Source organism: Rhodoferax sp. EU05-FHT12H12, from assembly GCF_058791215.1.
Genome location: NZ_JBYTDI010000001.1, coordinates 57,672 through 173,014, shown reverse-complemented (window position 1 = coordinate 173,014; position 115,343 = coordinate 57,672). Strand labels below are relative to the sequence as shown.

The 115,343-nt window shown below is 61.5% G+C and carries 102 protein-coding genes, 2 tRNA genes and 1 riboswitch (2 of these 105 cut by a window edge); of the genes, 44 read left to right on the top strand and 60 right to left on the bottom strand.

Going from position 1 to position 115,343, the window contains the following annotated elements; all coding sequences use genetic code 11:
- The 10 genes in view from AC3WS7_RS00760 to AC3WS7_RS00715 are tightly spaced (at most 42 nt apart) and all read left to right on the top strand, a layout consistent with a single transcriptional unit that may run on beyond the window.
- Positions 1-401, top strand: the 3' end of a protein-coding gene (locus AC3WS7_RS00760; RefSeq protein ID WP_492655035.1) for an L-idonate 5-dehydrogenase. The gene continues 613 nt to the left of window position 1, outside the view; the window shows 401 of its 1,014 coding nt (coding positions 614-1,014); the start codon falls outside the window, past its left edge; its stop codon occupies positions 399-401.
- 42 nt (positions 402-443) lie between these two features.
- Entirely contained in the window at positions 444-1,412 is a 969-nt protein-coding gene (locus tag AC3WS7_RS00755; RefSeq protein WP_296470923.1) for a sialic acid TRAP transporter substrate-binding protein SiaP, read from the top strand.
- 11 nt (positions 1,413-1,423) lie between these two features.
- A complete protein-coding gene (locus AC3WS7_RS00750) occupies positions 1,424-2,035 on the top strand; it encodes a TRAP transporter small permease (protein ID WP_492655034.1) in 612 nt (203 codons plus the stop codon).
- A gap of 14 nt (positions 2,036-2,049) precedes the next feature.
- Positions 2,050-3,456 (top strand): TRAP transporter large permease, encoded by a 1,407-nt coding sequence (locus AC3WS7_RS00745; RefSeq protein WP_296470926.1) that lies wholly within the window; start codon positions 2,050-2,052, stop codon positions 3,454-3,456.
- Positions 3,453-4,976, top strand: a complete 1,524-nt coding sequence (locus AC3WS7_RS00740) for a UxaA family hydrolase (RefSeq protein ID WP_492655033.1) — start codon at positions 3,453-3,455, stop codon at positions 4,974-4,976. The genes AC3WS7_RS00745 and AC3WS7_RS00740 overlap by 4 nt, the downstream gene beginning before the upstream one ends.
- 20 nt (positions 4,977-4,996) lie before the next feature.
- Complete coding sequence (manD, locus tag AC3WS7_RS00735; protein WP_492655032.1) at positions 4,997-6,208, top strand: D-mannonate dehydratase ManD; 1,212 nt, start codon at positions 4,997-4,999, stop codon at positions 6,206-6,208.
- Positions 6,208-7,725, top strand: coding sequence for a mannitol dehydrogenase family protein (locus AC3WS7_RS00730; protein ID WP_492655031.1), 1,518 nt, complete (start codon positions 6,208-6,210; stop codon positions 7,723-7,725). The genes manD and AC3WS7_RS00730 overlap by 1 nt, the downstream gene beginning before the upstream one ends.
- A complete protein-coding gene (locus AC3WS7_RS00725; protein ID WP_492655030.1) occupies positions 7,722-8,681 on the top strand; it encodes a sugar kinase in 960 nt (319 codons plus the stop codon). The genes AC3WS7_RS00730 and AC3WS7_RS00725 overlap by 4 nt, the downstream gene beginning before the upstream one ends.
- A 16-nt stretch (positions 8,682-8,697) precedes the next feature.
- Complete coding sequence (locus tag AC3WS7_RS00720) at positions 8,698-9,705, top strand: zinc-binding alcohol dehydrogenase family protein (protein ID WP_492655029.1); 1,008 nt, start codon at positions 8,698-8,700, stop codon at positions 9,703-9,705.
- Between the two features lie 5 nt (positions 9,706-9,710).
- Complete coding sequence (locus AC3WS7_RS00715; RefSeq protein WP_492655028.1) at positions 9,711-10,424, top strand: YceI family protein; 714 nt, start codon at positions 9,711-9,713, stop codon at positions 10,422-10,424.
- Between the two features lie 39 nt (positions 10,425-10,463).
- Here AC3WS7_RS00715 and AC3WS7_RS00710 read toward each other — a convergent pair whose 3' ends face one another.
- The 7 genes from AC3WS7_RS00710 to aceE all read right to left on the bottom strand — a co-directional run bounded on the left by AC3WS7_RS00710 (position 10,464) and on the right by aceE (position 22,865).
- Positions 10,464-11,078, bottom strand: a complete 615-nt coding sequence (locus AC3WS7_RS00710) for a hypothetical protein (protein ID WP_492655027.1) — start codon at positions 11,076-11,078, stop codon at positions 10,464-10,466.
- 181 nt (positions 11,079-11,259) lie between these two features.
- Positions 11,260-12,681, bottom strand: coding sequence for an aspartate kinase (locus AC3WS7_RS00705; protein WP_492655026.1), 1,422 nt, complete (start codon positions 12,679-12,681; stop codon positions 11,260-11,262).
- A gap of 125 nt (positions 12,682-12,806) precedes the next feature.
- Positions 12,807-13,865, bottom strand: coding sequence for a 16S rRNA (cytosine(1402)-N(4))-methyltransferase RsmH (gene rsmH / locus AC3WS7_RS00700; RefSeq protein WP_492655025.1), 1,059 nt, complete (start codon positions 13,863-13,865; stop codon positions 12,807-12,809).
- A gap of 128 nt (positions 13,866-13,993) precedes the next feature.
- Positions 13,994-16,375, bottom strand: coding sequence for an EAL domain-containing protein (locus AC3WS7_RS00695; RefSeq protein ID WP_492655024.1), 2,382 nt, complete (start codon positions 16,373-16,375; stop codon positions 13,994-13,996).
- Positions 16,376-16,598: 223 nt separating this feature from the next.
- Positions 16,599-18,458 (bottom strand): dihydrolipoyl dehydrogenase, encoded by a 1,860-nt coding sequence (gene lpdA, locus AC3WS7_RS00690; protein ID WP_492655023.1) that lies wholly within the window; start codon positions 18,456-18,458, stop codon positions 16,599-16,601.
- Positions 18,459-18,469: 11 nt separating this feature from the next.
- Positions 18,470-20,137, bottom strand: coding sequence for a dihydrolipoyllysine-residue acetyltransferase (gene aceF / locus AC3WS7_RS00685; protein ID WP_492655022.1), 1,668 nt, complete (start codon positions 20,135-20,137; stop codon positions 18,470-18,472).
- Between the two features lie 19 nt (positions 20,138-20,156).
- Positions 20,157-22,865: a pyruvate dehydrogenase (acetyl-transferring), homodimeric type gene (gene aceE, locus AC3WS7_RS00680; protein ID WP_296470964.1), complete on the bottom strand. Its 2,709-nt coding sequence runs from the start codon at positions 22,863-22,865 to the stop codon at positions 20,157-20,159.
- 168 nt (positions 22,866-23,033) lie between these two features.
- Between aceE and AC3WS7_RS00675 the strand changes: the two genes are divergently transcribed.
- From AC3WS7_RS00675 to AC3WS7_RS00655, 5 genes are all read left to right on the top strand, one after another.
- On the top strand, positions 23,034-25,580 hold the full coding sequence (locus AC3WS7_RS00675; RefSeq protein ID WP_492655021.1) for a PAS domain-containing sensor histidine kinase: 2,547 nt from the start codon (positions 23,034-23,036) through the stop codon (positions 25,578-25,580).
- Positions 25,581-25,584: 4 nt separating this feature from the next.
- Entirely contained in the window at positions 25,585-26,211 is a 627-nt protein-coding gene (locus AC3WS7_RS00670; protein WP_094478892.1) for a response regulator transcription factor, read from the top strand.
- A 71-nt stretch (positions 26,212-26,282) separates the two neighbouring features.
- Complete coding sequence (gene folD / locus AC3WS7_RS00665; RefSeq protein ID WP_492655020.1) at positions 26,283-27,158, top strand: bifunctional methylenetetrahydrofolate dehydrogenase/methenyltetrahydrofolate cyclohydrolase FolD; 876 nt, start codon at positions 26,283-26,285, stop codon at positions 27,156-27,158.
- A 53-nt stretch (positions 27,159-27,211) separates the two neighbouring features.
- Positions 27,212-29,257 (top strand): M3 family metallopeptidase, encoded by a 2,046-nt coding sequence (locus AC3WS7_RS00660; RefSeq protein WP_492655019.1) that lies wholly within the window; start codon positions 27,212-27,214, stop codon positions 29,255-29,257.
- A gap of 34 nt (positions 29,258-29,291) precedes the next feature.
- On the top strand, positions 29,292-29,930 hold the full coding sequence (locus AC3WS7_RS00655) for a glutaredoxin family protein (RefSeq protein ID WP_492655018.1): 639 nt from the start codon (positions 29,292-29,294) through the stop codon (positions 29,928-29,930).
- 69 nt (positions 29,931-29,999) lie between these two features.
- Here AC3WS7_RS00655 and AC3WS7_RS00650 read toward each other — a convergent pair whose 3' ends face one another.
- From AC3WS7_RS00650 to cysS, 6 genes are all read right to left on the bottom strand, one after another.
- Complete coding sequence (locus AC3WS7_RS00650; protein ID WP_492655017.1) at positions 30,000-30,809, bottom strand: mechanosensitive ion channel family protein; 810 nt, start codon at positions 30,807-30,809, stop codon at positions 30,000-30,002.
- Between the two features lie 168 nt (positions 30,810-30,977).
- Positions 30,978-31,070, bottom strand: a tRNA-Ser gene (locus tag AC3WS7_RS00645).
- Positions 31,071-31,114: 44 nt separating this feature from the next.
- Positions 31,115-32,101, bottom strand: a complete 987-nt coding sequence (gene tilS / locus AC3WS7_RS00640) for a tRNA lysidine(34) synthetase TilS (RefSeq protein WP_296470978.1) — start codon at positions 32,099-32,101, stop codon at positions 31,115-31,117.
- Between the two features lie 30 nt (positions 32,102-32,131).
- Positions 32,132-33,109 carry an acetyl-CoA carboxylase carboxyltransferase subunit alpha gene (locus AC3WS7_RS00635; RefSeq protein WP_296470982.1) on the bottom strand — a complete coding sequence of 326 codons (978 nt, stop codon included), beginning with the start codon at positions 33,107-33,109 and terminating at the stop codon, positions 32,132-32,134.
- Positions 33,110-33,123: 14 nt separating this feature from the next.
- The gene (locus AC3WS7_RS00630) at positions 33,124-33,786 is read right to left on the bottom strand and encodes a DNA-3-methyladenine glycosylase family protein (RefSeq protein ID WP_296470983.1); all 663 of its coding nucleotides are present in this window, start codon (positions 33,784-33,786) and stop codon (positions 33,124-33,126) included.
- Complete coding sequence (gene cysS, locus AC3WS7_RS00625) at positions 33,786-35,162, bottom strand: cysteine--tRNA ligase (RefSeq protein ID WP_492655016.1); 1,377 nt, start codon at positions 35,160-35,162, stop codon at positions 33,786-33,788. The genes AC3WS7_RS00630 and cysS overlap by 1 nt, the downstream gene beginning before the upstream one ends.
- Before the next feature lie 185 nt (positions 35,163-35,347).
- Here cysS and AC3WS7_RS00620 point away from each other — a divergent pair, with 185 nt between their 5' ends.
- From AC3WS7_RS00620 to AC3WS7_RS00600, 5 genes are all read left to right on the top strand, one after another.
- Positions 35,348-36,463, top strand: a complete 1,116-nt coding sequence (locus AC3WS7_RS00620) for a L,D-transpeptidase Cds6 family protein (RefSeq protein WP_492655015.1) — start codon at positions 35,348-35,350, stop codon at positions 36,461-36,463.
- A 28-nt stretch (positions 36,464-36,491) separates the two neighbouring features.
- The gene (locus tag AC3WS7_RS00615; protein WP_492655014.1) at positions 36,492-37,772 is read left to right on the top strand and encodes a L,D-transpeptidase family protein; all 1,281 of its coding nucleotides are present in this window, start codon (positions 36,492-36,494) and stop codon (positions 37,770-37,772) included.
- Positions 37,773-37,840: 68 nt separating this feature from the next.
- Complete coding sequence (locus AC3WS7_RS00610; protein ID WP_492655548.1) at positions 37,841-38,452, top strand: peptidylprolyl isomerase; 612 nt, start codon at positions 37,841-37,843, stop codon at positions 38,450-38,452.
- Between the two features lie 3 nt (positions 38,453-38,455).
- Complete coding sequence (locus tag AC3WS7_RS00605; RefSeq protein WP_296470999.1) at positions 38,456-38,962, top strand: peptidylprolyl isomerase; 507 nt, start codon at positions 38,456-38,458, stop codon at positions 38,960-38,962.
- A 17-nt stretch (positions 38,963-38,979) separates the two neighbouring features.
- A complete protein-coding gene (locus AC3WS7_RS00600; RefSeq protein WP_492655013.1) occupies positions 38,980-39,783 on the top strand; it encodes a UDP-2,3-diacylglucosamine diphosphatase in 804 nt (267 codons plus the stop codon).
- On the opposite strand, the gene AC3WS7_RS00595 is transcribed toward AC3WS7_RS00600, so the two are convergent.
- Together AC3WS7_RS00595 and AC3WS7_RS00590 are read right to left on the bottom strand one after the other, a co-directional pair.
- Complete coding sequence (locus tag AC3WS7_RS00595) at positions 39,758-41,425, bottom strand: HD domain-containing phosphohydrolase (RefSeq protein ID WP_492655012.1); 1,668 nt, start codon at positions 41,423-41,425, stop codon at positions 39,758-39,760. The genes AC3WS7_RS00600 and AC3WS7_RS00595 overlap by 26 nt on opposite strands.
- Positions 41,426-41,468: 43 nt before the next feature.
- On the bottom strand, positions 41,469-44,183 hold the full coding sequence (locus AC3WS7_RS00590; RefSeq protein ID WP_492655011.1) for a DUF349 domain-containing protein: 2,715 nt from the start codon (positions 44,181-44,183) through the stop codon (positions 41,469-41,471).
- Between the two features lie 903 nt (positions 44,184-45,086).
- On the opposite strand from AC3WS7_RS00590, the gene AC3WS7_RS00585 reads away from it, so the two are divergent.
- The 12 genes from AC3WS7_RS00585 to AC3WS7_RS00530 all read left to right on the top strand — a co-directional run bounded on the left by AC3WS7_RS00585 (position 45,087) and on the right by AC3WS7_RS00530 (position 58,969).
- Positions 45,087-45,911: a lytic transglycosylase domain-containing protein gene (locus AC3WS7_RS00585; RefSeq protein WP_492655010.1), complete on the top strand. Its 825-nt coding sequence runs from the start codon at positions 45,087-45,089 to the stop codon at positions 45,909-45,911.
- A gap of 18 nt (positions 45,912-45,929) precedes the next feature.
- A riboswitch (ZMP/ZTP riboswitch) is annotated at positions 45,930-46,057 on the top strand.
- Positions 46,058-46,098: 41 nt separating this feature from the next.
- The gene (gene glyA / locus AC3WS7_RS00580) at positions 46,099-47,343 is read left to right on the top strand and encodes a serine hydroxymethyltransferase (protein WP_296471014.1); all 1,245 of its coding nucleotides are present in this window, start codon (positions 46,099-46,101) and stop codon (positions 47,341-47,343) included.
- Between the two features lie 100 nt (positions 47,344-47,443).
- The gene (gene nrdR / locus AC3WS7_RS00575) at positions 47,444-47,893 is read left to right on the top strand and encodes a transcriptional regulator NrdR (protein WP_296471017.1); all 450 of its coding nucleotides are present in this window, start codon (positions 47,444-47,446) and stop codon (positions 47,891-47,893) included.
- Between the two features lie 93 nt (positions 47,894-47,986).
- The gene (locus tag AC3WS7_RS00570; protein ID WP_492655009.1) at positions 47,987-48,616 is read left to right on the top strand and encodes a GspH/FimT family pseudopilin; all 630 of its coding nucleotides are present in this window, start codon (positions 47,987-47,989) and stop codon (positions 48,614-48,616) included.
- On the top strand, positions 48,613-49,206 hold the full coding sequence (pilV, locus tag AC3WS7_RS00565; protein ID WP_492655008.1) for a type IV pilus modification protein PilV: 594 nt from the start codon (positions 48,613-48,615) through the stop codon (positions 49,204-49,206). The genes AC3WS7_RS00570 and pilV overlap by 4 nt, the downstream gene beginning before the upstream one ends.
- Complete coding sequence (locus AC3WS7_RS00560; protein ID WP_492655007.1) at positions 49,203-50,204, top strand: PilW family protein; 1,002 nt, start codon at positions 49,203-49,205, stop codon at positions 50,202-50,204. Before pilV ends, AC3WS7_RS00560 begins: the two co-directional genes overlap by 4 nt.
- Entirely contained in the window at positions 50,204-50,899 is a 696-nt protein-coding gene (locus AC3WS7_RS00555) for a pilus assembly PilX family protein (protein WP_492655006.1), read from the top strand. The genes AC3WS7_RS00560 and AC3WS7_RS00555 overlap by 1 nt, the downstream gene beginning before the upstream one ends.
- Positions 50,900-50,910: 11 nt before the next feature.
- Positions 50,911-56,043 (top strand): pilus assembly protein, encoded by a 5,133-nt coding sequence (locus AC3WS7_RS00550; RefSeq protein ID WP_492655005.1) that lies wholly within the window; start codon positions 50,911-50,913, stop codon positions 56,041-56,043.
- Positions 56,040-56,516, top strand: coding sequence for a type IV pilin protein (locus AC3WS7_RS00545; protein ID WP_492655004.1), 477 nt, complete (start codon positions 56,040-56,042; stop codon positions 56,514-56,516). The genes AC3WS7_RS00550 and AC3WS7_RS00545 overlap by 4 nt, the downstream gene beginning before the upstream one ends.
- 10 nt (positions 56,517-56,526) lie before the next feature.
- Complete coding sequence (locus AC3WS7_RS00540) at positions 56,527-57,144, top strand: hypothetical protein (RefSeq protein ID WP_492655003.1); 618 nt, start codon at positions 56,527-56,529, stop codon at positions 57,142-57,144.
- Complete coding sequence (ribD, locus tag AC3WS7_RS00535; RefSeq protein WP_492655547.1) at positions 57,140-58,285, top strand: bifunctional diaminohydroxyphosphoribosylaminopyrimidine deaminase/5-amino-6-(5-phosphoribosylamino)uracil reductase RibD; 1,146 nt, start codon at positions 57,140-57,142, stop codon at positions 58,283-58,285. The genes AC3WS7_RS00540 and ribD overlap by 5 nt, the downstream gene beginning before the upstream one ends.
- A 54-nt stretch (positions 58,286-58,339) precedes the next feature.
- Entirely contained in the window at positions 58,340-58,969 is a 630-nt protein-coding gene (locus tag AC3WS7_RS00530) for a riboflavin synthase (RefSeq protein WP_296471040.1), read from the top strand.
- Here AC3WS7_RS00530 and rpiA read toward each other — a convergent pair.
- Positions 58,966-59,652 carry a ribose-5-phosphate isomerase RpiA gene (rpiA, locus tag AC3WS7_RS00525; protein WP_492655002.1) on the bottom strand — a complete coding sequence of 229 codons (687 nt, stop codon included), beginning with the start codon at positions 59,650-59,652 and terminating at the stop codon, positions 58,966-58,968. The genes AC3WS7_RS00530 and rpiA overlap by 4 nt on opposite strands.
- Positions 59,653-59,697: 45 nt before the next feature.
- On the opposite strand from rpiA, the gene AC3WS7_RS00520 reads away from it, so the two are divergent.
- Complete coding sequence (locus AC3WS7_RS00520) at positions 59,698-60,777, top strand: quinone-dependent dihydroorotate dehydrogenase (protein WP_492655001.1); 1,080 nt, start codon at positions 59,698-59,700, stop codon at positions 60,775-60,777.
- A gap of 50 nt (positions 60,778-60,827) precedes the next feature.
- Here the strand turns inward: AC3WS7_RS00520 and AC3WS7_RS00515 are convergent, their stop codons facing one another.
- The 3 genes from AC3WS7_RS00515 to AC3WS7_RS00505 are packed head-to-tail and all read right to left on the bottom strand — an operon-like array spanning position 60,828 to position 63,276.
- Positions 60,828-61,691, bottom strand: a complete 864-nt coding sequence (locus AC3WS7_RS00515) for a DUF4394 domain-containing protein (RefSeq protein ID WP_492655000.1) — start codon at positions 61,689-61,691, stop codon at positions 60,828-60,830.
- 26 nt (positions 61,692-61,717) lie between these two features.
- Positions 61,718-62,821, bottom strand: a complete 1,104-nt coding sequence (locus tag AC3WS7_RS00510; RefSeq protein WP_492655546.1) for an NAD(P)/FAD-dependent oxidoreductase — start codon at positions 62,819-62,821, stop codon at positions 61,718-61,720.
- A gap of 8 nt (positions 62,822-62,829) precedes the next feature.
- The gene (locus AC3WS7_RS00505) at positions 62,830-63,276 is read right to left on the bottom strand and encodes a hypothetical protein (protein WP_492654999.1); all 447 of its coding nucleotides are present in this window, start codon (positions 63,274-63,276) and stop codon (positions 62,830-62,832) included.
- 146 nt (positions 63,277-63,422) lie between these two features.
- Between AC3WS7_RS00505 and AC3WS7_RS00500 the strand changes: the two genes are divergently transcribed.
- On the top strand, positions 63,423-64,451 hold the full coding sequence (locus AC3WS7_RS00500) for an alpha/beta hydrolase (RefSeq protein ID WP_492654998.1): 1,029 nt from the start codon (positions 63,423-63,425) through the stop codon (positions 64,449-64,451).
- Between the two features lie 15 nt (positions 64,452-64,466).
- Positions 64,467-65,141 carry a PilZ domain-containing protein gene (locus AC3WS7_RS00495; RefSeq protein ID WP_492654997.1) on the top strand — a complete coding sequence of 225 codons (675 nt, stop codon included), beginning with the start codon at positions 64,467-64,469 and terminating at the stop codon, positions 65,139-65,141.
- Positions 65,142-65,193: 52 nt separating this feature from the next.
- On the opposite strand, the gene AC3WS7_RS00490 is transcribed toward AC3WS7_RS00495, so the two are convergent.
- The 10 genes from AC3WS7_RS00490 to uvrB form a co-directional block, all read right to left on the bottom strand.
- Positions 65,194-65,268, bottom strand: a tRNA-Val gene (locus AC3WS7_RS00490).
- 41 nt (positions 65,269-65,309) lie between these two features.
- Positions 65,310-66,023 carry a DNA polymerase III subunit epsilon gene (gene dnaQ, locus AC3WS7_RS00485; RefSeq protein ID WP_296471057.1) on the bottom strand — a complete coding sequence of 238 codons (714 nt, stop codon included), beginning with the start codon at positions 66,021-66,023 and terminating at the stop codon, positions 65,310-65,312.
- 4 nt (positions 66,024-66,027) lie between these two features.
- Positions 66,028-66,366 (bottom strand): ISC system 2Fe-2S type ferredoxin, encoded by a 339-nt coding sequence (gene fdx, locus AC3WS7_RS00480; RefSeq protein WP_296471060.1) that lies wholly within the window; start codon positions 66,364-66,366, stop codon positions 66,028-66,030.
- 21 nt (positions 66,367-66,387) lie between these two features.
- The gene (gene hscA, locus AC3WS7_RS00475; protein WP_492654996.1) at positions 66,388-68,244 is read right to left on the bottom strand and encodes a Fe-S protein assembly chaperone HscA; all 1,857 of its coding nucleotides are present in this window, start codon (positions 68,242-68,244) and stop codon (positions 66,388-66,390) included.
- An 8-nt stretch (positions 68,245-68,252) separates the two neighbouring features.
- Complete coding sequence (hscB, locus tag AC3WS7_RS00470) at positions 68,253-68,768, bottom strand: Fe-S protein assembly co-chaperone HscB (RefSeq protein ID WP_296471068.1); 516 nt, start codon at positions 68,766-68,768, stop codon at positions 68,253-68,255.
- Positions 68,765-69,088, bottom strand: a complete 324-nt coding sequence (gene iscA, locus AC3WS7_RS00465) for an iron-sulfur cluster assembly protein IscA (protein ID WP_296471071.1) — start codon at positions 69,086-69,088, stop codon at positions 68,765-68,767. Before iscA ends, hscB begins: the two co-directional genes overlap by 4 nt.
- 17 nt (positions 69,089-69,105) lie before the next feature.
- Positions 69,106-69,492: a Fe-S cluster assembly scaffold IscU gene (gene iscU / locus AC3WS7_RS00460; protein WP_094478757.1), complete on the bottom strand. Its 387-nt coding sequence runs from the start codon at positions 69,490-69,492 to the stop codon at positions 69,106-69,108.
- Between the two features lie 29 nt (positions 69,493-69,521).
- Positions 69,522-70,742, bottom strand: coding sequence for an IscS subfamily cysteine desulfurase (locus tag AC3WS7_RS00455; RefSeq protein ID WP_296471074.1), 1,221 nt, complete (start codon positions 70,740-70,742; stop codon positions 69,522-69,524).
- A gap of 36 nt (positions 70,743-70,778) precedes the next feature.
- A complete protein-coding gene (gene iscR / locus AC3WS7_RS00450) occupies positions 70,779-71,315 on the bottom strand; it encodes a Fe-S cluster assembly transcriptional regulator IscR (protein ID WP_296471076.1) in 537 nt (178 codons plus the stop codon).
- Positions 71,316-71,432: 117 nt separating this feature from the next.
- The gene (gene uvrB / locus AC3WS7_RS00445) at positions 71,433-73,544 is read right to left on the bottom strand and encodes an excinuclease ABC subunit UvrB (RefSeq protein ID WP_492654995.1); all 2,112 of its coding nucleotides are present in this window, start codon (positions 73,542-73,544) and stop codon (positions 71,433-71,435) included.
- Between the two features lie 66 nt (positions 73,545-73,610).
- On the opposite strand from uvrB, the gene AC3WS7_RS00440 reads away from it, so the two are divergent.
- From AC3WS7_RS00440 to rsxB, 5 genes are all read left to right on the top strand, one after another.
- Entirely contained in the window at positions 73,611-74,654 is a 1,044-nt protein-coding gene (locus AC3WS7_RS00440; RefSeq protein ID WP_492654994.1) for an NAD(P)H-dependent flavin oxidoreductase, read from the top strand.
- Between the two features lie 105 nt (positions 74,655-74,759).
- Positions 74,760-75,968, top strand: a complete 1,209-nt coding sequence (locus AC3WS7_RS00435; protein ID WP_492654993.1) for an amino acid aminotransferase — start codon at positions 74,760-74,762, stop codon at positions 75,966-75,968.
- Between the two features lie 53 nt (positions 75,969-76,021).
- Positions 76,022-77,380 carry a hypothetical protein gene (locus tag AC3WS7_RS00430; protein ID WP_492654992.1) on the top strand — a complete coding sequence of 453 codons (1,359 nt, stop codon included), beginning with the start codon at positions 76,022-76,024 and terminating at the stop codon, positions 77,378-77,380.
- A 47-nt stretch (positions 77,381-77,427) separates the two neighbouring features.
- Positions 77,428-78,867 carry a polyhydroxyalkanoate depolymerase gene (locus AC3WS7_RS00425; protein WP_492654991.1) on the top strand — a complete coding sequence of 480 codons (1,440 nt, stop codon included), beginning with the start codon at positions 77,428-77,430 and terminating at the stop codon, positions 78,865-78,867.
- Complete coding sequence (rsxB, locus tag AC3WS7_RS00420; RefSeq protein ID WP_492654990.1) at positions 78,864-79,550, top strand: electron transport complex subunit RsxB; 687 nt, start codon at positions 78,864-78,866, stop codon at positions 79,548-79,550. Before AC3WS7_RS00425 ends, rsxB begins: the two co-directional genes overlap by 4 nt.
- 34 nt (positions 79,551-79,584) lie before the next feature.
- On the opposite strand, the gene AC3WS7_RS00415 is transcribed toward rsxB, so the two are convergent.
- The 6 genes from AC3WS7_RS00415 to scpA form a co-directional block, all read right to left on the bottom strand.
- Complete coding sequence (locus AC3WS7_RS00415; protein ID WP_492654989.1) at positions 79,585-81,912, bottom strand: methyl-accepting chemotaxis protein; 2,328 nt, start codon at positions 81,910-81,912, stop codon at positions 79,585-79,587.
- Between the two features lie 170 nt (positions 81,913-82,082).
- The gene (locus tag AC3WS7_RS00410) at positions 82,083-82,565 is read right to left on the bottom strand and encodes a VOC family protein (RefSeq protein WP_492654988.1); all 483 of its coding nucleotides are present in this window, start codon (positions 82,563-82,565) and stop codon (positions 82,083-82,085) included.
- A complete protein-coding gene (locus tag AC3WS7_RS00405) occupies positions 82,562-84,610 on the bottom strand; it encodes an acetyl-CoA carboxylase biotin carboxylase subunit (RefSeq protein ID WP_296471099.1) in 2,049 nt (682 codons plus the stop codon). Before AC3WS7_RS00405 ends, AC3WS7_RS00410 begins: the two co-directional genes overlap by 4 nt.
- A gap of 30 nt (positions 84,611-84,640) precedes the next feature.
- Positions 84,641-86,173 (bottom strand): acyl-CoA carboxylase subunit beta, encoded by a 1,533-nt coding sequence (locus AC3WS7_RS00400; RefSeq protein ID WP_296471102.1) that lies wholly within the window; start codon positions 86,171-86,173, stop codon positions 84,641-84,643.
- Positions 86,174-86,209: 36 nt separating this feature from the next.
- A complete protein-coding gene (gene meaB / locus AC3WS7_RS00395; protein ID WP_492654987.1) occupies positions 86,210-87,235 on the bottom strand; it encodes a methylmalonyl Co-A mutase-associated GTPase MeaB in 1,026 nt (341 codons plus the stop codon).
- Entirely contained in the window at positions 87,232-89,403 is a 2,172-nt protein-coding gene (gene scpA, locus AC3WS7_RS00390; RefSeq protein ID WP_492654986.1) for a methylmalonyl-CoA mutase, read from the bottom strand. The genes meaB and scpA overlap by 4 nt, the downstream gene beginning before the upstream one ends.
- 165 nt (positions 89,404-89,568) lie before the next feature.
- Here scpA and AC3WS7_RS00385 point away from each other — a divergent pair, with 165 nt between their 5' ends.
- Together AC3WS7_RS00385 and AC3WS7_RS00380 are read left to right on the top strand one after the other, a co-directional pair.
- Entirely contained in the window at positions 89,569-90,240 is a 672-nt protein-coding gene (locus AC3WS7_RS00385) for a GntR family transcriptional regulator (RefSeq protein ID WP_492654985.1), read from the top strand.
- 270 nt (positions 90,241-90,510) lie between these two features.
- On the top strand, positions 90,511-91,131 hold the full coding sequence (locus tag AC3WS7_RS00380; RefSeq protein WP_296471111.1) for an outer membrane beta-barrel protein: 621 nt from the start codon (positions 90,511-90,513) through the stop codon (positions 91,129-91,131).
- A 27-nt stretch (positions 91,132-91,158) separates the two neighbouring features.
- Here AC3WS7_RS00380 and AC3WS7_RS00375 read toward each other — a convergent pair whose 3' ends face one another.
- The 8 genes from AC3WS7_RS00375 to hemN all read right to left on the bottom strand — a co-directional run bounded on the left by AC3WS7_RS00375 (position 91,159) and on the right by hemN (position 98,005).
- Positions 91,159-91,986, bottom strand: coding sequence for a thioesterase family protein (locus tag AC3WS7_RS00375; RefSeq protein WP_492654984.1), 828 nt, complete (start codon positions 91,984-91,986; stop codon positions 91,159-91,161).
- Between the two features lie 78 nt (positions 91,987-92,064).
- Complete coding sequence (locus tag AC3WS7_RS00370; RefSeq protein WP_296471116.1) at positions 92,065-92,391, bottom strand: hypothetical protein; 327 nt, start codon at positions 92,389-92,391, stop codon at positions 92,065-92,067.
- A gap of 25 nt (positions 92,392-92,416) precedes the next feature.
- The gene (locus AC3WS7_RS00365) at positions 92,417-92,803 is read right to left on the bottom strand and encodes a DUF488 domain-containing protein (RefSeq protein ID WP_296471118.1); all 387 of its coding nucleotides are present in this window, start codon (positions 92,801-92,803) and stop codon (positions 92,417-92,419) included.
- A gap of 57 nt (positions 92,804-92,860) precedes the next feature.
- Complete coding sequence (locus AC3WS7_RS00360) at positions 92,861-93,751, bottom strand: DMT family transporter (RefSeq protein ID WP_492654983.1); 891 nt, start codon at positions 93,749-93,751, stop codon at positions 92,861-92,863.
- Positions 93,738-94,754, bottom strand: a complete 1,017-nt coding sequence (gene dusA / locus AC3WS7_RS00355; protein ID WP_492654982.1) for a tRNA dihydrouridine(20/20a) synthase DusA — start codon at positions 94,752-94,754, stop codon at positions 93,738-93,740. The genes AC3WS7_RS00360 and dusA overlap by 14 nt, the downstream gene beginning before the upstream one ends.
- 47 nt (positions 94,755-94,801) lie before the next feature.
- On the bottom strand, positions 94,802-95,872 hold the full coding sequence (locus AC3WS7_RS00350; protein ID WP_492654981.1) for a GGDEF domain-containing protein: 1,071 nt from the start codon (positions 95,870-95,872) through the stop codon (positions 94,802-94,804).
- 39 nt (positions 95,873-95,911) lie between these two features.
- Positions 95,912-96,595, bottom strand: coding sequence for a sulfite exporter TauE/SafE family protein (locus tag AC3WS7_RS00345; protein ID WP_296471130.1), 684 nt, complete (start codon positions 96,593-96,595; stop codon positions 95,912-95,914).
- 9 nt (positions 96,596-96,604) lie between these two features.
- The gene (gene hemN / locus AC3WS7_RS00340; RefSeq protein WP_296471133.1) at positions 96,605-98,005 is read right to left on the bottom strand and encodes an oxygen-independent coproporphyrinogen III oxidase; all 1,401 of its coding nucleotides are present in this window, start codon (positions 98,003-98,005) and stop codon (positions 96,605-96,607) included.
- A 196-nt stretch (positions 98,006-98,201) separates the two neighbouring features.
- On the opposite strand from hemN, the gene fnr reads away from it, so the two are divergent.
- On the top strand, positions 98,202-98,921 hold the full coding sequence (gene fnr, locus AC3WS7_RS00335; protein ID WP_296471319.1) for a fumarate/nitrate reduction transcriptional regulator Fnr: 720 nt from the start codon (positions 98,202-98,204) through the stop codon (positions 98,919-98,921).
- On the opposite strand, the gene AC3WS7_RS00330 is transcribed toward fnr, so the two are convergent.
- The 9 genes from AC3WS7_RS00330 to AC3WS7_RS00290 all read right to left on the bottom strand — a co-directional run bounded on the left by AC3WS7_RS00330 (position 98,922) and on the right by AC3WS7_RS00290 (position 106,669).
- Complete coding sequence (locus AC3WS7_RS00330) at positions 98,922-99,158, bottom strand: hypothetical protein (protein ID WP_492654980.1); 237 nt, start codon at positions 99,156-99,158, stop codon at positions 98,922-98,924.
- A 17-nt stretch (positions 99,159-99,175) separates the two neighbouring features.
- A complete protein-coding gene (locus AC3WS7_RS00325; RefSeq protein ID WP_296471139.1) occupies positions 99,176-99,451 on the bottom strand; it encodes a FixH family protein in 276 nt (91 codons plus the stop codon).
- A gap of 9 nt (positions 99,452-99,460) precedes the next feature.
- A complete protein-coding gene (gene ccoG / locus AC3WS7_RS00320) occupies positions 99,461-100,930 on the bottom strand; it encodes a cytochrome c oxidase accessory protein CcoG (protein ID WP_492654979.1) in 1,470 nt (489 codons plus the stop codon).
- A gap of 24 nt (positions 100,931-100,954) precedes the next feature.
- Positions 100,955-101,869 (bottom strand): cytochrome-c oxidase, cbb3-type subunit III, encoded by a 915-nt coding sequence (ccoP, locus tag AC3WS7_RS00315; RefSeq protein ID WP_296471141.1) that lies wholly within the window; start codon positions 101,867-101,869, stop codon positions 100,955-100,957.
- Positions 101,870-101,888: 19 nt separating this feature from the next.
- Complete coding sequence (locus tag AC3WS7_RS00310; RefSeq protein WP_094478699.1) at positions 101,889-102,026, bottom strand: cbb3-type cytochrome oxidase subunit 3; 138 nt, start codon at positions 102,024-102,026, stop codon at positions 101,889-101,891.
- Positions 102,027-102,044: 18 nt separating this feature from the next.
- Positions 102,045-102,671, bottom strand: a complete 627-nt coding sequence (gene ccoO, locus AC3WS7_RS00305; protein WP_296471145.1) for a cytochrome-c oxidase, cbb3-type subunit II — start codon at positions 102,669-102,671, stop codon at positions 102,045-102,047.
- Between the two features lie 13 nt (positions 102,672-102,684).
- Positions 102,685-104,121 (bottom strand): cytochrome-c oxidase, cbb3-type subunit I, encoded by a 1,437-nt coding sequence (gene ccoN, locus AC3WS7_RS00300; protein ID WP_296471148.1) that lies wholly within the window; start codon positions 104,119-104,121, stop codon positions 102,685-102,687.
- Between the two features lie 98 nt (positions 104,122-104,219).
- Complete coding sequence (ccoS, locus tag AC3WS7_RS00295) at positions 104,220-104,357, bottom strand: cbb3-type cytochrome oxidase assembly protein CcoS (protein WP_094478692.1); 138 nt, start codon at positions 104,355-104,357, stop codon at positions 104,220-104,222.
- Complete coding sequence (locus tag AC3WS7_RS00290; RefSeq protein ID WP_492654978.1) at positions 104,357-106,669, bottom strand: heavy metal translocating P-type ATPase; 2,313 nt, start codon at positions 106,667-106,669, stop codon at positions 104,357-104,359. Before AC3WS7_RS00290 ends, ccoS begins: the two co-directional genes overlap by 1 nt.
- A 103-nt stretch (positions 106,670-106,772) precedes the next feature.
- Between AC3WS7_RS00290 and AC3WS7_RS00285 the strand changes: the two genes are divergently transcribed.
- Positions 106,773-107,216, top strand: a complete 444-nt coding sequence (locus tag AC3WS7_RS00285; protein ID WP_492654977.1) for a universal stress protein — start codon at positions 106,773-106,775, stop codon at positions 107,214-107,216.
- A 36-nt stretch (positions 107,217-107,252) separates the two neighbouring features.
- Here the strand turns inward: AC3WS7_RS00285 and AC3WS7_RS00280 are convergent, their stop codons facing one another.
- The 8 genes from AC3WS7_RS00280 to ilvD all read right to left on the bottom strand — a co-directional run.
- Positions 107,253-108,317, bottom strand: coding sequence for an HD domain-containing phosphohydrolase (locus AC3WS7_RS00280; RefSeq protein ID WP_492654976.1), 1,065 nt, complete (start codon positions 108,315-108,317; stop codon positions 107,253-107,255).
- Positions 108,318-108,372: 55 nt separating this feature from the next.
- Positions 108,373-109,905: a malonate--CoA ligase gene (locus tag AC3WS7_RS00275; protein ID WP_492654975.1), complete on the bottom strand. Its 1,533-nt coding sequence runs from the start codon at positions 109,903-109,905 to the stop codon at positions 108,373-108,375.
- Positions 109,906-109,926: 21 nt separating this feature from the next.
- Positions 109,927-110,748, bottom strand: a complete 822-nt coding sequence (locus tag AC3WS7_RS00270; RefSeq protein WP_492654974.1) for an enoyl-CoA hydratase/isomerase family protein — start codon at positions 110,746-110,748, stop codon at positions 109,927-109,929.
- 16 nt (positions 110,749-110,764) lie between these two features.
- Positions 110,765-111,769 (bottom strand): Bug family tripartite tricarboxylate transporter substrate binding protein, encoded by a 1,005-nt coding sequence (locus AC3WS7_RS00265; RefSeq protein WP_492654973.1) that lies wholly within the window; start codon positions 111,767-111,769, stop codon positions 110,765-110,767.
- Between the two features lie 51 nt (positions 111,770-111,820).
- Positions 111,821-113,320 (bottom strand): malonyl-CoA decarboxylase domain-containing protein, encoded by a 1,500-nt coding sequence (locus tag AC3WS7_RS00260; RefSeq protein ID WP_492654972.1) that lies wholly within the window; start codon positions 113,318-113,320, stop codon positions 111,821-111,823.
- Positions 113,317-113,985, bottom strand: coding sequence for a GntR family transcriptional regulator (locus tag AC3WS7_RS00255; RefSeq protein ID WP_296471173.1), 669 nt, complete (start codon positions 113,983-113,985; stop codon positions 113,317-113,319). Before AC3WS7_RS00255 ends, AC3WS7_RS00260 begins: the two co-directional genes overlap by 4 nt.
- Positions 113,986-114,075: 90 nt before the next feature.
- Complete coding sequence (gene lgt / locus AC3WS7_RS00250; protein ID WP_296471176.1) at positions 114,076-114,894, bottom strand: prolipoprotein diacylglyceryl transferase; 819 nt, start codon at positions 114,892-114,894, stop codon at positions 114,076-114,078.
- Positions 114,895-114,945: 51 nt separating this feature from the next.
- Positions 114,946-115,343: the final stretch of a dihydroxy-acid dehydratase gene (gene ilvD, locus AC3WS7_RS00245; protein WP_492654971.1), read on the bottom strand. Its footprint extends 1,462 nt past the window's final position; the window shows 398 of its 1,860 coding nt (coding positions 1,463-1,860); its start codon lies off the right edge, out of view; it ends in the stop codon at positions 114,946-114,948.

Below are 115,343 nucleotides of genomic sequence, written 5' to 3'. Positions count from 1 at the left end.
GGGCCCGCGAAATGGCCTTGACCGTGGGCGCGGACGAGGCCTTGCCCGATGCCGCCGCCTGGAAGGGCCGCGTGGATGTGGCGCTGGAAGCTGCGGGCCACCCCGCTGCGCTGGCCGGCTGCCTGGCGGCGGTGCGCCGTGGCGGGCGGGTGGTGCAAGTGGGCACGCTGCCCGCAGAGATTCCTTTTCCGGCCAACGACATCATGTCGCGCGAGCTGGACTACGTGGGCGCCTTCCGCGCCGACATCGAATTTGACTGGGCCGTGCAGGCCATTCGCAGCCGACGGGCCGATGTGCGCCCGCTCATCAGCGCCCAGTTGCCGATCAGCCAATCGAAAGCGGCCTTCGATCTGGCTTTGGACAGAGGCCGCAGTACCAAGGTGCAGCTCATTCCCGGCTAAGACCCGGCTGCGCAACATTCACAACAAGAGGAGACAGACACCATGACATTCCAACGCATTACCCTGGCCCTGGCTGCAAGCCTGGTGGTCGCCGCCCCGGCCTTCGCGCAGACCAAGCTCAAATGGGCCCACGTGTACGAGCCGGGCGAGCCCTTCCACACGGCGTCCGTCTGGGCGGCTGAAGAAATCAAGAAGCGCACCGGTGGCCGCTACCAGATTGACGTGTACCCCGCGTCGCAGCTGGGCAAAGAGAACGACATCAACCAGGGCCTGAGCCTGGGCACCGTGGACATCATCATCTCGGGCTCCAGCTTTGCAGCCAAGGCCTTCCCCCGCATCGGTGTCACCTACTACCCCTACACCTTCCGCAATGTGGACCACCTGCTGGCCTATACCCGCAGCGACATCTACAAAGAGCTGACTGCCGGCTACGAACAAAAAAGCGGCAATGAAATCATTGCCACCACCTACTACGGCACCCGCCACACCACCAGCAACAAGCCGATTGCCAAGTGCGCCGACCTCAAGGGCCTGAAGATGCGCGTGCCCGATGTGCCCGCCTACCTGGCCATGCCCCGCGCCTGCGGTGCCAACACCTCTCCCATTGCGTTTGCCGAGGTCTACCTGGCGCTGCAAAACGGCACCGTGGAAGCGCAAGAGAACCCGCTGCCCACCATCGAAGCCAAGAAGTTCTACGAAGTGCAAAAACACATCGTGCTGACCGGCCATATCGTGGACCACCTGAATACCGTGGTGGCTGGCGGGCTGTGGAAGAAGCTGTCGGACGCTGACAAGAAAATCTTCTCGGACGTGGCACTGGAAGCCGCTGCCAAGGCGTCCAAGGAAGTGGCTGCGCGTGAAGGTGAACTGGCCGCCGTCTTCCGCAGCAAGGGCGTGAGCGTGACGGATGTGAACACCGGCGAGTTCCGCGACACCGTGCTGAAAAACGTGCCCTTTGAGCAGTACGGCTACCAGAAGTCGGACTGGGATCGCATCCAGGCCATCAAGTAAGGCGAGCCGACATGACGCTTCATAGCTCCCTGCCCCTGTCAGGCGGCGCATCAGAGTCACATCCGGTTGAGACCAGCGCGGAAGCGCTGGTCGCCAGCTTCGCAGAGGCCGACCAGCACACGGTGGACCTCTCCGTCTATGGCGTGGAAGACTGGGTGTGCCTGGGCTTCTTCTGGGCCATGGCCGGCTTGGTGTTTCTGCAGTTTTTCAGCCGCTATGTGCTGAACGACTCGTACGCCTGGACCGAGGAACTGGCCGTGTACTGCCTGATGCCGGTGGTGTTCATTGGGGCGTCCATGTGCGTGCGGCGGGTGCGGCACATCCAGGTCAATCTGGTGTACCGCTACCTGCCGGTGTCCGCTGGTCGGGTGCTGTCCACGGCCGTTGATCTGGCCGCCATCACCTTCTACAGCTATGGCGCCTGGCTGGTGGCACGCTACGCGCTGGCGGTGGACAACGAACCCATGACCACCATCAACTGGAACAAGAGCCATGTGTACTGGTTGGCGTTTGCCGGCTTTGCCCTGATGGCCCTGCGTGCCGTGCAGGTGGCGGTAGAGAACTGGCGGCGCGGCTTCTCGGCGCTGCAAAACCCTGGCTTCTTTGACGGCTCCACCGACTGAACGGAACCCCCTCCATGTTGATCCTGATTGTTTCCTTCTTGGGGCTGATGCTCTGTGGCCTGCCGGTGGCGGTGGCCATGGCCGGTGGCTCGCTGGTCTACATCCTGGTGTCGGGCAGCGTGCCCGACATCGTGCTGGCCCAGCGCATGATTGCGGGCATCGAGTCCTTCCCGCTCTTGGCCGTGCCCTTCTTCATTCTGGCCGGCAACCTGATGAACATCGCCGGCATCACCAGCCGCATTTACAACTTTGCCGTGGCCCTGGTGGGCTGGATGAAGGGCGGCCTGGGCCAGGTCAACATCATCGGCTCGGTCATCTTCTCGGGCATGTCCGGCACGGCCATTGCCGATGCCGCGGGCTTGGGCTCGATCGAGATCAAGGCCATGAAAGAGCATGGCTACAGCACCGAATTTGCCGTGGGTGTGACGGCCGCTTCGGCCACGCTGGGCCCCATCATTCCGCCTTCGCTGCCCTTTGTGATTTACGGCATGATGGCCAACGTCTCCATTGGTGCGCTGTTTGTGGCGGGCATCCTGCCCGGCCTGTTCATGACAGCGCTGATGATGGCGACCGTGGCCTTTTTTGCCCACCGCAATGGCTGGGGCGGCGACGTGGCTTTCCACTGGGGCCGCCTGGGCGGCGCCACGCTGGAGATTCTGGTGGTGCTGGCCTTCCCCATGGCGGTGTGGCTGGCGGTCAAGGCCGGTGCCTCGGTCAACCTGGCCGCGGGGGCTGCCTTTGTGGCCCTGCTGGTGCTGGACTGGCGCTACAACTTCTCGGCCGTGCTGGCCCTCATGGCCCCGGTGATCCTGATCGGTGGCATGACCATGGGCTGGTTCACGCCCACCGAAGCGGCCGTGGCCGCCGTCATCTGGGCGCTGTTTCTGGGCCTGGTGCGTTACCGCTCCATGACCTTGCGCACGCTGGCCCAGGCCACGTTCGAGACGATTGAAACCACCGCCTCGGTGCTGTTCATCGTCACGGCCGCGTCCATCTTTGCCTGGCTGCTCACCACCACACAGGCCGCGCAGGCCCTGGCCGACTGGATTTTGTCCATCACCAGCAACAAGTGGGTGTTCCTGCTGCTGGCCAACCTGCTGATTTTGTTTGTGGGCTGCTTCATCGACACCATTGCGGCCATCACCATCCTTGTGCCCATCCTCTTGCCCATCGTGCTCAAGCTGGGCATTGACCCCATCCAGTTCGGCCTCATCATGACGCTGAACCTGATGATTGGTCTGCTGCATCCGCCACTGGGCATGGTGCTGTTTGTGCTGGCACGCATCTCCAAACTCTCGGTGGAGCGCACCACCATGGCCATCCTGCCCTGGCTGATTCCGCTGATGCTGGCACTGGTGGCCATCACCTACATCCCCGCACTGACGCTGTGGCTGCCACATCAGATGGGGCTGATCAAATGAACCCCATCATTCGCATCCACCCGGCCGACGACGTGGTGATCGCCCGGCAACAACTGCTGGGTGGCACCCGCATCGAGTCCGAAGGCATCACGGTCTCCGGCCTCATCCCGCCGGGCCACAAGGTGGCGGTGCGCGCCATCGCGGTGGGCGAACCGGTACGGCGCTACAACCAGATCATTGGCACCGCAACACAGCCCATCGCAGCGGGCCAGCATGTGCACACCCACAACCTGGCCTTCAGCCGCTTTGACCGCGGCCACACCGTGGGCGGCGATGTGCGGCCCGTGGCCTATGTGGACACGCCGGCCACGTTTGATGGCATCAAACGCCCCGACGGCCGGGTGGCCACGCGCAACTACATCGGCGTGCTGACCAGTGTGAACTGCTCGGCCACGGTGGCACGTGCCATTGCCGACCACTTCCGCCGCGACATCCACCCCGAAGCACTGGCCGCCTTTCCCCAGGTGGATGGCATCGTGGCGCTGACCCATGGCGCCGGCTGCGCCACCGACAGCGAGGGGGAAGGCCTGCAGGTGCTGCGCCGCACGCTGGCTGGCTATGCACGCCACGCCAACTTTGCGGCCGTCATCGTGGTGGGCCTGGGCTGCGAGACCAACCAGATCCAGGGACTGCTGGCACAAGAAGGCCTGCGCGAAGGCGCCAAGCTGGTGACCTTCAGCATCCAGGACACCGGTGGCACCGCCAAAAGCGTGGCGCGCGGCATTGAGGTAGTGAAGCAATTGCTGCCCGAGGCCAATGCCGTCAAACGCGAACCTGTGCCCGCCAGCCACCTGATCGTGGGGCTGCAATGCGGCGGCTCGGACGGCTACTCCGGCATCAGCGCCAACCCCGGCCTGGGCGCGGCCGTGGACCTGGTGGTGCGCCATGGTGGCACGGCTGTACTGTCAGAAACGCCCGAGATTTACGGCGGCGAACACCTGCTGCTGCAACGCGCGGTGTCGCAAGCCGTGGCCGACAAGCTGGAGGCTCGCCTGCAGTGGTGGACCGACTACTGCACCCGCCACCACGCCGAGATGGACAACAACCCCTCGGCCGGCAACAAGGCCGGTGGCCTGACCACCATCCTCGAAAAATCCCTGGGCGCCATCGCCAAGGGTGGCACCACACCCATGGTGGATGTGTACGAGTACGCCCAGCCCATCACCGCCAAAGGTTTTGTCTACATGGACACGCCGGGCTACGACCCGGTGTCGGCGACCGGACAGGTGGCGGGTGGCGCCAACCTCATTTGCTTCACCACCGGCCGTGGCTCTGCCTATGGCTGTGCGCCCTCGCCTTCGCTCAAGCTGGCCACCAACAACGCGCTGTGGGCCAAGCAGGAAGAAGACATGGACATCAACTGCGGCACGGTCATCGACGGCAGCGAGAGCGTGGAGCAACTGGGCGAGCGCATCTTCCAGGAGATGCTGGCCGCCGCCTCGGGCCGCAAGACCAAGAGCGAGCTACATGGCTATGGCCAGAACGAATTTGTACCCTGGGCGCTAGGCGCCGTGATGTAACCCCTCTCCCCCACACCACCATGAAAATCACTTCCGCCAAAGTCATCGTCTGCGCACCCAGCCGCAACTTTGTGACCCTGAAAATTGAAACCGACGAAGGCCTGACCGGCATTGGTGACGCCACGCTGAATGGCCGCGAGCTGGCCGTGGCCAGCTACCTGACCGAACACGTCATCCCCTGCCTGATCGGCCGCGACCCGCAGCAGATCGAAGACATCTGGCAGTACCTCTACAAGGGCGCTTACTGGCGCCGTGGCCCGGTCACCATGAGCGCGATTGCCGGGGTGGACACGGCGCTGTGGGACATCAAGGCCAAGGCCGCCAACATGCCGCTCTACCAATTGCTGGGCGGCAAGAGCCGCACCGGCGTGATGGTCTACGGCCACGCCAACGGCAAAGACATTACCCAAACCGTAGAAGAAGTGCTGCGCTACAAGGAGATGGGCTACAAGGCCATTCGCGCGCAGAGTGGCGTGCCCGGTTTGGAAAAGGTGTACGGCGTGGGCCGCGGCACCATGTTCTACGAACCTGCAGATGCCGACCTGCCCAGCGAGCACGACTGGTCTACCGAGAAGTACCTGCGCCACACGCCCGAGTTGTTTGACAAGGTGCGCGCCGCCGTGGGCCCGGACATTCACCTGCTGCACGACGTGCACCACCGCCTCACGCCCATCGAAGCGGGCCGCCTGGGCAAAGACCTGGAGCCCTACCGCCTGTTCTGGATGGAGGACGCCACCCCAGCCGAAAACCAGGAGGCCTTCCGCCTGATCCGCCAGCACACCACCACGCCGCTGGCGGTGGGCGAGATTTTCAACACCATCTGGGACTGCAAGGACCTGATCGAGAACCAGCTGATCGACTACATCCGCACCACCGTGGTCCACGCCGGCGGCATCACCCATCTGCGCCGCATTGCGGATCTGGCTGCGCTCTACCAGGTGCGCACCGGCTCACACGGTGCCACCGACCTGTCGCCAGTGTGTATGGGCGCTGCGCTGAACTTCGACCTGTGGGTGCCCAACTTCGGCATTCAGGAATACATGCGCCACACCGATGAGACGGATGCCGTGTTTCCCCACGCGTATTCGTTCAAGGATGGTTATATGCACCCCGGCGAAGCCCCAGGCCATGGTGTGACCATCGACGAAACGCTGGCCGCCAAGTACCCGTACAAACGCGCTTACCTGCCGGTCAACCGCCTGCAACACGATGGCACGCTGACCAACTGGTGATGGTGGATATGAACCGATTGAATGACACCACGCTAGCGGCCCTGCCCGCCGCCGTGGCCCGCCCGGCCTATGAGCGCCGGGCACTGAAAACCGGCATCGTGCATTTGGGCATAGGCGCCTTCATGCGTGCCCACATGGCGGCGGCCACCGAGGCGGCCATCGCCGCGGGCGACTTGCGCTGGGGCATTGCCGGCGTATCGCTGCGCCAGCCCGACACGCGCGATGCACTCGCGCCACAGGACGGGCTTTACACCCTGGCCATCCGCGATGCGGACGCCCAAGGGCAGCCACGCCAACGCCTGCAAATCATTGGTGCGGTGCAAAGCCTGCTGGTGGCACCGGAGAACCCACAAACCGTACTGGATGTGATAGCCGCCGCGGACACCCGCATCGTGAGTCTGACCGTGACGGAAAAAGGCTATTGCCACGACCCTGCCACCGGGACACTGCGCCTGGACCACCCGGACATCGTGCACGACCTGGCGCATCCGCAAGCGCCCCGCTCCGCCATCGGCATGCTGGTCTACGGCTTGCAACTGCGCCACGCGCGCGGCCACGGGCCGTTGACGCTGATGTCGCTGGACAACCTGCCAGCCAACGGACGCGTGCTACGCGCCGCGGTGCTGCGCTTTGCTGAAGAAATGGATAGCACGCTGCGCATATGGATAGAAGGCCAATGCCGTTTTCCATGCTCCATGGTGGACCGCATCGTGCCCAAAACCACCGATAGTGACCGTGCCACCGTGAGCGCGGCGTTGGGCTGCAATGATGCCTGGCCCGTGCTGGGTGAGCCGTTTTTTGACTGGGCGATTGAAGACGAATTTGCCGCAGACCGCCCGGACTGGACACTGGGCGGCGCACGCTTTGTACCCGACGCGGAGCCCTTTGAGCGGCTCAAGCTGCGCATGGTGAACGGCACCCACTCCAGCCTGGCCTACCTGGGCGCCATGGCCGGCTGGCACACGGTCGACAAGGCGATTGCCCAGTCGGCACTGCGCACACACATCGAGGCGTTGATGCGCGACGAGATTGAACCTACCTTGCCGGCCCTGCCCGGCCTGGATTTGGCGGTGTACCGCAACAACCTGCTGGCCCGCTACGCCAACCCGGCCCTGGCCCACCGCACGCAACAAATCGCCATGGACGGCTCCCAAAAACTGCCACAGCGCCTGCTGGGCACGCTGCGCGACCGGCTGGCCCGGCAGCTGCCCGTGACACGCATGGCGCTGGGCCTGGCCGCGTGGATGCATTACCTGCGCGGCGTGGATGAACTGGGGCAGAGCTACCGCATTGACGACCCGCATGCGGCGGCGCTCACCGCGCTGTACCAGCAGTCGCTGGGCCAAGGCGTGAGTCCGCACACGGTGCAAGCCATGCTGGCCTATGCGCCGGTGTTTGGCGACCTGGCAGGTAACGCCGCGCTCACGGCCGCGCTGGTGCCGCTGTTGCAATCGCTGCAGGCGCACGGGGTCGCGACCACACTGGAAGCGGTCAACCGCGGGGAGCTGGCAGCGTGAGCAACATCCCCGGCACACTCGACGTCCTGTCCATGGGCGAAACCATGGCGCTGCTGGTGGCGCAGGAGCCCGGCCCGCTGGCAGACGTGCAGAGTTTCAGCAAACGCATTGCCGGAGCCGACACCAATGTGGCCATCGGCCTGGCCCGGCTGGGCTTCAAAGTCGGCTGGGTGAGCCGCCTCGGGGCGGATTCGTTTGGCAGCCATGTGCGCAAGACGATCGAAGCCGAAGGGGTGGACACCTCGCAGGCGGAGATTGACCCGCAGCGCTCTACCGGCTTCATGCTCAAGTCGCGCAGTGTGGATGGCAGCGACCCCGCCATCGAGTACTACCGCCGCGGCTCAGCCGCCAGCCAGCTCAGCAAGGCACACCTGAAAACCGACTACGCGCTGCGCGCCCGGCATATGCATGCCACCGGCATCACACCCGCCCTGTCACCGGCCGCCCGCGAGTTGGTGGCCCACGCCATGAAGACCCTGCGCGCCGCGGGCCGCAGCGTGTCGTTTGACCCCAACCTGCGTCCCAGCCTGTGGCCCGATACCGCCACCATGCGCGACACCCTGAACGACCTGGCCCGCAACGCGGACTGGGTGCTGCCGGGAATCGACGAGGGCAAGCTCCTGACCGGGCAAACCACCCCGGCCGACATTGCCGCCTGGTACCTGGACCGGGGCGCCAAAGCCGTGGTCATCAAGCAAGGTGCCGGGGGTGCCTACTTTCGCACCGCCACTGGTGAAGAAGGCCAGGTTCCCGGCGTGCCCGTGCCCGTGGTGGTGGACACCGTGGGCGCCGGCGATGCGTTTGCCGTGGGCATCATCAGTGCGCAACTGGAAGGGCTGGGCTGGCCGCAGGCCCTGCGCCGCGCCAACTGGATTGCCTCGCGCGCGCTGCAGGTGGTAGGCGACATGGAAGGCCTGCCGACCCGCGCTGCATTGAACGCACAGAATTTGGAATAAACCTGAGGAACCCGTCATGCTGACCGTTGTTTGCGAAACCCCCGGCACCCTGCGTGCCCACGACCGCCCCCTGCCCACGCGCGCGGCAGATGACGTGCTGCTGCGCGTGAAACGCGTGGGTGTGTGTGGCACCGACCTGCACATCTTCACCGGCAACCAGCCCTACCTGAGCTACCCCCGCGTGATGGGGCACGAGCTGTCAGGCATTGTGGAAACCGCGCCTGCCGGCAGCGCCTTGCAATCCGGCGACACCGTGTACGTGATGCCCTACCTCTCGTGCGGCAGTTGCATTGCCTGCCGCGCCGGAAAGACCAACTGCTGCACCCGTATCCAGGTGCTGGGCGTGCACACCGACGGCGCGTTTACCGAGTACCTGTGTGTGCCCCAGCAGTTTGTGCACAAGGCCGAGGGCGTGTCGCTGGACCAGGCGGCGATGGTGGAGTTTTTGTCCATCGGCGCCCATGCGGTGCGCCGCTCGGGCGTGGGCCAAGGCCAACGGGTGCTGGTGGTGGGCGCGGGCCCCATCGGCATGGCGGCCATGATTTTTGCGCAGCTGCGTGGCGCCACCGTCACCGCACTGGACGGGCGCCAGGACCGGCTGGACTTTTGCACCCAGTCGCTGGGGGTGCATGCAGGCATCGCGCTGGGAGATACCGACGAAGCCCAACTGGCCGCACTGACGAACAGCGAGTTTTTTGACGTGGTGTTTGACGCCACCGGCAACCCCAAGGCCATGGAGCGCGGTTTCAAATTTGTGGCACATGGCGGCAGCTATGTGCTGATTTCGGTGGTGGGTGCGAACATCACGTTCTCGGACCCCGAATTCCACAAACGCGAAATGACCCTGATCGGCAGCCGCAATGCCACCGCCGAAGATTTTGAGACCGTGCTGAACGCCATGCGCGCTGGGCTGATTCCACAGGCCCTCAATACCCACCGCCTGACGCTGGCCGAGGTGCCCACCAAGTTCCAGGACCTGCTGGACCCCAAGGCCGGCGTGATCAAGGCGATTGTGGAGTGCTGAGCCACATGGGGCACCGGTGGGCACACGCGCCGCTGCTGGCGTGCATCACCATGCTGGCGGGGTGTACCGCTACGCCCACCGGGCTCACACCCGTCGTGCCGGCTGCGCCCGGCCTTGCAACGCAAGCCACCCCGGTGCCTGCCGCGACCACACGCTACCGCGTGGACCCTGCAGCCTCCACGCTGCACATCCTGGTCTACCGCGGCGGCCCCATGGCCCGGCTGGGCCACAACCATGTGGTGAGTTCACGCAACCTGCAGGGCCGCGTATGGCGAGGGGCTGTGCTGGAAGACTCGGGCTTTGACATCACCGTGCCAGTGAACGAGCTGGTGGTGGACGACACCGCGGCACGGGCCGCCGAGGGCGCGGACTTCCCACTCAACATCAGCGAAGACGCCAAGCAGGGCACCAAGGCCAATATGCTGCGCGACACCTTGCTGGACGGCGCGCGTTACCCGGAGATTCGCATCACATCCGTGCACGTGCAAGGGGATACCAAAGCGCCGGTGGTCACCGCCGCACTGCGCATCAAGGACCAGACCCGCCAAGTCACCGTTCCCGTCACCCTGCAAACCATCGGCCAGGGGCTGCAGGTCACGGGCAGCTTCGCCATCAGGCAAAGCGATTTCGGCATGACGCCGCTGAGCATTGCGATGGGGGCGCTGCTGGTGGTGGACACGGTGCACATCAAATTTGTGCTGGTGACAAATTCTGAATAAAAAAGCTGGCTGGCCCTCGCACACAAAGCTTCTGACGGGCTAAGGCGCCGCTTGCGCAGCGGGCATCCGCCAGTCCGTAAACTCCGTGAACGTGACATCCCGGCAACGCCCGCTGGCGCCTTCGCCGTGGCCTTCGTAGAAGTTCCAACGGTAGGCCATCTCGGTGTTGTCCCGGCAGGCCACGTCTTGGTACAACTGGCCGTAGGTGGCTCTGGCACCCGAGGAGGAGCGGAAGCTGTCGACGATTTCAGCCACCAGCACGCCGTTGCGGGGTGACAGCTTCAACATGCCAAAGGACGCATTGCTTGGTATGTCGTACTCCACATACAGGGCGCTGCGCTCCGGGTCCGGGAAGGCCTTGTTGACCAACACAAACACCGCCTCTTGCTGCGCCACCAGTTCTTGCAACGTGAGGTGGACAAACGAGCGGGATTTGATTTTGGCGCCGAACTTGAGTGCTGGCCCCAGCACCAGCAAGGGCTTGCGCTCGCCGGTGGCCGCGGGGTTGAAGCGGTGCATCAGCGGCTTCTTGAACGTCTCGACCACCGCCGAGAACACCTCGTCATCGCTGAATTTTTGCTGCTGAAGCTCCAATGCTCCCGCAGTGCTCGCCGCCGACAGCAGCATGGCGGCCAGAAATTGTGGTGTTGTCACATCCCTCTCCTTTGTGCTTCCCAGCCGTGCCAGATGCGAACCCCTGGGGAAAAATACAAGCCAAATAGGCGCCTAACCCTTATGGATACTGCGCGAGCAGCTCCTATTTCAGGAGCATCTTGCAGTACCCCCTAGCGCAGGCGCTTGGCCGGCGCTCAGGGCCTTTCTGCATCCAGCGCTATCAGCCGCGTGGCACCGGCGTGCCGGAGTTGACGCACAACGCCATGTTGAGCGCCTTGATGGCGGTTTTGTAGTCGGCACGCTCGATCACAAACTGCATGTTCACCTGGCGCAAGGTCTGCGACACGCAGTTGACGTTGACCCCCGCGTCGGCCAGCGCCTGCGCGGCCTTGGCCAACACACCGGGGATGCCGATGTTGGAGCCGATGGTGCAGACGATGGCGCTGGGCTTGACCGTCACCACTTGGTACAAGGTTTCGAGTTCGGCCACGAGTTCAGCCGTGACCTGGTTGTCCCACACCAGATGGGCGATGGAGTTGGCATTGGTGGCTTTGAGGATGTAGCTGATGTCGTGTTTGCAGAACACCTGCATCAGGCTGGCATCAAAGCCCACCGTTCCCACCATGCTGGGGTCGTGGATCTCGATCAAGGTCACTTTGTCGGTGCCGGTCACGATCTCCACGCGCGCGCGCTCGCCCACAAAATCTTTGGTGATCAGCGTGCCAGGGTGGTCCGGCTCGAAGGTGTTTTTCAGGCGAATGGGGATGCCGGCCAGCTCCATGGGCTTGGCGGCCTTGGGGTGGATGGCTTCCATGCCCACGTCGGCCAACTGGTCGGCCACGTCGTAGTTGGTGGCGCCGACCACAATGGCGTTTTCCAGGCCCACCAGGTTGGGATCGGCGGACGAGAGGTGGAATTCCTTGTGGATCACGGCTTCGGCCGGACGCACTTCCACGGCGATCTTGCTGAAGGTGACCTCGGAGTAGCCACGGTCGAACTCGCGCATGATGCCTTCGGTGCCCTTGGTGTAGCCGGTGGCCACGATCACGCTGTTCACCAGGTCCAGGTCCTTGAAACTGTTGGCAATACGATCGTCAATCGTCCAGGCCTCGTTGTCGTCAAAGCCGGCCAAGTCCATCAGCACGGCATTCACGCCATTGGCCTTGATGATTTCCACCGAGTTGAATGCGCTGTGCGACTCGCCAATCGAGGCCAGCACCTCACGCGCGGCCAACAACACATCCTTGCGGCTCAGGTAGCCGCTGGCCAGCACATGCTGCATGGCGCCCAGGTATTCGCGGGCCTGGGCAATGCGCTGGTCAATGAAGGCATCGGCCACGGCCAGCGGCAAGCCGATATCGGCATACCCGGCATTGAGCTTTTTGAGGCTGGCTGCCAATTCGGTCAGCGCGTCCTGGTAACCCTTGCCCTCGGCAAACAAGGCGTAAATGCCGCGCTCGCCGGTTTTCTTGTGCTCCAGCAACTGGTTGGTCACGCCCGAATAGGCCGACACCACGTAAATGCGACCGTAGATACGTTTGGGGTCGTGCAGCACGATGTGGCGCAGCACATCACCAAAGGCGGTCATGGAGGTGCCGCCGATCTTTTCGACAGAGATCTTGGAGGAATTGACGTCTTGCATGGACAAGCTGGGAAGAGCAAAAAGGTTGTAGAGCGGGGCGAGCGTTTCTGCTGGCGTTCACGGCAGCAGAAAACCCGTTATTTTCCCTCACTTTGGAGGGGATGCTTTTTCCTGGCGACAAGGGCTCAGTACAGCGCCCGCACCGCCCAGCGCAACTTGGCAGACGAGGAGCGCGGATTGCTGCGCTGCTCGTCATACGAGGCGCGAATCGGGTCGGCCGCCACGCTGCTGAACGTGCCGTTGCGCTCGCCGGTTTGAAAACACTTTTTCACACGCCGGTCTTCGCCAGAGTGAAAGCTCAGAATCGCCACGCGCCCACCGGGCTTGAGGCAGGCGGGCAGGTTGAGCAGCATGGTGTCCAGCACGCCAAACTCGTCATTCACCTCAATACGCAGCGCCTGGAATGTGCGTTGCAGCACCTTTTTGGTCTCCACCAGACGCTCTTCGGCCGGCATGCTGCGCTTGTAGGCCAGCTCCATGGTGGCGCGCACCAGGTCGGCCAGTTGCACCGTGGTTTCCAGGTACTGACCTTGCAGGGCCGCGGCCAGGGGAATGGCAAACGGTTCGTCGGAGTTGTCGGTCAGCAGGTCGCGCAGCCGGTGCCGGGTCACGCACAGCAGCAGCTCGCTGGCCGACTGGCCACTGCTCGGGTCCAGGCGCAAATCCAGCGGACCATCGGCCCGGAAGCTGAAACCCCGTGCCGGGTTGTCAATCTGCATGGACGACACGCCCAGGTCAGCCAGCACAAAGTCAAAACCCCCGCCCGCCCGCGGCAGCAAGGTGGCCAGTTCGCTGAAATTGGCACGGTGGACGATGAGCGTTTCTTCGCCAAAACCCAAGCCACGCAACCGTGCCGTGGTGCGGGGCAGTTCAATCGGATCGACATCCATGCCAAACACGCGCCCACCGGGCTGTACCAGCGGCAGCATGGCCAGCGTGTGGCCGCCAAAGCCCAGGGTCAAATCCAGGCCAGTTTCGCCCGGCACAGGTTTCAGGATGGCGAGGATTTCATCCACACAAATGGAGCGGTGCATGCCCGCTGGCGTTTGCCCGCGCTGCATGACCTTGTCCACCTCGGCCGCATGGCGCGTAGGGTCCAGCTCTTTGTATTTCTCTTCAAATTGGCGGGGATGGGTGCCTGCGTAACGCACACGGCGCTTGTGGGGAGGGGTGGCGTCGGTCATTGGCCATTATGCGCCCTGGCGAATGTAAGTAAAAAAGCGCTACAGCCCTTACAAAATATGCGTGGATAGCTACTGAATTTATAGCAATTTCAGCAGCCATTCGGACTTACTTCTGCTGCTGCGGCATATCACCCATCGGTGCCTAGGCGACGCAGCTCAGGGGGCGGCTGCCAGTTCTTGACCCATCGGATCAAATCCTGCAGTGGCATCGGTCTGGCGATGCCATAGCCTTGAAGGGTGTCGCATCCCATGTCGCGCAGCGATGCTGCATGCGCCAGTGTCTCCACGCCTTCCGCGACCACCTGCCGCTGGAATGCACGGGCGAGGCTGACGATACCGCGCACCAGAGTGCGGTCCCGTTCGTTGTCCAGCATGTCCCGCACGAAGGACTGGTCGATCTTCACAATTTGTGCGGGTAAACGTTGCAAATAGGTCAGGGAGGAGTAGCCGGTACCAAAATCGTCGATCGCGCATTGAATGCCCAGGGCATCCAGCCCCTGAATGACATAGGCCACCGCTGACAGGTCATTGAAGGTTTCGGTTTCCAGCAGCTCGACCTCCAGAAACTGCGAAGGCAGTGAGGGGTATTGGTCCAGCAACTGGGCAACTTTGAGTTGAAAGTGGCTGTCGATCAGCGTGGATACGGTCAGGTTGATGCTCAAGGACAGTGGCACGCCCTGGGATACCAGGGTTTGCCCCGCCTTGAAGGCCGCGTCCAGTACCCAGTAGTCCAGTTGATTCGTCACGGGGGTACCCGCGATGTCCTCCAAAAAAGCACCTGGCGCCAGCAGTCCACGTTCTGGGTGGCGCCACCGAATCAATGACTCGGCACCGACCACTTGCCCATCTGTGATCCTGACCTTGGGCTGGAAAAACAGCTCCATTTCGCCTCGCTGCAGCGCGTCCTCCACCAATCTGGCAGATTGCCGTCGCGCCTGTTGACGTTGGCCTTGCTGAATGTCGAACACAACAATGCGATCTTTGCCCTGTTCCTTGGCGGCATACAGCGCAAGATCCGCGTGTCTGAGCAGGCCGTCAGCATCGGCAGGGTCGTCGGGGGAGAAGGTGACCCCGGCACTGCATGTCAGGCGCACTTCCCTGCCGTCCAGTGTCGCTGTCTGCGCAAGTGCTTGACGCAGGTTCTCCAGCCGTTGCATGGCCTTCTCGGCGCTTTGGCAATGTTGGAGCACGACGACAAATTCATCTCCGCCAATGCGACCGATGAGGTCGTCGGCTCCGGACTCCTTTTTGAGACGTTGCGCAAAAACCCGGAGAAACCTGTCCGCAATGGGAAGGCCCCACAGGTCGTTGAGCCCCTTGAACTGGTCGATGTCCAGGACACACAAGGCCAAGGTATTGTTGAGCTCTCCGCTTTCATGCAAGGCGGCGTTCAGTTCCTTGGCGAAAAGTCGCCGGCTTGGCAGACCTGTCAATGCGTCGTAGTTGCCAAATTGCTGGAGGGCCAGCTCCAGACGCCGTTGTTCGGTCACATCTTTGCCGACAGAGACCCAGCTGCACACCGTGCCGTCGGGGTCCAGGATGCCTTCTACCGTGACTTCCGACACAAACACCTCACCGTTTTTGCGGCGCCGAACCAGCTCGCCGTGCCAACGGCCATCGCGTTCAATGGCTTGGGCCACCCGGCGCAGGAACGTGCCCTCCCCCCCTTCGTCAACGCGCAAGATGGCCGACGATTTTCCAACCAGTTCGTCCCGCGAATAGCCTAGAAGCGAGCAGTACGTCGGGTTGACATCCAGTACGGTTCCATCCGGCTGCAGGATGGCGATGGCGTCCTTGCTGTTGATGAACACGCTGGCCGCTTGCCGCGCCTCGGCGAGCAGGGTTTTCAATTTTTCGGCGGTCTGTGCCAGCGCTTCTGCCCGTTGGTGCAGCTCATGCACGTTGTCCAGCAGGTAGCCCAGCAGGCCGGCACCGATGGGGTAGATCAGGAATACCGGCAACCAGGTGCGTTCGGTCACCATGCGAGCGATCTCTGAAGGCAGGGTTTGAATGGCCAGCATGCCACCTGCGGCCAAGCTGAGGCCCAGCCCAGCCAGCCAGAGCCCATCCGCCAAAGCTCTGTTGCGGTGGGCAGAAAAAAGCGGTCGGTACTTCTGCCATAGCCAACCAATCCCGGTGCACAGCACAATGCCGATCATGGCGGGGCCGCTACCGATGCCCCCCAGGCCCAGCCGGTAGATACCCAACACCGCCGCGCACAGCAAAGCACCAAGGGGGGGCAGGTAGGCACCGGCAAGACCTGCCACCACCAGCCGGGCGTCTACGATCACGCCCTCGCTGAGGCGCAGTGGAGCGAGCATGGTGAGGATGCCCGTGACGCCGAACATCAATCCCGTCACCCAAGGCAGCAGCGCTTCCCGCCTCTGTGTGACGGCCCGGTCAGGGTGGCGTGCGCGGCCATGGGCGATGCCGTAAAGCGCTGCCAGGAAAGACAGCAGCCCTGCGTTCATTCCCATGTCCCGAACCAACGACGTTGTGTCGATATTCATGGGATATTTTTGGGGAAGTCGTGGCGCATCATACGAAATCTACATTCGTCCCATCAATAAATGCGCACGCTCAAGCTCAAGCTCAATCCCTGCCCTAGCGTAGACCGTCACGCTGCACCAGTGGGTCGTGTCGGGAAAACGGCTGGGCGTCACGGATGCGCACAATAAGAAAGCCCGAACGGTTTCCCGTTCGGGCTTTCTTATTTGAGACCGCTGAGGCCGCTTACTTCTTCTGCGGCGGCACATCCGTGCAGCTGCCATGCGCAATCTCCGCTGCCATGCCGATGCTTTCGCCCAGCGTGGGGTGCGGGTGGATGGTCTTGCCGATGTCCACGGCGTCTGCACCCATTTCAATCGCTAAGGCAATCTCGCCGATCATGTCGCCGGCGTGGGTGCCGACCATGCCGCCGCCCAGGATCTTGCCGTGGCCGTGCGCCTCAGGACTGTCATCAAACAGGAGTTTGGTGACGCCTTCGTCGCGGCCGTTGGCAATCGCGCGGCCGGATGCGGACCAGGGGAACAAGCCCTTCTTGACCTTAATGCCTTGGGCCTTGGCCTGGTCTTCGGTAAGGCCGACCCATGCCACTTCGGGGTCGGTATAGGCCACGGATGGGATGACACGTGCGTTGAACGCAGCAGCAGCCAGTTCCTTGTTGCCTTGCAGTTCACCGGCAATCACTTCAGCTGCCACGTGGGCTTCATGCACCGCCTTGTGCGCCAGCATGGGCTGGCCCACGATGTCGCCGATGGCGAAGATGTGCGGCACGTTGGTGCGCATCTGGATGTCGACGTTGATGAAGCCACGGTCCGTCACCGCCACACCGGCCTTCTCGGCGCTGATCTTCTTGCCGTTGGGCGTGCGGCCCACGGCTTGCAGCACCAGGTCGTACACCTGCGGTGCGGGAGCGGTGCCGCCCTCTTCCGCGGGCGCGAACGTCACTTCAATGCCTTCGGGCAAGGCGCGTGCGGACACGGTCTTGGTCTTGAGCATGATGTTGTCGAAGCGCTTGGCGTTCATCTTCTGCCAGATTTTGACCAGGTCGCGGTCAGCGCCCTGCATCAGGCCGTCCATCATTTCCACCACGTCCAGGCGGGCGCCCAGCGTGCTGTAGACGGTGCCCATTTCCAGGCCGATGATGCCGCCACCCAGGATCAACATGCGCTTGGGCACTTCCTTGAGCGCCAGGGCGCCGGTGGAGTCGACCACGCGTGGATCGTTGGGCATGAAGGGCAGGCGCACGGCCTGGCTGCCCGCGGCGATGATGGCCTTCTTGAAGGCGATGACTTTTTTGGTACCCGTCTTCTCCTGGCCGGTGCCGGTGGTTTCTTCCACCTCGACATGGTTGGCGCCCACAAAGGCACCGTAGCCGCGCACAGTGGTCACCTTGCGCATCTTGGCCATGGCGGCCAAGCCGCCGGTCAGCTTGCCAATGACTTTTTCCTTGTGGCCGCGCAGCTTGTCGATGTTCAACGTGGGCGCACCAAAGTCCACGCCCAAGTCGGCCATGTGGCTCACCTCGTCCATCACCGCGGCGACGTGCAGCAAAGCTTTGGAGGGGATGCAACCCACGTTCAGGCAGACACCGCCCAGGGTGGCATAGCGTTCCACCACGATGACCTTGAGGCCCAGGTCCGCTGCGCGGAAGGCTGCGCTGTAGCCCCCGGGGCCGCCACCGATGACGAGCACGTCGCACTCCAGATCGGCGCTGCCGCCAAAGCTGCTGGCGGCCGGAGCCACCGCTGGCGCTATAGAAACAGGAGCTGCTGGCGCAGGAGTGGCGGGGGCTGGAGCCTGTTTTTGCTCTGACACCGGGGCTGCAGCAGCACCAGCAGCACCAGCAGCACCAGCAGCGTCCAGCAATACCACCACGGTGCCCTGCTTGACCTTGTCGCCCAGTTTGACCTTGAGCTCTGTCACCACGCCGCCTTCGCTGGCGGGGATTTCCATGGAGGCTTTGTCAGACTCCACGGTGATCAGGCTTTGCTCGGGCTTGATGGTGTCACCCACCTTGACCAGCAGTTCGATGACCGCGACTTCGTCCAGGTCGCCGATATCCGGAACCTTGATTTCTACGATTGCCATATATCAGTTCCTCAGAGCAGCACGCGGCGGAAGTCACCCAGGATCTGGCCCAGGTACACGTTGAAGCGCGCCGCGGCGGCGCCGTCGATCACGCGGTGGTCCCAGGTCAGCGACAAGGGCAGCATCAGGCGTGGCTGGAAGGCTTTGCCGTCCCACACGGGTTCCATCTGGCTCTTGCAGACGCCGAGGATGGCGACTTCAGGGGCGTTGATGATGGGCGTGAAGTAACGGCCACCGATACCACCCAATGAAGAGATGGTGAAGGTCGCGCCGCTCATGTCGGCAGGGCCGAGCTTGCCGTCGCGGGCCTTCTTGGCCAGCTCACCCATTTCCTGGCTGATCTGGAAGATGCCCTTCTTGTCGGCGTCCTTGATCACGGGCACCACCAAGCCGTTGGGCGTGTCGGCCGCAAAACCGATGTGGTAGTACTGCTTGTAGATCAGCGCATCGCCGTCCAGCGAGCTGTTGAACTCGGGGAACTTCTTGAGCGCAGCCACGCAGGCCTTGATCAGGAAGGCCAGCATGGTGACCTTGATGCCACTCTTCTCGTTCTCTTTGTTGGTAGAGACGCGGAAGGCTTCGAGGTCGGTGATGTCGGCGTCGTCATGGTTGGTGACGGCGGGAATCATGACCGCATTGCGCAGCAGGTTGGCACCGCTGATCTTCTTGATGCGGGACATTTCCTTGCGCTCGATCGGACCGAACTTGGCAAAGTCCACCTTGGGCCAGGGGATCAGGCCCAGACCGGCGCCGTCATTGCTGCCGGATGCCTTGGCTTGCGCCGCAATGGCCAGCGTTTGCACCGCACCGCTCATCACGGAACGGGTGAAGCCTTGCACGTCCGCCTCGGTGATACGGCCCTTGAGGCCGGAACCCTTGACTTCGTTCAAAGGTACGCCCAGTTCGCGGGCGAACTTGCGCACGGAAGGTGATGCATGGGGCAAGCCAAGCGTGGTGCCACCGGGCGCATGCGCAGGCACAGCCAAAGCGGCGGGTGCTGCTGCGGCGGCGGCTGCCGGGGCCGCTGCTGCAACGGGCGCAGCAGCAGGTGCGGCGACGGCAGCAACGGCTGCAGGCGCTGGTGCGGCACCCGCCACACCTTCCAGCACGACCACCAGATCACCAATGTTCACGATGTCACCCAGCTTGACCTTGATTTCCTTGACCACACCGGCGGTGCTGGAAGGAATCTCCATGGAGGCCTTGTCAGACTCCACGGTGATCAGGCTCTGCTCCACCTTCACGGTGTCGCCCACCTTGACCAGCAGTTCGATGACGGCCACGTCCTTGAAGTCGCCGATGTCAGGCACAAACACGTCCACCGGACCGGCAGCAGCAGGGGCGGCAACGGATGCAGGCGCTACAGAAACAGGAGCTGCTGGCGCAGCTGTGGCGGGCGCTGGAGCCGCTTTTGGCTCTGCATCAGGCGCTGCAGCAGCACCCGCAGCTTCCACCATCACGACCACGGAGCCTTGCTTGACCTTGTCGCCCAGGGCGACCTTGATTTCCTTGACCACACCGGCGGTGCTGGAGGGAATCTCCATGGAGGCCTTGTCAGACTCCACGGTAATCAGGCTCTGCTCCACTTTCACGGTATCGCCCACCTTGACCAGCAGCTCGATCACCGCGACTTCGTCGAAGTCACCGATATCCGGGACTTTTACTTCTACCAATGCCATGTTGTTGTCTCCGGAGTTCTTAGGCGTACAGGGGGTTGACCTTGTCGGTGTTGATGCCGTACTTGGCAATGGCTTCCGCCACCTTGGCCACTGGCACGGTACCGTCTTCGCTCAGGGCCTTCAGGGCGGCAACCACGATGTAGTGGCGGTTCACCTCGAAGTGCTCACGCAGCTTGCTGCGGAAGTCGGAGCGGCCAAAGCCGTCCGTTCCCAACACCTTGTACGTACGGCCCTTGGGCACGAACGGACGGATCTGCTCGGCATATGCCTTCATGTAGTCGGTGGACGCAACCACGGGGCCGGTGGACTTGTTGAGTTGCTCGGCCACGAAAGGCACGCGTGGTGTTTCCAGCGGGTGCAGCAGGTTCCAGCGGTCAGCGTCCTGGCCGTCGCGGGTCAGTTCGTTGAAGCTTGGGCAGCTCCACACATCAGCGCCGATGCCCCAGTCTTTTTCCAGCAGTTCTTGCGCCGCAATGCTTTCGCGCAGGATGGTGCCGGAGCCCAAGAGTTGCACGCGGGGTGCCTTCTTGGTGAGCGCGGGGCCCGCCTTGCACTGGTACATGCCCTTGATGATCTGCTCTTCCGTGCCGGGCTGCAGGCCGGGCATGGGGTAGTTTTCGTTCAGCAGGGTCAGGTAGTAGAAGACGTTGTCTTGCTTCTCGACCATGCGCTTCAAACCGTGGTGCAGGATCACGCCGACTTCGTGGGCGAAGGTCGGGTCGTAAGAAATGCAGTTCGGGATGGTGCCGGCCATGATGTGGCTGTGACCGTCTTCGTGCTGCAGGCCTTCACCGTTCAAAGTGGTGCGGCCCGAGGTGCCGCCCAACAGGAAACCGCGGGCTTGCATGTCGCCGGCCGCCCAGGCCAGGTCGCCGATGCGCTGGAAGCCGAACATCGAGTAGTACACGTAGAACGGCACCATGATGCGGTTGCTGGTGGAGTAGCTGGTGGCGGCGGCAATCCAGCTGCTCATGCCGCCGGCTTCGTTGATGCCTTCCTGCAGGATCTGGCCCTTGGCATCTTCCTTGTAGTACATGACCTGGTCCTTGTCGACCGGGGTGTACTGCTGGCCTGCGGGGTTGTAGATACCCACTTGGCGGAACAAGCCTTCCATACCAAAGGTACGGGCTTCGTCCACCAGAATCGGCACCACACGGGGGCCCAGGGCCTGGTCGCGCAACAACTGGGTCAGGAAACGCACATAGGCCTGGGTGGTGGAGATTTCACGGCCTTCGGCAGTGGGCTCCATCACTGACTTGAACACCTCCAGCGACGGCACGGTGAAACTCTCGTCCGCCTTGGTGCGGCGGTGTGGCAGGTAGCCGCCCAAGGCCTTGCGGCGCTCGTGCAGGTACTTCATTTCGGGGGTATCGTCCGCGGGCTTGTAAAACGGGATGTCGGCCAACTGGCTATCGGGCACCGGGATGTTGAAGCGGTCACGGAAGGCCTTGATGTCTTCGTCGGTCAGCTTCTTGGTCTGGTGGACGTTGTTTTTGCCCTCGCCTGCCTTGCCCATGCCAAAGCCCTTGACGGTCTTGATCAGCAGCACAGTGGGCTGGCCCTTGTGGTTCACGGCCTTGTGGAATGCGGCATACACCTTCTTGGAGTCGTGGCCACCGCGGCGCAGGTCAAAAATCTCTTCGTCGCTCATCTTGGAGACCATCTCCAGGGTGCGCGGGTCTTTGCCGAAGAAGTGCTTGCGGACGTAGGCACCGTCGTTGGCCTTCATGGCCTGGTAGTCGCCGTCCAGCGTGTCCATCATGATCTTCTTGAGCGCGCCGTCTTTGTCGCGCGCCAACAGGGGGTCCCAACCAGAGCCCCACAAGAGTTTGATGACGTTCCAGCCGGCACCGCGGAATTCGCCTTCCAGCTCCTGGATGATCTTGCCGTTGCCGCGCACCGGGCCATCCAGACGCTGCAAGTTGCAGTTGATCACAAAGACCAGGTTGTCCAAACCTTCGCGGGCAGCCAAACCGATCGCGCCCAGGGACTCGACTTCGTCCATTTCACCGTCGCCGCAGAACACCCACACCTTGCGGTTTTCGGTGTTGGCAATGCCACGGGCGTGCAGGTATTTGAGAAAGCGCGCCTGGTAGATCGCCATCAACGGGCCCAGACCCATGGACACGGTGGGGAACTGCCAGAACTCGGGCATCAGCTTGGGGTGCGGGTAGCTGGAGAGGCCCTTGCCGTCCACTTCCTGGCGGAAGTTGAGCAATTGCTCTTCGGTCAAGCGGCCTTCCAAGTAGGCGCGGGCGTACACACCGGGGGACACGTGGCCCTGGATGTACAGGCAATCACCCCCGTGGTTTTCGCTCTCAGCGTGCCAGAAATGGTTAAAACCCGCGCCAAACAAGCTGGCCAGCGAGGCAAAAGAGCCAATGTGGCCACCCAAATCCCCACCGTCTGCGGGGTTGTGGCGGTTGGCCTTCACGACCATGGCCATGGCGTTCCAGCGCATGTAGGCGCGCAGGCGCTCTTCAATTTCCAAATTACCGGGCGCGCGCTCTTCGTCTTGCGGCTCGATGGTGTTCACATAACCCGTGGTGGCCGAGAAAGGCATGTCGATGCTCTTCTGGCGGGCGTGCTCCAGCAATTGCTCCAACAGGAAGTGGGCGCGCTCCGGGCCCTCGCTTTCAATGACGGCGCTTAGAGCATCCATCCACTCACGGGTCTCCTGACCGTCCACGTCGGACGTGCCCAAAGGGTTTTGGGGAACTGCAGCCATCGATGTCTCCTTCTTGGTACTTTGGCGTAATTTAGTGCGGTGGCCCTAGTTTCTCATATTTATTTTCAAATTTCAAATTATGCCTATGCGTTTCTTATTGTGAAATATTGATGCTGCTTTGCAGCACTTGCGACCTCAGCGCCAGCGCCCCTCCCCTACACTCTCCCCATGCCTTTTAACAAAGTGATTTCCTTGCCAAAACCCATTGCGCTGCCATCGGTGGACGGTGCGCGCCGCTGGTGGCACCGGCTCACGCCACACCGCCAGGACCGGGTGGCCATGTTGGCCCCCCTGGCCGCCGTACTCTTGTTTTTTGCCGCCATCGTGTCGGCATTGGGTTATTTGCGCGTAGAAGAAATGGACCGCGAGCAGGAGGCCGTGCAACGCGATGTGGAATACACCCAACAGCGCCTGCGCCTGCGCCTGCTGGAGCGGCAAGAACAAATCATGCGCATTGCCCGCGAGATTTCGAACCGTGAACTCGACCTGGACGACTTCCGGCAACGGGCCGCCGCCATGCTGGACCAGTACCCCGAGGTGCAGGGTATGGCCTGGGTGGATGACAAACAGCGCACCCGTTCCAGTTTGGGCATGGGTGGCAACTTTGCGGGCAGCCTGCAATCCAGCACCGATGTTTTGTCCTACGGCGCTCGTGAGGCAGGCTACACCCTGACCCGCGAAGTGAACCAGCCTCTGTACATCCAGCCCCCACGCGCCAAGGACGAGGCGCCCATGTTGCAGATGTTTGTGCCCCTGAGCGAGCGGGGGCGTTTCTCGGGCGTGCTGCTGACTGAATATTCAGTCGATGGTTTGTACCGCTACGGTGTGCCGTCAGAGGTCTCCGCGCGCTACGCGGTTTCGCTGCAAGACGCCAACGGCAAACTGCTAGCGGGCACCAGCATCCCGGACCGCAAGTTGGTAGGCCGTGTAATGCCCTGGAGCAACCCCGCCAATGAATATGCCATGCCGGTCTCCCCTGTGGGCTCAGGACTGGTAATCCGGGCGCAGGCCTACCGGGCGTCCTTGGGAGTCATTGGCAGTGGGCTGTTCTGGCTGGTCAGTGCCCTGAGCGTGATGACGGCCTGGATGCTGATTGCCAACTGGCGCCACACACGCCGCCGCGTGCAGGCGCAGCAGGCGCTGATGTCGGAAACCAACTTTCGCCGCGCCATGGAAAACTCCATGCTGACCGGCATGCGCGCCATGGACTTGCAGGGCCGCATCACCTATGTGAATGCCGCCTTTTGCCAGATGACGGGGTGGAGCGAGTCCGACCTTGTGGGCCGTACGGCCCCCTTCCCCTACTGGCCCGACAGCGACCGCGACAACCTGGCCTCCCGGCTGGAAGAAGAGATGCATGGCAACACCACACTGGGCGGTATCCAGGTGCGCGTCAAGCGGCGCGACAACACCTTGTTCGATGCACGTCTGTATGTGTCTCCGCTGATTGATGCCATGGGCACGCAAACCGGCTGGGTCACTTCCATGACCGACATCACCGAGCCCAACCGCGTGCGCGAGCAGCTGTCGGCCTCCCACCAGCGCTTCACCACCGTGCTGGAGGCTTTGGATGCGTCCATTTCGGTGGCCCCCCTGGGCAGCGACGAGCTGCTGTTTGCCAACAAGCTGTACCGCCAATGGTTTGGCGTGCAGGCGGGCGGTCACCTGCAATTGGTGGCTGAAGCCGGCGTCCCCGTGAACCCGACCAATGACGAGGCCTCGGACAGCGTGGACTCGTTTGCAGGCCTGCCCACCACCGCCCTGCCTGACAGCGATTCAGAAAGCGCCGAGATCTTCATTACCACCTTGGGCAAATGGCTGGAGGTGCGCACGCGCTACCTGAGCTGGGTAGACGGCCGCCTGGCGCAGATGGTGATTGCCACCGACATCACCACCCGACGCCTGGCCGAAGAGCAGGCGGCCATCCAGGCCGAACGCGCCCAGACGTCCAGCCGCCTCATCACCATGGGCGAGATGGCCTCCAGCGTGGCACACGAACTCAACCAGCCGCTGACGGCTATCAACAATTACTGCAATGGCATGGTGTCCCGCATCAAGGACAAGCAGATTTCGGAAGAAGACCTGCTGGGCGCACTGGAAAAAACCGCCAAACAGGCCCAGCGCGCAGGACAGATCATCCAGCGCATTCGCTCTTTCGTGAAGCGCAGCGAGCCTAACCGCACCCCGTCAGAAGTCTCCACCATGGTGGCCGAAGCGGTGGAGCTGGCGGAAATTGAGTTGCGCCGCTTCAATGTGCGCTTGAATCACTACGTGGCTGCGCGCCTGCCCCTGGTCATGGTGGATCCGATCCTGATTGAACAGGTGCTGGTCAACCTGCTGCGCAATGCGGCTGAATCCATCGACTCCGCACTGCGCCAGACGGCGGACCGCATCGTGGAGCTGCGGGTGCTGCCGCGCCACATTGACAACAAGCCGGTGATCGAGTTTTCGGTGCAGGACACCGGCAAGGGGCTGGCGCCCGAAGTCATGGCGCGACTCTACGAAGCCTTCTACTCCACCAAGGCCGATGGCATGGGCATTGGCCTCTCTTTGTGCCGCTCCATCGTCGAGTCGCACCTGGGCCGGATGACCGCGGAGAACATCTACAATGGGACGGAAGTATCTGGGTGCCGCTTCTCCTTCTGGGTGCCCCTGACCGAAGGTGGCGCGCTGAGCTATGCAGCGCCGCCCGCCCCACAACCCAACCTCGGATAACTGAATGAGCTTGATCCCCAAAAAAGGAACGGTTTACGTAGTCGATGACGACGAAGCAGTGCGGGACTCCCTGCAGTGGCTGCTGGAGGGCAAGGGTTACCGGGTGCGGTGCTTTGATTCCGCCGAATCCTTTTTGAGCCGCTATGACGCACGCGAAGTCGCCTGCCTGATTGTGGACATCCGCATGGGGGGCATGACCGGCCTGGAGCTGCAAAGCCGCCTGATCGAAGCCAAATCTCCCCTGCCCATCGTCTTTATCACCGGCCACGGTGATGTGCCGATGGCCGTGGACAGCATGAAAAAGGGCGCCATGGACTTCATCCAGAAGCCGTTCAAGGAGGACCAACTGGTCAGCCTGGTGGAACGCATGCTGGAACACGCCAAGGACACCTTTGCCGACTACCAGCTCGCCGTCAGCCGCGACGCCCTGCTCTCCAAACTCACGCTGCGCGAAAGCCAGGTGCTTGAACGCATCGTGGCCGGCCGCCTGAACAAGCAGATCGCCGACGACCTGGGCATCAGCATCAAGACGGTGGAGGCGCACCGCGCCAACATCATGGAAAAACTCAGCGCCAACACCGTGGCCGATCTGCTCAAAATTGCCTTGGGCCAGAACGCACCCAAAACCTGACGCTCCATTTTTTATAGCACCTTGCGCCCGCTCTGCCTTCGCTGCGGGCGTTTTTACTTCAAGAGACAAGCATGACTGCATCCTCCGCCCAGATTATTGATGGCAACGCCCTGGCCGCCCAATTGCGTGGTGACGTCGCCCGCCGCACCACGGCCCTCAAGGACCGTGGACTCACCCCCGGCCTGGCCGTGGTCCTGGTAGGCGACAACCAGGCCAGCCAGGTCTATGTGCGCAACAAGGTCAAGGCTTGCACCGACGCGGGCCTGCACTCGGTGCTGGAAAAGTACGAGGCGACGATGACCGAAGCCGAACTGCTGGCCCGCGTGGACGCACTGAACAACGATCCCGACATCCACGGCATTCTGGTGCAGTTGCCTTTACCCGCCCACATCGATGCGCACAAGGTGATTGAAGCCATCTCCCCAGCCAAGGACGTGGACGGCTTCCACGTCGCCAGCGCAGGTGCCCTGATGGTGGGCCAGCCCGGCTTCTGGCCCTGCACGCCCTATGGCTGCATGAAGATGCTGGAGTCGATCGGCTACAACTTGCGCGGCAAACACGCTATCGTCATTGGCCGCTCCAACATCGTCGGCAAGCCCATGGCCATGATGCTGCTGCAGCAAAACGCCACGGTGACCATCTGCCACAGCGCTACGCCTGATTTGAAAGCAATGACGCTACAGGCCGACGTGATCGTGGCAGCTGTCGGCAAGCGCAATGTGCTGACGGCCGACATGGTCAAGCCCGGTGCGGTGGTGATCGACGTGGGCATGAACCGCGACGATGCGGGCAAGCTATGCGGCGACGTAGACTTTGCCGGCGTGAGCCAGGTGGCAGGCCACATCACCCCGGTGCCCGGTGGCGTGGGCCCCATGACCATCACCATGCTGCTGGTCAATACGCTGGAAGCCGCCGAACGCGACGCCGCCCAGCGCGGGCTTGCATAAGCCTTGCTTGCCCCTATCTGTTTTCCAGTTTCACTGCCCTGACCCGCACCACCATGAATCCTTTGCTGAACACCACCGGCCTGCCCCTGTTTGACCAAATCCGGCCCGAGCATGTGGAACCCGCCATGGACGCGCTGCTGGCACAGGCCGAGCAGGCGCTGGAGACAGTCACCACCACCGATTTCCCAGCCGAATGGCACGCCATCGCCCGGGAACTGGACGTGGCCACCGAACGCCTGGGACTCGCCTGGGGTGCGGTGAGCCACTTGAACAGCGTGGCCGACACGCCGGAACTGCGCGCCGCCTACAACGCAACCCTACCCAAGGTCACCGAGTTCTGGACCCGCCTGGGCGCCGATGAGCGCCTGTATGCCAAGTACAAGGCCATCAACACCGACACACTGAACACCGAGCAGTTGCAGGCCCACAAAAATGCCGTGCGCAACTTTGTGCTGGGCGGTGCGGAGCTGCAAGGCGCCGAACGCGAGCGTTTTGCCGTTATCCAGGAAAAACAGGCCGAACTTGGCCAAAAATTCAGCGAGAACACGCTGGACGCGACCGACGCCTTTGCCTACTACGCCTCCGAGGCCGAGCTGGATGGCGTGCCCCCGGACGTGGTGCAAGCCGCCCGCGCCGCGGCCCAGACCGAAGGCAAAGAAGGCTACAAGCTCACGCTGAAGATGCCTTGCTACCTGCCCGTCATGCAGTTTGCCAAGAGCAGCGCCTTGCGCGCCGTGCTGTACCGGGCCTATGCCACCCGCGCCTCCACCGAGGCAGAAACCGAATTTCAGAAGTTCGATAACAGCAGCATCATTTCTGACATTCTGGCCTTGCGCCAGGAAGAGGCGCGACTGCTGGGCTATGCCAACTTTGGCACTCTGTCGGTGGTGCCCAAGATGGCCGACTCTCCTGCCACCGTGGTGGCGTTTCTGCGTGACTTGGCCCGCAAGGCCCGTCCGTTTGCCGAACAGGACATCGTCGATCTGCGCGCCTTCGCGAAGACAGATCTGGGCCTGACCGATCCCCAGGCCTGGGACTGGCCCTATATCTCCGAGAAGCTCAAGGAGGCGCGTTACGCCTTCAGCGAGCAAGAAGTCAAACAATACTTCACGGCCCCCAAGGTGCTGGCAGGCTTGTTCAAGATTGTGGAAACCCTGTTTGATGTGGAAATCCGCGAAGACAGCGCACCTGTGTGGAACCCGGGTGTGAAGTTCTACCGCATTGAGCGCCGCGGCGTACAAGGCCTGCAACTGGTCGGCCAGTTCTACCTGGACCCCACGGCCCGCAGCGGCAAACGCGGCGGCGCCTGGATGGACGATGTGCGCACACGCTGGCTACGCCCAGACAATGGCCAGTTGCAGACCCCGGTGGCCCACTTGGTCTGCAACTTTGCCGAGAGTGTGGATGGCAAACCAGCCCTGCTGACCCACGATGACGTCACCACACTGTTCCACGAATTTGGCCACGGCCTGCACCACATGCTGACGCAGGTGAACGAGCGCGATGTCTCAGGCATCAGCGGCGTGGAATGGGACGCGGTGGAGCTGCCCAGCCAGTTCATGGAGAACTTCTGCTGGGAATGGAGTGTGCTGCAACACATGACCGCGCATGTGGAGACCGGTGAAGCGCTGCCCCGCGCGCTGTTTGACAAAATGCTGGCCGCCAAAAACTTCCAGAGCGGCATGCAGACCCTGCGTCAAATTGAGTTCTCCCTGTTCGACATGCTGTTGCACACCGAACACGACCCGGCTGCCGACTTCATGCCCCTGCTGGAGCGCGTCCGCCAGGAGGTAGCCGTCCTGCAGCCTCCGGCGTGGAGCCGAACGGCCAACACCTTCAGCCACATCTTTGCAGGCGGCTATGCCGCGGGCTACTACAGCTACAAATGGGCCGAGGTATTGAGTGCAGACGCCTACGCTGCATTCGAAGAGTCCGCTGACGCCCAGGGTGTGCCCAACCCCGAAACCGGCCGACAATACCGGATGGCCATTCTGGAAGCTGGTGGCAGCCGCCCTGCGATGGAGTCGTTCAAGGCTTTTCGCGGCCGGGAACCCTCACTGGATGCGCTGCTCCGACACCAGGGCATGGCCAACCATTGAAGATTTGTTGATACGCACCTTGCAGGATGGACCTATGACAATGCAGACCCGAATCACCCTCCTTGGCACTCTGGCCTTGGCCTTGATGGGCCAGGCCAGCATGGCACAACCGGTCTACAAGATCGTGGGGCCCGATGGCAAGGTCACGTTTTCCGACAAGCCGCCGGCTTCGGCCGACAAGGGCAATGTGGCCGCGACAGGGGCAACGTCGGGCGCAGCAACTGCAGGCGCTGACCTGCCCTACGAATTGCGCCAGGTAGCGTCCAAGTACCCAGTAACCTTGTACACCGCAGCGTCCTGCGCTCCTTGCGATACGGGCCGATCGCTCCTGAAAAGCCGCGGTGTTCCGTTCGCCGAGCGAACCGTAAGCACGACCGAGGATCTGGAGGCCCTGCAGCGCCTGGCGGGCGACAACTCCCTGCCCTACGCCACCATTGGTGGACAAAAGCTAAAAGGCTTCTCCGACCTGGAGTGGACGCAGTACCTCAATGCCGCAGGGTACCCCGCCACCTCAACGCTCCCCAAGGGTTACCGCTTCGCCACCCCAACGCCCTTGGTTGCAGTCCAAAAACCGACGACACAGCCCAAAACAGCGGCCAAACCCATAGAAGTGCCTGCAGAACCAGCACCGTCAGCGCCGAGTCCTTCCAACCCAGCAGGCATCACCTTCTGAACCAGGCATGACACCATGCAAAAGGCCGCCCCACCGGGCGGCCTTTGTGTTGGTTGGTAGGGCTGTGATTTACAGCGTGCGGTGTGCCACCGGGGTTTCTGGCACCGGATACCCCGCAGCGCCGAAGGTGCTCACCACCGCCTTGTGCGTGTCAAAGTAGACCTGCCAGTAATGGTCGGTGTGGGTATAGGGCCGCACACATAGCAATGGACCCTCGGGCGTAAACTGCAAAATCTCAATGTCGGGTGCAGGCGTAGCGGCCACATTGGGAATCGCTGCCACCGTAGCGCGCAGCCGCGAAATGGCATCCAGCACATCAACTCCGTTGGCGACCTTGGCCACACAGTCCACGCGGCGGTAGGCCAAGGTGCTGAAGTTCTGAATGGAACCCGAAAACACGGTGTTGTTGCCCACAATGGTGACCACGTTGTCGGGAGTGATCAGGGTAGTACCAAACAGACCCAGTTCCTTGACGGTACCGGTCACGCCACCAGCAGTCACAAAGTCGCCTACCTTGTAGGGACGCAGCACCTGCATGAACACCCCGGCGGCAAAGTGGGTCAGCAAACCGCCCCAAGCCGTACCAATGGCCAAGCCAGCACCGGCCAACAAGGCGGCAAACGAGGTGGTCTGGACGCCAAAAATGTCCAGAATTGCCAGGATCAGAACCACGTTCAGAATCACCGACAAAATCGAGTTGAGGTAGTTGGCCAGCGTCTGGTCTACCTTGCCACCGCGTTGCAATGCAGCCCCCAGCAAACGCAAAGCCAGCGAAATCAGCCAACGCCCCACGATCCAGGCGCCCAAGGCGCCCAGCAGCTTCAAACCAAAATCTGCACCTTGTGTGGTGAGAAATGTCCAGATGACTTCTGTGTTCATGTATTTTCCCTCTTGAAATGAAATAGAAATTGCCGTGGCGGAGCCCGCAAGCTTGTATCGGCAGTGGGCATGATAGCCGCGACATCGGGCCACGCCAGAGGTGCGTTTGTGAACTGCATCACAGACAGGCGAAAAAAAACCCGACCATAGATCGGGTTTTTTAAACTTTGGCGGAGACGGAGGGATTCGAACCCTCGATGAGGCTCTACACCCCATACTCCCTTAGCAGGGGAGCACCTTCGGCCACTCGGTCACGTCTCCTAAAGGTCAAGCAGGATTATCGCACAGACTCTGGCCTGTTTTTGTCAAACTGCTCGCGGAACCTGATCTACGGACCGGGCCCAAACCAGCACCGCCCCCTTGCGCTCCACAAATCCCTGTGCCAGCTTGAGGTGGATACGGTGCCCCCGCGTGGTGCAGGCCGCAATCTGGTGCTGCAGTTCGGCGAGTTGGGCCGCACTCGGAATCACCCGGTGAGCTTTGGCGAACCAATGGCGCAAGACATTCGCCTGACGCGCTGCGGCCAAGGTTTGCAGGCCCTGGATGGTGGGCAGCCCATCGTCCGAACGACATACCACCTGCAAATCGGCGGCAGCCATTTCGTCCAGCAACCCTTGTGCTTGGGCAGCATGGGCGACACTGCGGGCCAATGTGTCACGAAACTGGGGAAACACGGCATCCAGGACCGGCAGCAGTTGGGCACGTATGCGGTTGCGGGTAAAGCGCTGGTCGGTATTGCTAGGGTCTTCTACAAAGGCGCTTCCACGTTCGGCCAGCCATACCCGAATGTCCGACGCAGACACACCCAACAGGGGCCGATAAAAGTCCAAGCCATCACGTTGCCACTGCGCAGGCATGGCGCTCAGGCCGCGCAAGCCTGCGCCACGGCTCAGTGCCAGTAGCAGGGTCTCCACTTGGTCATCAGCGTGTTGTGCAATAGCTATTGATTTAATAGCTACTTGCGCAGAATCCATGCGGGCTAGAGCACTAAAAGCCTTGTAACGTGCAACTCGGGCGGCCTCTTCGGGGCTTTGGCCGGGTGCGTGCCCAGCCTCCACTTTCAACACCCGCAGGGGCACGCCTAGCGTGGCGCACAGGTCGATGCAGAAGGTTTCAAAGTCGACCGCAGCCGCCTGGAGACCGTGGTTCACATGCAGGGCGACCACCTGCCCCGGCCAGCGCTCGGCACAGGCAATCAGCAAGGCAGTGGAGTCCGCCCCACCGCTGAACGCCACCCCCAAAGGCAAAGCGGGCTGAAAAGCCCGCAGGGCCGCATCCAGTGACTGGGTCATGGCGTGCGGCAGGTCGCCGGTGCAACCGGCTTATTTGCCGGTGGCCTTGGTATCGGTGAAGCGGCCGTAGCTTTGCAGGCGCTCGTAACGGCGATCCAGCAGCTCTTTGACCTTGAGATCGCTGATCTGGCGGTAGGCATCGGCCAAGGCACGTTTCAAGAAAGCTGCAGCCTGTTTGGGGTCGCGGTGCGCACCACCCACGGGTTCGTTGACGATCTTGTCCACCAGGCCCAGGGCCTTGAGACGGTGGGCGGTGATGCCCAGCGCGTCGGCGGCGTCTTGCGCCTTGTCCGAGGTTTTCCACAAAATCGATGCACAACCTTCAGGGCTGATGACCGAGTAAATGGAGTACTGGAGCATGATGACCTGGTCGGCCACCGAAATCGCCAGCGCGCCACCGGAGCCGCCTTCACCAATGATGGTGGTGATGATGGGCACTTCGAGCTGCGCCATCTCGAAGATGTTGCGGCCAATGGCTTCGGACTGGCCGCGCTCTTCGGCGTCAATGCCGGGATACGCGCCAGGGGTGTCCACAAAAGTGAACACTGGCAGTTTGAACTTCTCGGCCAGCTTCATGAGGCGCAGCGCCTTGCGGTAGCCCTCGGGCTTGCTCATGCCAAAGTTGCGCAGACCACGCTCCTTGGTGTCACGGCCTTTTTGCTGGCCAATCACCATGCAGGGCGTCCCGTTGAAACGTGCCAGGCCGCCCACAATGCTCAGGTCATCGGCAAAGTGGCGGTCACCGTGCAGCTCCACAAAGTGGGTGAAGATGTCGTTGACATAGTCCAGCGTGTAAGGACGCTCGGCATGGCGCGCGATCTTGGTGATTTGCCAAGGGGTCAAATCACTGTAAATGTCTTTGGTGAGCTGCTGGCTTTTTTTGCTCAGCTGGTCGATTTCGGCAGAAATATCCACCGCCGACTCGTTTTGCACATAGCGCAACTCTTCAATCTTGCCTTCGAGCTCGGCAATGGGCTGCTCAAAGTCGAGAAATGTCTTTTTAGCCAACGCTGTTTCTCCTTCTAGTACGCGACCGGTAGGGGGTCGAGAGAGCGCCAAATATACCAAGTTGCCACACTGCAGTACGGCGCCCAGGCGGCGGCGACCTCGCGCGCGTCGCTGCGGCTCACCACATCGCCTGAAAAATAGTTCTGGCTGATACCCTGGATCAGGCCGTCATCGTCCAGCGGCAGCACATTGGGCCGCATCAGGTGGAAGATCAGGAACATCTCGGCCGTCCAGCGACCAATACCGCGGATGGCCACCAGCTCGGCAATGATTTCCTCATCGCCCATGCCATCCCAGTCCTTCACGTGCAGGGCGCCGTTGTCAAAGTGCAGCGCCAGGTCCACCAAATACTCAACCTTGCGTACGCTCAGGCCTGCGGCGCGCATGTCGTCCACCTTGAGCTTGAGCACGTTGGTGGGTGTCATCTTGCGCGGCAACAGGGCAAAGCGGTCCCACACGGTTTGGGCGGACTTCACCGAGATCTGCTGGCCCACAATGCTGCGCGCAAGGGTCACAAAAGCGTCGCCCCGGGTTTGCAGGCAGGCGTCGCCAAACTGGGGGATCAGGCGCTTCATCACCCGGTCTTTTTTGACCAAGTGCTTGCAGGCCTCCTCCCAAAAATAGGGGGTCGCGAGGACCGGGGCCTGTTCTTCGGCCTTTTTCACGGAGGTGGCCATTACTGCACGGCTTCCCAGGTGGTGCCAGTAGGCGAATCCTTGAGCACAATGCCCTGCGCCAGCAACTCCTTGCGGATGCTGTCGGCCAACGCAAAGTCCTTACCGGCCTTGGCCGCAGCGCGCTGGGCGATCAGGGCCTGGATGGCAGCGTCGTCCAGACCGGCACCGGCCTGCAAAAACGCTTTGGGGTCGCCTTGCAACAGACCCAGGCAGGCCGCCAACGCCTTGAGCAGGCCCGCCAGGGCTGGCGATTTGCTGCGGTTGACCTCGGAAGCCAGGTCAAACAGCACGGCCACCGCCTCCGGTGTGCCAAAGTCTTCGTCCATGGCCGCCTTGAAGCGTGCCGCGTAGGGGTTGGCCCAATCGATGATCACCTCGGCGGGCGTCACCTGGTCCAGCGCCGTATACAGGCGCTTGAGAGACTGGCGGGCATCGTCCAGGTGCGCATCGCTGTAATTCAGTGCACTGCGGTAGTGGGCGCGTACGATGAAGAAACGCACGGTTTCGGCGTCGTACTGCTGGAGTACATCGCGGATGGTGAAAAAGTTGCCCAGGCTCTTGGACATCTTCTCGTTGTCCACACGCACAAAGCCGTTGTGCACCCAGAAGTGCGCCAACGGTTTGCCCGTCGCGCCTTCACTCTGGGCGATTTCGTTCTCATGGTGGGGAAACTGCAGGTCAGCGCCACCGCCGTGGATGTCAAAGGTCTCCCCCAGCGTGGAGCAGCTCATGGCGGAGCATTCGATGTGCCAGCCCGGGCGGCCGGCACCAAACTCGCTCGCCCATTTGGCGTCCTCGGGCTCCTCAGGTTTGGCGGACTTCCACAGCACAAAGTCCAGCGGGTCTTCCTTGCCATCCAGCACCGCCACGCGCTCGCCAGCACGCAACTCGTCCAGCGACTTGCCCGACAGCTTGCCGTAACCGGCAAACTTGCGCACCGAGTAGTTCACATCGCCATTGCTGGCGCGGTAGGCCAAGCCCTTGCCTTCCAGCTGGCCAATCAGGGACAGCATTTGCGGCACGTATTCCGTGGCGCGGGGTTCCAACGACGGAGGTTCGATGCCCAGTGCACCAATATCAGCGTGCATCGCGTCAATCATTTCATCGGTCAGCTGGCGGATGGTGATGCCACGCTCCAGTGCGCGCTTGATGATCTTGTCGTCGATATCCGTGATGTTGCGCACATAGGTGACGCGCAGGCCGCTGGCCTTGAGCCAGCGCTGCACCACATCAAAAGCCATCATCATGCGGGCGTGGCCGATATGACACAGGTCATAAATGGTCATGCCGCACACATACATGCGCACATGCCCGGGCTCTGCCGGTGAAAAGGGTTGCAACGAACGCGACAGCGTGTTGTAAATGCGCAAACTCATGGGTATCTCGAAACCAACTCACAAATGCAGCGAGCCCATGGCAACCGAAGACTCGGTGACAGGGCTCGCTTGGTGTCCAATCAGGGGTTTGCCAAGGGTTCGCAGGCGACCCCCTCAGCTACAATGCAACGCAGTATAAGCCCCCTGAAGAGGGGTCCTCCGACGCGCTAGATTCCAAAGGCACTATGAAGCACGCCCCCTCATTTGTAAGCATGTCACTGCGTTTGGTGGCACTTGCGGCCACCCTCGTCTTCTCTACCGCCCACGCGGATGACTACTCCGACGTTTCCCAACTGGCACGCAATGGCAAATTCAATGAGGCCCTGGCCAAAGCTGACCAGTACCTTGCGAGCAAGCCGCGTGACCCACAAATGCGCTTTATCAAGGGCGTGGTCCAGCGGGACTCCGGCAAGACCTCAGAGGCCATTGCGACCTTCACCCGCCTGACAGAAGACTACCCCGAGCTCCCAGAGCCCTACAACAATCTGGCCGTGCTGTATGCGGGCCAAAGTCAGTTTGACAAAGCGCGCACCGCGCTGGAAATGGCCATCCGCACCAACCCCAGCTACACCACCGCCCACGAAAACCTGGGCGATGTGTATGCCAAGCTGGCCAGCCAGGCGTATGGCAAGGCTTTGCAACTGGACGCCTCCAACACCGCAGTGGCGCCCAAGCTGGCCTTGATCCGCGAACTGTTCAACCCGGCATTAGCCAAGGGCCAGCGCCCGGCCAGCACACCCGCTGTCACAGCTCCGCCCCAAGTGTTGGCTGCCGCGACTCCGCCCACCAAAGCCCCCCCCACACTGGCGCCCCCCGCTGCCGTGAAGCCCCCCCCCAGCCTGCCCGCAGCAGCAGGGCCCGCGGCAACACCTGTCGCAACCGCGGCAGTCGCGGCCGCACCAGCGGCAAGCGCTACACCGCCCCCCAGTGCACCAGCGCCAGCGGCACCCAGCCCATCCGCCAATGCAAGCAAGGACGCCGAAGCGGCCGTGCGCGCATGGGCCCGCGCCTGGGCAGCCAAAGACGTGAAGGGCTACCTGGCCGCCTATGGCAAAGAATTTGACCCACCCGGCAATGCCAGCCGCAGCGCCTGGGAAACCGAGCGCCGCCAACGCATTGGCGGAAAATCCAAAATCACACTCAAACTTGACAACCTCACTGTGAGCGTGAATGGCGATAAGGCCATTGCCAAGTTCCGCCAGGACTACAAGGCCGATGCCTTGGCTGTGTCCAGCCGCAAGACCCTGGATTTGGTCAAGTCCGGGGATCGCTGGCTCATTGTTCGTGAGTCGGTGAACTAATCGACGCTTGCGGTCTCTATTGCTGCCAATGACCCGCCTCCGCGAGCCCGTGCGCCCTGCCCGTTTTCTGCAACGCTGCTTCAGCTTGTCGCTGCGCCTCTTGGTGCTGTTGGCAATCGCCGCGCCGCCAGCCTTTGCCAACAAACGGCTGGACAAGACCCACCTCCAGCGCACCAGCGCAGCCCCCAGCGCCCTCGATGCACAGGGGGTGGCCGAGGCACGCTTGATTGACATCTACAGCCTGATCGGCAAAGGCCAGAGCCGGGAAGCCTTGGGCAAGGCTGAAAAGCTGGCGCAAGAGTTACCGCACTTTCAGCTCGCCCAGCTGGTGTATGGCGACTTGCTGGCAGCCCGCACACGCCCTGTGGCCAAGCTGGGCGATGTCCCCGACACCATGGCCAAGGCAGCACCCGCCATCCTCAATGAATTGCGCGAAGAGTCGCTGCGGCGTGTGCGCGCCCTGCGCGAGCGCCCCCCAGCGGGTATGGTGCCTGCGCAATTTTTACAACTCTCCCAGCGAACGCGACACGCCATTGCTGTGGACGCATCACGTTCGCGCCTGTACCTGTTTGCCAACACCGCCGCAGGACTGAATTTGGTGGCGGACTACTACATTTCAGTCGGCAAAGCAGGCACTGCCAAAGATGTGGAAGGCGACCAGCGCACCCCATTAGGCGTGTACTACATCACCAGCAACCTGGACCCCAAAAGCCTGAAGGACTTTTATGGCTCCGGTGCTCTGCCCATCAATTACCCCAATGTGCTGGACGCCAAGCGCGGCAAAACGGGCAGTGGCATTTGGCTGCATGGCACACCGCCCAACCAGTTCTCGCGCCCCCCCCAGGCGACAGACGGCTGCGTGGTACTGGCCAACCCCGACCTGGAACACATCATCCGAACCGTGGAGGTGCGCGCCACCCCAGTGCTGATTGCGCCGCAGTTGCGCTGGGTCAGTCCCAGTACCTCGCGCACCGAGGCCAAGCCCTTTGAAGACGCACTCTTGGCATGGCGCAATGCCAAAACGACCGGGGATGTTGCCCAGGTACTGTCTTTCTACACGACGGACTTCAACAGCAACGGCAAAAACTTGGCGCAGTGGACCCCTACCCTGCGCTCGGAAATGCAAAAAAGCCAGGGCCGCACAATTCAACTGAAAGACGTGTCGTACCTGCGCTGGACCGACAGCGCGGACACCATGGTGGCCACCTTTGGTGAAGTGGCAGACGGCGTGCGCATAGGCCTTACCAAACGGCAGTACTGGATACGCCAAGAGAACCAATGGAAAATTTTCTACGAAGGAATTCTGTAATGCGTACCTTGACGGTGAAGCCACTGCGCAAGCTCTGGTTGGCATGTGCGCTGGCATTGGTGAGCTGTATGGCCGCGGCACAAAATCCCCTGGTGAAATTCCAGACCAGTGCGGGCGACTTCACCGTGGAGCTGTACCCGGACAAAGCCCCGAAGACAGTGGAAAACTTCCTCCAGTACGTCAAAGACAAACACTACAACGGCACGATTTTTCACCGTGTCATTCCCAATTTCATGGTGCAGGGTGGCGGCTTTGATGGCAAATACGCCGAAAAGCCAACGCGCCCCCCTGTGGCGCATGAAGGTCGGGAAGCCCTGAGCCGTGGTGGTCCACGCAACACGGTGGGTACCCTTGCCATGGCACGCACCAACGATCCGCAGTCGGCCACCGCCCAGTTCTTCATCAATGTGCAGGACAATGCCTTCCTAGACCCGGTGCTGATTCCACCGGGTGACCCGGTGCCGCGCTTTGAATACCAAGGCCAGGTCTACAAGGACACGCCGCGTGCGGCACTCCTGAATTCGCCGCAGCTGTTTGGCTACACCGTGTTCGGCAAGGTCATCAGCGGCATGGATGTGATCACCAAGATCAAGTCCACCCCCACCGGCGCTGGTGGTCCTTTCCGCAGCGACGTTCCGCAAACCCCCATCACCATCAACTCCGCCACAGTGGCGAAATAAACCATGAGCAATCCCCAAGTCGAACTCCATATCACCGGCTACGGCGTCATCACGCTGGAACTGGATGCAGACAAAGCCCCCAAGTCCACGGCCAACTTCCTGGCCTACGTGAACAAGGGCCACTACAACGGCACCATCTTCCACCGTGTCATCCCCGGCTTCATGGTGCAAGGCGGCGGCATGGAACCCGGCATGGGCCAAAAGTCGACCGATGCGCCCATTGAAAACGAGGCCAACAACGGCCTCAAGAACGCTGTGTACACCGTGGCTATGGCCCGCACAGGCGACCCGCACTCGGCGACTGCCCAGTTCTTTATCAATGTGGCCGATAACGGTTTCCTGAACCACACCGCCCCCTCCACCCAAGGCTGGGGCTACGCCGTGTTTGGCAAAGTGGTGTCTGGCACCGACGTGGTCGACAAGATCAAGGCTGTGAAGACTGGCCGCAAGGGCTTCCATGACGACGTGCCCAAGGAAGACGTGGTCATTGAAAAAGCCGTCGCGCTGTAAATCACGGGTGCTGAGGGATGGAACTGTACGCGCCATCCCACTGGCAACGCATCGACGTCATTTCTGACCTGCACCTACAGGCCAGTGAACCGCAAACCTTCGAGGCCTGGCGCCAGTACCTGGACCAGACCACGGCGGATGCGGTTTTTATTTTGGGCGATCTGTTTGAGGTGTGGGTGGGCGACGATGTGCTCACGCAGACCACCAGTTTCGAAGCCCAGTGCAGCCGCGTGCTACACCAGACCGCACAACGCCTGCCGGTTTACCTGATGCACGGCAACCGCGACTTTCTGATGGGTGAAACCCTGATGCAAACCTGCGGTGCCACCCTGCTCCCAGACCCCACGGTGCTGCAGATCGGCTCTGCCCGCTGGTTGCTCAGCCACGGCGACGCGCTCTGTCTGGATGACACCGACTACCAGGTCTTTCGTGCCCAGGTGCGCAGCCCCGAGTGGCAACGCCATTTTCTCAACCAACCATGGGCACAACGGCAAGAAATCGCACGCGGCATACGCAGCGAAAGCGACGCCAAGAAACGGGGTGGAGCCGAGTACGCCGATGTGGACACACCGGCTGCGCTGCGGTGGTTGGCCGCGGAGAATGCGCAGCACCTGCTGCATGGCCACACGCACAAGCCCGGTTTTCACCGGCTTGATGCCACGCACGACCGCACGGTGCTCAGCGATTGGGATGTGGGCGCAAGGCCACCGCGCGCAGAGGTACTGCGTCTGTCATGGAACTCGTCTGCAGAAACTGAAGTGCAGGTCAGCCGCCTGCCCCCCGATAGCCCAGAAATCAGTTCACCCAGGCTTGCGGATTGACATCGTCAATCTGCCAGGGGTCCAAAAACTGCTGGGCGTAACGCAAGTACACCTGCTCCTGCACAAAGATATCGAACAGGTCGGGGTCGATATGGCCACCGGTGCGGAACTTGTGCATGATGCCCATGGCCTGTGAAAGCTTCATGCCCTGTTTGTAAGGGCGATCGCGCGCGGTCAGTGCCTCAAAAATATCGGCGATGCCCATGACGCGGGCCTGCACCGACATCTGCTCGCGTGTCAGCCCCTTGGGGTAGCCCTTGCCATCCATGCGCTCGTGGTGGCCACCGGCGTATTCGGGCACATTCTTCAAGTGCTTGGGCCAGGGCAGCTGCTCCAGCATCTTGATGGTGGCCACGATGTGGTAATTGATGGTGTCGCGCTCACCGGCGGTCAGGGTGCCTGCACGTATGGTCAGGTTTTCAATCTCGTCAGCCGTCAGGAACTCGGACTCCACCCCATCGGTATTGCGCCACAGCGTGCCAGTGCCTACCCGGCGTACGCGTTCGATATCGGAATCGCTCATGAACTCGCCACCCTGGTTAGCCTTGCGCAGGAATTCACGGTCTTCATCCAGGGCCTCGATGGCGCTGCGGGCACTTGCCATGATGTCAGCCTCAGCCTGCGTGTCATGCACTTCACGCCGCGCCAGTTGCGCACGGAGTGCGGCAATTTCACGGTCACGCTTGAGCACTTCAAAGCGGGTGTCAATGAGCTGCATCCGGTCGAACAGGGTTTGCAGCTTGGTGGCCTTGTCCACCACGTGCACCGGCGTGGTGACTTTGCCGCAATCGTGCAACAGGCCGGCAATTTTGAGTTCGTAACGATCCCGGTCGTCCATGCGAAAACCCGCGAGGGGGCCGCTTTGGGTGGCATTCACCGCTTCGGCCAGCATCATGGTCAGCGCCGGCACGCGCTGGCAATGCCCCCCGGTGTAATGCGACTTCTCATCAATAGCCAAGTTGATGAGGCTGATGAAGGACTCAAACAGCGCTTCCAACTGCGTCATCAGATTGCGGTTAGTGATCGCGATGGCGGCTTGCGAGGCCAAGGACTCCGCCAAGCTCTGGTCCGCAGTGGAAAAAGGCTGTACCAGCCCGGTGCTGGGGTGCTGGGCATTGATCAACTGCAACACACCAATGACGTCACCCTCATGGTCCTTCATGGGCACGGCCAGGAAAGATTGCGAGCGGTAGCCGGTGCGTTCGTCAAACTGACGGGTGCCCGAGAAGTCGAAATTGGCCTCGGTGTAGGCGTCGGCAATGTTGACGGTTTGATTGTGCAAGGCCGCATACGCGGCCACCAGTGAATCGTTGCGCCGCCCTTGGTCATCGTGCAGCGGCAGGTTCGGAAAGTGGATGGGCTTGCCCGAAGTTCCTCCCATGGCGATGTGCAGTGAGTCGGTACGCAAAATCTCAAACCGCAAGGCCTGCTGGTCATCCGTCACGCGGTACAGCGTGCCGCCGTCCGCATGGGTGATGGTTTTGGCCGCCACCAAAATACTCTCCAGCAAGCGCGTGATGTCGCGCTCTTTGGACAGCGCCGAACCAATCGCGTTGAGTTGCTCCAGCCTGCGCAGCAGATCGTCCACTGAGTCCACAGTTGTCCCCTTGGTCAAAGCGCCCTCTCCCAAGGGCTCAACCATTGTTCCACATCAGCAGACAACGCGCCTGCGTGGCGCACAGGGTTTATCGCTTGAGCAAGACCTTGAGCACGGTTTGCAAACGGCGTGCATCCGCCGCGTTGAACTCACCGGATAACACTGCTGCGGCATCCTGGCCCCAAGTCTGGGCCGGGGCCGGATCGTTGCGACGTGTAAGCAACTGCAGCTGCAGGCCACGACGGGCATCCAGATGCTCAGCCGGCGTGGGCACTTCTGCCGCCATCTCCAGGCGCAGCAGAGACTGCACCGCGGCCGGCTTGGCCGCACCCTCCACGGCCTTCACCCACACAGGGCGGTTTTGGGCCGCAGCACGGCTACCCAGCTCTTGTGCAGGGGGCAGCAGGCTGGCGTCGCGTTTTTCCCACGCTGTCAGCAGCTGGGTCAGCGCCTCGCCATGGGCCTGGGCAGCCAGCTTTTTGAGTGCCAGTTGGGCATGCTCCAGCGCGTCACGCTGAGCACGGAAGGCGGTATCGCCCAAACGCGGCGCAGCGGGCGCGTAGCTGCGGTCACCGCGGTCATCACGGCGCGGACCCCGGTCACCCCAGGGAGCGGCAGCACCATCCCGGCCACCGCGCCCCGCACCAGCATCCTTGCGGTCGCCAAATTTGCCACCACGGCCACCGGGAGCGGCGGGCGCTTCTTTCTTCATGCCGGGGCGGTCGTCACCACGCACGGCCACCACGGGTTTAGGCGCAGCCTTGGCGGGCACCACCGGGGCTTGTGGCGCACTGGCTTCGTCAGCCACGGCGGCCACCTCGTCGGAATTTGCTATCAAATCAGGAGCTGCTTGCGCAGATTCCTCGGGGACTAGAGGCATATTTGATGCCTCTGCGGCCGCAGACTGGGCGGCTTGCTCTTGGACGCCCGCAGCCGTCACCTCAGCTTGCGCTTGGGCCTGGCCTTGCAAAGCAGCTTCCAGCGCGGCCATGGCAGCACGAATAGCCTGGGCATCGCCCGAGGCATTGGCAGCTTCAAGGGCCTTGGCCGCATCCAGCACCACGCGGTCACGCGCGCCCAGAGCGGTTTCGGCTTTTTCACGCTCTACAGTCTTGCGGTTGAAGGCATCGTCAATCGGTTTGCGGAAGGCATCCCACAGCTTTTGCTCTTGCCGACGATCAATCGGCACCGCGTGGGCCTGCACTTGCCAGCGCTGTTGTAGCGCCTTGACGGCATCGATGCGCAGCACGGGGGCGGCGCCCAACACCTTGGCTTCTTCAATCATGGCGTGGCGGGCAGCCAGGCTTTGGGCCTGCAGCGCTTCCAGCGGGGCAGCGGCGTTGGCAATGGCGGCTTTCCACAGCGGTTGCAGTTCGGCAAACACTTTTTCGCCCACGTGACCACCTTCGCGCCAGCGGTCGCCGAACTGGTGCAGGATGCGGTTGAAGCCTTTCCAGTCATCGTCCAGCGCGGTGCGGTTGGCTAGCGCCCAGGCGTCGACCTCGGCAATCAGCGCCAGGCGCTGGGCTTTGTGCTCGGCAGATTCGGCCTTGACCTTCTCCAGCCAGCCTTCAACCACTTTGTAAGCCTCGTTGCAGGCTTCGTCAAAACGTTTCCACAGCGCGTGGTTGGGCACACCGCCTTGGTCGGTTTGTTTCCACTGGTCGCGCAAGGTCCGCAGGGTTTCCTGCATCTTCCGGCCGCCAATGGCCTGGCCTTCGGGCCGTTTGAGCAGGCCCTCCGCCTTGGTCACCAGCTCCTCGCGGATCTGGTCGGCACGCCAGCGTTGCCAGCCTTCGAGCTCACCCGCCGCCGCCAGAGCCGCGTGGGCCTGGTTTTCGAGCTTGCCGTCAATAACTTTGCCAAACTCCTTGAGCGCATTGCGCAATGCATTGGCGGCACCGGTGCTGGCCTTGCCGTGGCCTTCTGCCACTTCCTGCTCCAGTGTGGTCAGGGCTGCGCGCACGGCCGTCGCCGCCTGGGCGCGCACTTCGGGGTCAATCTTGGGTTTGGCCTGTTTGGCCGGCGCCTCGACAGGTACGCCGCGCGCGGTACGCAACTCGTCTGCCCACACGGGCACAGGTGGCAACGGTGCACTGGCATCGGCCGCGGCGACCACCGCCAGGTTCAAGGCCGCCTGGAACGCATCCCACACCACCAACAACTGGCCACGTGACGCGTCCAGCAGCGGCGGAAACTTCAGGTCCACACTGACCCAGCTGGCATGCGCCACCAGTGCCGTGGCCTGGGTTTGCCAATGCTCCACGTCGGTCCGCAGGGCGTCCAGCGCAGCTTGGGCATCGCCCCAGGACTTGGTGGACAGCACTTCAATGCGCTGCGCCAACAGCACGGCAGCCTCGCGCTGCACCTGCACCTGGTGCTGCAGGTCTTCAATGCTCCGCACCCGCTCTGCTAGCTGGGTCTTGAGGGTGCTCAGTGGTTCTTTGCTCAGCGGTGCGCCGGCCTTGGCCGCATCGCGCTGCCAGGCCAGGGCGTCGGCAATGTTCAGTTTGGCGGTGTCGATGAGCGCCTGTGCACGGGCAGCCCACTCGGCGGCCAACAGCTCTTGCCCTTTGGCCCGCTTGGCTTCGTCCAAGCGCTCACGCACCAGCTTGGCAGCGCCCTTGTCTTTGACGCTGAGTTCCCGAAACACCTCGGCCAGCAGATCAGCGCTGGGGTTGCCCTGCAGCCACTCCCGGATGCGGGAAGCCCGGTCGCCAGCGGTTGCAGCGGAGAATGCACCGCCGGTCAGGCTGTCCAGTTGGGCAATGTCGAGGTGTTTGGCGGAGTTGGACGAGGTCACAGTGGGTAGCAATCAGGGTTGGTAAACAAAAATACAGCCGGGTATTTTCGCCTCGAAATGCAATGCTCCCTCCGTTTTTTGCAGCAAGTCCACACAGTGGGCCCGGCAGACATCACCCTTGCCATGCAAATTTACATGCATAACACCCCCAAATGCCCATGGATACTGCGCAAGTAGCTCCATTATTGATAGCAATTTAGTACCCCCACGTCGTCGGGCGGTGGTGGTCCTTCCGCGTGCGAGCGCCCAGACGCAGGGATGCATACATATATATAGAGAGGCATGCCACCTACAAGGCCCCAGGAGATGGCAAAAGAAAGCCCGACAGAAGTCTGAACAGACCGCTGCCGGGCTCGATGGCTGACCGAAGGTCCATGCCATCAGGGGTTGTCGCAGGGGAGCTTGCAGTCCCACCACGAACATGAAGCAATAGATTGCCTCCTTGGGGTTACCGGGGCCGCTTTATCACGGTGCCTGGGCACGGACTGGCTACTGCCGGAACAACGCCTGAATGTTCAGGCCCGCGAAGTCTAGGCACGGGGAACGGCAGTTTCAAATCAAAGTTTCAATGGCAAACCGTCCGTCGATTGGCGAGTTAAGGCCATGTCCCTAAATGCACAAAACTGCCAATTTGTTGGCAAAACAGGTGAAAAACAAACAACCAAATATATCAATCCAATTTGATATGGTTGACTATGTATATAAAAGCCACCTAGAATCCGCCCATCCCAAGTTTTGACTAGGGATTACCCGCCCCGCTGCCGAACCCGGCATATTCAAATCGCTGCACATGTCGAGACGACGCCGCAGGATATTGATAGCGTACCAACCCAAACGAGGTGCCTGATCCGCCCCGCTGCATGCCAGCGACACGGTCCTGCCCCCGCCTAAGAAGGAAGAGCTATGACAGCGACTCAACAATTCACCAAGGGCCTGCGCATCGTTGCGACAGACATTGCCCAAGGTTTCTTCGAAATCACCCACAACGGCGTCGCCCTCCTCGGCTTGGCCGTCATGTTTGCCATCATCACCCTGACGGCACGTCCCGAAATCCGCCAGGCTGGTGAAATCCAGCTCATGGGCTGGCTCCAAAACCGCCACGTGGTCGCTACAGGCATCGCCACAGAACCCGATGCGGTGGAGCGTGCCACGGCCGCCAACCCGCAGGCTTTGCCCAGGCAGCAAGCGGCGGTGGCCTTCTGGCTCAGCAAAAAGTACAGCGTGGCACCAGAGCCTCTGAGCGCGCTGGTGGCAGAGGCTTACGAGATCGGCCAGCGGACCAAGCTGGACCCTACCCTCATTCTGGCGATCATGGCCATCGAGTCCGGCTTCAACCCTTTTGCCCAAAGCCATGTAGGTGCCCAGGGCCTGATGCAGGTGATGACCAAGGTCCATAGCGACAAATACGAGGGCTTTGGCGGCAAGCATGCTGCATTTGACCCCGTTTCCAATTTGCGCGTCGGCGTGAAGGTGCTGCAGGAATGCATCGCGCGCGCCGGTTCCGTCGAGGGTGGCCTGAAGTACTACGTGGGGGCAGCCAACCTGGAAGACGATGGCGGCTACACCGCCAAGGTGATGGCCGAACATGCGCGGCTGCAATCCATTGCGGCCGGCAAACCCCTGCCGCTGATGGCGCCCCCAGTCACTGCCGTGCCCGTGAAGTTACCCACCCCAGAAGTTGCGCAGCCCGTAGGCGCAGAAAACGTCGCCCACGTGGCCAACTCCTGAGCGCGCTCGGTTAAACTCCTGCTTGCACGCAACTGGCGATAGGCGCCGGGCCCCACAGGCCCTTTGGCGCTGACGTGGGACACCACTGGGAAGCGTGCCGCAAGCCTCTTCGGGCTTGCGATCAGCCGTTCGCCTGGGCAGCCCTGTGTCTTTCAGACCCACAGGCCCTTTGTCTTTTAGGACTGCCATGTACGACCGCAACATCCTTGTTGAACAAGCCGACCCCGAATTGTGGGCTGCCATCCTGGCCGAGAACGCACGCCAGGAACACCACATTGAGCTGATTGCCAGCGAAAACTATGCCTCCCCCGCCGTCATGGCCGCCCAGGGCAGCCAACTGACCAACAAATACGCCGAAGGCTACCCCGGCCGCCGCTACTACGGTGGCTGCGAGCACGTAGACGTGGCCGAACAATTGGCCATTGACCGTATCAAACAAATCTTCGGCGCCGAAGCCGCCAACGTGCAACCGCACTGCGGCGCTTCCGCCAACGAAGCCGTCTTTCTGGCTTTCCTGAAGCCCGGCGACACCATCATGGGCATGAGCTTGGCCGAAGGCGGCCACCTGACCCACGGCATGCCACTGAACATGAGTGGCAAATGGTTCAACGTGGTGAGCTACGGCCTGGACGCCAACGAAGCCATCGACTACGAAGCCATGGAGCGCAAGGCGCGCGAGACCAAGCCCAAGCTGATCATTGCCGGTGCATCCGCTTACTCCCTGACCATTGACTTTGAACGTTTTGCCAAGATTGCCAAGGAAATCGGGGCCATCTTCATGGTGGACATGGCCCACTACGCAGGTTTGATCGCCGCTGGTGTGTACCCCAACCCCGTGCCCCACGCCGACGTGGTGACCTCCACCACCCACAAGAGCCTGCGCGGCCCCCGCGGTGGCATCATCCTGATGAAGGCCGAGCACGAGAAAGCCATCAACAGCGCCATCTTCCCTGGCCTGCAAGGCGGCCCGCTGATGCACGTGATTGCCGCCAAAGCAGTTGCGTTCAAAGAAGCCATGGCGCCAGAGTTCAAGACTTACCAGCAGCAAGTGGCGCGCAATGCCAAGATCGTGGCCGAAACGCTGACCGCCCGCGGCCTGCGCATCGTCAGCGGCGGCACCGACAGCCACGTGATGCTGGTGGACCTGCGCTCCAAGGGCATTACCGGCAAGGAAGCCGAGGCTGTGCTGGGCGCCGCCCACATGACCATCAACAAAAACGCGATCCCCAACGACCCCGAGAAGCCTATGGTCACCAGCGGCGTGCGCATCGGCACCCCCGCCATGACCACCCGTGGCTTCAAGGACGAGGAAGCCCGCGCCACGGCCAACCTGATTGCCGACGTGCTGGACAACCCACGCGACGAGGCCAACATCGCGGCCGTGCGCGCCAAGGTGCATGCGCTGACATCACGTTTCCCTGTGTACCGCTAAGCACAATGGACAGCGCGAACAGCTACTATTTTGATAGCTGCTCGCGCTTATTCCATGCAGGCTAGAGTTCAATTTGGCATAAAATTAGCCCGTACACACCATGAAATGTCCCTTCTGCAGCCACTCTGAAACCCAAGTCGTGGAGACCCGGATTTCGGAAGACGGGGACTTTATCCGCCGCCGCCGCCAGTGCGGATCGTGCGAAAAACGCTTCACCACCTACGAGCGCCCGGACGTCAACTTCCCTGCCATCGTCAAGAAAGACGGCCGTCGCATCGAGTACGAACGCGCCAAGCTGCTCGCCTCCATGAACCTGGCCCTGCGCAAACGGCCGGTAAGCACCGAGCAAATCGACAGCGCCATCGAGCGCATCGAAGAAAAACTCCTCAATCTGGGCCTGCGCGAAGTCCAGTCCACCCGCATCGGCGAGCTGGTAATGCGCGAACTCAAGAAGCTGGACAAAGTGGCCTATGTTCGATTTGCCAGCGTGTACCGGAGTTTTGAGGACATTGACGAATTCAAGACGCTGGTGGATGAGGTGAGTCGGTAGCTCCACCAGAGTCCCAAAACCGATGGGACTAGTGGTATCGCACCAGCGATAACCGGGCACTCAACTGCCGCACACAATTTCTATACTCTGGGCATGTCCGTCCCAAGTCTCCATTTACCGCCCCACGCAATTGCCGGCACACCAGGCACAGGCTACGCAACTGGCGTCACACTGATTGAGTTGCTGGTCACGGTTGCCATTTTGGCCATTATTTTGGCCCTTGGCGTGCCCAGTCTGCGCGAAATGCAGGTACGTAGCCAAGTGGGGAGCATTACGTCGGACTTTGCCAATGACGTGGCACGTGCCCGAACAGAGGCAATTACAAGAAATAGTTGCGTAGCTATTTGTACTTCTATCAATACCGCAAATGCTTTGACCGGCGGAACGCCGACCTGTGCCGCGGTGGGCAATAAGAATTGGCAAAACGGTTGGATTATTTTTGCCAACCCCACCTGCTCAACCGCGCAAAACAACCCGACCACCAATGGATCAACTTTGATTGCCGTGCGGCAGACCGGAGACAGCAACTTCAAGCTCGAGTCGAGCGACAGCCTTCGCCGACTGACATTTGAATCCAGAGGCTTGACGAACTCAGGTCAGAGCAATTTCACACTTTCATACGAGCCAGAATCTGTAAGTAGCCCCCACTACCGATCGATCTGTATCAGCTCGTCGGGACGCGTAACCGTCAAGCAATATGCAGGAGTTAGTGCATGTCCATGAGAACCCAGCAAGGCGCTGGATTAATCGAAGCCTTAGTTGCCATTCTGGTACTGTCCATCGGATTGCTTGGCATGCTCGGTATGCAAACGGCAGCGCTCAAGTATGAACAGTCGAGCTGGATTCGCAGCGCCCTGTCCTCCAATATTGCCAGTTTGGCCGACCGCATTCGCGCCAACTCTGGCGCATTGGCCACCGCCTACAACTACACACGGACCTACGCGGCAGAGCGCGCAGCCATCGAAGCCAGTGCCACCTACTTTGACCCCGCCAAGGACTGCGACACAACGACCTGCGATGCGGCGGAATTGGCAACTTACGATTTGCTGGTTTGGCGAAGGGATCTCGACCAACAGCTGCCTGGAGCCACCGGGTTTGTGGTTCCCACTGGCACTAAAGGGGTTGACCTTCGGTTCTTGGTGACCGTGGCTTGGTATGACAAAGACAATGTGGATGCGGGTGTTTTGCAATCGCCAGCTATTTGCACCGCGGCCACTACGGGTGTAGCCGCACGCAACTGCTGCCCTGCGGCGGTGGGAACCGCCGCAGCCTTGGTTGGAGTCCGTTGCGCCAACCTGGAGTTAATTCCATGAGCCACGTGCGTATGCATCCCCAGTTGAGGGCCCAACAAGCCGGCTTGACCTTGGTCGAGCTGATGGTGAGCCTGGTGATCAGCTTGGCCATTGGTTTAGCTGCGGCCACCGCCTATCTTGCTGCCAGAAGCACATCAACGGCAATGTCCAGCGTATCTATCGTCAATGAAAACGCAAAGCTGGTTTTGGACATGGTCGGCCGGGAACTGCAAATGGCCGGGTACTACCCTGCCATCATGTCCAACGGCACAGGCAGCACCAATCTGATGGGCGGATTTAGCAATACCAAGAATCCAGCGGTAGTCGCCTACAACCAAGGGCTCTTTGGCTGCGATGGCGCACGATTTAACCCCGTTACCGGAACCTGCCCGGCCGCCGTGGCCAATACCCCTGACTCCGTGGTGATTAATTATTTTGGTATCCCGGAGTTGGACTCGACCACCACATTCTCAAGCGGTTTTGACTGCCTGCGACAAGACGTAGAAAATGATGCAAATAATACTGCTCAAGTCGCCGCCGGACGCCCGCGCTATATCTCCAACCGCTTTGGATTGGTCGCCAATAACTACACCGTGCAAGGACCTGGCACGACAGAGCGCGCAGTCGCCACCATGAGCTTGGGTTGCAACGGGAATGGCAGAAACCCAGAGGACGGCGTCTACCAACCCATGTTCGAAGGGCTGGCAGACATGGTGTTCCGTTACGGCGTGCACAACGGCACCGGCAGTTTGTCGCCAGAGACTTACCACACTGCTGCAGAGGTATCTGCCTTGCCCATTGCAGGTGGTAAAACCGGATGGCAGCGGGTCACGGCAGTTCATGTCTGCATTTTGACCCGTACGATGGAAAACTCTCGCACCCAAGACGCAGTGGGTGTGAACCGTACCTATAACGATTGCCGTGGAAATGCTGTGGCCTACGATGCTGCCGACCGCACCATCTTCAAACGCTTTGAGCGGGTTTTTGCCATCCGCAACAACCTCAACGGAGTGTATTGATGCGCTCTTCCAACCCCATGCGTTCTATTCGCGCCAACTCAGATGGCATTGCACTGCCCATGGTGCTGATGTTTTTGCTTGTGATCACCATCTTGGGAACATTGGGAATTCGGCATGCCACTGTGGGTGAAAAACTTACCCGCAACCAGCTGGATTACGAGGTTGCCCGGCAAGCGGCGGAAGCAGCTTTGCGAGATGCCGAGCGCGACCTGATGCTAACGATTTCCACACGGCTGCCTACGGCACTATGCCCTCGCAATGATGACCGGCCGCTCACAGGCGCCTTGCGTGCCCCCAACTTTGACACCAATTGTCCGCGGGGCCAGTGCCGATATGAGTTGAGTTATTACGATTCCAGCAATTACACGGCAGACCCCGTAGTCAACCCAGAACCATGGTGGCCGACTACGAATGACAAGAATGGTCGATGGGAAGGTGATCCTGCAGGACCGGTAAGCGCCAAACCAAGTGATGCAGCAGGCGTAGGTACGAACTGCACTTTCGATGGATCAGTACCTTTAGGCACCTTCACTGGTGTAGCGCGCTTGAGCGGCGTTGCACGGCAACCCGAATACATCATGGAATATCTCTCACGCGGTGATGACAAAGTGGTTCGAGTCACAGCACGTGGATTTGGTGCCGACGTGAATACTGAAGTAGTAATGCAAAGTTATTTCCGCCCGTTTTTGCGGTAAGGAAGCTGTATATGAAAACCTTGTTTGTCAAACTTATTGTGGGGTTGAGTCTGTTTACAGGCCAAGTCGCAACATGGGCTCAATTGACACCGGCGATCCCCCCGAACATCGTCACCTCAACCCCGCGACCGATGATCATGCTGAATATGTCGAAAGACCATCAGTTGTTTTATCGCGCTTATGATGAGTTCTCGGACCTAACTGGTGATGGTATTCCCGAAACTACGTACCGTCACACCTTTGATTATTACGGTTATTTCGATCCCTACAAGTGCTATAGCTACAGCGGCACTACTAACCGTTTCGAACCTACTGCAATCTCTTCAACAAAGTATTGCAATGGCAACTGGAGTGGTAACTTCTTGAACTGGGCCACCATGACGCGCATGGACATTGTGCGCAAGGTTTTGTACGGGGGATACCGCTCCACCGATCAGAACTACACGGCCCCCAATACCGGACTGACGGTGCTGGAACGCGCGAATCTCCCAACGGATGCACACTCTTTTGCCAAATACTACAAGGGGGGCGACCTAGCCAAACTTACACCATTTGATGATGAATTGGCCCCCTCATCGTTAATTTCCAACAACAACACCACAGCTGCAAAGCGCAGGAATCAATACTTACTCGCTGACGATAAAAAACACAGCAATGGAACAGGCACCCCACCGGCTGCTGCAATTTCTCAGCTCTGCTCCACCAAAGTGGATGCTTTTTATCCAGATATCACCAACCCAGATACAGGGCTAGCAGAACCCAATCCGAATAAGCCCGCCAGTTACCACTGCGTCACCCATTCTGTAACCTACACCACCACGTTTACGGTTCAGGTGGGCGACCAGGTGAGGGTGGCAAACACTGACAACTTAAACCAATACATGCAGGGTGTGGCCATCGAGATCAACTCGGCATCTGGGTGGTTCACCATGGTCGTACGGGACGATGGATTCACCACACCAAGTGGGACTGAAATTCAGAAATGGAGGGTTTTCAACCTTACCCAAACTTCAGCCACCATTTGCAATACAACACTTGGCAATAACGTAGGGAATATCACCAATTTTGCCAGTGATGCAGCAGCAAATCGCTTCTCCCATACCAACACCAACCCACCCATCATGCGGGTTGCACGCGGTGACTACCAACTTTGGAATGCGAATGAGCGTTTTCAGTGTTATTGGCAGGATGAGGCTACAAATAAGGACGAAACAGGTAACGGCAATAACGCAACGGTTACAGGGCTGAGTGCTGGGTCCAAGAACCCCAGCAAGTCCGCCCAGGGGGTAGTGGTATCTGGGAGCGGGCCAGATTTCATCGTTCGTGTATCTGTATGCAATGTAGGCTTGCTCGGTACAGAGAACTGCAAGCAATACCCGCAATCAAATTTCAAGCCAATTGGGCTTTTGCATGAATATGGAGAAGACCAACTCGCCGAATTTGGTTTGTTTACAGGTTCGTTTGCAAAAAACATCAGCGGCGGGGTTTTACGTAGCAACGTAGCCTCATTCCGAAACGAGGTGAACTACAACACCAACGGGACATTTACCGCGACACAAGGGATCGTTTACACACTGAACAAGCTACGTATCTACGGCTACGCTTACACCGAGGGTGGTGGCATAGACAAAGGCTCTTACAAGGGGGATGGCGACTGCACCTACCAAATTACGGGTCTGTCAGACAACAAATGCACGAGTTGGGGTAACCCGATGGGCACGATGTTTGTAGAGTCCTTGCGCTACCTGGGCGGGCTATCGGCCTCTGGCTCCTATGACTACACACACTCGGGCTCCAAGGATGAAGCCATGGGGTTACCGAAACCCGCTTGGGTTGATCCATTCACCCGGGGTGCGACCATAGAGAGTACATTTGGGCAGGGCCAATGTCGTGCTGTCAACGCAATCAATTTCAACGCCAGTGTTACGTCTTACGACAACAAAGACCGCTCCCAATGGACTCCCTTTGAAACCCTGCCAGGTGCTCCACAGCTTGCTGCTTACATTAACGTGATTGGAAATGACGAAGGCATTCGCGGGAAGAACTGGTTTATTGGAAATAGCGGAGCAGTCAATAACCGAACCTGCACAGGCAAGGGAATCACTGACCTAGCGGATGTAAGTGGCCTGTGCCCGGATGCGCCTGGTTACTTTGGTTCGTATGCATTGGCTGGTGCCGCCTATTGGGCGCGAACCAATCCAGTGCGGACACCGACAGCAGCCCAAGTTGCGGCAAATGCCGACGCGTTCAAAGTCAAGAGTTTCTCTGTGGCTTTATCACCGGGTAAACCGCGTATTGAAGTACCCAACCCAGACGGCTCGGGCAAAAAAATTGTAATCCAGCCCTCGTACATACTGGACAAAGGAACATCGGTAGGATCAGGTACCCTTGTGGACTTCCGCGTCATCGGCCAACCTACCGCTACAGAGGGCAAGTTTTTGGTGATTTGGGAAGACTCGGAGCAAGGCGGTGACTACGACCAAGATGTATCGGGGATACTGCGCTACCAAGTAGTCGGATCAAAACTGTATGTCTACACAGATGTGTTTTCAGAAGCAACTGTCACTGGACAGGGCTTTGGTTACACCATTTCCGGTTCAAAGAAGGATGGCGTGCACTTCCACTCTGGCATTGAGAACTTTTCTTACAACGATACAACGAATATAGTGGTTACCCGAGCCGATGGGACTGCATTGCCAGCGGGTACGGTAAATGCATCCGGCGGATGTGACCAGTGCAACGTGGTTGATATAGAAACGCGCGCTGAATACGAATTTGATGCTACGGCGGCTGGCCAATTGGAAGACCCTCTTTGGTATGCCGCGAAATGGGGTGGCTTTAGCAAAAATGAGGATGTTAAAAATCCCGTAGTAGTTCCAAAAGTCTATTTTCAGAAACCCACAGCTGACAAAGCCAACTGGGATGTCAAGAAATTAGACGGAACGTCAGGTCCCGATGGCCTCCCAGACAATTACTTCTTGGCCATTCGACCCAGCGAACTAGAAAAAGCACTCCGGTCTGCATTTAGCGCTATCGTGAGCGCATCCAACACCGCGCCGGCAGTGGCCAATGCGCAAATTCAAACAGGCAGCTTGAAGTATCTTGCCAGTTTTGATGGTGACGACGGACACGGAGAATTGCTTACGTTCATCATTAAGTCAGACGGATCGTTTGACATCCGTACCAAAACGGATGGCACATTGGACAGGACCTATTACCATTGGGCGGCCCACACCAAGTTAACCGATACAGCGGCAGCGTCTAGGGTCATCGTTACGAACGAAGGCAACTCCACTGGGGTGGCTTTCAATTGGACTTCACTTTCAGACACGTTTAAAACAACCGCTTTCGGCGGCACCGATGCGGCTGCTCAAGCAAGGCTCAATTGGCTTCGAGGTAGTCGTGAAGACGAAACTCCGAATGGATTGCGTTTCCGCAAGCGAAATCCAAGCTCCATCATGGGCCCCGTAGTTAACTCGAATCCGACAGTAATGGTGCCACCGAACGCAGATTACTTTGGCGGCGCATTCCCGGGTTATGGAGCCTTTGTTTCAGGCAATAAGTCCCGAAAGAGCATTGTTTGGGTGGGTACTGGTGACGGCATGTTGCACGGTTTTGATGCCAGCCCAGATCAGAGCCTCGGGGGGACACCTGTTATGTCATACGTTCCTGAGTTGATCCATTCCCGCCTGCAAGACTGGGTACAACCTGCTACGGAGAAAGTTCAGTCGTTTGTCGATGGAACACCCTTTACAGCTGATGTTCTTCTGGGTTCAACCATAACCTCCGCTACGGCTATCGGATACGACGCTAACGCTCCAGCGCCTGCTGGATGGAAAACGTATTTGTTCTCGTCATTGGGCCGCGGAGCAAAGGGCGTGTTTGCCTTGGATGTAACAACCCCGAGCACGTTGACTGAAGCAAATGCTGCTTCAATATTCAAGTGGCAATTCTCAGGCGCCGACGATACCAGTGGTGACTTGGGCTACAACTTGTCGCAAATTGGCAACCCAAGTCGAGTTTCTGAAGCTGCATCACCAGTTGCGAAAATGAACAACGGTAAATTTGCCGTTTTGTTGCCCAATGGGGTTAGCAGCACGAGTGGCAAGGCCGCTCTCTATATTCTGTTTGTGAATGGCCCAACCGCAGGAACTTGGAATACCGGGACAAACTACATAAAAATTGTGGCGGATGCAGGGCCTGCCAACGGTTTGTCGCAACCCACATGGATTGACACTAATAACGATGGTGTTGCTGATTACATTTATGCAGGCGACCTCAAAGGTAACCTGTGGAAATTTGACGTGTCCAGCTCGGACCCAAATGCTTGGGGCGTTGCATATGGTGGCAGACAATTGTTCACGGCAAAGTCGACGGACAACACCACCCGCTTGCCAATTACTACGGCGCCAGAGTACCGTTTCCACCCTTTAGGGGGCGTGGTAATCAATGTGGCGACAGGAAAGTCAATCAGCAACGCTGATTTCCCAGACACCTCGGGAAAGATCAATGGCATATTCGGAATTTGGGACAAACCGATTTACAGTAGCCAAGCCTACATCGACACCCCAACCTTGTTGGATGACACGACCAATGGCTTGCCACGTTTGCGTTCGCAACTGGCGGCCCGATCCATGATCCGGGTCACTTTGGATGATGTTGACCCACTGAATGGCAAAGTGGGGGATGGATATGTGACTGGTGCAGCTATAGACTGGACCAATAACATGGGTTGGTATCTGGATTTTCCAGATTCAGGTGAGATGACTGTGAGCAATCCGGTTATTACGCAAGGCTTACTCTCAACTGTCTCCATCGCACCCGCATCCACAAGTGCGGAAGTGTGCTTCAAAGGACCGTCTGCCTATGTGACCTTTCTAGATCCCATATCTGGATTGCTGGACAAGTCGGTATTCGGCTCCATCACTATCAATGGTGTCACGTACCTTCTTGCATCTATCAAGATCACCGATCAACGCGTAACCTTCGCACGTGACGCCACCAAATCATCTTGCGCAGCAGGCGAAATCAATTGCACCCGTATCATTGGTGAAACTACTGACATCACAGCAGAGTCGGCCAATGCGTCTGCACGTATCTACTGGCGCGAAATACCTTCCTTCAAAACCAAGGCTCCCGAATGAAAGCAGTATCCAATAACCGTGAGGGTGGATTCACTCTCATCGAACTCATGATCACTGTAGCCCTGGTAGGGATATTGGCTTCTATTGCCTTGCCTTCCTACCAAGAGTACATCGCCAAGGGACGTAGGGCCGAGATGAAGACCGTGCTGATGGAAGCAGGCCAGTGGATGGAGCGCCATTACTCGGAAAATTATCGATACGACCAAAACTCGGCGGGCTCGGCCATTGCAGATATTTTCCCCGCGAACCTGAGTCGCTCTCCACGTGATGGGGGTGGGGCGTATACCATCGGCGTGAGCGCAGCAGGAACTAGGACGTTTACTTTGACCGCAACTCGAGTGGGCGGCGGACCAATGGCATCAGACCGTTGCGGTAACTTCAACCTGACAAACACCGGAGTTCGTTCCAACACTGGGTACTCAACAACCAAATTTGCTTCTGCGGCTATTGCGGCAACCGAATGCTGGCGTTGAAGACAAAGAGATGGTTTTACGCAGAGAACTGCTGATCGCAACAACGCTTGTCGTTGTACTCCACGGTGTTCTTGTTTTGCTGGGTTCAAGTAGCGAGGGTTTCCCCTTCTCTCAATTGCATACCGCTGCTGCAGGCGTGCAGACATCACAGCCATGGACCCTGTCTATGGCGAAGGTATCGGAAGTACCCAATCACTCAATTTCAGAAGAAGTAGTGCCCGAGCCGGCGATTGCTGCGGCCCAAGCCTTGGATAAAACCCCATCGCAAGGCGCCTCCAAACCATTTTTAGAAAAAGTGTTGGCCTCCACCTTTGTTGACGGCTTTGCCAACAGCAAGTACCTTGCTTTGGAAGAGACAGACACTCCCGCCGTGCCGGCAGCGAACTGGATATTGCCCCTGAAGAAAGGTTACCTCCATGAGGTAAGTGCTATCGCCGTACGTGTCTGGATACAGCAAAACGGCAGCATCGCCGGGGTGGAACTGCTAGACGTGCGCCCAAGCCTCTTAAGCGAAAGCCAAATGCGGGAAGTCGTAGATTGGCTGGCAAGTACGCCCATGAGCCCAGCTGTTAAAAATGGTGAGACCGTCGCCAGTAAACGCACCTTAGAGATCGCCTTTGAACATTGAACAAACTAGTAGGGATAACGACCCACTACGCCGTGCGTTGGGTCGGGCAGAATCGGCTTTAAGACTCACGTCCCCCAACCCCAAAGTAGGTTGCTTACTCGTATCACCGACCAATCAAGTCATCGGCCAAGGCCACACCCAACGCGCAGGTGGCCCGCATGCTGAGGTGATGGCACTGCGCGACGCAGCTTCACAAGGCCACTCTGTCGTGGGTGCCACCGCTTACGTCACCCTGGAGCCCTGCTCCCACCATGGCCGCACAGGGCCCTGCTGCGACGCGCTGATTGCAGCGGGTATCAAAAAGGTGGTGGCCACCAACCTAGACCCCAACCCTCTGGTAGCGGGCCAAGGTTTTGCGCGTTTGCGCGCTGCAGGCGTGGAGGTGGAGTTGCTTGACCCCACCGATCCCCTGGCCATCGCCTCGCGAGAACTCAACATCGGCTTTTTCAGCCGCATGGTCCGCAAGACCCCTTGGGTGCGCATGAAGGTGGCAGCCTCCTTGGACGGCACCACGGCGCTGGACAACGGTGCCAGCCAGTGGATCACCTCGCCGCAGGCACGCGCCGATGGCCATGCGTGGCGCGCCCGGTCCTGCGCCATCCTCACGGGCATTGGTACCGTGTTGGCAGACAAACCACGGCTGGATGTGCGCTTGGTGGATACCCCGCGCCAGCCCCACCTGGTGGTGGTAGACAGCGGCTTGCAGACACCACTGGATGCTCCTTTTTTTATAGCTGGTCGCGCAGTGTTCATCTATGCTGCAGCCCCAAATGATGCAAAACAAGCGGCACTGGAGGCTGTGGGTGCCAAGGTGATTTATCTGCCCGGCCACGACGCCCAAGGCCAGCCCACAGGCAAGGTGGACTTGGCTGCCATGCTCAAAGACCTGGGCCAGCGCGAGATCAATGAACTGCATGTGGAGGCCGGATTCAAGCTCAATGGCTCGCTGGTGCGTGAAGGGCTGGTGGACGAGTTTGTGGTCTACCTCGCCCCCAAGCTGCTGGGCCAGGGCGCGGGCATGTTCAACATCGGGCCGCTGACCGAATTGGCGCAAGGTGTGGCGCTGGATTTTCAATCCACCGAGATGGTGGGGCCCGACCTGCGCATCGTGGCGCGTGTGCAGGGGCGCGACGCCTTCTAGGGTTTTGCCGAGCAGGGGACCGGTCCCCTGCCCTTTCCCTGCGAAAATGTGGCCATGTTCACAGGCATCATCACCGGCGTAGGCCGCATTTCCGACGTCCAGGCTCTGGGCGACTCTGCAACCCATGGCAAGCGCCTCACCATCCAGGCGCCCGCCGGCTACCTGGACGACGTGGGCTTGGGCGACAGCATTGCGCTGAACGGCGCCTGCATGACGGTCACCACCTTCCATGTGGCCCAAGGTCAGTTCACCATCGACATCTCTGCCGAATCACTGGACAAGACTGCCGGTCTGGACGCGCTAGGCCCCATCAACCTGGAAAAAGCGCTACGCGCACATGACCGCCTGGGTGGCCACCTGGTGTCGGGCCACGTCGATGGAATTGGGCAGGTCAGCCACTTTGCGCAAGTGGGCGAGAGCTGGGAGCTGCGCGTGCTGGCGCCCGCAGCGCTGGGCAAATACCTGGCCTACAAGGGCTCCATCACCATCAACGGTGTGAGCCTGACCGTGAACCGCATCGCGGATGTTGCGGCTGGCTGCGAGGTCAGCATCAACCTGATTCCGCACACGGTAGAAAACACGGCGCTGCACACGCTGGCCGTGGGCAAAAAGGTGAACCTGGAGATTGACCTGATCGCGCGCTATGTGGAGCGCATGATGACGGCTCCAGCCGCCCAAGCTTAGAACGTTAGCGTCTTCACGCCGCTGGCGGTGCCCAGCAGGCACACCTGGGCACGCTGGAAGGCAAACACGCCCACCGTCACCACGCCAGGCCACTGGCTCACTTCGGCTTCAAAGGCCAGCGGGTCAGCAATCTGCAGGCCAGTCACGTCGACAATCCACTGGCCGTTGTCAGTCACCAGCGGCTTGCCGTCCTTCTGGCGCACCTTGCCCACGCCGCCCTTGGCGGCAAACTGGGCGATGACGCGCTGCGTGGCCATGGGAATCACTTCCACGGGCAGCGGGAAGGCACCCAGCGTCTTCACCAGCTTGGACTCGTCGGCAATACACACAAACTTGGCGCTCTGCGCCGCCACGATCTTCTCGCGCGTCAGGGCTGCGCCGCCGCCCTTGACCATGTTGCCCGCGCCGTCGATCTCGTCAGCGCCGTCGATGTAAACCGAAAGCTTGTCCACCTCATTGCTGTCAAACACAGTAATGCCCAGCGCTTGCAGGCGCTCGGTGCTGGCCACGGAGCTGGACACGGCGCCTTTGATCTGGTCCTTGATGGTGGCCAGCGCGTCGATGAACTTGTTGACCGTGGAGCCGGTGCCCACGCCCACAATCTCGCCGGGCACCACATACTGCAGCGCAGCCTGGCCCACCAGGGTTTTGAGTTCGTCTTGGGTCAGTGCGGGTGTGCTCATAAGGGACAATCAAAGGAGTTGAAATCTGAAAGCAGGAATTATCCGATGTCTCTGGTGCCCTACGCCCTCGCCCGCAGCGTTTTGTTCAATCTGGACCCCGAAGTCGCCCACGACATCACCATGGCGGGCTTGGCCGCCAGCCAGGGCAACCCGCTCAAGCTGGCCTATTGCAACAGCCGGGTAGACGACCCCATCACCCTGGCCGGCCTGAAGTTCCCCAACCGCATGGGCATGGCCGCCGGCCTGGACAAAAACGCCCGCTGCATCGACGGTCTGGGCGCCATGGGCTTTGGTTTTGTGGAAGTCGGCACGGTCACGCCGCTGGCCCAGCCCGGCAACCCCAAGCCGCGCATGTTCCGCCTGCCTGCGGCCCATGCACTCATCAACCGCTTGGGCTTCAACAACGGCGGGCTGGACGCCTTCATTGCCAACGTGCAGCGCTCTGCCCTGCGCCAGAGCAAAACCCCGTCGCTGCTGCTGGGCCTGAATATTGGCAAAAACGCCGCCACGCCGATTGAAAAAGCCACCGGCGATTACCTGATCTGCCTGGACGGTGTCTACCCGCACGCGGACTACATCACCGTCAACATCTCCAGCCCCAACACCAAGAACCTGCGCAGCCTGCAGAGCGACGAGGCGCTGGACGCGCTGCTGGGCGCGATTGCCGAGCGCCGCGAACAGCTGGCCCAGAAACACGGCCAACGCAAACCCATCTTCCTGAAGATCGCCCCCGATCTGGAAGCCGACCAGGTGGCCGTGATTGCCGCCACGCTCGAACGCTACGGCACGGACAGCGCCGGCAAGGTGAACAACGCCTGGGGCGTGATCGGTACCAACACCACGCTGTCGCGCGAGGCCGTCAAAGGCATGCCGCATGCGGAGGAAACCGGCGGCCTGTCGGGCGCACCGGTGCTGGAGAAGAGCAATGCCGTGATTCGCCAGCTGCGTGCGGCGCTGGGCAAGGATTTCCCCATCATCGGCGTGGGCGGCATCATGAGCGCGGCCGATGCGGTCAGCAAAATCAACGCGGGAGCCGACGTGGTGCAGATCTACACCGGGCTGATCTACCAAGGCCCCGGACTGGTAAAAGGCGCCGCCCAGGCCATCAAAAATATGAAGAAATAAGCCTCTAGCGCCCGTGGATATTGCGCGAACAGCTCCTTATTTCATAGCAGTCAGGGCTCTACCGCCATCCCGATCACACGGCTACCGTCGCCCACCGGGCCCAGCAGCGTGGCTTTGCCGCTGGTCAGGTCCAGGTTGTAGAGACGCGACGAGGATTGCGACTTGGTCGTCACCGCCACCAACGCCGCGCCGGTCACGTCGGCAATGTCCATTTGGGCGTCCACCATGTCGGCAATACCCAGCGCCCCCACGGTGAACAGTAGCCCGGTGTTGAAGGACACCACGGGCTGCACGCCCTCGCGCGAACCCTGGGTGACCAGGTAGCCACCGTTGCGGTCAATGGCGTAATTGGTGGTGAGCTTCTCATCGGTCTTGTTGTAGGTGTAGCCTGCGGCCACCAGTTCGGGCGTAGTGCCCGCGCGCGCATCGCCTGCAGCATAGGCCGGTGCCGGGTCGGTGGCGGCCAAGGCGCCGGTATCGGGGTGCAAACGGATGTTTTGGCCCGTGTTACCCACCACACGCACGCGGTCCGCCACAGGATTGAAATCCACGCCAAACCACTGCCCCCGCAGCGCGACACCGGTACCACTCCCCACCGGTTTGAGCGCCCCCGTGGGCACGTCCAGCGTATACAGGCGCCCTGCACTGCTCAACACAAACAGCACGCCTTTGGCAATGCGGTAGTCCATGCCGACCACGGCCTCGCCCGCGGGCAGGCCAGTCACGGCGGTGCGCTGCAACACCTTACCTGGCTGGCCCGCATTCACCGTCAACAGCTCCATCTTCTGGGTCAATACCTGCAGGGTTTCTTTGCGCAGCGGGCCCAGGGTTTCGGGTGCGGCAGCACAGCCGGTCAAGACCATGCCACAGAGCAACACGCCGGCACACAGGGCAAAGGGTTTCACGAGGTTCACAAAGAGCGTCCTTCTCCAAATAGGCATCAGGGCATTTGCAGCTGGTGCAGCACATGTTCGGCAATGGCCAGTGCACTGGTCAAACCCGGCGACTCAATGCCGAACAAATTCACCACCCCCGGCACCCCATGCACCGCCGCCCCCTGGATCACAAAGTCCGAGGTGGGCGCGCTCGGGCCATGGATCTTGGGGCGCATGCCGGCGTAGGCTGGCAACAATGCGCCATCGGGCAGTGCGGGCCAGTACTTGCGCACTTCGGCATAAAAGGCATCGCCGCGCGCCGGGTCCACTGCCAGATCCTGCGGGTCGTCCACCCACTGCACATCAGGACCAAAGCGGGCCTGGCCACCTAGGTCGATGGTGAGGTGCACACCCAGGCCTGCGGCCTCGGGCACCGGGTAGATCAGGCGTGAGAACGGGCTGCGCCCGGCCAGCGTGAAGTAGTTGCCCTTGGCAAAATGCGCTTGTGGCACATGCTGCGGCGCCAGCCCGGCAAAACGCGTGGCCAGGGCCGGTGCCTGCAGACCGGCAGCGTTCACCACCGTTGTGGCTCGCAACTGCGTACCATCCATTGCTATCAAATCAATAGCTTCTTGCGCAATATTGGCGCGGGCCAAGGGTGAATTTAATGCCAAAACACCGCCTGCACGCTCCAGGTCCCCCAACAGGGACAGCATGAGCGCATGGCTGTCCACAATGCCGGTAGAGGGCGAATGCAAAGCGGCCAGGCACTGCAGCTGCGGCTCGGCGGCACGGGCCTGGGCCGCGTCCAGCAGCACCAGATCACGCACCCCATTGGCTGCCGCTTTGGCCTGGATACCCTGCAACTGCGCAAGCTGCGCAGCATCGGTCGCCACAATGAACTTGCCGCAGCGCTGGTGCGGCAAGCCGCGCTCGGCGCAGTAGTCGTACAGCATCTGCTTGCCACGCACACACAGCTGTGCTTTGAGCGAACCTGCGGCGTAGTAAATACCGGCATGGATGACCTCGCTGTTGCGTGCACTGGTTTGGGTGCCAAAGGCGTCGCAGGCCTCCAGCACCAGCACCTCACGCCCAGTCTGGGCCAGTGCGCGGGCCACAGCCAGCCCCACCACACCGGCACCCACCACCGCGCAGTCCACGCGCTCCACGCTGGCGCTCACGGGGCCGCCACCACGGGGGGGGCTTGCAGATAGGCCCCGGCCTCGTCATCCATCATGCCAAACGTCAGCGCCACCGGGCCCTTGTGGCTGGCACCGTAGGCATAACCCTTTACCGCCGTCAACAGGCTGAATTTCAGAACCGCAGCTGTGCCATCGTTGCAACGCAGGTCTACCTCGCCCTGGGTGGAGGAGGTAAAGCGCAGCGGCCCCAGGCAGCTGCGGGGCTCCCCGTAGCCGGCGGTGGCACTCAAGGTGCCCGTTCGGTCGGGGCTCAGGGTCACGGTGCCGTCCAGGCGCTGGCCCTGCACCTGCAAGATGGCCGAGGGCCGACTGGAGCCCAGTTGGACCACCAAGTTGCTGAGATCCGCACATGCGCTGAGTCCCAACACCAGCACCCCTGCACTCACAAGGACACGTCCATCAAAGGGCTTGCACGGGTTCATTGCGCGGCTTCCATAGGTTGCAAAAAAAGGTATCGGGCGGTGTACCATCTTATCGATAAACCGCGGCCCCAAGCCCGGAAATACCGCTGTGCCGGGGTCCAAATCCGGTGACTTGGCGCAGCCTCAATCGATCGAGGGAGACTCTTGTGACAAACGCCCCTACCGCTGGCGCCCGCCCGCTGTTCCGCAAAACCTGGTTCCGCGTTCTGGCCGCACTGGCCGCCGTGGTGGTGCTCGCCGTAGTGGTGTTCCTGGCAGGGCCGCGCAACGCCTTCGGCCCCAACACCCCTAGCGCACGGGCACAAGCCCCACAAGAGATTGCCCAGTTGGACGACTGGGTGCGCAAGAGCGAAGCAGCCGTCCCCGACATCAAGCCCAACAACGACAAGCGCATCGTCTGGGCCGGCGCCTCCGGCCAGCGCACGCCCTGGGCGGTGGTCTATATCCACGGATACTCTGCCAGCCGACTCGAGACCGCGCCCATGACCGACCTGGTGGCCAAGGCACTGGGGGCCAATACCTTTTACACCCGCCTCACTGGCCATGGACGCCCTGGCCCGGCCATGGGCGAAGCCACGGTGCAAGACTGGCTGGCCGACGCCCAGGAAGCGTTGCGCATCGGCCAGACCCTGGGCGACAAGGTGTTGGTCATCAGCTGCTCCACAGGCTCCACCCTGGCCACCTGGTTGGGCACGAATGGCCACAACGCGCAAGTGGCAGGCCACGTGTTCGTATCGCCCAACTTTGGCCCCAAAGACCCGCGCGCAGAAATCATCAACGGCCCGTGGGGCCAGCAGATTGCCTTTGCCCTGCAGGGCGAAACCCGGGGTGGCCCCGCCGAGAGCGAAGCCGAAGATGGCGCCTGGACCAACATCTACCCCACACGCGCCCTCTTCCCCATGATGGCGCTGGTCAAAGGCGTGCGCGAGAGTGAACTCGCTGCCTTCCGCTCACCACTGCTGGTGCTGTACAGCGAAAAAGACCAGACCGTGGAGCCCGCGCAGACCAAAGCCGCCTTTGCCCGCATGGGCTCCGCCACCAAGCAGATGCAGGCGGTGGACTACAGTGAGTCCAAAGGCCAGCACGTGCTTGTGGGCGACATCAAGGCCCCCAAAGCTACGGCCCCCATGGCCGACACCATCATCCGCTGGGCCCAGGCCCTGCCCACCCCCTGAGCAGCCCCCTCGCCCATGAGCACCCAGACCGACACCGACACCATCCTTCGCATGCCACTCAAGACCTTGGGGCTGCGCTCCGGCATGTCGCTGCAAACCCGGCGCCTGGTGGAAGGCGCCAGCAAAAAAGAAGCGCAATTTTTTGGCGCAATTGAGGGCAAAGGCGTGATGGTGGGCCCGCAAAGTGCGGATGCCACCCAGACCGGCATGGAAGAAGGCGAAGTGTGTGTGGTGCGCGGCTTCACCGGGCAGTACGAGTTTTCTTTCCTCAGCAAGGTGCTGCAAACCTTTGAAAAACCGTTTGCCTACGCACTGCTGGCCTACCCGGCGCAGGTAGACGCCAGGCGCGTGCGCCAATCCATGCGTACCAAAGTGTCGTGGCCCACCACGGCCCGGCCCGCAAGCGCAGCGCCAGACATCTGTGCGCGCTTGGTGGACTTGGTGGACATCAGCACCGAGGGCGCCATGGTCCGCACCCCTGATCCGCTGGGGACGATTGGAGAACTGGTGGACCTGGTCATGGATGTCACTGTGGACGGCCATCCGGTCCAGCTACAACTGCGTGGCAAGATTTGCCACCACAACCGCCCGGTCGGACAAGACCACTTCTTTGCCGGCCTGGCCTTCCAAGGCTCCAGCCAAAACGACAAGCTGGTGCTGAACTACCTCACACAAAACTCGGTCAACTGAGTTTGGTGCGCCCAAAGAAAAAGGCCAGCGCATTGCGCTGGCCTTTTGTATTTGGTGGGCGATGCAAGTTTCGAACTTGCGACCCCTGCAGTGTGAATGCAGTGCTCTACCCCTGAGCTAATCGCCCTGACTACTGATCAGGTAAGCCTCAAATTATATACCAATTTTTCAGGTCATTTGCCGCCAAAGCGTTTTTCCACCACTCGATTTGTCGAGTTGGGTCAAAACCTCGTCATGCGCAGCCAACTCTTGGGCATTGGCATGCAATGTAGGCAAGACGATGCCATGCAAATCCACACGCTCCAGCACCGGGCCGGCGGTGTCCACCACCGCCGTTTCCATCAGCAGGGCATCCTGCCCCCGCGTCATGTTGATGTAAACATCGGCCAACAGCTCGGCGTCCAGCAAGGCGCCGTGCAGTGTGCGGCCCGAATTGTCCACGTCCAGGCGACTGCACAGGGCATCCAGGCTGTTGCGCTTGCCAGGGAACATCTCCTTGGCCATCACCAAGGTGTCCAGTACCCCCGCCGCATACTCCTTGAAGGGCCGGTGGCCAGCGCGCGCAAGCTCCATGTCCAGAAAGCCCAAGTCGAAGGGTGCGTTGTGGATGATGATTTCAGCATCGGCCACGTAGTCGACCAATTGCTGCGCGATCTCTTCAAACCTGGGTTTGTCGCTCAGGAACTGGGTGGTCAGCCCGTGCACACGCAGCGCCCCTTCGTCGCTGTCTCGCCCGGGATTCAGATAGAAATGCAGGTTATTGCCAGTGAGCTTGCGGTTCACCAACTCTACACAGCCAATTTCCACCATGCGATCCGGATGGTCAGGATGGTTGGCATAGAAACCCGTGGTCTCCGTGTCCAGGAAGATTTGGCGCGTCATAACGTCAGTGATTCTCTTTGGCGTGGTTTAGCGAGTACTTGGGAATTTCCACCACCAGGTCTTTTTGCGCCAAAAAAGCCTGGCAACTCAAGCGCGACTGTGGCTGCAGGCCCCAGGCCCGGTCCAGCAGGTCCTCTTCGGTCTCCTCCAGATCGTTCAGGGAGGCAAAGCCTTCGCGCACCACCACATGGCAGGTGGTGCAGGCGCAACTCATGTCGCAGGCATGCTCGATATTGATGCCGTTTTCCAGCAAGGCTTCGCAAATGGAGGTACCCGCGGGTGCCGAGACCTCGGCCCCCTGAGGGCAGTACTCGGCGTGTGGCAGGATTTTGATGATAGGCATGGTGCTTCTTCCCGCGCGGGGTCAGAGGGTTTCAATATTCTTGCCGGCCAGCGCCTGCGCGATACCGCGGTTCATGCGCAGCGCGGCAAAGGCTTCGGTGGCCTGGGCCAAGGCTTTGGATTGGGCTTCGATAAACGCCGCATCGTCGCTGCCACGGGCGGTGTCCAGCGCGTGCAGGGCGGCATCCACAGCGCCGCGCTCATCAGCACCCAACAAGTCGCCGTCCACGCCCAGTGCGCTTTGTGTGGCCAGCAGCAGGCGATCAGCATCGACACGGGCCTCCACCAAGGCGCGTGCGCGCATGTCCGCCTCGGCCGTGGTAAAGCTGTCTTTCAACATCTGCGCGATCTGGTCGTCGCTCAAGCCATAAGAGGGCTTGACATCAATGCGCGCCTCGACGCCACTGACCTGTTCTTTGGCCGATACGCTGAGCAGCCCATCCGCATCCACGGTGAAGGTCACGCGGATGCGCGCAGCCCCAGCCGCCATGGGTGGAATGCCACGCAACTCAAAACGAGCCAAGCTGCGGCAGTCGGCCACCAGGTCGCGCTCGCCCTGCACCACGTGCAAAGCCAACGCGGTCTGGCCATCCTTGTAAGTCGTGAAATCCTGCGCCATGGCGGTAGGAATGGTCTGGTTGCGCGGCACGATGCGCTCCACCAGCCCGCCCATGGTCTCAATGCCCAGGGACAGGGGAATCACATCCAGCAATAGCAAGTCGCCAGAAGGGTTGTTGCCTGCCAGCTGGTTGGCCTGGATCGAAGCACCCAGGGCCACCACTTCATCGGGGTTCAGATTGGTCAAAGGCTCTTGGCCAAAGAACTCGCCCACCAAGCGGCGCACCTGTGGCATCCGGGTGGAGCCTCCCACCATCACCACGCCCTGGATATCGTCCTTCTGCAGGGCCGCATCGCGCAAGGCCTTGCGCACGGCCTGCAAGGTGCGGGCGGTCAGCGGTGCTGTCAGCTGCTCAAACTGGTCACGATTCAAAGAGACATCCAGCCCCCCGCTCGACAGGTCCACTTCGGCGGTCACGATATCCTCTGCTGACAGCGCCTCCTTGGCACTGCGCGCCTCCGCCATCAGCAGGGCTTGGTCTTCCGCGGTGTCCGCACTCAAGCCGGCTTCTTGCAAAAGCCAATCCGCCAACGCCCGGTCGTAGTCGTCGCCGCCCAAAGCCGAGTCGCCTCCGGTGGCCAGCACCTCGAACACGCCCGCGGACAGGCGCAGGATGGAGATATCGAAGGTCCCGCCACCCAGGTCGTACACGGCGTACACGCCTTCAGAGGCGTTGTCCAAACCATAGGCAATGGCGGCGGCTGTAGGCTCGTTGATCAGGCGCAACACGTTCAGACCGGCCAATTGCGCCGCATCTTTGGTCGCCTGGCGCTGCGCATCGTCAAAATATGCCGGCACCGTCACCACGGCACCGTAAATATCGTCGTTGAAAGTGTCTTCGGCACGGAAACGCAAGGTGGCCAGAATCTCGGCACTGACCTCTACCGGACTTTTATCGCCAGCAATCGTGCGTACCTTGACCATGCCTGGAACGTCCAGCAACGCATACGGCAACTTCTCGGGGTGGGCAATGTCCTGGATACCGCGGCCCATCAGGCGCTTGACCGAGGCAATGGTATTGCCGGGGTCGCTGGCCTGATGCTCCAGTGCGGCAGCCCCAATCTGGCGACGCTGCGCATCCAGATAGCGCACCACGCTTGGCAAGATAACCTTGCCATCCGCGTCGGGCAGACATTCTGCCGTGCCGTTGCGCACCGCAGCCACCAACGAATGCGTGGTACCCAGGTCAATGCCTACAGCAATGCGGCGCTCGTGCGGGTTAGGCGATTGCCCGGGTTCAGAAATTTGTAAAAGCGCCATGGCGGTAATTATTCAAACTGGTCCAAGCGCTGGTGCAGGTCTTGGGTGAATTTTTCGATAAACATCAGGGCCCGCACTGAGCCCACGGCCGCAACGACGTCGTGCTGCTGGTCCAGCAGCGTGGCACATTGTTGCAGCAATTGCGCGCGAGCGGCACCCACCTCCGACTGCAATAGCTCCAGTGCAGGCACGGCATCCGCGTCGTCCAAGGCCTCACGCCACTCCATCTGCTGCATCAGAAACGCCGCAGGCATGGCCGTATTGCTATGGGCATTCACGGGTGCACCAGCCAACTCGCACAGATAGGCTGCGCGCTTGAGCGGATCTTTCAGGCGCTGGTAGGCCTCGTTGATGCGCACCGACCACTGCATGGCGACGCGCTGGGCAGCTGCGCCCTGAGCAGCAAATTTGTCGGGGTGGGCTTCGCGCTGTAACGCCTTCCAGCGGACATCCAGTGCTGCACGGTCTTGCGCGAACTGCCGGGTCAGACCAAACAGTTCGAAATCATCGGCCTGCAGGTTCACACGCGGAACGATTCACCACAACCACACTTGTCGCGCTCATTGGGGTTGTTGAAGCGAAACCCTTCGTTCAACCCTTCGCGCACAAAGTCCAGCTGCGTGCCGTCGATGTAGGCCAGACTTTTGGGGTCGACCAGCACCTTCACACCAAAACCTTCAAACACGATGTCTTCGGGCGACAACTCATCCACGTACTCCAGCTGATAGGCCAGACCAGAGCAACCTGTGGTTTTGACGCCTAGACGCACGCCCACGCCCTTGCCACGTTTGGTCAGGTAACGGGTCACGTGCCGCGCTGCGGCCTCGGTGAGAGTAACTGTCATGTTTTGATCAGTTGGGATTAGTTAAGGTGTTTTTTCTTGTAGTCGTCCACGGCTGCCTTGATGGCGTCTTCAGCCAGGATGGAGCAGTGGATCTTCACCGGTGGCAGAGCCAGCTCTTCGGCGATTTGGCTATTTTTCAGGGCGGCCGCTTCGTCCAGCGTCTTGCCTTTGACCCATTCGGTCACCAGCGAGCTGGACGCAATGGCCGAACCACAGCCGTAGGTCTTAAAGCGCGCATCTTCAATCACGCCAGTTTGCGGGTTGACCTTGATCTGCAGCTTCATCACGTCACCGCAGGCAGGTGCACCCACCATACCGGTGCCCACGCTGTCATCGCCTTTTTCAAAGCTACCAACGTTGCGGGGATTTTCGTAGTGATCAACGACTTTGTCTGAATATGCCATTTGGGTTACCTCTTAAGCTTCAATAACTCTTAGTGCGCAGCCCACTGGATGGTGCTGATATCAATGCCTTCTTTGTACATGTCCCACAGCGGGCTCAAATCACGCAACTTGGCCACGTTTTTCTTGATGGTGTCCACGGCGTAGTCAATATCGGCTTCGGTGGTCCAGCGACCAATGGTCATGCGCAGGCTGCTGTGCGCCAGCTCGTCGCTGCGGCCCAGTGCACGCAGCACATAACTGGGTTCCAGCGATGCCGATGTACAAGCGGACCCCGACGACACGGCCAAGCCCTTGATGCCCATGATCAGCGACTCGCCTTCCACATAGTTGAAGCTCATGTTCAGGTTGTGTGGCACGCGCTTGGATTCGTGTCCGTTGATGAACACCTGCTCCACATCCTTCAAGCCCGCCAGCATGCGGTCATGCAGGGCTTGGATGCGGATGTTCTCGGCATGCATTTCTTCCTTGGCGATGCGGTAGGCCTCGCCCATGCCGACGATTTGGTGTGTGGGCAAGGTGCCGCTGCGCATGCCACGCTCGTGGCCACCACCGTGCATCTGCGCTTCCAGGCGGATGCGGGGCTTGCGGCGCACAAACAGTGCACCAATGCCCTTGGGACCATAGGTCTTGTGCGAGGTCAGGCTCATCAAATCGACCGGCAGCGTGGCCATGTCGATATCCACCCGGCCGGTAGCCTGGGCGGCGTCCACATGGAAGATCACACCTTTTTCGCGGCAAATGGCGCCAATGGCGGCAATGTCCTGGATCACACCGATTTCATTGTTCACGAACATCACGCTGGCCAGAATGGTGTCCGGGCGGATCGCAGCCTTGAAGGCTTCCAGGTCCACCAGGCCGTCAGCCTGCACATCCAGATAGGTAACTTCGAAGCCCTGGCGCTCCAGCTCGCGGCAAGTGTCCAGCACCGCCTTGTGTTCGGTTTTGACCGTGATCAGGTGCTTGCCCTTGGACTGGTAAAAGTGCGCGGCGCCCTTCAAGGCCAGGTTGTTGGACTCCGTCGCACCCGAGGTCCAGACGATCTCGCGCGGATCTGCACCAATCAGCGCAGCAACTTGTTCACGTGCCTTTTCCACAGCAGCCTCTGCCTCCCAACCCCAGGCGTGACTGCGTGAAGCCGGATTACCAAAATGATTACGCAACCAAGGCACCATGGCATCCACCACCCGCTCATCGCAAGGGTTGGTGGCGCTGTAGTCCATGTAGATGGGAAAGTGGGGAGTGGTGTCCATGGCTGGCTCGATGCTGGCTAAAAAAGTAAAACGGGATCAGGATTTGGAGAAGGCGTTGCCCAAGGCAAAGACCGAGTTGGGCGCATTCACACGGATGGGCTTGACCACAGGCATGGCCGAGATGGCGCGCTTGATCGTGGGCTTGTCCTCCACTTGCAGGCCTTTGGCCAACTGGTCATCGACCAGCTTTTGCAGGGTCACGGAGTCCAGAAACTCCACCATGCGGGTATTCAGGGAGGCCCACAGATCGTGGGTCATGCAGCGATTCCCCTCACCCAAACAATTTTCCTTGCCACCGCATTGCGTGGCGTCGATGGGCTCGTCCACCGACACAATGATCTCTGCCACCGTGATGTCGCTGGCCTTGCGAGCGAGGGTATACCCACCCCCGGGCCCACGGGTAGACTCGACCAGTTCATGGCGGCGAAGTTTGCCGAACAACTGCTCCAGATATGAAAGAGAGATCTGCTGGCGCTGGCTGATAGCCGCCAATGTCACGGGACCCGAGCTCTGGCGCAGGCCCAAATCGATCATCGCGGTGACCGCAAAACGGCCTTTGGTGGTGAGACGCATCGCTTGCTCCTTCAGTCGGGGGTTGTTGACTAACCGACTCAAGTATAGCACACGACCCTTCAATCCGCTCGGGTAAGCAGACTGCTCAGTCTATTAACCCGATAGTTTTAATCAACTTTACAAAATCACCACGTTGTCAGCCCCGGGGGCACCAAAGGCCTGCTCCTTGAGGATGTGCAGTTGGTCGCGCACCCGCGCTGCTTTTTCAAACTCCAGGTTGCGGGCGTGTTCCATCATGAGCTTTTCCAGGCGCTTGATTTCGCGGGAAACATCCTTCTCGCTCATGTCCTCCACCTGCGCACGTTGCTGCGCATCGCGCTCCAGGCGTTCCGCCTCCTTGCCGGCCTTCTCGCTGTAGACGCCATCGATCAAGTCGCGCACCTTCTTGACGATGGCCTTGGGGGTAATTCCGCGCTCCAGGTTGTGGGCAATCTGTTTCTTGCGACGGCGCTCAGTCTCGCCAATCGCCCGTTCCATCGAATCCGTGATCTTGTCGGCATACAGAATCGCGCGGCCCTCCAGGTTGCGCGCGGCGCGGCCTATGGTCTGGATCAGCGATCGTTCGGAGCGTAAAAAGCCTTCCTTGTCCGCGTCCAGAATCGCCACCAGCGACACCTCGGGAATATCCAAGCCCTCACGTAGCAGGTTGATGCCCACCAGCACATCAAAGGTGCCCAGACGCAGGTCGCGCAGGATTTCCACACGCTCCACGGTGTCCACATCGCTGTGCAGGTAGCGCACCTTCACGCCGTTGTCGGTCAGATAGTCGGTCAGCTGCTCCGCCATGCGCTTGGTCAGCGTAGTGATGAGCACGCGTTCGTTTTTTTCCACGCGGATGCGGATTTCCTGCAGCACATCGTCCACCTGGCTGCCGGCCGGGCGCACCTCTACCTCGGGGTCGACCAGGCCGGTGGGCCGCACCAACTGCTCCACCACCTTGCCCGCATGGTCTTTTTCCCACTGCGCTGGTGTGGCCGACACAAAGATGGCCTGGCGCATCTTGGTCTCGAACTCCTCAAACTTCAGCGGCCGGTTGTCCAGCGCGCTGGGCAGGCGAAATCCGTATTCCACCAACGTGGTCTTGCGCGCCCGGTCGCCGTTGTACATGCCACCAAACTGGCCGATCAGCACGTGACTTTCGTCCAGAAACATCACCGCGTCTTTGGGCAGGTAGTCAGTCAGCGTGGACGGTGGCTCACCCGGCTCGGTACCACTCAGGTGGCGCGAGTAGTTCTCAATGCCCTTGCAGTGCCCCACTTCGCTCAGCATTTCCAGGTCAAAGCGCGTGCGCTGCTCCAGCCGCTGGGCTTCCACCAGCTTGCCCATGCCGACAAACTCCTTGAGCCGGTCCGACAACTCCGTCTTGATGGTTTCCACCGCGGCCAGCACCTGGTCGCGCGGTGTCACATAGTGGCTGCTGGGGTAGACGGTGAAACGCGGGATCTTCTGGCGGATACGTCCGGTCAAGGGGTCAAACAGTTGCAGACTTTCAATCTCATCGTCAAACAACTCCACACGGATCGCCATCTCGGAGTGTTCGGCGGGAAAGATGTCGATGGTGTCGCCGCGCACGCGGAAGGCACCGCGGCTGAAATCCATGTCGTTGCGCTGGTACTGCATGCGCACCAGCTGAGCAATCATGTCGCGCTGGCCCAGCTTGTCGCCGGTGCGCAACGTCATCACCATCTGGTGGTAACTCTCAGGCTTGCCGATACCGTAAATGGCCGAGACGGTGGCCACAATCACCACATCGCGCCGCTCCAGCAGGCTCTTGGTACAACTCAGGCGCATCTGCTCGATGTGCTCGTTGATCGCGCTGTCTTTCTCGATGAACAGGTCGCGCTGCGGCACATAGGCTTCGGGCTGGTAGTAGTCGTAGTAGCTGACAAAGTACTCCACGGCGTTCTTGGGAAAAAACTCGCGGAACTCGCTGTACAGCTGTGCGGCCAGCGTCTTGTTGGGCGCAAACACAATGGCCGGGCGGCCCAGGCGGGCAATCACATTGGCCATGGTGAAGGTCTTGCCCGAGCCGGTCACGCCCAGCAGGGTTTGGAACACCTCGCCATCCGTCACCCCCTCCACCAACTGGTCAATCGCTTCGGGCTGGTCCCCTGCCGGAGGGTAGGGCTGGTACAGCTCGTAGGGCGAATCCGGGTAGTGCACAAAAGTGCCGGTGCGCACCTGTTCGGCGTCGTCGGTGACTGCGGGGGTAGGCTGGCGGGAGGACATGGCGGCGGGATCAAAAGGGGCAAAGGTAGAACTGTAGACTAGACCACGCATCTGCAGGACCCCACCATGCCAAACCCCTCGTTCCTGGGCACCGCCCTCCCCTTGATCCAGGCCCCCATGGCGGGCGTGCAAGGCCATGCATTGGCCGCCGCCGTGTGCCATGCAGGCGGCCTGGGCTCCATACCTGCCGCCATGCTGAGCCTAGATGCTCTGCGCACCGAACTCACGCAGCTCACGGCGCTGACCGACAAGCCCTACAACGTCAACTTTTTTTGCCACACACCGCCCACACCCGACCCTGCGCGTGAATCAGCCTGGCAGCAAGCCTTGCGGCCCTATTACGACGAACTGGGACTCTCATTGGCAGACATCGCCCCTGGGCCCGGCCGCGCGCCCTTTAGCGACGAGGTGGCCAACGTGGTCGAAGCCTTCAAGCCCGCCGTGGTGAGCTTCCATTTCGGACTGCCTGCTGCAGCCCTGCTGGCGCGTGTCAAACGCTGGGGCAGCCTGGTACTGGCATCCGCTACCACCGTGGACGAAGCCCTCTGGCTGCAGGCCCACGGCGCTGACGCCATCATTGCCCAGGGACTGGAAGCCGGTGGCCACCGCGGCATCTTTCTCAGCGATGACCTAAGCACCCAAGTCGGCACCATGGCCCTGCTGCCGCAGATCGTGCAGGCCGTGACCGTGCCGGTGATTGCTGCGGGTGGCATTGCCGACGCAGGTGGCGTGGCGGCAGCCATGGCATTGGGTGCCTCTGCCGTGCAGGTTGGCACCGCCTATATGTGCTGCCCCGAAGCCACCACCTCGGCCCTTCACCGTGCGGTACTACAAAGCCCCGCCGCGCGTCATACAGCGCTCACCACGCTGTTCACCGGCCGCCCGGCGCGCGGCATCATGAACCGGTTGATGCGCGAGCTGGGGCCGTTGAGTCCCGCGGCCCCCGCCTTTCCGCTGGCCACCGGAGCCATCGCCCCGCTGCGCGCACGCGCCGAGCGCCAAGGCAGCACCGATTTTTCTCCGCTTTGGAGCGGACAAAACGCCTCGCAATGCCGCAATGTGCCAGCGGCCGAGCTCACGCGTGCACTGGCACGGGGCCTGGCGCGTTAAGCACCCAGAAAAGGCACCAGCGCGGTGCCCGGTAAAATAGGGATTACCCGAATCGCAGGCCGCGGAACGGGTACCCCCACGACATTCCAATCACAGGACTTTTCCATGTCTCTTTTCTCCGCCGTCGAAATGGCTCCCCGCGACCCGATCCTGGGTCTGAACGAACAATTCAACGCTGACACCAACCCCAACAAAGTGAACCTGGGCGTGGGCGTGTATTTCGACGACAACGGCAAGCTGCCCCTGCTGCAGTGTGTGCAAGCCGCCGAGAAAACCATGATGGACAAGCCCACCGCACGCGGCTACCTGCCCATCGACGGCATCGTGGCCTACGACAACGCCGTCAAGGGCCTTGTGTTTGGCGCTGACAGCGAACCCGTCACCTCCGGCCGCGTGGCTACCGTGCAAGCCATTGGCGGCACCGGCGGCCTGAAGATTGGCGCCGACTTCCTGAAGAAGCTCAACCCCACCGCCAAGGTGCTGATATCCGACCCCAGCTGGGAAAACCACCGCGCCCTGTTCACCAACGCCGGTTTTGAAGTCGGTACCTATGCGTACTTTGACGCAGCGGCCAACGGTGGCAAGGGTGGCGTGAACTTTGAAGGCTACCTGGCCAGCCTGAACGCCGCAGCTGCCGGCACCGTGGTTGTGCTGCACGCTTGCTGCCACAACCCCACCGGCTATGACATCACACCCGAACAGTGGGACCAGGTCATTGCGGTGGTGAAGGCGAAGAACCTGACACCATTCCTGGACATGGCCTACCAAGGCTTTGGCTACGGCATCGCCGAAGACGGCGCCGTGATCGCCAAGTTTGTGGCCGCCGGCCTGAGCTTCTTTGTGTCCACCTCCTTCTCCAAGAGCTTCAGCCTCTACGGCGAGCGCGTGGGCGGCCTGTCCGTGCTGTGCAAGGACAAGGAAGAAGCCGGCCGTGTGCTGAGCCAGCTCAAGATCGTCATCCGCACCAACTACTCCAACCCACCCACCCACGGTGGTGCTGTGGTGGCCGCGGTGTTGAACAACCCCGAGTTGCGCGCCCTGTGGGAAAAGGAACTGGGCGAGATGCGCGTGCGCATCAAGGCCATGCGCCAGAAGCTGGTCGACGGCCTGAAGGCCGCCGGTGTGAAGCAGGACATGTCCTTCATCACCACCCAGATCGGCATGTTCAGCTACTCCGGCCTCTCCAAGGACCAGATGGTGCGCCTGCGCAGCGAGTTCGGCGTCTACGGCACCGACACCGGCCGCATGTGTGTGGCCGCGCTGAACAGCAAAAACATTGACTACGTGTGCGCTGCCATCGCCAAGGTCATTTGATCTACGCCAAATATGCTGCTAGCCCGCATAGAGTATGCGCAAGCAGCTATTAAATGCATAGCAAACGCCGACTGACCCGACTGCACACCCTCTGCCTGACACTGGCATGGTGCGTGGTCAGCGCGGCAGCCTGGGCGGGTGGCACCCACACCCAGGCCAGCTACCGGGCACTGGAGGGTTTGCCAGAGCTCAGCCAGGCCCCGCGGGCGGTGGTGGAGTCCCTGGACAGCTTTTTGCGCGCCCAAGAGCAAACGCTGGAAGCACTGCTGGCCAGCCAGGAGGCTTGGGCCACGGCCACCGTGGAGTTGTACCCGGCCCTGCCCGATACGCTGGCCTTCGTAGCCAACCAGCAGCGCAGCGACGAGGCACGTCGGCAGGCATTTCTCACCGCCCTTCGCGTCGCCCCCAACAGCAAGTTCATGCTGTTCATGGAGCCCGATACCAAGAGCAGCGATAGCGCTGCCAACGGCAACGCCACCTTGGGACTCACGGACGTCAGCAGCGTCCCGCCTCACCACGGCAGCATCCACGCCCATAAGCGTTTTGTCCCCCTCAAACCCGGCGAACTGGTGAGCCCTCTGGCAGTACTGGCTACCGCAACGGATGAGCCCGACTATGGGCTGGACACCTTTGTGTGGGAAGACAGCCCCACGGGCTGGGGCAAACAGTGGGGGCTGGGAACCCAACCCTTTGGCAACCCCGGCTCGGCAGCAGCCTCCCAAACCCCATTTGGCATGGGCTTCTTCTTTGAGGACCGCATGCTCTACACCGTGGCACCCTGGGCCAAGCGCTCCATGGTGCAGGCGCGTTACTACCAGTACTCCAGCCTGTCCGCGCTGGCCCTGCGAACCGGGCACGACTACTGGGGTTGGCGTTTTGCCGGCCTGGCCCTGCACTACCTGCAAAGCCTGACCCAGCCCTACCACGCACGCCTGGCGCCCGGCGAATCCAATGCCAAACTGCTGGCCTACAACACCTTGGCCCGCATGGGGCTGCAGGGCCCACGCAACACACGTATCCGCGCCATCACCAACCAGCGCCTGCTGCTGGATGCCCTGCAAACCCAATTGCTGCCACAAAGTTACAAAGCCCTGCAAACCCAGGACAAAGACAGCAGCTACCCCGAATGGAATGACCGCTACCTGCGTGCCGTGGTAGCCGCCCAAAGCGCCGCGCTGGCCGACAACGCACAGCGCACCCTGCTGGAAACACTGCCACCAGAATGGGTGGCAGAAGCCCTGATTGACTTGCAGCCCCAGGATGCGACCATGCACTTGTTGCCTGATCTGCTGGCCCAGGACCCGACGCGGCGGGCACGCCTGCAGGGCCTGGTGAACGAAGTGATGGGCAATTTCGGTGCCCACAGCCGCAATGCCGTGCGTGCGATTGTCAAATCAGGCAACCGGTATTAAGTCCATTGCTGTTATATTGCACTGCAACATTTTCCTAAGGTTCCCCCATGCTGTACCAGCTTTACGAAACCCAACGCTCCTTGATGGAGCCGTTTTCTGACCTGGCACTGGCCGCTGCCAAGCTCTATAGCAACCCGCTGTCCGTCGTGGGACAGAACCCCTTCGCGCAGCGCCTGTCGGCCGGCTATGACCTGATGCACCGACTGGGCAAGGACTACGAAAAGCCCGAATTCGGCCTGCGCACGATTGATGTGGATGGTGTGGACGTGGCCATCCACGAGCGCGTGGAAATCAACAAGCCCTTCTGCGAGCTGCGCCGCTTCAAGCGCTTCACCGACGACACCGCGACCCTGGACAAGATCAAGGGCCAGCCTGTGGTGCTGATCGTGGCGCCGCTCTCGGGCCACTACGCCACACTCTTGCGTGACACCGTCAAGACCATGCTGAAGGATCACAAGGTCTACATCACGGACTGGAAAAACGCCCGCCTGGTGCCGCTGGCAGACGGCGAATTCCACCTGGACGACTATGTGAACTACGTGCAGGAGTTCATCCGCCACGTGCAGGGTGTGTATGGCAACTGCCATGTGATGAGCGTGTGCCAGCCTACCGTGCCGGTGCTGGCCGCGGTATCCCTCATGGCCAGCCGTGGCGAAACCACGCCACTCACCATGACCATGATGGGCGGCCCGATTGACGCCCGCAAGTCCCCCACGGCGGTGAACAACCTGGCCATGAACAAGAGCCACAGCTGGTTCGAGAACAACGTGATCTACCGCGTGCCCAGCAACTTCCCAGGTGCGGGCCGCCGCGTCTACCCGGGCTTTTTGCAGCACACCGGCTTTGTGGCCATGAACCCCGACCACCACGCCAAGAGCCACTACGACTACTTTCAGGACCTGATCAAGGGTGACGACGCCAGCACCGAAGCCCACCGCAAGTTCTACGACGAGTACAACGCCGTGCTGGACATGGATGCCGACTACTACCTGGAAACCATCCAGGTTGTGTTCCAGGAGTTTGCGCTGGTCAACGGCACCTGGGAGGTGAAAAACCCCCAAGGCAAGCTGGAGCGTGTGCAACCGGCCGATATCAAGACCACTGCGCTGATGTCGGTAGAAGGCGAACTGGACGACATCTCAGGCGCTGGCCAGACCGAGGCGGTACACGACATCTGCAGCGGTGTGCCCAAGAGCCAGCAGCGCCACTTTGAGGCCAAGGGTGCCGGCCACTACGGCATCTTCTCGGGCCGCCGCTGGCGTGAACATGTGTACCCGCAGGTCAAGGCTTTTATCAAGGCGCACGCCTTGGTCAGCACCACACCGCGCGCAGCCCCCGCAAGCGCAGCTGCCCCAGCCCCAGCCGCCAAGGTCGCCCGCAAGGTGCCCGCACCGGTTTTGGCACAAAAAGTGCCTGCAACCCCCGTCAAATCTGCGCCAGCAGCTCCTAAAAAGGTAGCAGCCAAGCGTAGCACCCAGAGCAAGTGAGCACCGGCAAGACAGCTGCACCGCCCCTGGTGCAGCGCCTGCTGGACGCCCTGCCCCAAACGCAGTGCACCCGCTGCGGCTACCCCGATTGCGCGGCCTATGCGCAGGCCATGGCCGCAGGCGAAGCCGGCATCAACCAGTGCCCGCCCGGCGGTGCCGCAGGCATTGCGCGCCTGGCGGCCATCACCGGTCAGCCTGTGCAGCCGCTGGATCCCGCGTTTGGTGTGGAAGGGCCGCGCAGCGTCGCCTTCATTGACGAAGCCTGGTGCATAGGCTGCACCCTGTGCCTGGACGCCTGCCCGACCGACGCCATCATCGGCAGCAACAAGCGCATGCACACCGTGCTGGAGCAGTACTGCACCGGCTGCGAGCTGTGCCTGCCAGTGTGCCCGGTGGATTGCATTCTGCTGGAGAACGTGACGGCGACAACAACCGGCTGGAGCGCCTGGCCCCAGGCCCTGGCCGACGAGGCGCGCACACGTTACAGCGCACGCCAAAACCGCCGCACGCGCGAAGAAACCGAGCACGCACAACGCCAGCAGCAGAAAGCAGAAATGAAACTGGCGGACCTGCCGGCCCACTCCCAGCACACCGACCCGGTGGTGCTGGACCAAAAGCGTGCGGTGATCGAAGCCGCACTGGCGCGGGCCCGTGCGCGGGCCAAGCCCGGCGGCGCCGGTTAAGCGGCACCGGCCAACCGCCAGCGCCGAAGCACGCCTACTGCATGGCCATCAGGTTTTTATAGACACCGCAGCCCACGTAGACGTCGTCCACCTGCACCACATACGACATCTTGGTCTGCACCTTGCCGTTGAGCGGGTTAACGATGTCGTACTCCACCCAACCTGGGGCCACAGCGGCCTGCCCGACGATGGAGGCCACCAGGGTATTGCCGTCGATGCCTGGTACATCCTGCACACGGGTGCCCACCTTGGCAGGGTTGCCACCAAAGGCCAGGTACTGGCCGTTGCGGTCCAGCACAAACACGTACATATCGCGGTCAAACAGCCCGCTTTCCTTGGGCGTGACTTCACGCACAAACGCGTCGCGGCTGCCCGATCCACGGCGCAGTAACAGGGCACGCTCCACCAAGGCGCGGGCCTCGTCGGCCGACCCCTGCTGCAACTTGAACACCGACACCGCCTCGGACAGCACGCTGGCGCGCTCCTGCAGGGCAGTGGCCTGGTTGACGGCCTGCTCCACCATGGCGGCATTCTGTTGGGTGATCTCATCGAGCTGGCGAATGGCCATGGTGATTTCGGACAGGCTGTTGCTCTGCTCGGCACTGGACGCCGAGATGTGCGACATATTGGCGGCCACATCACGCACACCGTCCACAATGCGCGTGATGTTGGCTCCAGCGGCGCGGATCTGGGCCACCCCGCTGGCCACCTGGGCGGTGGAGGCTCCAATCAGCGTACGAATCTCTTTGGCCGATGCGGCAGAACGTTGTGCCAGTGAGCGGACTTCGGTCGCCACCACCGCAAAACCACGGCCCGATTCGCCAGCCCGTGCAGCTTCCACCGCCGCATTCAGTGCCAGGATGTTGGTCTGAAAGGCCAGGCCATCAATCACACCGACGATTTCGTCCATGCGCTTGGTGCTGGCCTCAATGGCCTCCACGGAGGCAATCGCCTCCACCATGCCCTGCGCCCCCTGTTCCGCCACTCCCCGCACGGCCTGGGCCGCCTGGTCCGATTTCTGGGCGGTGTTGGCGTTGTCCTGCACGGTGGACGACAGCTCCTGCACGCTGGCCGAGGTCTCCTCCAGATTGGCGGCCTGTTGCTCCGTTCGGCCCGACAAGGCTTCATTGCCACTGACCAGGACATCACCGGAATTCGCAACCAGTGCCGAGTTGCTGCGCACGCTGGCCACCATGACCGAGATATTGTTCACCATCACATCCATGGAATGCGACATGTCGGAGAGCTCGTCCTTGCCACGGATCTGCACTTTGTGGCGCAAGTTGCCGGCTGCCGTCTCTTCCATGAAGCGCAGCACCTCCCGCAAATCCTGCAAAAAACTGAAATTGAAGGACATCATGAAATACAGCAGGGCCAACACGGTCAAGGTACTCACCGCCACGGTGCCCCACAAAACCGTCAAGGTACGGTCCAAGCGCTGTTGCAACAACGTGTGAACGCCCGCCACGGCAGAGGCCTGGTAAGCCGCAATGGCTTCGATGGTTTGGGTACCCGCGTTGAAATAGGTTTGCGACTCGCCGGTTGCAGCACCGGCAGCAAACCGTTCACGCGCCAGCTTGGAGAAACTGGCGCTGGCCTCCAGGGCCTTTTCACTTAGCGGGTCTTTCACCCCCATCTCCGATATCAGCGTCTGGGCATATCGCACATTCAGCGCCCACGCATCCAGTGCGTCCAGTTGGGTCAACACCCGGATCGCTCCGCTTTCGTCCAGAGTCGGCTGGCTCAGCAGGCCCGCGCCTTGACCCCGCAACCGACCGACCTGCTCCGTCCAGGGAATCAGACGCGACACGGCCATATCCATCAGCGTATAGGTCACCGGGTCGGGATCAAACAGGAGGCTGGATTCATTGGAAATGCCATACACAAACCGGGTCAGATCCTCAATCAAGGCCGTATGCAGTGCAAAACTGGCCGGAGCGGTCTTGCCCTCCAAAGCGGGGATCAGCGCATCCACGCGTTCCCTCAAGTTTTTCCACTCCACAGCAGCCCGGGCTCCGCTACCTGCGTTGATCTTGGCATCCAGTTGGTCCCGTGCGACCTTCAGGGTTTCACGGGTCTTGTCCCGCGGCCCTTGCGCTGCGGCATTGCCGGACAACACCATGTTGGTCTGGCCACGGTGGGCTTGCAATTGGCGAACCAGCGCACTGGCGTTTTCGACCATGGCTATGCCAGCCAACTCCGAACGCACGGTCCCGATTTCATTGCGCTCGCGGGCAATCAGCTCGGCAACGATGAAGAACAGAGGCACCAGCACGACCGCCGTCACCAAGCTCAGCTTGACACCAAAGCGCATGCGGCGCATCAGCCAAATGCCAGCAGAAAAAACCTTATCCAGCTTCATGTTGTCTCCTCGTCTGCGCCATAGCGCGGGCCCGGCAAAAACCGGTGCAACCCCGTCCAGCTTACCAACGGCGTGTTTTCATTGAAACACCTGTGGCTGACTGTAACCCTACCGGCGGGATCGCAAACCCCAAGAAACCCACAAAAGCCCGTCCTAATGCCACCAAACGCCTACGGTGCGGACAAGGCCCGCACCACTTCGGGGGGCGCCTGCACCAGCTCGATCAGCACGCCCTCACCCGCGATCGGAAATTCGTCGTTGCTTTTGGGATGCAAAAAAGTGATGTCGTAACCCGCCGCCCCCTTGCGGATGCCGCCGGGGGCAAAGCGCACGCCCTTGGCGGTGAGCCATTCCACGGCCACCGGCAGGTTGTCGATCCACAGGCCCACGTGGTTCAGCGGCGTGGTGTGCACGGCGGGCTTTTTGTCCGGGTCCAGTGGCTGCATCAGATCAACCTCCACCTTGTAGGGCCCCATACCCATGGCGCAGATGTCCTCGTCCACATTCTCTTTTTCGCTCTTGAAGGTACCGGTGACCTCCAACCCCAACATGTCCACCCACAGGGTCTGCAGGCGTTTCTTGTCGGGGCCACCTATGGCGATCTGCTGGATACCCAGCACTTTGAACGGACGGTGGGAAGCCACTGCTGTCATACGAACTCCACGATGGCTTGGTCAACCGACAGACTCTCGCCCTTGGCGGCCAGCACCTTGCCCACCACACCATCGGCGGCGGCGAACAGCACGTTTTCCATCTTCATGGCTTCGATCACGGCCACACGTTCACCCGCCTGCACCTTCTGGCCAGGCACCACCGCCACATCCACCAGCAAGCCGGGCATGGGCGAGAGCACGTAACGGCTCATGTCGGGCGGTGCCTTGTGCGGCATCAGGGCGTGCAGCTCGGCCATGCGCGGGGACATGACCAGCGCATCAATGCGCGTGCCGTTGTGTTGCACGCGCAAGGCCAGCGGGTTCTTGGGCGTGCCGCGCTCCACCTGGGCGGTAAAGGCTTTGCCATTTACCGTGCCAGTAATGGCAATGTCGTTCAGGCGTGATTTGCTACGAATCACATAGCTGCTCGCGCCCACCCGTACTTGCGCGGAGCCAGTTTCACCTTCAAACTCGTCCACATGCACCGGGGTGTAGCGGTTGTTGCCAGCGGCATCCAACGTCACCACCACATAGTCTTTGCCCGCGTCCACCGCATATCCGGGCAATTGGCCCGACAAGCCCGCCGCACGCTCGCGCGACTTGCGGCGCACAAATGCGGCCAGCGCGGTCAGGAACGCGGCATCGTCATGTGGCACGTCTTCGGCAAAGAAGCCCTTGCCGTAGTTCTCGGCAATAAAGCCGGTGTTGAAATCGCCGCTTACAAACCTGGGGTGGGCCAGCAGCGCCGCCTGGAACGGGATGTTGCTGGAGACGCCGCGGATCACAAAGCCGTTGAGGGCCTCGCGCATCTTGGCAATCGCGTCGTTGCGGTCCTTACCGTGCACGATGAGCTTGGCAATCATCGAGTCGTAGAACATCGGAATCTCGCCACCGTCCTGCACGCCGGTATCCACGCGCACGCCTTGCAGGTGTTCAACGTCACTCTGCCACATGGTCTGCTCGGGCGGTGCAAAACGCACCAGGCGGCCGGTGGAGGGCAAAAAGTTGCGGAACGGGTCTTCCGCATTGATGCGGCACTCGATGGCCCAGCCATCGCGCTTCACGTCGGCTTGTGTCAGGGGCAGCTTTTCGCCAGCGGCCACGCGGATCATCAGCTCCACCAGGTCCAGCCCGGTGATGCACTCGGTCACCGGATGCTCCACCTGCAGGCGGGTGTTCATCTCCAGAAAGTAGAAGTCCTGGTCCTTGCCGACCACAAACTCCACCGTGCCCGCGCTCTGGTACTTCACGGCCTTGGCCAGTTGCACGGCCTGCTCGCCCATGGCCTTGCGGGTGGCGTCGCTGATGAAGGGGCTGGGCGCCTCTTCAATCACCTTCTGGTGGCGGCGCTGGATGGAGCACTCGCGCTCGTTCAGGTAAATCACGTTGCCGTGGCTGTCGCCCAGCACCTGGATCTCGATGTGGCGCGGCTCCTGCACAAACTTCTCGATGAAGATGCGGTCGTCGCCGAAGCTGTTGCGGGCCTCGTTCTGGCAACTGGAGAAGCCTTCGAACGCTTCCTTGTCGTTGAACGCCACGCGCAGGCCCTTGCCGCCGCCGCCCGCAGACGCCTTGATCATCACGGGGTAGCCAATGCCCTTGGCAATCTCCACCGCCTGCTCCGGGCCGCTGATGGCATCGTTGTAGCCGGGGATGGTGTTGACCTTGGCCTCATTGGCCAACTTCTTGGAGGCAATCTTGTCGCCCATGGCGGCAATGGAGTGCGCCTTGGGCCCGATGAAGGCAATACCTTCGTCCTCGCAGCGCTTGGCAAACGCTTCGTTCTCGCTCAAGAAGCCATAACCGGGGTGCACGGCCTGTGCGCCGGTTTGCTTGCAGGCGGCAATGATTTTCTCGGCCTGCAAGTAGCTTTCGCGGCTGGGCGCGGGGCCGATGTTGACGGCCTCGTCAGCCAGCGCCACATGGCGGGCTTCCTTGTCGGCATCGGAGTAGACGGCAACCGTCTTGATGCCCATTTTCTTGGCGGTGGCAATGACGCGGCAGGCGATTTCGCCACGGTTGGCGATCAGGATTTTGGTGAACATGGTGCTTGTCCTTTTCTTGTTCTTCGGCGATCAGAGCGGAATGTTCCCGTGCTTGCGCCACGGGTTTTCCAGCTTCTTGTCTTTCAGCATCACCAGCGAGCGGCAAATGCGTTTGCGGGTCTCACTCGGCAGGATCACATCGTCGATAAAGCCGCGTGCACCGGCCACGAACGGGTTGGCAAAGCGGGCCTTGTATTCGGCTTCCTTCGCGGCCAGCTTGGCCGGGTCGCCCTTGTCTTCGCGGAAGATGATTTCCACCGCGCCCTTGGCCCCCATCACCGCAATTTCGGCATTCGGCCAGGCGAAGTTGACGTCGCCACGCAGGTGCTTGGAGGCCATCACGTCATAGGCGCCACCGTAGGCCTTGCGAGTAATCACCGTGATCTTGGGCACCGTGCACTCGGCATACGCATACAGCAACTTGGCGCCGTGCTTGATGATGCCGCCGTACTCTTGGCTGGTTCCGGGCATGAAGCCGGGCACGTCCACAAACGTCACCACGGGAATGTTGAAGGCATCGCAAAAACGCACAAAGCGCGCAGCCTTGATGGAACTCTTAATGTCCAGGCAGCCCGCCAGTACCAGTGGCTGGTTGGCCACGATGCCGATGGTCTGGCCGTCCATGCGGGCAAAGCCAATGATGATGTTTTTGGCGTACTCGGGCTGGATCTCGAAGAAATCGCCATCGTCCACGGTCTTGACGATCAGTTCCTTCATGTCATAGGCCTTGTTGGCGTTCTCCGGCACCAGCGTGTCCAGGCTTGCGTCCGCGCGGTCGATCGGGTCGCCGCTCTTGCGCACCGGGGCTTTCTCGCGGTTGTTCAGCGGCAAGTAGTTGTAGAGACGGCGCAGCATCAGCAGCGCTTCCACGTCGTTCTCAAAGGCCAGGTCCGCCACGCCGCTCTTGGTGGTGTGGGTGATGGCGCCGCCCAGTTCCTCGGCGGTCACTTCCTCGTGCGTCACCGTCTTCACCACTTCCGGGCCGGTCACAAACATGTAGCTGGAGTCTTTCACCATGAAGATGAAATCGGTCATTGCAGGCGAGTACACCGCGCCACCGGCCGAGGGGCCCATGATCATGCTGATCTGCGGAATCACGCCGCTGGCCATCACGTTGCGCTGGAACACATCGGCATAACCACCCAGGGACGCGACACCTTCCTGGATGCGCGCACCACCAGAGTCGTTGAGGCCAATGACCGGGGCACCCACTTTCATGGCCTGGTCCATCACCTTGCAAATCTTCTCGGCGTGCGCCTCAGACAAGGCTCCACCGAACACGGTGAAGTCCTGGCTGAACACAAACACCAAGCGGCCGTTGATCATGCCGTAGCCGGTGACCACGCCGTCACCGGGGATCTTCTGCTCGGCCATGCCGAAGTCCACGCAGCGGTGTTCGACAAACATGTCCCACTCTTCAAACGTGCCTTCGTCCAGCAAGATCTCCAGCCGCTCGCGCGCGGTGAGCTTGCCTTTTTTGTGCTGCGCGGCAATGCGCTTTTCACCACCGCCCTGACGCGCGAGTTCGCGCTTGGCTTCGAGTTGTTCAAGAATGGCTTGCATGGAAAATCCTTCTCGTCTGAAACTGTAATTTGCTATCTATTTAGGAGCTGCTTGCGCAGTCAATTCGAGGGCTGCGAGCAGATTTCGTGCAGCAGTACTGGCTGCCAACTCGCCCGCCTGCACCGCAGCAGTCAGCCGGGGCAAAGCTTCGCGCACGGCCGGGTTGTGCTTGAACGCCTGCTTCAGGCCTGCATCAATGCGCTCCCACATCCACGCCAGCGACTGGTTCTGGCGGCGCTGCTTGAACAGGCCATTGGCGGTTTGCAGGGTCTGGAATTCACACACGGCTTTCCAGAAGGTGTCCACGCCCTGCCCCAACAATGCACTCAAAGAAATCACTTTGGGGGCCCAGTGCTTGTCGCTGTGCGGGTCATTCGGGTTGCCGTGCATGCCCAGCAACCGCAGGCTGGAGGTGATCTGTGCTTGCGCGCGGGTGGCAGCATCGGCGTCAATATCGGCCTTGTTGATGACCACCAAATCGGCCAACTCCATCACACCTTTTTTGATGGCCTGCAGGTCGTCGCCCGCATTGGGCAGCTGCATCAGCACGAACATGTCGGTCATGCCCTGCACCGCCGTCTCGCTCTGGCCGACGCCTACGGTTTCCACAATCACGATGTCGTAACCTGCCGCTTCGCACACCAGCATAGCCTCGCGCGTTTTCTCGGCCACGCCACCCAGCGTGCCGCTGGACGGGCTGGGGCGAATGAAAGCTTTCTCGTGCATGGAGAGATGCTCCATGCGCGTTTTGTCACCGAGGATGGAGCCACCGGAGACTGACGACGACGGATCAATCGTCAGCACCGCCACACGGTGGCCCTGGCCAATCAGGTACAAGCCCAGCGCTTCGATAAAGGTACTTTTGCCAACGCCTGGCACACCGCTAATGCCCAGGCGCAGCGACTTGCCGGTGTGCGGCAGCAGCGCCGTCAGCAGCGCATCACCCTGCGCACGGTGGTCCACGCGGGTGGACTCCAGCAGGGTGATGGCTTTGGCGATGGCCCGGCGCTGCAGGAGGGACTCGCCCCCCAGCAGACCGGCCTGCAGGGCTTCAGGGCTCACCCGAGGGCCTTTTCAATCTGGCTCAACACATCACGCGCCGACACAGGAATCGGCGTGCCCGGGCCATAGATGCCCTTGACGCCGGCGGCGTACAAAAAGTCATAGTCCTGCCGCGGAATCACACCGCCGACGAAGACGATGATGTCATCGGCGCCCTGCTTCTTCAGCTCTGCAATGATGGCGGGCACCAGCGTCTTGTGGCCAGCGGCCAGGGTGGACACGCCAACCGCGTGCACGTCGTTTTCAATCGCCTGGCGGGCGCATTCTTCGGGGGTCTGAAACAGCGGGCCCATGTCCACATCAAAGCCCAGGTCGGCGAACGCGGTGGCTACCACCTTGGCGCCGCGGTCGTGGCCGTCCTGGCCCAGCTTGCTGATCATCACGCGCGGGCGGCGGCCTTGTTTCTCTGCGAAGCCGGCGATGTCGGCTTTCAGCGTGTTCCAGTACTCCATGGTGTCTCCATTGGCGCTGTCGTAGGCCGCAGCGTACACGCCGCTGACCTTGTTGGTATCCGCACGGTGGCGGCCAAAGGCTTTTTCCAGCGCATCGCTCACCTCACCCACCGTGGCACGCAGGCGCACGGCCTGAATGCTCAGGTCCAGCAGGTTGCCCGTGCCGTTTTCTGCTGCAAAAGTGATAGCTGCCAGCGCAGCATCCACGCGGGCTGTGTCGCGTTTTGATCTGATCTCTTTCAATCGGGCCACTTGCGACTCGCGCACCGCCACGTTGTCAATGTCGCGCGCTTCGACCACGTCTTCGCTCTTCAGCTTGTACTTGTTGACGCCCACAATCACGTCCTGGCCGCTGTCGATGCGCGCCTGCTTGTCGGCAGCGGCGGCTTCAATCTTGAGCTTGGCCCAGCCGCTGTCCACGGCCTTGGTCATGCCGCCCATGGCTTCCACTTCTTCGATGATGGTCCACGCGGCATCGGCCATGTCCTGCGTCAGCTTTTCCATCATGTAGCTGCCCGCCCAGGGGTCGATCACATTGGTGATGTGGGTTTCTTCCTGGATGATGAGTTGGGTGTTGCGCGCAATGCGGCTGGAGAACTCGGTGGGCAGTGCAATGGCTTCATCCAGCGCATTGGTGTGCAGGCTTTGCGTGCCGCCAAACACTGCGGCCATCGCCTCAATCGTGGTGCGCACCACGTTGTTGTACGGGTCTTGCTCGGTGAGCGACCAGCCGGATGTTTGGCAGTGCGTGCGCAGCATCAGGCTCTTCGGGTTCTTGGCGTCAAAGCCCTTCATGATGCGGCACCACAGCAGGCGTGCGGCGCGCATCTTGGCCACTTCCAGATAGAAGTTCATGCCAATCGCCCAGAAGAACGACAGGCGCCCGGCAAAGTCGTCCACATCCAGCCCGGTGGCAATCGCGGTCTTCACGTATTCCTTGCCGTCGGCCAGCGTGAAGGCCAGCTCCAGCGCCTGATTGGCGCCGGCCTCTTGCATGTGGTAACCCGAGATGCTGATCGAGTTGAACTTGGGCATGTTCTTGGCCGTGTAGCCAATGATGTCGCCGATGATGCGCATGCTGGGCGCGGGCGGGTAGATGTAGGTGTTGCGCACCATGAACTCTTTCAGAATGTCGTTCTGAATCGTTCCGCTGAGCTTGTCCTGTGACACGCCCTGCTCTTCAGCGGCCACCACGTAGCCCGCCAACACCGGCAGCACCGCGCCGTTCATGGTCATCGACACCGATACCTTGTCCAGCGGAATCTGGTCGAACAGGATCTTCATGTCTTCGACCGAATCAATCGCCACACCGGCCTTGCCCACATCGCCGGTCACACGCGGGTGGTCGGAGTCGTAGCCGCGGTGGGTGGCCAGGTCAAACGCGACCGAGACGCCCTGCCCGCCTGCGGCCAGTGCCTTGCGGTAGAAGGCATTGCTCTCCTCGGCCGTCGAAAAACCCGCGTACTGGCGGATCGTCCAGGGGCGCACCGCGTACATCGTGGCCTGCGGGCCGCGCAGGTAGGGCTCAAAGCCGGGCAGCGTGTCGGCGTGCTTCAGGTTTGCAGTGTCGGCCGCTGTGTAGAGGGGTTTGACCGCGATGCCGTCGGGCGTGATCCAGTTCAGCGCGTCCACATTGCCGCCGGGGGCGGACTTGGCGGCCGCTTTGGCCCACTGCTCCAGCGTGGCGGTTTTGAATTCAGGGTTCTGGTCAGTCATGGCGTAGTCCGCGGGTCGTTCATGGGCTCCCCAAGGTGGAACCGGGAGGGTAATCCCGGCAGCGTTGGGGTGGAAGCGAGTTTACATTATTCATAATTATTGATTCAGAATATTGGTTGCAGCTTACAATCTCCCAACTTTTTTGAACTGGCCTCGCCACCCCGCATGCCCACCCTGATGCCTGAAACCCGCCCCGCCGTCTCGCTGGCACCCCGCCCTCTGTATGAGGAAGTGGCCGAGCTGCTGCGCCAGCGCATCTTCAAGCGCGAGCTGGAGCCCGGCAGCTGGATTGACGAACTGAAGATTGCCGAGGAATTCGGCATCAGCCGCACGCCGCTGCGCGAGGCGCTCAAAGTCTTGGCCGCCGAAGGCCTGGTCACCATGAAGGTGCGCCGCGGCGCCTATGTGACCGAGGTGTCGCAGCAAGACCTGAGCGACGTGTACCACCTGCTCAGCCTGCTGGAGAGCGACGCTGCCGGCGTGGTGGCCACCAAGGCCACCGACGCGGAGCTGAAGGAACTGCAGGCCCTGCACAAGGCGCTGGAGACGGCGTCCAAGCCCGGCAAGGCCAACACCGACCAGTTCTTCGCGCTGAATGAACAGTTCCACATGCGCCTGCTGCAGATCGCCAACAACCGCTGGCGCGACCAGATGGTGGCCGACCTGCGCAAGGTGATGAAGCTGAACCGCCACAACTCCCTGCTCAAGACCGGGCGCATTGAAGAGTCCCTGGCCGAACACCGCGCCATCATGGAAGCGCTGGCCGCGCGCAATGCCACGCTGACCGTGCAGCGGGTGCGGGAGCATTTTGCGAATGGCTTGGAGGCGGCGGAGTAAATCGGGGCGTGTGCGCAATCGGGGACCGCATGAAATTTGGCAGACTGAATTGCTGATATGTTTACGCGCAGCTTTGGGGCAGTCGCTTACCTACCGGCACAAGAGTCGATCTATACCGAGCAGCTGATGGCCTTCAGCGACCGCTATATCTTTGCGTAAACCGGGGTGCGCGCACCCGCACTGGGGTGTGCGCGCCAGCGTACAGATCACGAAGCGGGAATGGCCGACATTGGGCTTGTTCTTCTGTCCCCCTCCGAAAGGCCCATGACCATGCGCACCTCCCTGCTTCCATTTCATTCCATCTCTTGGGCACGCCTCACCATCGCCGCGTCGTTGGGTATTGCCGCCGGCGCGGCACAGGCCCAGACCACCGCAGCTCCCATGCACTTGGCGGGTCAAAGTCCCACCTACATCGGACTGAGTGTGGGTTCCTCAGACTTCTCCAAGCCCAGCAATGGTTTTGGCATTTTTGGCAATGACCAGCGCGCCACGGCCTACAGCATCAACATGGGCAACTACTTCAACAACCAGAACTTTGGTTTTGAAATTGGTTACACCGACTTTGGCTCGGTCAACCGCGCGGGTGGCACCACCAAGGTGGACGGCATCAACCTGAGCCTGATTGGCCGTGCCCCGCTGAACCCGACGTTCAACCTGTTGGGGAAAATTGGCACTACCTACGGTCGCACCGATGTCTCCAGCGCCCCCACCTCGGGTGTCACGGCCGGCAGTGAGCGCGGGTTCGACTGGTCCTACGGCATTGGCGCAGAAATGTTGCTGAGCACCCAATGGTCGGGCGTGCTGCAGTACGACGAACACTACGTGAAATTCCCCGGTGGTGGCAGCGACCGTGTCAGCGCCACTTCGCTGGGGCTGCGTTACCGCTACTGACCTCGGGCCATTCGGCGGCGCCGCGCCTCAGTCACGCTTGCGCACAAACAAGCTCTGCGTAGCCCGCCCAATCAAGCCCGCCTCGTCATACAGCGCCGACTCCGCCAGCCCACCACCGTGGCTGGACAAATGGGTACGCGCATCCAGACAGATCCACTCGCCCACCGGGCGGCGCAGCAGGTTGATGCTGAGGTCGGAGTTGACAAAGACGTGGGTGGACAAATCGAGGATGGCGCTGATGCCGTTGCCCGAATCGGCCGCCACCGCCACGCGCTGGTAGGGGCTGGGCTTTTGCCCCTGCACCAGCGGGTAGCTCAGGCGAAACCACACGGCGCTGGGCCCCGCAAACATGCGCCCGGCGGCAATGCGGCTCTCCACCAAATCGGGGTAGCCGATTTCGCCGTGCGCAAACGGAAAGCGCTGCACGGGGGAATCGGTCGGTGTCTTGGGTGCCTTGGGCAAGGGGTGGCCGGGCAGGCCCTGCGGAATGTCCACTTCCCCTTCGCGCTGGAACAGGGCGGTGGCGCGGATCAGTTCCTTGCCATCGGCCAGTGCCACAGCCGAGAAGTGCCCTGCGTTGCGGCCCACATAGTCTTCCTGCACACGCACCTCGATGTCGGCAATCGGCACCGGGCGCAGCAGGTTGGCGGTGAGCCGCGCCATGTGCAGCAGGCCGTGGGCCTGTGCTGCGGCCTCCAGCGCGTAGCTCACCAGCGCAATGGGCGGGCCGGCGTGCTGCTGCTGCGGATGCCAGGGGCCGCGCGTGAGCTGGCTGGCGCGGAACACATGCGCATCCAGCGCCATGAAAGCTGCGGCGGGCCTAGGCCCTGCTGTGGGCTCAACCGTAGTTGGCATGTCGTTTACTCCTCTTTTGATAGCTGCTCACGCATATTCCATGGGCACTAGAGGCCAACTTGACTCATAAATTGGTCTCTAGGCCTGCCACACCCCAAACCCCGCTGCACGCAGGCTGATACCCAGCTCCACCTCCATGTCGCGCGCAGCCTCGTACTGCATGGGGTTGTAGGCCTCGTACAGGTCGGGCAGCAGGCGCAGGCCAAACTTCAGCACATAGCGGTTCGCCTGGATGCCGGCCTTGTGTTTGTCAAACCGGATGTCGGGGTCCAGCCCGGTCATGCCCACGTACACACAGGGCTTGCCGGTGATGTAGCCCGGGTTGGCCCGCATGAACTTGGCCTGCTCCAGCACCTGGGGGGACAACTCCACCACATACACATGGTGATGCGCGCGCTTGGCCATGGCTGTCTCCTGCGCGTCTGGCCGCTCAGGCCAGCTTGGCGCCCTTTTCTGCCAGCAGTGCGCGCAGAGTGGCGCGGTGGCAGTGGGCCTCGTCTTCGCAGTAGCAGCCCACTGAGAAGTTGCTGTGCTGCGACAGTGCCGCCAGCACTTCCAGCGTGCGGCTGGCTTCGGGCATGGCCATCTCGGCCCGGTATTTTTTGACAAAGGCGGCCCACTGCGCAGGCGTCGTGGCCTCCTGCCCCTGCTTCATCACATCGGCGCTGGGTGCCAGGTTGGGGTACCACACGTCGTACCAGTTGCGCGAGGCAAATTCCGTCTTGGGCACACCACGCGGCGGGCGGCGCACCGTGCCGATGCGCGTACCCTCGTCTGCTGCCCGTTCTGTGCCCAAACGCACGATGCGAACCACCATGGACGCTCTCCTTGTTGCAAAGAAGGCCAGTGTAAGTTTGAAGTGCGGCCCGCAGCGTTAGCGGCGCGACACCCAGTACACGCCGGGCAAAATCAGCGCGGCGCCCACCAGGTGGTGCACACCCAGCGGCTCGCCCAGCACACCCCACGCTGCGAGTGCCGCGTACAAGGGCCCCAGGTAGAGCGTGACCGCCACGCGGCTCGCGCCCAGCACCTTTTGCGCGGCGCCATAAATCCAGTAGGCGGCCAGGCCCGGCGCCAGCGCTGCGGCCAGCACCAGCCAGGTGGCGGCCCAGGACCAGGCGGGCGTCTCGGGCAACCCGGCTTCCCACAGCGCGCAGGGAATCAGCACCAGCACGCCGCCCGCACAGATGGCGGCCAGCCGCGCGGTGGATCCCAGCGGACTGGGCCAGAGTTTTTGCAGCAACGCGTAGGCCGCCCAGGCCACCATGGCCGCCACGATCCACGCGTCGCCCACCACCCATTGCACCTGGCCCAGTGCCAGCCACTGACCCTTGACGATGACGTGCACCACACCGGCCAGCGCCACCACCACACCCAGCACCTGCTGCGTACGAAAGCGCTCGCCCAGCCACAGCACCGCCCCCACGGCAATCAGCACGGGCGACGCGGCATAAATCAACGAAATATTCATGGCGCCCGTGGTGCGCGCACCCAGGTAGACCCAGGCACCGCAGACCAACATGCCGCAAAAGCCCAACACCACGTACTGGTACCAGACCAAAAGAATGGCACGGCGCTGTGCCCACAGCTCCTGCCGCGCCACAAAACCCAGCAGCACGCCGGCAATCGCCCAGCGGCCCAGGGCCAGCGCATAGGGCGCGATGGTGCCGGGCGCCCAGCGCGCGACGATGAAGTTCACCGCCCACAGCGCGGGGATCAGCCACAGCCCCAGCAGGGCCCAGCGTTCCTGCTCAGGCCGCTGCAAGCGCAGGGCCCCGGGCGATGGCCATCACGTCGCGGGCCGGCAAGGTCTTGTAGCGGTGGTCACTCCATACCTGGCGCCACTTGCGTGCGCCCGGCAGGCCGTGGCGCAGGCCCAGCATGTGGCGGGCAATGCTGTACCACGAAGTGCCGTGCTCCGCAGCCTCGCGCTCCATGTACTCCATCATGGCCAATTCGACGCTATCCCGCGTCAGCTCTGCGGGAGTAGCTCCGAAAAACGTAGCATCCCACTCGGCCAACCACCAGGGGTTGTGGTACGCCTCGCGGCCCAGCATCACGCCGTCCACATGCGCCAGCTGCTCTGCTACCTGCACACTGGTGGTCAAGCCGCCATTGATGGCGATGGTGAGGTGGGGAAAGTCTTGTTTGAGCTGGTGCACCAGTTCGTAACGCAGCGGCGGAATCTCGCGATTCTCTTTGGGGCTCAGGCCCTTGAGCCAGGCGTTGCGCGCATGGGCAATAAACACGGAGCAGCCGGCATCGGCCACGGTGCCGACAAAGTCGCGCACAAAGCCGTAGCTCTCTTCTTTATCGATGCCAATGCGGTGCTTCACGGTCACGGGAATGTCCACCACGTCCACCATGGCCTTCACGCAGTCGGCAACCAAGGGGGCCTCGTTCATCAGGCAGGCGCCAAACGCGCCGCGCTGCACGCGCTCCGACGGGCAGCCGCAGTTGATGTTGATTTCGTCGTAGCCCCAGTCCTCCCCGAGCTTGGCGCACTGCGCCAAGTCGGCCGGCTCACTGCCGCCCAGTTGCAGGGCCACGGGGTGTTCCTCGGTGTTGAAGCGCAGGTGGCGCGGCACATCGCCATGGATCAGCGCGCCGGTGGTCACCATCTCGGTGTACAGCAGCGCGTGGCGACTCAACAGGCGGTGAAAGTAGCGGCAATGGCGATCCGTCCAGTCCATCATGGGTGCAACGGACAGGCGCCAGGGGCTCAGCGCGGACGTGGGGGTGCCGGACAGCGGCAAGACAGAAGACATGGACCGGATTATCCCAGCCCGGCACGTCCTCCGCGGCCCACAGGTTTTTAGAGCGTAACGTGCAAGCGGTTGCGGCCGTTCTGCTTGGCCTGGTAGAGCGCTTGGTCAGCACGGCTCACCAGATCGACAGGGTCGGTTTTGGCCTCGGCCATGGCGGCCCCCACGCTCACCGTCACCGGACGGTGCAAACCTTGCAAGTTCTGCACGGCAAGGCGGATACGTTCAGCCACAGCGCGCGTGTCGGCCACCTGGGTGTCGGGCAGGATGACGGCAAACTCCTCCCCTCCGTAGCGGGCCACATGGTCGTAGGCCCGTGCCTGCGACTTGATGGCGGCAGCCACCGCCTGCAAGGCCTGGTCACCGGCCAGGTGGCCATATTGGTCGTTGTAGGCTTTGAAGTGGTCCACATCCACCATCAGCAGGGCCAAGGGAGAGCGGGTGCGCAAGGCGCGGGCGTATTCATTGGCCAGCAGCCGGTCAAAGGCGCGGCGGTTTTTGAGCGTGGTCAGCGCGTCCGTCAGTGTCTGTTCCGACAGCTCCTCATTGATTCCCTTCAACTGCCGCTGGGTCTCTTCCAGCTCGCGCTGGCGCAGGGTGTGCGCACGCGACAGCAGTTCCAGCTCGGCGTTGGCACGCCGCAGGGCCAGCAGCTGCACCACCTGACGCGACAAGGCTTTCAGTGCCTCTGCCTGCGCCTCCGTGAGTTTGCGAGGCACACGGTCGATGACACACACCGTGCCCAGCGCGGCACCCGAAGGCGTCAACAGCGGTGCGCCCGCATAAAAGCGGACGCCCTCTTCCCCGGTCACCAGCGGGTTGTTGGCAAAACGGCTGTCGTCCAGCGCGTCGGGCACTTCCATGAGGGCATGGGGTTCGGTGATGGCGTGCGCACAAAAAGCAATGCCACGTGGGGTCTCCATGGCATTCATACCAACCCTGGCCTTGAACCACTGGCGGTCTTCGTCGATCAGGGAAATCAGCGCAATCGGGGTGTCGCAAATAAAGGAGGCGAGCTTGACGACATCGTCATAGGCCTGCTCAGCCGCGGAGTCCAGGACGCCAAAACTGCGCAGTTCTTCCAGACGCAAAGCCTCGGCAGTGGCAGTGGTTCGATCCATGGAGCGCGCCCTCCAACGGGGAGTGGTTTTTGACGTGCATCAAGGGGTAATGCACCAAGGGGCCTGATTGTGCATCAGCCCCATCCACAAGGCCCAAGCCGAGCTGGCTGCCAGCGCGGCGCCAGCCAGACGCACGCCCCAGGTTCCATCGCCCATCTGCGCCCCCTGCAGGCGCAACCACAGCCATGGCCCCAGCAGCATGGTGACCGAGGTGCCCAGGGCGAACAAAGCCATCACCCCGGCACCGCTGACCACATCGCCCGCCAGCGCAGCCACCAGCAAGGCTGAATACAACAGGCCGCAGGGCAACAATGCCCACAACATGCCCAGCCCCAGCGGCGCACCGCGCCCCCATCGCAAGCCCAGGTTGCGGGTGCGACTCCATACCGCGCGTGCTCCCGCCTGCAGCCACAGCGGCTGGCGCCCCTGCCACAGCAGCAGCAGGCCCAGCACCAGTGCCGCCACATGCACCATGGACCACACGGGCCGCAGCGCAGCGCTCTGCACCGTAAGCCAGCCCAGGCCCTGCATGGAGGCCGCGGCCAGCCCCCCAAGCGTGGCGTAACCCACTACCCGGCCGATTTGAAACAGAAGGAGTGCAGAGTTCTGGCGCGGACCCGCAGCCTGGCCGATGCCTGCACAGGCAGCACCACACATGGCCACACAGTGGGGCCCACCCACCAAGCCCATCACCAAGGCCGTGATTGCCAGAGACGATTGCATCCGACGATGCTAAATGATCTTGGAAAAACGGGCCCGTGTACGGTCAGTTTGCAAATACTTGTCAAACACCATGGCCACGGCTCTGACAAAAAACCAGCCTTGGGTAGTGACCTGGATGCCGCTGTCATCCAGCACCACCATGCCCTGCTCGGCCAGCGCCTGCAAGGCCACCAGTTCGCTGGCAAAGTAGTTTTTGAAGTCCACCAAATACGCGAGGTTGATGGATTCATACTGCAACTGGCCCTGGCACATCAGCGCCATGATGACGGCGCGGCGTACCAGGTCATCACGGGTTACCGCCAGGCCACGCACTACGGGAAAGCGTCCTTGGTTCAGGTAGTCGTAGTACTCATCCAGCGTTTTGGCGTTCTGGCTGTAGCTGGCACCAATGCGGCCAATGGCCGAGACGCCCAGCGCAATCAGATCGCAATCGGGCTGCGTGCTGTACCCCTGGAAATTGCGATGCAGGCGCCCTTGCCGCTTGGCCACCGCCAGCGAGTCTTCCGGCAAGGCGAAATGGTCCATTCCCACATACACATAACCCGCACCCATAAAGGCAGCCAGGGAGCGTGACAACATGGACACCTTGGACGCCGCGCTGGGCAACTCCACCGTGGCAATGCGCCGCTGGGGCTTGAAGCGCTCGGGCAAATGCGCGTAGGCGTATAGCGCAATACGGTCGGGCCGCAACTGGTTCACCTGGGCCAGCGTGCGGTCAAACGACTCAGGGCTCTGCTGGGGCAAGCCATAGATCAAGTCCACATTGATGGACTCAAAGCCGCGCGCGCGCGCAGCCTCCACCAGCGCAAACACCTGCTCAGCGGGCTGCACGCGGTGCACAGCCTTTTGCACTGCGGGGTCAAAATCCTGGACCCCAAAGCTCAGACGGTTGAAGCCGAGCTCGGCCAGGGTGTCCAGACGCTGCGCGTCAATGGTGCGGGGGTCCACTTCAATGGAGTATTCGCCGCCGGGCGCGAGGTTGAAATTGCGCCGCAGCATGCCCATCAGCTCGCCCAACTCGGCGTCACTCAAGAAGGTGGGGCTGCCGCCACCCAGGTGCAACTGGCTCACGGTCTGGCCGGTACCGATGCACGCGGTATGCAGGTCCACCTCGCGGCTCAGGTAGCGCAGGTAGGTCGCTGCCTTGTCATGGTGCTTGGTGATGATTTTGTTGCAGGCGCAGTAGTAGCATAGCGACTCGCAAAAGGGAATATGCACATACAGGGACAAGGGTAGCGCCAAGGCAGCGGCGCCGCTACGGCGCTGGGCCAGTGCCTGGGCATAGTCATCCGCGGTGAAGGCTTCGACAAAGCGGTCTGCCGTCGGGTAGGAGGTGTAGCGCGGCCCCGAAACGTCAAAACGGGTCAACAAATTTTCAGAGATGGGCGGGGTGTCGAGGACGGCGTTCATGGATACTCCAAACTGGCATCACAAATGTCGCCCAAACGCCCGCGGCGGACATTGATACAGATCAAGCCCGCGATGGGTGCCAAGGCGGATAATTGACTTGCATCAGGGGAACCACATGTTTGAACCAAGCACTCCATCCGGCAAACCAGGCGAGGCGCATGCGCACATTGCCATCACGCCCGTACCAACCGCGCCCCTGAGCCCGCACACCATCAAGGTCGCCTGCTCCAACTGCAACCTGCGTGAACTCTGCATGCCCCTGGGTCTGAGCCCCAGCGAACTGGAGAAGATTGACGATGTGGTGGCCAGCCGCCGCAAAGTCAAACGGGGTAGCACCCTCTTCCGCAATGGCGAGCGTTTTACCAGCCTCTACGCCATTCGCACCGGCTTCTTCAAGACCTGCGTGGCCTCGGAGGACGGGCGTGACCAGGTCACCGGCTTTCAGATGGCGGGTGAAGTAATTGGTCTGGACGGCATCGTCAACGATCACCACACCTGCGACGCCGTGGCGCTGGAAGACGCCGAAGTCTGCGTTATGCCCTTTGAGCGCATTGAAGAACTGTCACGCGAAGTGAACGCACTGCAGCGCCACGTGCACAAGATCATGAGCCGCGAGATCGTGCGGGAGAACGGCGTCATGCTGCTGCTGGGCAGCATGCGCGCCGAAGAGCGCCTGGCCGCCTTCCTGTTGAACCTGGTGCAGCGGTTGCACGCACGCGGCTTCTCGCAGTCGGAGTTGGTACTGCGCATGACGCGCGAAGAAATTGGCAGCTACCTCGGCCTCAAGCTCGAAACCGTCAGCCGCACTTTTTCAAAGTTTGTGGAAGACGGCATCGTGGAAGTGAAACAGCGTCACGTGCGCATCTTGAACACCGATGCCCTCAAAGACATCGTGAATCCTAAAGTCTGCAACTGATCAGTCGTTGACCTCTGCAGGGCTGAGACACAGCAGTGCTGCCAGTCCACTGGCGACCAGCGCGATCACCCAAAACACAAAGAACGCCACGGTGTAAACACCCTGGCGCGAGAACTCCACAGGCCGCCCCAGCCAGTGCAACTCATGCGGGTCGACAAACGCGAACACCAACACCTCCAGCAAACACGCCGTCAAAAAAGCAGGCCACACAATTGCTGTCCATTTGACTTTGGGCATGGTGCGCCTCTTGGGAATCAGGGTTTGGACTGGGCCACAGGCGCTTTGACGCCCGTCGCAGCGTGGTTACGCGCTTGCATGGCGGGCGCCAGGCTCTCCGGGGCACCTTCCAGCGTACGGTTGATCTCAATGCCCTTTTGGTAGTAGTTTTGGTCCACCACCGGGTCTGCACCGGACATGGCCAGGTACAGCGTGACGAAGCCGGCGACCACCACAATGGCCGGGCCAGACAACACCAACCAGACGTGGCCAAAGTGCCACCAGGGTTGGGAGGAGATAGAAGGAGAGTCCATGGTGAATCCTTAACGGGGAACGATAAACACCGATTTTTCGGTCACGGCCATCTTGTGCTCCGCATCGGCCACTTCAAATTGGATGGCGTGTGAGCCTGCGGGGACGGCCTCATATGGCACTTGCACCCGGACCGCGACCCAGCGCGCCTGGGTAGCACCAATGGCAACGGTAGGGCTGTCCAACTGGATGCTGATGCCCTCTATCCCGCTGGCGCCAATGCGGAAGTCCTGGTCCTGCTCCGTCGCATTCATGATCTGCAGGCGGTATACGTTTTCGATCTTGCCGCCTTGCACGATACGCGCCAGCGTGCCACGGTCACGCACCACATCCACCTTGAACGGCGAGCGCAGCGCCAAACTCGCCAGCATGGCCACCACCACCGCCAACAAAATGCCGCTGTACACCAGCACCCGGGGGCGCAGTACATGGCGAATGGTCTGGGCACGGGTCCAGTGTTGGCTCACCGCATTTTGGGTGGAGTACTTCACCAGTCCCCGGGCGTAGCCCATCTTGTCCATCACGGTGTCGCATACATCCGCACACGCGCCACAGCCAATGCACTCGTACTGCAGGCCCTTGCGGATGTCGATGCCGGTGGGGCACACCTGTACACACAGGCTGCAGTCCACACAGGCCCCCAGGTTCAGGGCCAGGGGATCTGCCTTGCGCGACCGCGCGCCACGGGGCTCTCCACGCTCTTGGTCATAGGTCACCACCAGGGTGTCCTTGTCGAACATGGCACTCTGAAAACGGGCATACGGGCACATGTATTTGCACACCTGCTCGCGCATGTAACCGGCATTGCCATACGTGGCAAAACCATAAAACAGAATCCAGAAACTTTCCCAGGGACCCAAGCCCCATTGCAAAACCTCTTGGCTGAGGGTGTGGATGGGGGTGAAGTAGCCCACAAAGGTAAACCCGGTCCACAACGCCACGACAACCCACATGCCCTGTTTGGCTGCTTTGCGCCATACCTTGTCCCAATTCCAGGGGCCTGCATCACGGCGCATGCGGGCGGAACGGTCGCCTTCGGCAAGCTTTTCCATCCAGAGAAAAATTTCGGTGTACACCGTTTGCGGGCAGGCATAACCACACCACAAACGCCCTGCCACCGCTGTGAACAAAAACAGCGCCAAGGCGGAAATCACCAGTATCCCGGTAAGGTAAACAAAGTCTTGCGGGTAGAGAACCAGATTGAAAATATAGAAACGCCGCGCCCCCAGATCAAAGAGCACGGCTTGGCGCTGGCCCCACTCCAGCCAGGGCAAACCATAAAACACGAGCTGTGTGAGAAACACCAGCGCCCAACGCCACTTGGAGAAATACCCAGACACACTGCGCGGGTAGATCTTCTTGTGCGCCTCGTACAAGGCCACCATTTCTGCATCGGCCCCGGGCGGTGGCTCTATCGGGCCACGGTCCGGAGACGGCGCAATCGGAATGACTTTGCGGGGCGAGTCGGGGGCTGTGTTCAACACAATGTCCTGAAAAGCGGTCGCTTACTTGGCAGGCGCGCCGTTGTTGGACATGCCCCAGACATAGGCAGCCAGCACCTGAATCTGCGCTGCAGTCAACTTGTCAGCCTGTGCAGGCATCTGGTTGACCTTGCCGTTGTTGATCATGGCCACAATCGCGTTCTCGCCATAACCATGCAGCCAGACATCATCCGTCAGGTTGGGCGCGCCCAGGGCGATATTGCCCTTGCCGTCGCCACCGTGGCAGGCCGCACAGGCGGCAAACTTGGGTTTGCCCAGAGCGGCACGCACCGAGTCGTGGGGGCTGCCGGAGAGGCTCAACACATAGTGCGCCACGTTCTTCACATCATCTCCGGTACCTACAGCAGCAGCCATGGGCGGCATCTGTCCCACACGGCCCAAAGTTAGTGTCTCGGCGATTTTTTCCGGTGTACCGCCGTGCAGCCAATCCGCATCGGTCAGGTTGGGGAAACCCTTGGAGCCGCGAGCATCGGAGCCATGGCACTGCGAGCAGTTGTTCATGAACAAACGCTCACCGATCGCATGGGCTTGCGGATCCTTGGACACGTCTTCGGGCTTCATGGACGCAAACTTGGCGTACAGCGGGGCCACTTCCTGATTGCCCTTGGCCACTTCAGCCTGGTACTGGCCCTCCTGGGTCCAGCCCAGCTTGCCGGCCGACTTGCCCAAGCCGGGATAAAGCGCCAGATACACGCCAGCAAACACAATGGTGATGATGAACAGCCACACCCACCAGCGCGGCAAGGGGTTGTTCATCTCGCGCAGGTCACCGTCCCAGACGTGGCCGGTTGTGTTGTCGTTGGCGGTCATGGCCTTGGCCTTGCCACTGAACCACAGCAGCAACAGACAGGCCACAATGCCAATCACCGTGATGGCCGCCACATAGACGGACCAGAAGTTACTCGTAAAGTCGCTCATTTTTATTCCTTATGCGGGTTCAGTCCTGCTCAAAAGGCAGGTTGGCAGCTTGCGCAAAGTCACCCGATCGGCGCTTGGACCACGCCCACCAGACAATGCCAACAAACACCACCAGGCTGACCAGGGTGGTCACGGAACGCAGGGTATTGATGTCCATGGAAATCTCCCTTTTTCTTTACTTGAGTGCCAAGCCGAGCACTTGCAGGTAGGCAATGGTGGCCTCCAGCTCGGTCTTGCCCTTCACCTCTTCCGGTGCCTTGGCAATCTGCTCGTCGGTGTAGGGCACGCCCACCGTGCGCAGGGCCTTCATGCGGGCGGGCATCTCTGCGGCGGCCACCTGGTTCTTTGCCAGCCAAGGGTAGGCAGGCATGTTGGACTCAGGCACTACATCGCGCGGGTTCACCAAGTGAATGCGGTGCCATTCGTCGCTGTACTTGCCGCCCACGCGTGCCAAGTCGGGGCCCGTGCGCTTACTGCCCCACTGGAAGGGGTGGTCGTACACCGACTCACCCGCAACCGAATAATGGCCGTAACGCAGCGTCTCGGCGCGGAAGGGGCGAATCATCTGCGAGTGGCAGTTGTAGCAACCCTCGCGGATGTAGACGTCACGGCCTGCCAGTTGCAGCGCGGTGTACGGCTGGATGCCTTTGATCGGCTCGGTGGTGGACTTCTGGAAGAACAGTGGAACAATTTCCACCATACCGCCCACCAGCAGGACCAACAGGATCAACACAATCATCAAGAAGTTGTTGGTCTCAATCTTCTCGTGCGACAAGCCGGAGCTTTTGGTTTCGTTAGCCATATTCTTGTTCTCCTTAGGCGTGGGCAGCGACGGTTGGGATGGTCACGGTAGTGGCCCGGCCGGCAGTCGCGGTCTTCAGGGTGTTCCACAACATGATCAGCATGCCGCTCAGGTAGAGCAGACCGCCAAGCAGACGCAGCACATAGAAGGGATACGTAGCCTTCACCGACTCCACAAAGGTGTAGGTCAACGTTCCGTCGGGGTTGATGGCGCGCCACATCAGGCCTTGCATCACACCGGCAATCCACATCGCGGCGATGTAAATCACGATGCCGATGGTGGCCACCCAGAAGTGCAGCTCAATGGCTTTGACACTGAACATCTGCTTCTGGCCAAACAGGCGGGGAATCAGGTAGTACATGGAGCCCATGGTCACCAGACCCACCCAACCCAGAGCGCCTGAGTGCACGTGGCCCACGGTCCAGTCGGTGTAGTGGCTCAAGGCGTTCACGGTCTTGATGGACATCATGGGGCCTTCGAACGTGGACATGCCGTAAAAGGACAGGGACACGATCAGGAAACGCAGGATGGGGTCGTCACGCAGTTTGTGCCAGGCACCCGACAAGGTCATGATGCCGTTGATCATGCCGCCCCAGCTGGGAGCCAACAAAATCAGGGAGAACACCATACCGACGGACTGGGTCCAGTCAGGCAAGGCGGTGTAATGCAAATGGTGGGGACCCGCCCACATGTAAGTGAAGATCAGCGCCCAGAAGTGGACGATGGACAAGCGGTAGCTGTACACCGGACGACCTGCCTGCTTGGGAATGAAGTAATACATCATGCCCAGGAAGCCCGCGGTCAGGAAGAAGCCCACGGCGTTGTGGCCATACCACCACTGCACCATGGCATCTTGCACACCAGCATAGGCCGAGTAGGACTTCATGAAGCCCGCAGGAATGGCGGCACTGTTGACCAAATGCAGAATGGCCACGGCCAGGATGAAGGCGCCAAAGAACCAGTTGGCCACATAAATGTGCTTGACCTTGCGGGTGCCCACGGTGCCGAAGAACACCACGGCAAACGACACCCAGACCAGCGTGATCAGGATGTCAATGGGCCACTCCAGCTCGGCATACTCCTTGCCTTGGGTATACCCCAGCGGCAGGGACACTGCAGCGGCCAGAATGACCAGCTGCCACCCCCAGAAGGTGAATGCCGCCAGCTTGTCGCCAAACAGGCGCACCTGGCAGGTACGCTGCACCACGTAGTAGGCCGAGGCAAACAAGCCGCAACCGCCAAACGCAAAAATCACCGCGTTGGTGTGCAGGGGCCGCAATCGCCCGTATGACAGCCACGGAATACCTAAGTTGAGCTCGGGCCAGGCCAGCTGGGCGGCGATGATCACGCCTACCAGCATGCCGACCACGCCCCAGACCACGGTCATGATGGCGAACTGGCGTACAACGGTATCGTTGTAAACCGTCGCCTGTTGATTTGGAAATGCCATATTTACCTCTTCTTGGATTACTGCAAACCGAGTGTCTTACCGCCCCTGCCCGCTCAGGTTGACCCAAATCAACCGCGGACTAAAAACCCTTCTGATTGTCAGGGATCACGCAAAATGCGCTCCCCCTCCGACTCAATGTCTTCAAACTGCCCGCGGTCGATGGCCCACCACAGACCGCCCAAGATAAAAAAGACCAGCACCACAGACAGCGGAATCAACAAATACAAAATATCCATTACAGCTCCAATGCCGAACGCGGGGTGCGTGCCAGGCGCAGGGCATTAAGCACCACCAGCAAGGAACTGCTGGCCATGCCCAAGCCGGCCAGCCAGGCCGGCAAGTAGCCCGCCACGGCCAGCGGCACACAGGCCGCGTTGTAGGCCAGCGCCCACCACAAATTCTGCCGCACGATGTGCTGGGTTCTGCGCGCCAACCGCAACGCGCCCACCACGGCGTCCAGACGCCCCCCCATCACCACCAAATCGGACTGGGCCTGCGCCAGGGGCACGGCCTGGCCAAATGCAAACGAGATATGGGCACCCGCCAGCACCGGGCCATCGTTCAAGCCATCCCCCACCATGGCCACGGTGTGGCCTTGGGCCTGCAAGCGCTGCAGGTAAGCCAGCTTCTCGGCCGGCGAACAGCCGCCTTGCGCCTGCGCAATGCCCGATTGCTCGGCCACCCGCATCACCGCCTCCGGCCGGTCGCCAGAGAGCACATGCACCTGCACGCCCTGCGCCTGCAAGGCGGCGACCACGGCGGGCACTTCCGCCCGCAGGTCTTCTTGCAACACAAAGGTGGCAACCCAGCCTTGGCCATCGCCCAGATGCACACACAGGCCCTGGTACACCGGCAGATTGGTGGGCAGTTGGCAAAAACTGGCCGAGCCCAGACGCATGTGCTGGCCCGCGACGCCCGTCTGTCCAGGCTGTTGCACTTCCCCCGCGACCCCTTGGCCGGCGGATTCTTGTACCGCGGCGCAGGTCCACAGCGGCAGCCCTTGCTCCCGCTGCGCCACCTGCACCAGCGCTTTGGAGGCCGGGTGCAGCGAGTGGCGGGCCAGCGCCGAAGCCATGGCCACGGCATCCGACCGTGCCACGCCCGCACGGGTGTGGACCGCTTGCAAGGCCATGGCATCCCGCGTCAGGGTGCCGGTTTTGTCAAACACCACGGTGTCCACAGCGGCCAGCGCCTCCAGGCTGGGCAGGTTGCGCACCAGCACCCCGGCACGCGCCAGGGTTCCGGCTGCGGCCAGCATGGCGGCCGGGGTCGCCAGCGACAAGGCGCAGGGGCAGGTCACCACTAGCACCGCCACCGCCACCATGAGCGCATGGCCGGGGTCTTGCTGCCACCACCAGGCACAGGCCAGTGCCGCAGCGGCCAGCACCGCCAGCAAAAAAGGCTTGGCCAGGCGGTCCGCCAACAGGGCCCCGCGTGGCTTGGTGGTGGAGGCACTTTCCATCAGCGCCACGATCTGGGCAAAACGTGTGGAGCCTCCCACCTCGGTCACCCGCACCAGCACCGTGGCATGCAGGTTATGGCTGCCCGCCACCACTGCCGCACCCACGCCGCGCGGCAGCGGGTGAGACTCTCCACTGAGCAGGGCCTCGTCCACCAGGGTGCTGCCCTGCTCCACCACGCCGTCGGCGGCAAAGGCTTCGCCTGGTTGTACGCGCACCAAGTCGCCCGGCACCAGACGGCGCACGGCTACGCGCTCAAAGTCGCCCTGGAGCGTGCGGCGCTCCACGCTGTCGGGCAGGCGGTTCATCAGCGCCTCCAGCGCACCGGCAGTGCGGTCGCGCAGGCGCAACTCCAGCCAGCGGCCGGTGAGCAGGAAGAACACAAACATGGTGAGCGAGTCGAAATACACCTCGCGCCCAAAAATACCTTGCGGGTCGAAGGTGCCTGCAGTGCTGACCACAAAAGTGATCACCATGCCCAGCGCCACCGGCAGGTCCATGCTGATACGCAGTTGCGCCACATCGCGCAGCGCACTTTTGAAAAAGGGGCCGCATGAAAACAGGATGACGGGCAAGGTGAGCACCCAGGAAGCCCAGCGCAGCAGTTGCTCCATCTCGCCAGTCAGGTCGCCCGGCTGTGCCACATAGGCAGGCCACGCATACATCATCACCTGCATCATGCACAGGCCCGCCACCAGCCAGCGCCACAAGGCCTGGCGGGAGGCCTTGCGCCTGCGTTCGCTGGCAAATACGTCGTTGGCCGGCACCGCGCGGTAGCCCGCCTGCTGCACCGCCTGCATCCAGCCCGAGGGCTGCACCACCGCCGCCGACCACACCACACGCGCGCGCTGGCTGGCCGCACTGACCTGGGCGCTCAGCACCCCTGGCACTTGGCGCAGCGCATCTTCCACCGTCAGCGAACAGGCAGCGCAGTGCATGCCCTCAATGACCACACTCGACTCCCACTGCACCGGGTCATCGCAGTCCGGTCGGCTGAACGCGCCCCACTCCTGCGGGTCGTCCAGCAATGCCAGCGCCGCTGCGGAATGGGGTGCAAGCACAGAGGGGGCCAAGGTTGCAACGGTCATAAAGAGAGTGTGCCGAGTTCGACGCATGAAAAGCTTGATTCAAATCAAGTCATCTTCTTGGCACAAGCGTAATCTGAAAGCTCCCAAGTCACAAGGAGTCCTTATGTACCAACGTATTCTTGTCCCCACCGATGGCAGCGCCCTCTCCAAAAAAGCGGTGAACAGCGCCATTGCCCTGGCCAAACTGTGCAATGCCGAGCTGGTGGCCCTGAAGGTGGTGCCACGCTACCCGCAGTCCTACTTTGAAGGCGGCATTGCACTGGCACCCGCAGAGGTCAAGCAGGTGGAGAAGACCTGGGGCGATGCAGGACAGGCGGTGGTCGACGCGGTCAAAAAAAACGCAGCGGCCAAAGGCATCGAGGCCAAGGCGGTGGTGGTGCGCTCCGATGTGGTGTCTGACGCCATCTTGGCAGCCGCCAAAAAGCACCAGTGCGACCTGGTGGTCATGGCCTCCCATGGGCGCAAGGGCATCAAGCGCCTGCTGCTCGGCAGCGAGACACAGCACGTGCTGACACACGCCCAAATTCCCGTGCTGATTTTGAAGTAAACAGGGCGCTATAGCCCGTGGATACTGCGCAAGCAGCTACAAAATAGGGAGCAGCCTGGACTCTTCGGCATCGGCATACCGCTCACGCACGGCCAACACCTCGTCCCAGGCGTTGAGAAAGCTTTGTACACAGCGTGGGTCGAAATGGGTGCCGGAGCCGGCGAGGAGAAAGTCCACCGCTGCCTCCAGCGTCCAGGCTTTTTTGTAGGGCCGCTCGGAGGTGAGCGCATCAAACACATCGGCCACCGCCACGATGCGGCTGAACAGCGGTATGGCCTCCCCCTTGAGCCCTTGGGGGTAGCCACTTCCGTCAAACTTTTCGTGGTGGCCCAGCGCGATTTCGGCGCCGGTCTGTAGCACGCGCGATGCACTGCCCTGCAGCAGCTCATAGCCATACACCGCGTGCTGCTTCATGATGGCGAATTCAGCCTCGCTCAAACGCCCGGGTTTGAGCAAAATATTGTCGGCAATTCCCACCTTGCCGATGTCGTGCATGGGCGCGGCTTCCAGCAGCAGGTCCTGCTCGGCCTCGGACAGGTCCAGGCCCTTGGCAATGAGCCGGGAGTAATGGGCCATGCGCGAGATGTGGGCGCCGGTCTCGGGGTCGCGAAACTCGGCAGCCCGCGACAGGCGAATCACCGTGTCCCGTTCGCGCGCCAGTATTTCAGCCGTGGCTTTGTGCACCTCCTCGGCCAGCCAAGCCGCGCGGTCAGCCAGCTTGGTACGCGCGTCGCTGAGGATCAGCAGATTTTTGGCACGCGCCAGAAATTCCACCCTGTCCACCGGCTTGGCCATGAAGTCGTTGGCCCCGGCGTCCAAGGCACGGTAGCGCACGGGTTTCTGGTCGTTGGCGGTGACCATCATGATGGGGGTGATGTCGCGCCCGGGAATCTGGCGAAATCGGCGGATGAACTCCAAACCGTCCATGCCATCCATGGTGTAGTCCACGATCACCAGATCGACCGCGGTGCGCTCGGCCCAGCCCAGCGCCTGCACCGGGCTGGCAAAGGGAATGGCCCGGCAATCCCCCAGTTTTTCCACCAGCTCGATCAGCAGGGCCAGGGTAGCGGGGGCGTCGTCGACGATGAGTACGTGCTGCATGACCAAAATATGACAGAGATGCGGTGAATGTAGCCGACTCCCCCCAAGCACAGTGTCACGGCACGCGGTATTGCTCCCGCAGCAGGTTTTTTTGCACCTTGCCCATGGCATTACGCGGCAGTTCGGCCACCACTACGCAGCGCTTGGGCACCTTGAAGTTGGCCAGCATGGACTTGAGCGTGGCAATTACCTGCTGGGGATCGACCGTGGCTCCGGCCAGCGGCACGATGACGGCCACACCTACTTCGCCAAAGTCGGCATCGGGCACCCCCACCACCGCACTCTCGGCCACGCCGGGCAGGTTGTTGATGTAGTCCTCGATCTCGGCGGGGTAGACGTTGTAACCGCCGCTGATGATGAGGTCCTTGCTGCGCCCCACGATGGTGACGTAGCCCTGGGCGTCCACGCGGCCCACATCGCCGGTCTTGAAAAACCCATCAGCTGTGAACTCCTGTGCCGTCTTCTCGGGCATCTGCCAGTAGCCCAGAAACACATTGGGCCCGCGCACCTCGATGCCACCGGTTTCACCCTGGGGCAAATCCTTGCCGGCCTCGTCGCGTACACGCAGTTGCACCCCGGGCAGCGGCCGGCCCACGGTGCCCACCTTGCGTTCACCGTCGTCTGCGCGGCCAGGGTTGGAGGTCAGCATCACGGTCTCCGACATGCCATAGCGCTCCAGAATCGTGTGGCCGGTGCGGGCCTGCCACTGGTGGTGCGTGTCCATCAGCATGGGGGCAGAGCCGGAGACAAACAGGCGCATGTGTTTGGTGGCCTGCGCCGTGAGCCCGGCCTCGGCCAGCAGGCGCACATAGAGCGTGGGCACCCCCATGAACACGGTGGCGCGTGGAAAGTGCTGCAACACCACCTTGGGGTCGAACTTGGCGCACCAGACCATCTTGCTGCCGTTGATGAGGGCGCCGTGGATGGCCACAAACAGGCCGTGCACGTGGAAGATGGGCAGTGCGTGGATCAGCACGTCGCCGGGCTTCCAGTCCCAGTAGGTTTGCAGCACGCGCGCATTGCTCAGCAGGTTGCCATGGCTCAGCACCGCCCCCTTGCTGCGACCCGTGGTGCCGCTGGTGTAAATGATGGCGGCCAGGTCATTGGGCTGGCGCTGCGCGATGGTGTGGGCTCTGGGGAACTGTGCCGCCCGGTCCAGCAGCGAGCCGGTGCGGTCGTCATTGAGGGTGAACACATGGGCGGTACCCGCCAGAAAGGCCATCTTGCTGATCCAGCCAAAGTTGCGGCCGCTGCACACCACCACCGAGGGTTTGGCGTCTTCGATGAAGTAGGCCATCTCCGCACTTTGGTAGGCCGTGTTGAGCGGCAGGTAGACCAGGCCCGCGCGCAGCGTGGCCAGGTACAGCACCAGCGCCTCCACCGACTTTTCCACCTGGACAGCGATACGCGCCCCTTTGGGCAGTTCCAGAAACTCCAGCAAATTGGCCACCATGGCGGTGGCTTCGTCCAGGTCACGCCAGCTGTACTGCAGACCGCTGTCGGTCTCGACGGCGCAGGTTTTGAGGTCCTTGGGAAAAGCGGTGCGCAGTGCGGCAAACAGGTTGGCGTTCTCGGTAGGGGTGGCCATGGTCAGGGTCTCGAAATGAAATTAAAACTGCGGTTTGCGCTTGGCCAAGAAGGCAGCAATGCCTTCGCGATGCTCATCGCTGCTGGCATAGGCGTACGCCGTGGCTGATAAATTTGCTACTCTTTCAGGAGCTACTCGCGCAGCATCCATGGGCATCATAGACATATTTGATGCCTGAATGGCACGCAAGGTCTGCTTGTTCAGGCGTGCTGCCTGCGGGGCCAGGCTGGCCACACGCTGGGCCAGCGCCAGACCGTACCCCGCCACCTCAGCGTCGTTGTGCACCTGTGTCAAAAAGCCGCGCGCCAGCATCGCGGGAGCGTCAAACACCTCGGCCGCGAGCAACATGGCGCGCGCCACGGTGGCACCCGCAGCCTGCGCCACCAGCGCAGCCTCTTTGGGCGCCATGGGAAAACCCAGGCGCGCAATCGGGGCACCAAAGCGGGCCGACTGGCCCGCTACCCGCAGGTCGCAACAGCTGGCGATCTCCACACCCGCGCCCATGCAGTTGCCTTCGATCTGCGCGACGATGGGCACATCACAATCCAGCATGGCCTGCAAGCCACCCCACACCTCATCCTCATGGAACTGGCGCAGCGCGGCCTCGTCGAAACGGAAGCCGGGGTACTCGGCAATGTCGCCCCCGGCACAGAAGTGGCCGCCCTCCCCGCGCACCAGCACGCAGCGCGCGTCCGGGTCGGTCTGGATGGTGGTGAACACGGCCTTGAGTTCGCGCCACATGGCGCGCGACATGGCGTTGAACTTGCCCTGGTGCGACAGCGTGATGTGGACCACGCCCTGCTGCTCACCCGCGCCCTGCGCGAGCTGGATATTTCCCGCCATGTCTGCCTTTGTGATGTCAGTCCAGCTTGGCGCCAGAGGCTTTGACCACCTCGGCCCAGCGCTTCACTTCCGCCGCCACGAAGGCACCAAACTGCTGGGGTGTGAGTTTGCCAAATTCGGCGCCGTTGTTGGCCCAGCTGGCTTTGATCTCATCAGCCGCCGCGAGCCGGTTCACCTCTTCCACAATGCGCGCCTGCACATCTGCGGGTGTGCCTTTGGGGGCCCACAGGCCGTACCAGGTGGTCACGGTGTAATCGGGCAGCCCCAGTTCGGCGGCGCAGGGCACGTCGGGGAATGCCGGGTTGCGCTTGGCTCCCGAAACCATGAGTGCCTTGATACGCCCGCCCTTGATGTGGGCGGCCGATGAGCCCAGTCCGTCAAACATCATGTCCACGCTGCCGGCCATCAGGTCTTGCAAGGCCGGGCCGGCGCCGCGGTAGGGAATGTGGGTGATGAAGGTCTTGGTCTGTTGCTTGAACAGCTCGCCCGCCAGGTGGTGCGAGGTGCCGCCACCGGCCGAGCCGTAATTCATCTTGCCGGGGTTGGCCTTCACCTGGGCGAGGAAGGCCTTGAAGTCGCCGGGCACGTTCTTGGGGTTGACCACCAGCACCTGGGGCACGTTGGCCACCAGCGCCAGAGGCACAAAGTCCTTCTGGATGTCGTAGTCCAGCTTGGGGTACATGCTGGGGGCGATGGCGTGGTGTACCGCGCCCATGAACAGGGTGTAGCCGTCGGGCTGTGCCTTGGACGCAATGCTGGCGCCCAGCGTGCCGCCAGCGCCCCCGCGGTTGTCAATCACCAACTGGGTGCCAGTGAGCTTGGAAAACTGGGCGGCCATGGGGCGTGCAAACGCATCGGTGCCACCACCTGCGGGAAATGGCACCACCAGGGTCACGGGCTTGGCAGGCCACTTGACTTGCGCCAGGGCGGCCAGGGGCGCCAGCGCCCAGCTCGCCGCGGCGGCGGCCCCGGTGGCAAGAAGGCTGCGACGGCTGCCGCAAGGGGTGGGGAATCGGGTCATGTTTGTCTCCTGTTTGTTATCTGTCGGGCACACACTAAAAATAAAACCGCGCTAAAAAAACAGCTCACTGATGGCCGGTGCCACCGGAATCTTGCCCTGGGACAGCAGCTCACGGTGCTTGTCCAGGCGCTTGAGATCGTAGAGGTAATTGACCATCAGGCCGTACGATTGTTTGAGCCCCTTGGGCGACGGGTCGCTGGCCCAGTTCAGACGCTCCACGCGGGCGCCATTGCCCAGGTGAAAGCGTGCCACCACATCCAGCGGGCGGCCCTGCACCGTCTCTTGCCCCAGGTACTGCGCAGCGCAGCGCAGCAGCATCAGGCGCACGGCAGAGGCCGGTTTGAGCGCCAGCGGCGATTCGGCCGCGGCCAAAAAATGGGCGGCGGTGGCGGGCTCAAACCCCACCGCACGCCCCAGCTCCGCGCGGCTTTTGGCGTCCAGTCGCTCCAGGGCAGCTGCTGCGTTTTTGCCCAACCATGACCGGAAACCCGGAATCGGCGACAAGGTGGCAAAGGTCTTGAGCTTGGGAAATTCGTCCTTGAGTGTCTCCACCACACGCTTGATCAGCGAATCGCCAAAACTCACGCCACGCAGGCCTTCCTGGGTGTTGCTGATGGAGTAAAAAATGGCGGTGGTGGCGGCCCCCAGGTCTGCCGCATCGGCAGATTCATCGAGCAGCGGTGTGATGCTGTCGGCCAGCGCATCCACCAGCGCTACCTCCACAAAGATCAACGGCTCATCCGGCAGGCGCGGGTGAAAGAAGCCGTAGCAGCGGCGGTCCGAGTCGAGCCGGTTCTTCACATCGGCCCAGCTCTTGATGTCGTGCACTGCCTCGTATTTGATGAGTTTCTCTACCAGCGAGGCTGGCGAATCCCAGCTGATGCGGCGCAGCTCCAGAAAGCCCACATCAAACCAGGTGGAGAACATGTACTCCATCTCCACGTCCAATGCCTGCAGGCGCTTGTCGCCCTTCAGGGCCGGCTGCATCTCGGCGCGCAGGTTCACCAGAAAACGGATGCCGGTGGCGTCGGCGCTGAAACGCTGCAGCACCCGGCGGCGTGGCGACACGGTGGCGCGGCGGTAGTGCACCTCGGCCGCGGCTTCGTCGGGCGTGCCCAGCGCGGCGGCAAACTTGGTTTGTGCGGCCTTCACCTTGTCCGGGTCGGCCATGAACATCTCGCTCATCAGCAGCCACATGTCCTGGCGGCGGGCCGCAGTGGCGCCAGCGTACCAGTCCATCAGCGTGGCGGCGCGGCGCCCGCCCTCCACTTCGCTCACGCGGTCGTCAATCACGGCCTGCAGCTCCTGCAGCGTGCGGCGCAGCATGCGCGGCGACAGCGCCTCGCCGGTGTGGCGCAGCGTGGCCTGCAGGCGTGCACGGGTGCTGCGCTGTCCCGTCGGCGGCTTGGGCGTGACCGCCCCTGCGGCGCCAATTGCTATGTTTTTAGGAGCTGCTTGCGCAGTATCCACGGTGGCTACAGTCTCTTTTGACTTGGAATTCTTGGGCATGAGCCGTGCCACATTGCGGTTGATCCACGAGTCCTGGTTCATGCGAGCAACCTGCTTTTCTGGGTACGGGAGAGTTCGCGCAGCGCATCGCGCTGGCGCAGCAAATGGGTGCGCATGGCGGCGTCAGCAGCTTCACCGTCCCGCGCCTTGATGGCGGCAAACACGGCCAAGTGCTCGCTCAGGCTTTGTTCCAGCCGGCCCGGCGCATGCAGCTGCTGCAGGCGTGCGAGCTTCAGTATCTTGCGCAAATCGGCAATCACCTGGGCCAGCCAGCGGTTGTTGGCCAGGGTGATGATGGCCTCGTGGATGGTGTAGTTGACCGCGTAATAGTCGGTGATGCGCCTGGCGGCGGCGTGCTGCTGCAGGTTGGTGTGCAGGGTCTCCAGTGCGGCAATGTCAGCGTCGGTGGCGTTGTGTGTGGCTTCCAGGGCGCAGCGCCCCTCCAGCAAGGCAATCACGGGGAAGATGTCGTCCAGATCCTGCTCGGTCACCTGGCTCACAAAACTGCCGCGGCGCGGCTCGTGGCGTACCAGGCCCTCAGCCGCCAGCACCTTGAGCGCCTCCCGCAGCGGTGTGCGCGAGATGGACAGATCCGCACACAGGGCCGCTTCGTCAATGAAGCTGCCCGGCGCCAGCACACCATCAAAGATCCGCGCGCGCAGGCCATCGGCGACCTCGTCGTGCAGGGAGTTGTGGATCAGTCGCATGGCCGTAATTTTCTGTAATTACGGATAATTACAAACCTGCAGCCCGCTGCGGTCAAGCCATTTCGGCCCGGTGTTTACCCTAGCGGGGCTTCAATTTTTGGCGGTTTGGCGGCCAGCCCACAGCCAGATGGCTGCACCACCCACCATCATCGGCACGCACAGCCACTGGCCCATGCTCATGCCAGTCTGCTGCTGCAGCCACAGCAGGTGGGCATCGGGCTCTCGGAAAAACTCGGCGATAAAGCGGAACACGCCGTAGCCGAACAAAAAGGCAGCCGCCACCTGCCCCTGTTTGCGCGCCGTGCTGGCATACCACCACAGCAACACAAACAACAGCAGCCCCTCCATGAGGAACTGGTACACCTGTGAAGGATGGCGCGGCGCATCACCCGCGCCGCGAAACACCATGCCCCAGGGCAGCGTGGGGTCGGCCAGGCGGCCCCAGAGCTCGCCATTGAGGAAATTGCCAACCCGCCCTGCCGCCAGCCCCGTAGGCACGCAAGGCGCCACAAAGTCGGCCACCTGCCAGAACGAGCGGCCGCGCGAGCGTGCAAACCACGCCATGGAGGCAATCACGCCCAGCATGCCGCCGTGAAAGCTCATGCCACCCTGCCAGACGTAGAACACCTCTAGCGGGTGTGCAGCGTAATAGCCCGGCTTGTAAAACAGGCAGTAGCCAAGGCGCCCGCCCAGCACCACGCCCATGACGCCGAGAAACAGGATGTCTTCCACGTCCTTGAAAGCCCAGGCCTGCGAGCCGGTCAGCGTCTTGAACGGCGCATGGCGCAGGCGGCGACTGCCCAGAAACAAAAACAGCGCAAAGGCAGCGAGGTAGGTCAGCCCATACCAGTGCACGGCCACGGGGCCGAGCTGCAGGGCAACGGGGTCAATTTGGGGATGGATCAGCATGGGCTGCATTGTGCCCGCGCCAGGGACCACGTCGGCCCCTGGAGGGTCATATCAGTCGTCGAGCAGGGACAGGTCGCGCACCGCGCCCTTGTCGGCCGACATCACCAACTTGGCATAGGCCTTGAGGGCGGCCGACACCTTGCGGGGGCGTGGCAACACGGGCTTCCAGCCCAGCTTGTCTTGCTCCACACGGCGCTGGGCCAACTCGTCGTCCGACACCAGCACGTTGATGCTGCGGTTGGGGATGTCGATGCGGATGCGGTCGCCATTACGGACCAGGCCAATCGCGCCACCCGCCGCCGCTTCGGGTGAAGCGTGACCGATGGACAGGCCCGAGGTACCGCCCGAGAAGCGGCCATCGGTCAGCAGTGCGCAGGCCTTACCCAGGCCCTTGGACTTGATGTAGCTGGTGGGGTAGAGCATTTCCTGCATGCCGGGGCCGCCCTTGG

Excerpts from the sequence above, each read along its gene's own strand:
- AC3WS7_RS00755 (WP_296470923.1), top strand. The coding sequence starts at position 444 with ATGACATTCCAACGCATTACCCTGGCCCTGGCTGCAAGCCTGGTGGTC.
- AC3WS7_RS00750 (WP_492655034.1), top strand. The coding sequence starts at position 1,424 with ATGACGCTTCATAGCTCCCTGCCCCTGTCAGGCGGCGCATCAGAGTCA.
- AC3WS7_RS00745 (WP_296470926.1), top strand. The coding sequence starts at position 2,050 with ATGTTGATCCTGATTGTTTCCTTCTTGGGGCTGATGCTCTGTGGCCTG.
- AC3WS7_RS00740 (WP_492655033.1), top strand. The coding sequence starts at position 3,453 with ATGAACCCCATCATTCGCATCCACCCGGCCGACGACGTGGTGATCGCC.
- manD (WP_492655032.1), top strand. The coding sequence starts at position 4,997 with ATGAAAATCACTTCCGCCAAAGTCATCGTCTGCGCACCCAGCCGCAAC.
- AC3WS7_RS00730 (WP_492655031.1), top strand. The coding sequence starts at position 6,208 with ATGGTGGATATGAACCGATTGAATGACACCACGCTAGCGGCCCTGCCC.
- AC3WS7_RS00720 (WP_492655029.1), top strand. The coding sequence starts at position 8,698 with ATGCTGACCGTTGTTTGCGAAACCCCCGGCACCCTGCGTGCCCACGAC.
- AC3WS7_RS00715 (WP_492655028.1), top strand. The coding sequence starts at position 9,711 with ATGGGGCACCGGTGGGCACACGCGCCGCTGCTGGCGTGCATCACCATG.
- AC3WS7_RS00705 (WP_492655026.1), bottom strand. The coding sequence starts at position 12,681 with ATGCAAGACGTCAATTCCTCCAAGATCTCTGTCGAAAAGATCGGCGGC.
- rsmH (WP_492655025.1), bottom strand. The coding sequence starts at position 13,865 with ATGACCGACGCCACCCCTCCCCACAAGCGCCGTGTGCGTTACGCAGGC.
- AC3WS7_RS00695 (WP_492655024.1), bottom strand. The coding sequence starts at position 16,375 with ATGAATATCGACACAACGTCGTTGGTTCGGGACATGGGAATGAACGCA.
- lpdA (WP_492655023.1), bottom strand. The coding sequence starts at position 18,458 with ATGGCAATCGTAGAAATCAAGGTTCCGGATATCGGCGACCTGGACGAA.
- aceF (WP_492655022.1), bottom strand. The coding sequence starts at position 20,137 with ATGGCATTGGTAGAAGTAAAAGTCCCGGATATCGGTGACTTCGACGAA.
- aceE (WP_296470964.1), bottom strand. The coding sequence starts at position 22,865 with ATGGCTGCAGTTCCCCAAAACCCTTTGGGCACGTCCGACGTGGACGGT.
- AC3WS7_RS00675 (WP_492655021.1), top strand. The coding sequence starts at position 23,034 with ATGCCTTTTAACAAAGTGATTTCCTTGCCAAAACCCATTGCGCTGCCA.
- AC3WS7_RS00670 (WP_094478892.1), top strand. The coding sequence starts at position 25,585 with ATGAGCTTGATCCCCAAAAAAGGAACGGTTTACGTAGTCGATGACGAC.
- folD (WP_492655020.1), top strand. The coding sequence starts at position 26,283 with ATGACTGCATCCTCCGCCCAGATTATTGATGGCAACGCCCTGGCCGCC.
- AC3WS7_RS00660 (WP_492655019.1), top strand. The coding sequence starts at position 27,212 with ATGAATCCTTTGCTGAACACCACCGGCCTGCCCCTGTTTGACCAAATC.
- AC3WS7_RS00655 (WP_492655018.1), top strand. The coding sequence starts at position 29,292 with ATGACAATGCAGACCCGAATCACCCTCCTTGGCACTCTGGCCTTGGCC.
- AC3WS7_RS00650 (WP_492655017.1), bottom strand. The coding sequence starts at position 30,809 with ATGAACACAGAAGTCATCTGGACATTTCTCACCACACAAGGTGCAGAT.
- tilS (WP_296470978.1), bottom strand. The coding sequence starts at position 32,101 with ATGACCCAGTCACTGGATGCGGCCCTGCGGGCTTTTCAGCCCGCTTTG.
- AC3WS7_RS00630 (WP_296470983.1), bottom strand. The coding sequence starts at position 33,786 with ATGGCCACCTCCGTGAAAAAGGCCGAAGAACAGGCCCCGGTCCTCGCG.
- cysS (WP_492655016.1), bottom strand. The coding sequence starts at position 35,162 with ATGAGTTTGCGCATTTACAACACGCTGTCGCGTTCGTTGCAACCCTTT.
- AC3WS7_RS00620 (WP_492655015.1), top strand. The coding sequence starts at position 35,348 with ATGAAGCACGCCCCCTCATTTGTAAGCATGTCACTGCGTTTGGTGGCA.
- AC3WS7_RS00615 (WP_492655014.1), top strand. The coding sequence starts at position 36,492 with ATGACCCGCCTCCGCGAGCCCGTGCGCCCTGCCCGTTTTCTGCAACGC.
- AC3WS7_RS00610 (WP_492655548.1), top strand. The coding sequence starts at position 37,841 with ATGGCCGCGGCACAAAATCCCCTGGTGAAATTCCAGACCAGTGCGGGC.
- AC3WS7_RS00605 (WP_296470999.1), top strand. The coding sequence starts at position 38,456 with ATGAGCAATCCCCAAGTCGAACTCCATATCACCGGCTACGGCGTCATC.
- AC3WS7_RS00600 (WP_492655013.1), top strand. The coding sequence starts at position 38,980 with ATGGAACTGTACGCGCCATCCCACTGGCAACGCATCGACGTCATTTCT.
- AC3WS7_RS00595 (WP_492655012.1), bottom strand. The coding sequence starts at position 41,425 with ATGGTTGAGCCCTTGGGAGAGGGCGCTTTGACCAAGGGGACAACTGTG.
- AC3WS7_RS00585 (WP_492655010.1), top strand. The coding sequence starts at position 45,087 with ATGACAGCGACTCAACAATTCACCAAGGGCCTGCGCATCGTTGCGACA.
- glyA (WP_296471014.1), top strand. The coding sequence starts at position 46,099 with ATGTACGACCGCAACATCCTTGTTGAACAAGCCGACCCCGAATTGTGG.
- nrdR (WP_296471017.1), top strand. The coding sequence starts at position 47,444 with ATGAAATGTCCCTTCTGCAGCCACTCTGAAACCCAAGTCGTGGAGACC.
- AC3WS7_RS00570 (WP_492655009.1), top strand. The coding sequence starts at position 47,987 with ATGTCCGTCCCAAGTCTCCATTTACCGCCCCACGCAATTGCCGGCACA.
- pilV (WP_492655008.1), top strand. The coding sequence starts at position 48,613 with ATGAGAACCCAGCAAGGCGCTGGATTAATCGAAGCCTTAGTTGCCATT.
- AC3WS7_RS00560 (WP_492655007.1), top strand. The coding sequence starts at position 49,203 with ATGAGCCACGTGCGTATGCATCCCCAGTTGAGGGCCCAACAAGCCGGC.
- AC3WS7_RS00555 (WP_492655006.1), top strand. The coding sequence starts at position 50,204 with ATGCGCTCTTCCAACCCCATGCGTTCTATTCGCGCCAACTCAGATGGC.
- AC3WS7_RS00550 (WP_492655005.1), top strand. The coding sequence starts at position 50,911 with ATGAAAACCTTGTTTGTCAAACTTATTGTGGGGTTGAGTCTGTTTACA.
- AC3WS7_RS00545 (WP_492655004.1), top strand. The coding sequence starts at position 56,040 with ATGAAAGCAGTATCCAATAACCGTGAGGGTGGATTCACTCTCATCGAA.
- AC3WS7_RS00540 (WP_492655003.1), top strand. The coding sequence starts at position 56,527 with ATGGTTTTACGCAGAGAACTGCTGATCGCAACAACGCTTGTCGTTGTA.
- AC3WS7_RS00530 (WP_296471040.1), top strand. The coding sequence starts at position 58,340 with ATGTTCACAGGCATCATCACCGGCGTAGGCCGCATTTCCGACGTCCAG.
- rpiA (WP_492655002.1), bottom strand. The coding sequence starts at position 59,652 with ATGAGCACACCCGCACTGACCCAAGACGAACTCAAAACCCTGGTGGGC.
- AC3WS7_RS00520 (WP_492655001.1), top strand. The coding sequence starts at position 59,698 with ATGTCTCTGGTGCCCTACGCCCTCGCCCGCAGCGTTTTGTTCAATCTG.
- AC3WS7_RS00505 (WP_492654999.1), bottom strand. The coding sequence starts at position 63,276 with ATGAACCCGTGCAAGCCCTTTGATGGACGTGTCCTTGTGAGTGCAGGG.
- AC3WS7_RS00495 (WP_492654997.1), top strand. The coding sequence starts at position 64,467 with ATGAGCACCCAGACCGACACCGACACCATCCTTCGCATGCCACTCAAG.
- dnaQ (WP_296471057.1), bottom strand. The coding sequence starts at position 66,023 with ATGACGCGCCAAATCTTCCTGGACACGGAGACCACGGGTTTCTATGCC.
- fdx (WP_296471060.1), bottom strand. The coding sequence starts at position 66,366 with ATGCCTATCATCAAAATCCTGCCACACGCCGAGTACTGCCCTCAGGGG.
- hscA (WP_492654996.1), bottom strand. The coding sequence starts at position 68,244 with ATGGCGCTTTTACAAATTTCTGAACCCGGGCAATCGCCTAACCCGCAC.
- iscA (WP_296471071.1), bottom strand. The coding sequence starts at position 69,088 with ATGACAGTTACTCTCACCGAGGCCGCAGCGCGGCACGTGACCCGTTAC.
- iscU (WP_094478757.1), bottom strand. The coding sequence starts at position 69,492 with ATGGCATATTCAGACAAAGTCGTTGATCACTACGAAAATCCCCGCAAC.
- AC3WS7_RS00455 (WP_296471074.1), bottom strand. The coding sequence starts at position 70,742 with ATGGACACCACTCCCCACTTTCCCATCTACATGGACTACAGCGCCACC.
- iscR (WP_296471076.1), bottom strand. The coding sequence starts at position 71,315 with ATGCGTCTCACCACCAAAGGCCGTTTTGCGGTCACCGCGATGATCGAT.
- uvrB (WP_492654995.1), bottom strand. The coding sequence starts at position 73,544 with ATGTCCTCCCGCCAGCCTACCCCCGCAGTCACCGACGACGCCGAACAG.
- AC3WS7_RS00440 (WP_492654994.1), top strand. The coding sequence starts at position 73,611 with ATGCCAAACCCCTCGTTCCTGGGCACCGCCCTCCCCTTGATCCAGGCC.
- AC3WS7_RS00435 (WP_492654993.1), top strand. The coding sequence starts at position 74,760 with ATGTCTCTTTTCTCCGCCGTCGAAATGGCTCCCCGCGACCCGATCCTG.
- AC3WS7_RS00430 (WP_492654992.1), top strand. The coding sequence starts at position 76,022 with ATGCATAGCAAACGCCGACTGACCCGACTGCACACCCTCTGCCTGACA.
- AC3WS7_RS00425 (WP_492654991.1), top strand. The coding sequence starts at position 77,428 with ATGCTGTACCAGCTTTACGAAACCCAACGCTCCTTGATGGAGCCGTTT.
- AC3WS7_RS00415 (WP_492654989.1), bottom strand. The coding sequence starts at position 81,912 with ATGAAGCTGGATAAGGTTTTTTCTGCTGGCATTTGGCTGATGCGCCGC.
- AC3WS7_RS00410 (WP_492654988.1), bottom strand. The coding sequence starts at position 82,565 with ATGACAGCAGTGGCTTCCCACCGTCCGTTCAAAGTGCTGGGTATCCAG.
- AC3WS7_RS00405 (WP_296471099.1), bottom strand. The coding sequence starts at position 84,610 with ATGTTCACCAAAATCCTGATCGCCAACCGTGGCGAAATCGCCTGCCGC.
- AC3WS7_RS00400 (WP_296471102.1), bottom strand. The coding sequence starts at position 86,173 with ATGCAAGCCATTCTTGAACAACTCGAAGCCAAGCGCGAACTCGCGCGT.
- scpA (WP_492654986.1), bottom strand. The coding sequence starts at position 89,403 with ATGACTGACCAGAACCCTGAATTCAAAACCGCCACGCTGGAGCAGTGG.
- AC3WS7_RS00385 (WP_492654985.1), top strand. The coding sequence starts at position 89,569 with ATGCCCACCCTGATGCCTGAAACCCGCCCCGCCGTCTCGCTGGCACCC.
- AC3WS7_RS00380 (WP_296471111.1), top strand. The coding sequence starts at position 90,511 with ATGCGCACCTCCCTGCTTCCATTTCATTCCATCTCTTGGGCACGCCTC.
- AC3WS7_RS00375 (WP_492654984.1), bottom strand. The coding sequence starts at position 91,986 with ATGCCAACTACGGTTGAGCCCACAGCAGGGCCTAGGCCCGCCGCAGCT.
- AC3WS7_RS00370 (WP_296471116.1), bottom strand. The coding sequence starts at position 92,391 with ATGGCCAAGCGCGCGCATCACCATGTGTATGTGGTGGAGTTGTCCCCC.
- AC3WS7_RS00365 (WP_296471118.1), bottom strand. The coding sequence starts at position 92,803 with ATGGTGGTTCGCATCGTGCGTTTGGGCACAGAACGGGCAGCAGACGAG.
- dusA (WP_492654982.1), bottom strand. The coding sequence starts at position 94,754 with ATGTCTTCTGTCTTGCCGCTGTCCGGCACCCCCACGTCCGCGCTGAGC.
- AC3WS7_RS00350 (WP_492654981.1), bottom strand. The coding sequence starts at position 95,872 with ATGGATCGAACCACTGCCACTGCCGAGGCTTTGCGTCTGGAAGAACTG.
- AC3WS7_RS00345 (WP_296471130.1), bottom strand. The coding sequence starts at position 96,595 with ATGCAATCGTCTCTGGCAATCACGGCCTTGGTGATGGGCTTGGTGGGT.
- hemN (WP_296471133.1), bottom strand. The coding sequence starts at position 98,005 with ATGAACGCCGTCCTCGACACCCCGCCCATCTCTGAAAATTTGTTGACC.
- AC3WS7_RS00330 (WP_492654980.1), bottom strand. The coding sequence starts at position 99,158 with ATGCCCAAAGTCAAATGGACAGCAATTGTGTGGCCTGCTTTTTTGACG.
- AC3WS7_RS00325 (WP_296471139.1), bottom strand. The coding sequence starts at position 99,451 with ATGGACTCTCCTTCTATCTCCTCCCAACCCTGGTGGCACTTTGGCCAC.
- ccoP (WP_296471141.1), bottom strand. The coding sequence starts at position 101,869 with ATGAGCGACTTTACGAGTAACTTCTGGTCCGTCTATGTGGCGGCCATC.
- AC3WS7_RS00310 (WP_094478699.1), bottom strand. The coding sequence starts at position 102,026 with ATGGACATCAATACCCTGCGTTCCGTGACCACCCTGGTCAGCCTGGTG.
- ccoO (WP_296471145.1), bottom strand. The coding sequence starts at position 102,671 with ATGGCTAACGAAACCAAAAGCTCCGGCTTGTCGCACGAGAAGATTGAG.
- ccoN (WP_296471148.1), bottom strand. The coding sequence starts at position 104,121 with ATGGCATTTCCAAATCAACAGGCGACGGTTTACAACGATACCGTTGTA.
- ccoS (WP_094478692.1), bottom strand. The coding sequence starts at position 104,357 with ATGGATATTTTGTATTTGTTGATTCCGCTGTCTGTGGTGCTGGTCTTT.
- AC3WS7_RS00290 (WP_492654978.1), bottom strand. The coding sequence starts at position 106,669 with ATGACCGTTGCAACCTTGGCCCCCTCTGTGCTTGCACCCCATTCCGCA.
- AC3WS7_RS00285 (WP_492654977.1), top strand. The coding sequence starts at position 106,773 with ATGTACCAACGTATTCTTGTCCCCACCGATGGCAGCGCCCTCTCCAAA.
- AC3WS7_RS00280 (WP_492654976.1), bottom strand. The coding sequence starts at position 108,317 with ATGCAGCACGTACTCATCGTCGACGACGCCCCCGCTACCCTGGCCCTG.
- AC3WS7_RS00275 (WP_492654975.1), bottom strand. The coding sequence starts at position 109,905 with ATGGCCACCCCTACCGAGAACGCCAACCTGTTTGCCGCACTGCGCACC.
- AC3WS7_RS00270 (WP_492654974.1), bottom strand. The coding sequence starts at position 110,748 with ATGGCGGGAAATATCCAGCTCGCGCAGGGCGCGGGTGAGCAGCAGGGC.
- AC3WS7_RS00265 (WP_492654973.1), bottom strand. The coding sequence starts at position 111,769 with ATGACCCGATTCCCCACCCCTTGCGGCAGCCGTCGCAGCCTTCTTGCC.
- AC3WS7_RS00260 (WP_492654972.1), bottom strand. The coding sequence starts at position 113,320 with ATGAACCAGGACTCGTGGATCAACCGCAATGTGGCACGGCTCATGCCC.
- AC3WS7_RS00255 (WP_296471173.1), bottom strand. The coding sequence starts at position 113,985 with ATGCGACTGATCCACAACTCCCTGCACGACGAGGTCGCCGATGGCCTG.
- lgt (WP_296471176.1), bottom strand. The coding sequence starts at position 114,894 with ATGCTGATCCATCCCCAAATTGACCCCGTTGCCCTGCAGCTCGGCCCC.